The sequence below is a fragment of the Nakamurella sp. GG22 genome, from assembly GCF_052976845.2.
Genome location: NZ_JBRIIO020000019.1, coordinates 1 through 115,343, shown reverse-complemented (window position 1 = coordinate 115,343; position 115,343 = coordinate 1). Strand labels below are relative to the sequence as shown.

99 protein-coding genes and 1 riboswitch (1 of these 100 running past the window's edge) are annotated in these 115,343 nt (G+C 69.3%); of the genes, 72 read left to right on the top strand and 27 right to left on the bottom strand.

The genetic code is table 11. The features are described 5' to 3' along the window. The 3 genes from ACVBEQ_RS18805 to ACVBEQ_RS18795 form a co-directional block, all read left to right on the top strand. Positions 1-3,207: the 3' portion of a peroxidase family protein gene (locus tag ACVBEQ_RS18805; RefSeq protein WP_447154824.1), read on the top strand. Its footprint begins 2,634 nt before the window's first position; only the last 3,207 of its 5,841 coding nucleotides appear in the window; the start codon falls outside the window, past its left edge; its stop codon occupies positions 3,205-3,207. A gap of 381 nt (positions 3,208-3,588) precedes the next feature. Then, entirely contained in the window at positions 3,589-5,961 is a 2,373-nt protein-coding gene (locus ACVBEQ_RS18800; RefSeq protein ID WP_447154823.1) for a C40 family peptidase, read from the top strand. Between the two features lie 128 nt (positions 5,962-6,089). Further along, on the top strand, positions 6,090-6,527 hold the full coding sequence (locus ACVBEQ_RS18795; RefSeq protein ID WP_447154822.1) for an OsmC family peroxiredoxin: 438 nt from the start codon (positions 6,090-6,092) through the stop codon (positions 6,525-6,527). A gap of 150 nt (positions 6,528-6,677) precedes the next feature. On the opposite strand, the gene ald is transcribed toward ACVBEQ_RS18795, so the two are convergent. Beyond that, entirely contained in the window at positions 6,678-7,793 is a 1,116-nt protein-coding gene (gene ald / locus ACVBEQ_RS18790) for an alanine dehydrogenase (RefSeq protein WP_447154821.1), read from the bottom strand. A gap of 196 nt (positions 7,794-7,989) precedes the next feature. Between ald and ACVBEQ_RS18785 the strand changes: the two genes are divergently transcribed. Next, a complete protein-coding gene (locus tag ACVBEQ_RS18785) occupies positions 7,990-8,478 on the top strand; it encodes an Lrp/AsnC family transcriptional regulator (protein WP_447154820.1) in 489 nt (162 codons plus the stop codon). 152 nt (positions 8,479-8,630) lie between these two features. Then, positions 8,631-10,019, top strand: coding sequence for a UTP--glucose-1-phosphate uridylyltransferase (locus ACVBEQ_RS18780; RefSeq protein ID WP_447154819.1), 1,389 nt, complete (start codon positions 8,631-8,633; stop codon positions 10,017-10,019). Between the two features lie 22 nt (positions 10,020-10,041). Here ACVBEQ_RS18780 and ACVBEQ_RS18775 read toward each other — a convergent pair whose 3' ends face one another. Next, positions 10,042-11,094: a chorismate-binding protein gene (locus ACVBEQ_RS18775; RefSeq protein WP_447154818.1), complete on the bottom strand. Its 1,053-nt coding sequence runs from the start codon at positions 11,092-11,094 to the stop codon at positions 10,042-10,044. Positions 11,095-11,158: 64 nt separating this feature from the next. Between ACVBEQ_RS18775 and ACVBEQ_RS18770 the strand changes: the two genes are divergently transcribed. The 15 genes from ACVBEQ_RS18770 to ACVBEQ_RS18700 all read left to right on the top strand — a co-directional run bounded on the left by ACVBEQ_RS18770 (position 11,159) and on the right by ACVBEQ_RS18700 (position 25,534). Beyond that, positions 11,159-11,716, top strand: a complete 558-nt coding sequence (locus tag ACVBEQ_RS18770) for an NUDIX hydrolase (RefSeq protein ID WP_447154817.1) — start codon at positions 11,159-11,161, stop codon at positions 11,714-11,716. A 119-nt stretch (positions 11,717-11,835) separates the two neighbouring features. Further along, positions 11,836-12,504, top strand: a complete 669-nt coding sequence (locus ACVBEQ_RS18765) for a CDP-alcohol phosphatidyltransferase family protein (RefSeq protein WP_447154816.1) — start codon at positions 11,836-11,838, stop codon at positions 12,502-12,504. Next, positions 12,497-13,432: a DUF881 domain-containing protein gene (locus ACVBEQ_RS18760; protein WP_447154815.1), complete on the top strand. Its 936-nt coding sequence runs from the start codon at positions 12,497-12,499 to the stop codon at positions 13,430-13,432. Before ACVBEQ_RS18765 ends, ACVBEQ_RS18760 begins: the two co-directional genes overlap by 8 nt. Before the next feature lie 105 nt (positions 13,433-13,537). Continuing rightward, on the top strand, positions 13,538-13,870 hold the full coding sequence (locus tag ACVBEQ_RS18755) for a small basic family protein (protein ID WP_447154814.1): 333 nt from the start codon (positions 13,538-13,540) through the stop codon (positions 13,868-13,870). Further along, positions 13,867-14,655, top strand: coding sequence for a DUF881 domain-containing protein (locus ACVBEQ_RS18750; protein ID WP_447154813.1), 789 nt, complete (start codon positions 13,867-13,869; stop codon positions 14,653-14,655). The genes ACVBEQ_RS18755 and ACVBEQ_RS18750 overlap by 4 nt, the downstream gene beginning before the upstream one ends. A 219-nt stretch (positions 14,656-14,874) precedes the next feature. Further along, positions 14,875-15,288, top strand: a complete 414-nt coding sequence (gcvH, locus tag ACVBEQ_RS18745; RefSeq protein WP_447154812.1) for a glycine cleavage system protein GcvH — start codon at positions 14,875-14,877, stop codon at positions 15,286-15,288. Between the two features lie 250 nt (positions 15,289-15,538). Further along, positions 15,539-15,979 carry an oxoglutarate dehydrogenase inhibitor Odhl gene (gene odhI, locus ACVBEQ_RS18740; protein ID WP_447154811.1) on the top strand — a complete coding sequence of 147 codons (441 nt, stop codon included), beginning with the start codon at positions 15,539-15,541 and terminating at the stop codon, positions 15,977-15,979. 99 nt (positions 15,980-16,078) lie between these two features. Further along, complete coding sequence (gene ftsR / locus ACVBEQ_RS18735; RefSeq protein WP_447154810.1) at positions 16,079-16,801, top strand: transcriptional regulator FtsR; 723 nt, start codon at positions 16,079-16,081, stop codon at positions 16,799-16,801. Positions 16,802-16,888: 87 nt separating this feature from the next. Next, complete coding sequence (locus tag ACVBEQ_RS18730) at positions 16,889-17,407, top strand: bifunctional nuclease family protein (protein WP_447154809.1); 519 nt, start codon at positions 16,889-16,891, stop codon at positions 17,405-17,407. Positions 17,408-17,626: 219 nt separating this feature from the next. Continuing rightward, positions 17,627-18,169 (top strand): MerR family transcriptional regulator, encoded by a 543-nt coding sequence (locus ACVBEQ_RS18725; protein ID WP_447154808.1) that lies wholly within the window; start codon positions 17,627-17,629, stop codon positions 18,167-18,169. Between the two features lie 82 nt (positions 18,170-18,251). Continuing rightward, positions 18,252-18,704, top strand: coding sequence for a MarR family winged helix-turn-helix transcriptional regulator (locus ACVBEQ_RS18720; RefSeq protein WP_447154807.1), 453 nt, complete (start codon positions 18,252-18,254; stop codon positions 18,702-18,704). Continuing rightward, entirely contained in the window at positions 18,701-20,053 is a 1,353-nt protein-coding gene (locus ACVBEQ_RS18715) for an MFS transporter (protein ID WP_447154806.1), read from the top strand. The genes ACVBEQ_RS18720 and ACVBEQ_RS18715 overlap by 4 nt, the downstream gene beginning before the upstream one ends. Before the next feature lie 278 nt (positions 20,054-20,331). Then, a riboswitch (glycine riboswitch) is annotated at positions 20,332-20,436 on the top strand. Between the two features lie 198 nt (positions 20,437-20,634). Beyond that, positions 20,635-23,523 carry an aminomethyl-transferring glycine dehydrogenase gene (gcvP, locus tag ACVBEQ_RS18710; protein ID WP_447154805.1) on the top strand — a complete coding sequence of 963 codons (2,889 nt, stop codon included), beginning with the start codon at positions 20,635-20,637 and terminating at the stop codon, positions 23,521-23,523. Positions 23,524-24,084: 561 nt separating this feature from the next. Continuing rightward, positions 24,085-24,567: a hypothetical protein gene (locus ACVBEQ_RS18705; protein ID WP_473163189.1), complete on the top strand. Its 483-nt coding sequence runs from the start codon at positions 24,085-24,087 to the stop codon at positions 24,565-24,567. A 70-nt stretch (positions 24,568-24,637) separates the two neighbouring features. After that, positions 24,638-25,534, top strand: coding sequence for a hypothetical protein (locus ACVBEQ_RS18700; protein WP_447154803.1), 897 nt, complete (start codon positions 24,638-24,640; stop codon positions 25,532-25,534). Positions 25,535-25,547: 13 nt separating this feature from the next. Here the strand turns inward: ACVBEQ_RS18700 and ACVBEQ_RS18695 are convergent, their stop codons facing one another. Next, positions 25,548-26,723: a substrate-binding domain-containing protein gene (locus ACVBEQ_RS18695; protein WP_447154802.1), complete on the bottom strand. Its 1,176-nt coding sequence runs from the start codon at positions 26,721-26,723 to the stop codon at positions 25,548-25,550. A gap of 332 nt (positions 26,724-27,055) precedes the next feature. Between ACVBEQ_RS18695 and ACVBEQ_RS18690 the strand changes: the two genes are divergently transcribed. Both ACVBEQ_RS18690 and pspM read left to right on the top strand, forming a co-directional pair. After that, positions 27,056-27,874, top strand: a complete 819-nt coding sequence (locus tag ACVBEQ_RS18690; protein ID WP_447154801.1) for a PspA/IM30 family protein — start codon at positions 27,056-27,058, stop codon at positions 27,872-27,874. 16 nt (positions 27,875-27,890) lie between these two features. Beyond that, positions 27,891-28,763: a phage shock envelope stress response protein PspM gene (gene pspM, locus ACVBEQ_RS18685; protein WP_447154800.1), complete on the top strand. Its 873-nt coding sequence runs from the start codon at positions 27,891-27,893 to the stop codon at positions 28,761-28,763. Between the two features lie 12 nt (positions 28,764-28,775). Here pspM and ACVBEQ_RS18680 read toward each other — a convergent pair whose 3' ends face one another. Together ACVBEQ_RS18680 and ACVBEQ_RS18675 are read right to left on the bottom strand one after the other, a co-directional pair. Then, the gene (locus tag ACVBEQ_RS18680; protein WP_447154799.1) at positions 28,776-29,432 is read right to left on the bottom strand and encodes a TetR/AcrR family transcriptional regulator; all 657 of its coding nucleotides are present in this window, start codon (positions 29,430-29,432) and stop codon (positions 28,776-28,778) included. Beyond that, positions 29,429-31,276 carry an MFS transporter gene (locus ACVBEQ_RS18675; RefSeq protein WP_447154798.1) on the bottom strand — a complete coding sequence of 616 codons (1,848 nt, stop codon included), beginning with the start codon at positions 31,274-31,276 and terminating at the stop codon, positions 29,429-29,431. The genes ACVBEQ_RS18680 and ACVBEQ_RS18675 overlap by 4 nt, the downstream gene beginning before the upstream one ends. Positions 31,277-31,590: 314 nt before the next feature. Here ACVBEQ_RS18675 and ACVBEQ_RS18670 point away from each other — a divergent pair, with 314 nt between their 5' ends. From ACVBEQ_RS18670 to rny, 5 genes are all read left to right on the top strand, one after another. Then, complete coding sequence (locus ACVBEQ_RS18670; protein ID WP_447154797.1) at positions 31,591-31,860, top strand: hypothetical protein; 270 nt, start codon at positions 31,591-31,593, stop codon at positions 31,858-31,860. A gap of 42 nt (positions 31,861-31,902) precedes the next feature. After that, positions 31,903-32,112 (top strand): DUF3046 domain-containing protein, encoded by a 210-nt coding sequence (locus tag ACVBEQ_RS18665; RefSeq protein WP_447154796.1) that lies wholly within the window; start codon positions 31,903-31,905, stop codon positions 32,110-32,112. 300 nt (positions 32,113-32,412) lie between these two features. Beyond that, complete coding sequence (gene recA, locus ACVBEQ_RS18660; RefSeq protein ID WP_447154795.1) at positions 32,413-33,450, top strand: recombinase RecA; 1,038 nt, start codon at positions 32,413-32,415, stop codon at positions 33,448-33,450. 6 nt (positions 33,451-33,456) lie between these two features. Further along, positions 33,457-34,293: a regulatory protein RecX gene (locus ACVBEQ_RS18655; RefSeq protein WP_447154794.1), complete on the top strand. Its 837-nt coding sequence runs from the start codon at positions 33,457-33,459 to the stop codon at positions 34,291-34,293. Between the two features lie 454 nt (positions 34,294-34,747). Continuing rightward, the gene (gene rny, locus ACVBEQ_RS18650) at positions 34,748-36,586 is read left to right on the top strand and encodes a ribonuclease Y (RefSeq protein ID WP_447154793.1); all 1,839 of its coding nucleotides are present in this window, start codon (positions 34,748-34,750) and stop codon (positions 36,584-36,586) included. 30 nt (positions 36,587-36,616) lie between these two features. On the opposite strand, the gene ACVBEQ_RS18645 is transcribed toward rny, so the two are convergent. The 4 genes from ACVBEQ_RS18645 to ACVBEQ_RS18630 form a co-directional block, all read right to left on the bottom strand. Continuing rightward, positions 36,617-37,534 carry an amino acid ABC transporter permease gene (locus ACVBEQ_RS18645; protein ID WP_447154792.1) on the bottom strand — a complete coding sequence of 306 codons (918 nt, stop codon included), beginning with the start codon at positions 37,532-37,534 and terminating at the stop codon, positions 36,617-36,619. Beyond that, positions 37,531-38,232 carry an amino acid ABC transporter permease gene (locus tag ACVBEQ_RS18640; protein WP_447154791.1) on the bottom strand — a complete coding sequence of 234 codons (702 nt, stop codon included), beginning with the start codon at positions 38,230-38,232 and terminating at the stop codon, positions 37,531-37,533. The genes ACVBEQ_RS18645 and ACVBEQ_RS18640 overlap by 4 nt, the downstream gene beginning before the upstream one ends. A gap of 163 nt (positions 38,233-38,395) precedes the next feature. Then, positions 38,396-39,391 carry a glutamate ABC transporter substrate-binding protein gene (locus tag ACVBEQ_RS18635; RefSeq protein ID WP_447154790.1) on the bottom strand — a complete coding sequence of 332 codons (996 nt, stop codon included), beginning with the start codon at positions 39,389-39,391 and terminating at the stop codon, positions 38,396-38,398. Between the two features lie 50 nt (positions 39,392-39,441). Then, positions 39,442-40,170: an amino acid ABC transporter ATP-binding protein gene (locus ACVBEQ_RS18630; RefSeq protein ID WP_447154831.1), complete on the bottom strand. Its 729-nt coding sequence runs from the start codon at positions 40,168-40,170 to the stop codon at positions 39,442-39,444. Positions 40,171-40,600: 430 nt separating this feature from the next. Here ACVBEQ_RS18630 and miaB point away from each other — a divergent pair, with 430 nt between their 5' ends. Further along, positions 40,601-42,115 carry a tRNA (N6-isopentenyl adenosine(37)-C2)-methylthiotransferase MiaB gene (gene miaB, locus ACVBEQ_RS18625; RefSeq protein WP_447154830.1) on the top strand — a complete coding sequence of 505 codons (1,515 nt, stop codon included), beginning with the start codon at positions 40,601-40,603 and terminating at the stop codon, positions 42,113-42,115. Here the strand turns inward: miaB and ACVBEQ_RS18620 are convergent. Together ACVBEQ_RS18620 and ACVBEQ_RS18615 are read right to left on the bottom strand one after the other, a co-directional pair. After that, positions 42,095-42,802 (bottom strand): nucleoside/nucleotide kinase family protein, encoded by a 708-nt coding sequence (locus ACVBEQ_RS18620; RefSeq protein ID WP_447154829.1) that lies wholly within the window; start codon positions 42,800-42,802, stop codon positions 42,095-42,097. The two genes, miaB and ACVBEQ_RS18620, sit on opposite strands and share 21 nt — an antisense overlap. Positions 42,803-42,810: 8 nt before the next feature. Next, on the bottom strand, positions 42,811-44,094 hold the full coding sequence (locus tag ACVBEQ_RS18615) for a DUF349 domain-containing protein (RefSeq protein ID WP_447154828.1): 1,284 nt from the start codon (positions 44,092-44,094) through the stop codon (positions 42,811-42,813). Between the two features lie 1,170 nt (positions 44,095-45,264). Here ACVBEQ_RS18615 and ACVBEQ_RS18610 point away from each other — a divergent pair. From ACVBEQ_RS18610 to tatA, 5 genes are all read left to right on the top strand, one after another. Beyond that, positions 45,265-46,056 carry a class III extradiol ring-cleavage dioxygenase family protein gene (locus tag ACVBEQ_RS18610; protein WP_447154789.1) on the top strand — a complete coding sequence of 264 codons (792 nt, stop codon included), beginning with the start codon at positions 45,265-45,267 and terminating at the stop codon, positions 46,054-46,056. Further along, positions 46,053-47,018, top strand: a complete 966-nt coding sequence (gene miaA, locus ACVBEQ_RS18605) for a tRNA (adenosine(37)-N6)-dimethylallyltransferase MiaA (RefSeq protein ID WP_447154788.1) — start codon at positions 46,053-46,055, stop codon at positions 47,016-47,018. Before ACVBEQ_RS18610 ends, miaA begins: the two co-directional genes overlap by 4 nt. A 4-nt stretch (positions 47,019-47,022) precedes the next feature. Beyond that, a complete protein-coding gene (gene dapF / locus ACVBEQ_RS18600; RefSeq protein ID WP_447154787.1) occupies positions 47,023-47,976 on the top strand; it encodes a diaminopimelate epimerase in 954 nt (317 codons plus the stop codon). A 278-nt stretch (positions 47,977-48,254) separates the two neighbouring features. Further along, complete coding sequence (gene hflX / locus ACVBEQ_RS18595; protein ID WP_447154786.1) at positions 48,255-49,772, top strand: GTPase HflX; 1,518 nt, start codon at positions 48,255-48,257, stop codon at positions 49,770-49,772. Positions 49,773-49,972: 200 nt separating this feature from the next. After that, a complete protein-coding gene (tatA, locus tag ACVBEQ_RS18590; RefSeq protein ID WP_447154785.1) occupies positions 49,973-50,347 on the top strand; it encodes a Sec-independent protein translocase subunit TatA in 375 nt (124 codons plus the stop codon). Positions 50,348-50,426: 79 nt separating this feature from the next. On the opposite strand, the gene lexA is transcribed toward tatA, so the two are convergent. Then, on the bottom strand, positions 50,427-51,113 hold the full coding sequence (gene lexA / locus ACVBEQ_RS18585) for a transcriptional repressor LexA (RefSeq protein ID WP_447154827.1): 687 nt from the start codon (positions 51,111-51,113) through the stop codon (positions 50,427-50,429). 374 nt (positions 51,114-51,487) lie between these two features. Here lexA and ACVBEQ_RS18580 point away from each other — a divergent pair, with 374 nt between their 5' ends. The 4 genes from ACVBEQ_RS18580 (at position 51,488) to ACVBEQ_RS18565 (ending at position 56,814) form a co-directional block, all read left to right on the top strand. Further along, complete coding sequence (locus ACVBEQ_RS18580; protein WP_447154784.1) at positions 51,488-52,102, top strand: LysM peptidoglycan-binding domain-containing protein; 615 nt, start codon at positions 51,488-51,490, stop codon at positions 52,100-52,102. A 301-nt stretch (positions 52,103-52,403) separates the two neighbouring features. Then, entirely contained in the window at positions 52,404-52,952 is a 549-nt protein-coding gene (gene nrdR, locus ACVBEQ_RS18575) for a transcriptional regulator NrdR (RefSeq protein ID WP_447154783.1), read from the top strand. A gap of 145 nt (positions 52,953-53,097) precedes the next feature. Further along, positions 53,098-56,049: a vitamin B12-dependent ribonucleotide reductase gene (locus tag ACVBEQ_RS18570; protein ID WP_447154782.1), complete on the top strand. Its 2,952-nt coding sequence runs from the start codon at positions 53,098-53,100 to the stop codon at positions 56,047-56,049. 201 nt (positions 56,050-56,250) lie between these two features. Beyond that, positions 56,251-56,814, top strand: a complete 564-nt coding sequence (locus ACVBEQ_RS18565) for a pyridoxamine 5'-phosphate oxidase family protein (protein ID WP_447154781.1) — start codon at positions 56,251-56,253, stop codon at positions 56,812-56,814. Between the two features lie 14 nt (positions 56,815-56,828). Here the strand turns inward: ACVBEQ_RS18565 and ACVBEQ_RS18560 are convergent, their stop codons facing one another. Further along, positions 56,829-57,968, bottom strand: a complete 1,140-nt coding sequence (locus ACVBEQ_RS18560; protein WP_447154780.1) for a trans-sulfuration enzyme family protein — start codon at positions 57,966-57,968, stop codon at positions 56,829-56,831. A 225-nt stretch (positions 57,969-58,193) separates the two neighbouring features. Here ACVBEQ_RS18560 and ACVBEQ_RS18555 point away from each other — a divergent pair, with 225 nt between their 5' ends. From ACVBEQ_RS18555 to ACVBEQ_RS18505, 11 genes are all read left to right on the top strand, one after another. Then, entirely contained in the window at positions 58,194-58,475 is a 282-nt protein-coding gene (locus ACVBEQ_RS18555; protein ID WP_447154779.1) for a hypothetical protein, read from the top strand. Positions 58,476-58,653: 178 nt separating this feature from the next. Further along, the gene (locus ACVBEQ_RS18550; RefSeq protein WP_447154778.1) at positions 58,654-59,283 is read left to right on the top strand and encodes an alpha-ketoglutarate-dependent dioxygenase AlkB; all 630 of its coding nucleotides are present in this window, start codon (positions 58,654-58,656) and stop codon (positions 59,281-59,283) included. 248 nt (positions 59,284-59,531) lie between these two features. Next, on the top strand, positions 59,532-61,385 hold the full coding sequence (locus ACVBEQ_RS18545; protein WP_447154777.1) for a substrate-binding and vWA domain-containing protein: 1,854 nt from the start codon (positions 59,532-59,534) through the stop codon (positions 61,383-61,385). A gap of 52 nt (positions 61,386-61,437) precedes the next feature. After that, a complete protein-coding gene (locus tag ACVBEQ_RS18540; protein WP_447154776.1) occupies positions 61,438-62,139 on the top strand; it encodes a hypothetical protein in 702 nt (233 codons plus the stop codon). A gap of 187 nt (positions 62,140-62,326) precedes the next feature. Then, entirely contained in the window at positions 62,327-65,215 is a 2,889-nt protein-coding gene (locus ACVBEQ_RS18535; protein WP_447154775.1) for a Na+/H+ antiporter subunit A, read from the top strand. Continuing rightward, entirely contained in the window at positions 65,212-65,589 is a 378-nt protein-coding gene (locus tag ACVBEQ_RS18530) for an NADH-quinone oxidoreductase subunit K (protein WP_447154774.1), read from the top strand. The genes ACVBEQ_RS18535 and ACVBEQ_RS18530 overlap by 4 nt, the downstream gene beginning before the upstream one ends. Beyond that, positions 65,586-67,244: a Na+/H+ antiporter subunit D gene (locus ACVBEQ_RS18525; RefSeq protein ID WP_447154773.1), complete on the top strand. Its 1,659-nt coding sequence runs from the start codon at positions 65,586-65,588 to the stop codon at positions 67,242-67,244. Before ACVBEQ_RS18530 ends, ACVBEQ_RS18525 begins: the two co-directional genes overlap by 4 nt. Continuing rightward, positions 67,241-67,843 carry a Na+/H+ antiporter subunit E gene (locus ACVBEQ_RS18520; RefSeq protein ID WP_447154772.1) on the top strand — a complete coding sequence of 201 codons (603 nt, stop codon included), beginning with the start codon at positions 67,241-67,243 and terminating at the stop codon, positions 67,841-67,843. Before ACVBEQ_RS18525 ends, ACVBEQ_RS18520 begins: the two co-directional genes overlap by 4 nt. Continuing rightward, complete coding sequence (locus ACVBEQ_RS18515; protein WP_447154771.1) at positions 67,840-68,100, top strand: MrpF/PhaF family protein; 261 nt, start codon at positions 67,840-67,842, stop codon at positions 68,098-68,100. Before ACVBEQ_RS18520 ends, ACVBEQ_RS18515 begins: the two co-directional genes overlap by 4 nt. Then, entirely contained in the window at positions 68,097-68,510 is a 414-nt protein-coding gene (gene mnhG, locus ACVBEQ_RS18510) for a monovalent cation/H(+) antiporter subunit G (RefSeq protein WP_447154770.1), read from the top strand. Before ACVBEQ_RS18515 ends, mnhG begins: the two co-directional genes overlap by 4 nt. A gap of 10 nt (positions 68,511-68,520) precedes the next feature. Next, entirely contained in the window at positions 68,521-70,191 is a 1,671-nt protein-coding gene (locus ACVBEQ_RS18505) for a DUF885 domain-containing protein (RefSeq protein WP_447154769.1), read from the top strand. Between the two features lie 66 nt (positions 70,192-70,257). On the opposite strand, the gene ACVBEQ_RS18500 is transcribed toward ACVBEQ_RS18505, so the two are convergent. Further along, on the bottom strand, positions 70,258-70,839 hold the full coding sequence (locus tag ACVBEQ_RS18500) for a GNAT family N-acetyltransferase (protein ID WP_447154768.1): 582 nt from the start codon (positions 70,837-70,839) through the stop codon (positions 70,258-70,260). A gap of 143 nt (positions 70,840-70,982) precedes the next feature. On the opposite strand from ACVBEQ_RS18500, the gene ACVBEQ_RS18495 reads away from it, so the two are divergent. Then, positions 70,983-71,606 carry an SAV_6107 family HEPN domain-containing protein gene (locus tag ACVBEQ_RS18495; RefSeq protein WP_447154767.1) on the top strand — a complete coding sequence of 208 codons (624 nt, stop codon included), beginning with the start codon at positions 70,983-70,985 and terminating at the stop codon, positions 71,604-71,606. A gap of 33 nt (positions 71,607-71,639) precedes the next feature. Here ACVBEQ_RS18495 and ACVBEQ_RS18490 read toward each other — a convergent pair whose 3' ends face one another. Continuing rightward, positions 71,640-72,452 (bottom strand): ParA family protein, encoded by an 813-nt coding sequence (locus ACVBEQ_RS18490; RefSeq protein ID WP_447154766.1) that lies wholly within the window; start codon positions 72,450-72,452, stop codon positions 71,640-71,642. 191 nt (positions 72,453-72,643) lie between these two features. Between ACVBEQ_RS18490 and ACVBEQ_RS18485 the strand changes: the two genes are divergently transcribed. The 3 genes from ACVBEQ_RS18485 (at position 72,644) to ACVBEQ_RS18475 (ending at position 75,170) form a co-directional block, all read left to right on the top strand. After that, positions 72,644-73,405, top strand: a complete 762-nt coding sequence (locus tag ACVBEQ_RS18485) for a class I SAM-dependent methyltransferase (protein ID WP_447154765.1) — start codon at positions 72,644-72,646, stop codon at positions 73,403-73,405. Then, positions 73,389-74,687: a DNA polymerase IV gene (gene dinB / locus ACVBEQ_RS18480; protein ID WP_447154764.1), complete on the top strand. Its 1,299-nt coding sequence runs from the start codon at positions 73,389-73,391 to the stop codon at positions 74,685-74,687. Before ACVBEQ_RS18485 ends, dinB begins: the two co-directional genes overlap by 17 nt. A 102-nt stretch (positions 74,688-74,789) precedes the next feature. Continuing rightward, complete coding sequence (locus ACVBEQ_RS18475) at positions 74,790-75,170, top strand: DUF3040 domain-containing protein (protein ID WP_447154763.1); 381 nt, start codon at positions 74,790-74,792, stop codon at positions 75,168-75,170. Between the two features lie 343 nt (positions 75,171-75,513). Here ACVBEQ_RS18475 and ACVBEQ_RS18470 read toward each other — a convergent pair whose 3' ends face one another. Genes ACVBEQ_RS18470 through ACVBEQ_RS18460 form a run of 3 tightly spaced genes read right to left on the bottom strand, consistent with a single transcriptional unit; the run spans position 75,514 to position 80,315 of the window. Continuing rightward, positions 75,514-77,919 (bottom strand): transglutaminase TgpA family protein, encoded by a 2,406-nt coding sequence (locus tag ACVBEQ_RS18470; protein ID WP_447154762.1) that lies wholly within the window; start codon positions 77,917-77,919, stop codon positions 75,514-75,516. A gap of 10 nt (positions 77,920-77,929) precedes the next feature. Next, positions 77,930-79,279, bottom strand: coding sequence for a DUF58 domain-containing protein (locus tag ACVBEQ_RS18465; protein ID WP_447154761.1), 1,350 nt, complete (start codon positions 79,277-79,279; stop codon positions 77,930-77,932). After that, the gene (locus ACVBEQ_RS18460) at positions 79,272-80,315 is read right to left on the bottom strand and encodes an AAA family ATPase (RefSeq protein WP_447154760.1); all 1,044 of its coding nucleotides are present in this window, start codon (positions 80,313-80,315) and stop codon (positions 79,272-79,274) included. The genes ACVBEQ_RS18465 and ACVBEQ_RS18460 overlap by 8 nt, the downstream gene beginning before the upstream one ends. A 594-nt stretch (positions 80,316-80,909) precedes the next feature. Between ACVBEQ_RS18460 and mraZ the strand changes: the two genes are divergently transcribed. From mraZ to ACVBEQ_RS18390, 14 genes are all read left to right on the top strand, one after another. Continuing rightward, positions 80,910-81,344, top strand: a complete 435-nt coding sequence (gene mraZ / locus ACVBEQ_RS18455) for a division/cell wall cluster transcriptional repressor MraZ (protein ID WP_447154759.1) — start codon at positions 80,910-80,912, stop codon at positions 81,342-81,344. 262 nt (positions 81,345-81,606) lie between these two features. Then, complete coding sequence (gene rsmH / locus ACVBEQ_RS18450) at positions 81,607-82,653, top strand: 16S rRNA (cytosine(1402)-N(4))-methyltransferase RsmH (RefSeq protein WP_447154758.1); 1,047 nt, start codon at positions 81,607-81,609, stop codon at positions 82,651-82,653. After that, positions 82,650-83,354 carry a cell division protein FtsL gene (ftsL, locus tag ACVBEQ_RS18445; RefSeq protein ID WP_447154757.1) on the top strand — a complete coding sequence of 235 codons (705 nt, stop codon included), beginning with the start codon at positions 82,650-82,652 and terminating at the stop codon, positions 83,352-83,354. The genes rsmH and ftsL overlap by 4 nt, the downstream gene beginning before the upstream one ends. Positions 83,355-83,671: 317 nt before the next feature. Beyond that, a complete protein-coding gene (locus tag ACVBEQ_RS18440) occupies positions 83,672-85,456 on the top strand; it encodes a peptidoglycan D,D-transpeptidase FtsI family protein (RefSeq protein ID WP_447154756.1) in 1,785 nt (594 codons plus the stop codon). Positions 85,457-85,475: 19 nt separating this feature from the next. Beyond that, on the top strand, positions 85,476-87,155 hold the full coding sequence (locus ACVBEQ_RS18435; RefSeq protein WP_447154755.1) for a UDP-N-acetylmuramoyl-L-alanyl-D-glutamate--2,6-diaminopimelate ligase: 1,680 nt from the start codon (positions 85,476-85,478) through the stop codon (positions 87,153-87,155). Beyond that, a complete protein-coding gene (locus ACVBEQ_RS18430) occupies positions 87,152-88,702 on the top strand; it encodes a UDP-N-acetylmuramoyl-tripeptide--D-alanyl-D-alanine ligase (RefSeq protein ID WP_447154754.1) in 1,551 nt (516 codons plus the stop codon). The genes ACVBEQ_RS18435 and ACVBEQ_RS18430 overlap by 4 nt, the downstream gene beginning before the upstream one ends. Then, the gene (gene mraY / locus ACVBEQ_RS18425; RefSeq protein ID WP_447154753.1) at positions 88,699-89,790 is read left to right on the top strand and encodes a phospho-N-acetylmuramoyl-pentapeptide-transferase; all 1,092 of its coding nucleotides are present in this window, start codon (positions 88,699-88,701) and stop codon (positions 89,788-89,790) included. The genes ACVBEQ_RS18430 and mraY overlap by 4 nt, the downstream gene beginning before the upstream one ends. Before the next feature lie 61 nt (positions 89,791-89,851). Next, positions 89,852-91,270, top strand: coding sequence for a UDP-N-acetylmuramoyl-L-alanine--D-glutamate ligase (murD, locus tag ACVBEQ_RS18420; RefSeq protein ID WP_447154826.1), 1,419 nt, complete (start codon positions 89,852-89,854; stop codon positions 91,268-91,270). 221 nt (positions 91,271-91,491) lie between these two features. Continuing rightward, positions 91,492-93,207 (top strand): putative lipid II flippase FtsW, encoded by a 1,716-nt coding sequence (gene ftsW / locus ACVBEQ_RS18415; RefSeq protein WP_447154752.1) that lies wholly within the window; start codon positions 91,492-91,494, stop codon positions 93,205-93,207. Next, on the top strand, positions 93,192-94,298 hold the full coding sequence (gene murG, locus ACVBEQ_RS18410; protein WP_447154751.1) for an undecaprenyldiphospho-muramoylpentapeptide beta-N-acetylglucosaminyltransferase: 1,107 nt from the start codon (positions 93,192-93,194) through the stop codon (positions 94,296-94,298). Before ftsW ends, murG begins: the two co-directional genes overlap by 16 nt. Before the next feature lie 77 nt (positions 94,299-94,375). Next, positions 94,376-95,728 carry a UDP-N-acetylmuramate--L-alanine ligase gene (gene murC, locus ACVBEQ_RS18405; protein ID WP_447154825.1) on the top strand — a complete coding sequence of 451 codons (1,353 nt, stop codon included), beginning with the start codon at positions 94,376-94,378 and terminating at the stop codon, positions 95,726-95,728. Positions 95,729-95,764: 36 nt separating this feature from the next. Continuing rightward, on the top strand, positions 95,765-96,649 hold the full coding sequence (locus ACVBEQ_RS18400; protein ID WP_447154750.1) for a cell division protein FtsQ/DivIB: 885 nt from the start codon (positions 95,765-95,767) through the stop codon (positions 96,647-96,649). A 278-nt stretch (positions 96,650-96,927) separates the two neighbouring features. Next, a complete protein-coding gene (locus ACVBEQ_RS18395; protein ID WP_447154749.1) occupies positions 96,928-97,293 on the top strand; it encodes a VOC family protein in 366 nt (121 codons plus the stop codon). Positions 97,294-97,325: 32 nt separating this feature from the next. Further along, the gene (locus ACVBEQ_RS18390) at positions 97,326-97,670 is read left to right on the top strand and encodes a hypothetical protein (protein ID WP_447154748.1); all 345 of its coding nucleotides are present in this window, start codon (positions 97,326-97,328) and stop codon (positions 97,668-97,670) included. A 6-nt stretch (positions 97,671-97,676) separates the two neighbouring features. Here ACVBEQ_RS18390 and ACVBEQ_RS18385 read toward each other — a convergent pair whose 3' ends face one another. Next, entirely contained in the window at positions 97,677-98,141 is a 465-nt protein-coding gene (locus ACVBEQ_RS18385) for a peptidase (protein WP_447154747.1), read from the bottom strand. 346 nt (positions 98,142-98,487) lie between these two features. Here ACVBEQ_RS18385 and ACVBEQ_RS18380 point away from each other — a divergent pair, with 346 nt between their 5' ends. Beyond that, on the top strand, positions 98,488-99,036 hold the full coding sequence (locus ACVBEQ_RS18380) for a GNAT family N-acetyltransferase (protein WP_447154746.1): 549 nt from the start codon (positions 98,488-98,490) through the stop codon (positions 99,034-99,036). Positions 99,037-99,058: 22 nt separating this feature from the next. On the opposite strand, the gene ACVBEQ_RS18375 is transcribed toward ACVBEQ_RS18380, so the two are convergent. Then, positions 99,059-99,892 carry a nucleotidyltransferase domain-containing protein gene (locus ACVBEQ_RS18375; RefSeq protein WP_447154745.1) on the bottom strand — a complete coding sequence of 278 codons (834 nt, stop codon included), beginning with the start codon at positions 99,890-99,892 and terminating at the stop codon, positions 99,059-99,061. Positions 99,893-99,938: 46 nt separating this feature from the next. Between ACVBEQ_RS18375 and ACVBEQ_RS18370 the strand changes: the two genes are divergently transcribed. Further along, positions 99,939-100,718, top strand: a complete 780-nt coding sequence (locus ACVBEQ_RS18370; RefSeq protein WP_447154744.1) for a dienelactone hydrolase family protein — start codon at positions 99,939-99,941, stop codon at positions 100,716-100,718. A 65-nt stretch (positions 100,719-100,783) separates the two neighbouring features. On the opposite strand, the gene ACVBEQ_RS18365 is transcribed toward ACVBEQ_RS18370, so the two are convergent. From ACVBEQ_RS18365 to ACVBEQ_RS18355, 3 genes are all read right to left on the bottom strand, one after another. Continuing rightward, positions 100,784-101,719, bottom strand: a complete 936-nt coding sequence (locus tag ACVBEQ_RS18365) for an FAD-binding protein (protein WP_447154743.1) — start codon at positions 101,717-101,719, stop codon at positions 100,784-100,786. A 315-nt stretch (positions 101,720-102,034) separates the two neighbouring features. Next, positions 102,035-102,880, bottom strand: a complete 846-nt coding sequence (locus ACVBEQ_RS18360) for a class I SAM-dependent methyltransferase (protein ID WP_447154742.1) — start codon at positions 102,878-102,880, stop codon at positions 102,035-102,037. Positions 102,881-103,006: 126 nt separating this feature from the next. Further along, positions 103,007-104,134: an alpha/beta fold hydrolase gene (locus tag ACVBEQ_RS18355; RefSeq protein WP_447154741.1), complete on the bottom strand. Its 1,128-nt coding sequence runs from the start codon at positions 104,132-104,134 to the stop codon at positions 103,007-103,009. A 112-nt stretch (positions 104,135-104,246) separates the two neighbouring features. Here ACVBEQ_RS18355 and ACVBEQ_RS18350 point away from each other — a divergent pair, with 112 nt between their 5' ends. From ACVBEQ_RS18350 to ACVBEQ_RS18340, 3 genes are all read left to right on the top strand, one after another. Beyond that, the gene (locus tag ACVBEQ_RS18350) at positions 104,247-105,023 is read left to right on the top strand and encodes a 3-hydroxybutyrate dehydrogenase (protein ID WP_447154740.1); all 777 of its coding nucleotides are present in this window, start codon (positions 104,247-104,249) and stop codon (positions 105,021-105,023) included. A gap of 344 nt (positions 105,024-105,367) precedes the next feature. Then, positions 105,368-107,863, top strand: a complete 2,496-nt coding sequence (locus ACVBEQ_RS18345) for a glycoside hydrolase family 3 N-terminal domain-containing protein (protein ID WP_447154739.1) — start codon at positions 105,368-105,370, stop codon at positions 107,861-107,863. A gap of 274 nt (positions 107,864-108,137) precedes the next feature. After that, a complete protein-coding gene (locus ACVBEQ_RS18340; protein ID WP_447154738.1) occupies positions 108,138-108,755 on the top strand; it encodes a hypothetical protein in 618 nt (205 codons plus the stop codon). Positions 108,756-109,344: 589 nt separating this feature from the next. Here ACVBEQ_RS18340 and ACVBEQ_RS18335 read toward each other — a convergent pair. The 4 genes from ACVBEQ_RS18335 to ACVBEQ_RS18320 all read right to left on the bottom strand — a co-directional run bounded on the left by ACVBEQ_RS18335 (position 109,345) and on the right by ACVBEQ_RS18320 (position 114,046). After that, on the bottom strand, positions 109,345-109,860 hold the full coding sequence (locus ACVBEQ_RS18335; RefSeq protein ID WP_447154737.1) for a universal stress protein: 516 nt from the start codon (positions 109,858-109,860) through the stop codon (positions 109,345-109,347). 95 nt (positions 109,861-109,955) lie between these two features. Then, the gene (locus ACVBEQ_RS18330; protein ID WP_447154736.1) at positions 109,956-111,341 is read right to left on the bottom strand and encodes an MFS transporter; all 1,386 of its coding nucleotides are present in this window, start codon (positions 111,339-111,341) and stop codon (positions 109,956-109,958) included. A 289-nt stretch (positions 111,342-111,630) separates the two neighbouring features. Beyond that, the gene (locus ACVBEQ_RS18325) at positions 111,631-112,557 is read right to left on the bottom strand and encodes a dihydrodipicolinate synthase family protein (protein ID WP_447152783.1); all 927 of its coding nucleotides are present in this window, start codon (positions 112,555-112,557) and stop codon (positions 111,631-111,633) included. Between the two features lie 1,039 nt (positions 112,558-113,596). Beyond that, positions 113,597-114,046, bottom strand: a complete 450-nt coding sequence (locus ACVBEQ_RS18320; RefSeq protein ID WP_447154735.1) for a hypothetical protein — start codon at positions 114,044-114,046, stop codon at positions 113,597-113,599. Positions 114,047-114,324: 278 nt separating this feature from the next. Between ACVBEQ_RS18320 and ACVBEQ_RS18315 the strand changes: the two genes are divergently transcribed. Continuing rightward, the coding region (locus ACVBEQ_RS18315) for a LacI family DNA-binding transcriptional regulator (protein WP_447154734.1) at positions 114,325-115,343 on the top strand (1,019 nt) is incomplete at its 3' end.

Sequence of the window (115,343 nt, the reverse complement as noted above, 5' to 3'; positions counted from 1 at the left end):
TTCGCCGAAATGATGATGCGCAACACCAACGTCCATACCCTGAAGGCCGATGCCTTCGCGACCGCGGACTGCAAGTTCCAGTTGGCGAACCTCGCCGGCACCCCGGCAGGATTCACCACCTTCGGGAACACCGTCGCCGACGACCCGAAGTCGGAATGCAATGAGTCGGCTCTGCTGATCCGCCAGCCGGACGGCACGATCCAGTACCGGGCGGTCAACACGATCGATCCTCCCGGAATCAACGGACAGGCCGTGTACAACGGCACGTCCGGCGTGGACCGGATGCGCGGCGGCAACGACAACGACACCTTCTGGGGTGCCGAGAGCCGGGACTTCATCGAGGGCGGTGCCGGTGCTGACGTGGCGCTCGGCGGCGACGGCGATGACATCATCACCGACCTCGGTGGCGACGATGTGCCCAAGGGTGGTCCGGGCAACGACGCGATCGACGCCGGTCCCGGTCTGGACATCATCATGGCCGGCGACGGGAAGGACTTCACCAACGGTGGCGCCAACGCCAATGAAACCTTCGGTGGGGCCGGCGACGACTTCATCTACCTGGGACAGAGTCTGGACGCCGCACTCGGCGACAGCGGGGACGATTGGGAAGAGGGCGGCGACCAACCCGACCTGATGATCGGGGACAGCAGCAACCTGTTCTTCCTCGACGACTCCCAGATGCCCGGCTCCGACATCATGATCGGTCAGGGTGGCGACGACGACTACGACATGGAGGGCGGCAACGACATCGGTGTTGCCGGTTCCGGAATCGAAAAGGTCGCCGGCGCATCTGGTTTCGACTTCGAGATCGGTCAGGGAGATCTTGCCCAGGACGCCGACCTCGCGCTGCCGATCGCTCCGCTGGACATCCTCCAGGTGGGCGTACGGGACAAGTACAACGAGGTGGAGGCGCTGTCCGGTTGGAAGCTGAACGACATCCTCCGCGGCGACGACATCGTCCCGGAACAGGTCGGCGGCGGCGGCTTCATCGGCTGTGACGTGCTGGACCAGAACGGCGTCAACAGCTTTGCCGGCCTCGACCCGCTGCTGCCCGCGCTCAGCACCCCGCTGGCCGGAGTGGTTGCGCAGTCCGCCTCGGGTGACTGCCCGATCCTCACCGGCAACGTCTGGGGTGCAGGCAACATCCTGCTCGGCGGCGGTGGCAACGACCTGATCGAAGGTCGCGGCGCCGACGACATCATCGACGGTGACAGGTATGTCAGCGTTCGGTTGAGTGTTCGGACCAACCCCGACGGCAGCGGTCCGGAAATCGGCTCGGCGAGCGTCGAGGGTGCCGGCCAGAGTGCGATGACCAGCCAGTACCAGCGGACGGCCACCGGCACGTTGACCGGACCGACCCTGCAGCAGGCGGTGTTCGCCGGAACGGTGAACCCCGGACAAATCGTGGCGGTGCGCGAAATCCTCACCGGCACAGCCGGAACGGATACCGCACTGTTCTCCGGACCCGTGGCGGATTACGACATCGCTGCGGTGCCGGCCGCGAACGGCAACCTGGCGGCCATCACCGTCACGCACAGCGGCGGCACTGCAACCGATGGCACCGACACCCTGCGCAACATCGAGACGCTGCAGTTCACGGACGGCACCGTCACGGTGGCGCCGCCGGCAGCACCTGTCATCGGTACCGCAACCGCGACGAGCGGCTCCGCGACGGTGAACTTCACGGCGCCGGCCGGAACGCTGACCGGCTTCACCATCCAGGCGGTTCCGACAGCCGGCGGTACCACCGTCACCAGCCTGGTGACCGATGAAACGGCGACCAGCGGAACGGTCAACGGGCTGACCAACGGCACGGCGTATCAGTTGCGAGTGGCGGCGACGAATGCATTCGGTACGGGTGCATTCTCGGCCCTCTCCAACACCGTGACGCCGGTTGCTCCGACACCGGTGGCGACCCTGTCGCCGGCTGCCGGGCGGGCCTTCGCCAACACCACCGTCGGAGTCACGACGGCCGGTCAGCTCGTCACGCTGACCAACTCGGGTAACGGTCCGCTGACCATCACCAGCCGGACCCTGGGTGGAACCAATGCCGGTGACTTCGTTCTCGGCCCCACCACGTGCGGTGTGACGCTGGCGGCGGGTGCCAGCTGCACCACCAGCATCGCCTTCCGGCCGACGGTCGCGGGTGCGCGGTCGGCGACCTTCGTGGTCACCGACAACGCAACCGGCAGCCCCCGTTCGGTTCCCCTCACCGGGACCGGAGTCGCCGCCGCCAATCCGGCGCCGACGGTGACCGCGGTGACCCCGACGAACAACGCCGTGAACCAGGCCGTCACGGTCAGCCCGACCGCGACGTTCAGCGAGGCGATCACCGGGTTCAGCACGACCACGGCCACCATCCGGGTGGGAACGACAGCGACAGGCACCCTGGTGCCCTCAGCTGTGACGTTCAACGCCACCACCAGGATCCTGACCATCAATCCGACGGCGAACCTGCTGCCGGACACCAGGTACACGGTCAGGCTGGCCGGCGGCGCCGCAGCAATCAGGGACCTGACCAACGTTCCGCTGGTTTCCACCAGCTGGACGTTCCTGACCGGCCCTGCGCCGACCATCGCGGCACGGACCCCTGCGGTCAATGCCACGGCGGTCGCGGCGGCGAACAACATCACGGCCACCTTCAGTGAGGCGGTCAACGGGGTCAGCGGGACGACGTTCACGTTGCGCAATACCGCGACCAACGCACTGATCGGCGCGGTGGTGACCCGGAACGGGACCACGAACCAGTGGATCCTCAATCCGAATGCCAACCTGGCCAACGACACCCGTTACACGGTGACGGTGACCGGCGGCGCAACGGCGATCAGGGATGTAGCCGGCAACCCGCTGGCGACGACGACCTGGACCTTCCTGACCGGACCGGCTCCGGCCGTCACCGCCAGGACCCCAGGTGTCAACGCCACCGGCGTCAGTCGCACTGCCAACGTCACCGCGACGTTCAGTGAGGCGATGCAGGCAGCGACCATGACGGCCGCGAACGCCACCGTGCGCCTGGGCACCACGGCAACGGGAACCCTCGTCACCTCGGTGGTGTCGTACAACGCGACCACCCGGGTCGTGACGGTCAACCCGAGCATCACGTTGGCGGCCAACACCGTCTACACCGCTCGGCTCTCCACCGGGATCAGGGATGCTGCCGGGAATCCGCTCCCGGCGACGACCTGGAGCTTCACGACCGGTCCGTGACGAAGCGATGACAGCTCGAGCGGCCCGCTCGTTGGGGGCGGGCCGCCCGACTGCTCCTCAGCTCGGCTGGTGAGTGAAGGACAAGACCAACCATGGAAATGCCGCAGGGCCCGACGCCGATACCCCCCTCGCCGTCGGGCCCTGCGGTCCGTCCGGGGACTGCCGGGCGCCGCTCCATCAGACATTCCGTCGTTCAGGACTTCTCGGCCGATCGCGTGAGGGAGACAGCCCGCGATGACACCATCCAGCAGGGGTCGGCACCGCGCTTCCGGCGCGCCGAGATCACCGCAGCTGCCGAATGACTTGGCGTCTCCGCTCGCCGCTGCGGGCGACCGATGGCCGCGCCGTTGGACGTGGGTGCGGCTTGCCACCATGCTGGCGGTGGCCCTGCTGATCGCCGCGATCCCGCTGGGGCAGGGCGTTCCCGCCGCCGACCGATCGTCCGGGTTGCTTCCGGCGGCGGGTTCCGGCCCCGGGTTGGCTGGTGTCGGCCGGGCTGTTGCGGAGGATAGCCGGTTCGAACTGGCCGCCGACACGGCTGCCCTTGACCCAGTGCACATCTCGCCCGCCCAGGTCGTGCCGTCCGAGGTCGCCCCATCCCGGGTCTCGGCGCCTTCGATCATGGTGCCGGTGATGGTGTCAGCGGGGCACACGGCGGTGCCGGAGCCGTTCGGTGCACGTTTTGTGAGCTCGGCCGATCTGATGTTCGACGCCGGCAACATCATCTCCGATGCCGCCTTCTACGACACGACAAGCATGACGGATCAACAGATCTCAGAGTTCATCGACCAACAGGGCGCCGCTTGTTTCGGCCCTTCCTGTCTCCGCGCGGTACGGGTTGCCACGACCGATCAGCCGGCCGATCGGTACTGCAGCGAATTCCGGGGCGCCGCGGCCGACACCGCCGCCGCGATCATCGGCAAGGTGTCCAGGGCGTGCGGGGTAAACCCGCAGGTCATGCTGGTGACCCTGCAGAAGGAGTCACGACTGCTCGACCGGACCGACCCTTCCGCGTCGACCTACGACGCCGCGTGGGGTTGGCACTGCCCGGACACCGGACCCGGCGGCACGGCGGCCTGCGACCCCGCCCATGCCGGGCTGTTCGCTCAGGCGTACGGCATGGCGAAACAGTGGGCGCGCTACCGGCTCGACCCTGAGCGCTACCACTACCGGGCGGGCCAGACCGCCGACGTCCTCTACAACGTGGTCGAATCCGGCTGCGGCTCGGCGCCTGTCACGATCGTGAACACGGCGACCGCATCGCTGTACAACTACACCCCGTACCAGCCGAACGCCGCCTCGTTGGCCGCCTATCCCGGCGTCGGTGACGCCTGCTCGTCCTACGGCAACCGCAACTTCTTCTTCCTCTTCGCCCGGTACTTCGGTGGCGGCGGTCTGCCTGCGCTGGGGACGTCGCCGGTCACGATCGCGGTTCCCGACAACCGTTATGTGGACCGGGCGATCGCCGGTCGGACGATCACCGTCCCGAACGCCGCCGTCGCGCGCGGCCTGCGGGCCGGGTTCGCGGCATTGGGCATGCCGTACGTCTGGGGTGGCGGCGGTTCGGGAGCCGGTCCCGACAACGGATGTCGTCGCGGCGGCGGCCAGTACAACAGCTGCGGGCACGAGATCGGTTTCGATTGCTCCGGTCTCAGCGCCTACGTGCTGGGCCATGCCGGATTCACCATCCCCGGCGACTCGGCTTCACAACGCCGGGCCGGGGTTTCCGTCGGGTGGGACCGCGCGCTGCCGGGCGACATTGTCGGTTTCCCAGGACATGTCGCGGTGTATCTCGGGACCATCGGGGGAGAGCGGTACATCCTGGAGGCATCCTGGGTCGGATATCCGGTGCACGTGGTCCGGCTGGCCCGGGGGGATGCCGACCCGACGGTGCATCGGTATTGGAGCACGACATCTGTCGGCGGCGGGGCTCCGGTGGAGTCGGCGTTCCGGTTCACGCCACGGGGCGGCTACGCCGCGCCGCCGGCCGGCCCGGTCGTTTCATCGAGCGCGCCGAGAACCGCGCGGCCGTCGGCGGTTCCGACCACCGCTGGTTCGGCAACCACCGCGTCGACGATTTCAGCGCCGCCCACGTCAGCACCGACCACGTCAGCGCCGAGAAGCCGTGCGAGCGTGTCGTCAGCCGCCGGCGGGTCGGCCGTGCCGTCGACGTCCAGGGCACCGTCACGCTCATCGGCAGCAACTTCCACACCCGCATCCACGGCCTCATCCCCGCCGCCGCGGTCCTCAGCCGCGACGACATCGACGATCCCATCCCCGACGACCCGGCCACCGGCCGTCCCCTCGACGACTGCCGCTTCAGTCGCTTCCCCGCCGGATCAGATTCGGTCGACGACCGTGACGCCGTCGACCGCTACCGCGACAGCATCCAACTCGACCGCCATGAGCACCGGAACGACCGCCGGCACGGCGTCCGTGCCCATCACTCCGACCACCGCCCCAGCATCGACCACCGCCCCAGCATCGACCACCGCCCCAGCAGCGACCACCAACCCGACGACCGACACCCCGAACGAATGCCCGACCCCGCCGTCCGGGGACACGGCGACCGGCACAGCGCCGCCGACCGCGGCGACGCCGCCGACCATGGTCCCGACCGCCCCGGCGACAGACGTCCCGATGACCGCCTTCGAGGCCGCGGTCCGGACCCTGACGCCGGCACCGGCACCGGCAGCGTCAAGCGACGATCACTTCGACTGCGGGACAACGGAAGCGGACAAGCCGGACAAGTGAGTGGGAGTCGGACCACGACCGATGGGGCCGCCGCGAGTGTCTCGACGACACGGCTATCTTGGCCACGGATGCACCAGCGGCCGCTCAACGGGCGGCCCCACACGCACGTCCGATCGCAAGGAGATGGCATGCCCACACGCACCGCGCACACCGAATGGAACGGTGGCCTCAACGACGGCTCCGGCAAGGTCCAACTGGTCAGCTCCGGCGCCGGCACCTTCGATGTGTCGTTCCCACGGCGCACAGCGGACGAGGCTGGGGGCGTCACCAGTCCCGAGGAATTGATCGCCGCGGCACACACATCCTGCTATTGCATGCAGCTGTCCGGCGTCATCGCGAAGGCCGGCGGCACGCCCAAGTCGCTCGTCGCCGATGCGGAGGTCAGCCTCGGCCCCGATCCCGCCGGTGGCCTCCGGCTGACCGGCATTGCACTCAAGGTCAGGGGCGTGGTCGAGGGACTCGACGAGGCCGGATTCCTCGCGGCCGCCGAAAACGCCAAGGAGACCTGCCCGGTGTCCAAGGCGCTGACCGGCGTCGACATCACCCTGGACGCCGCGCTCGCCTGACCGGCCCGTGGACGGCGCTGCCCCGGGCGGCACCGTTTCCGTGGTGATCATGGGGCCCAGCACAAGTTCGCGGGCGTGTTGTCGGCGTGTCGCGTGCTGGGCCGCATGATCATCGGCAAAAGCGGACCATCGGCGACCGCAGGTCTGCTGTCAGCCGACGAGCGAGTACGGGTCCACCGACTCCAGGTCGTGCGCCTTGGCGACCTGCAGGTTGGTGACCGCGCCGCGGTGGGTGCTCAGCCCGGCCGCGAGGGCATGGTCGAGCGAGATCGCCTTCTTCCAGCCCAATCCCGCGACGGCCGACACGTACGGCAGCGTGGCGTTGGTCAGCGCGAAGGTCGACGTCCGCGGTACCGCGCCGGGCATGTTCGCCACGCAGTAGAACACCGACTCGTGGACCTTGAACGTCGGATCGTCGTGTGTGGTCGGCCGCGAGTCGGCGAAGCAGCCGCCCTGGTCGACGGCGATGTCCACCAGCACCGACCCGGGCTGCATCTCCGACACCAGCTGGTTGGAGACCAACTTCGGCGCCTTCGCGCCCGGCACCAGCACCGAACCGATCACCAGGTCAGACTCGCGCACGGCCTCGGCAATGCTGAAAGGTGTTGAGGCAACGGTCTTCACGGCCCCGTTGAACTGCGCGTCGAGGCGGCGCAGGGTGGGCAGCGACAGGTCCAGAATGGTGACGTCAGCCCGCATCCCGAGGGCGATGCTCGCGGCGTGCGCGCCCGCGACGCCGCCGCCGAGGACGGTGACCTTGCCGTTGACGACACCGGGCACGCCACCGAGCAGCACGCCGCGCCCGCCCTCGTTACGCATCAGGTGGTACGCGCCCACCTGAGTTGCCAGCCGTCCGGCGATCTCGCTCATCGGTGCCAGCAGCGGGAGCGACCGGTCGGGAAGCTGCACCGTCTCGTACGCGATGGCCGTCGTCCCGGCCTTCATCAGCTGATCGGTCAGCGCGCGATCGGCCGCCAGGTGCAGGTAGGTGAACAGCACCAGGTCCTCGCGGAGCCGGTGATACTCGCTCGCCACCGGTTCCTTCACCTTGAGGACCATCTCGGATGTGGCCCAGACCTCGTCCGCCGAGTCGATGATCTTGGCGCCGGCCGCGACGAAGTCGGCGTCGGGAATGAGCGAACCGGCACCGGCGCCGGCCTCGATCACGACGTCGTGGCCGGCCAGTGCGAGCTGGTGGACCCCGGCGGGTGTCAGTGCGATCCGGTACTCGTGGTTCTTGACCTCACGGGGGACACCGATGCGCATGCTGGGCTCCATATGTCGTGGGCGGTGGGTGCCGGGCGGCTCCTGATTCCGTTCAGTATGAACTTTTGATCTTGATACTGGAATGGAAGCGACAAAGATTCGATAGAGTGGGGGCATGTCCGACGAATCTTCAATTCCACCGTTTTATAGGCGCTCGCCGGAGAAGAATGTTCGGGCTCTCGACAGGTCTTTGCCGATGGACAGAAGCGCCGCGGCCGAGTCGGGCCGTATTCCGCTCGACCGCATCGATCGCCGGATTTTGGCTGTCCTGGTCCGTGACGCGCGGATCGCGAACAATGCGCTGGCCGCCGAGGTGGGGATCGCCCCGTCGACCTGCCTGGGCCGAGTTCGTGCACTGCGTGAGTCGGGCGTCATCCGCGGTTACCACGCCGACCTCGATCCAGACGCGATCGGCCTTCCGCTGCAGGCGATGATCGCGGTCAGGCTGCGGGCGGGTGCCCGCGACCGCATGCAACTGTTCACCGATCGCATGCGACTGCGACCGGAGGTGCGCAACATCTACTTCTTGGCCGGTGCCGACGATTTCCTGCTCGACGTGGCCACGACGGATTCAGCGGCACTGCGGACATTCGTCGTCGACGAATTGTCCGCGCATCCCGAGGTGGCGCTGACTGAGACGAACCTGATCTTCGAGCACGTCAGGGGGGCCGGCCGGGAGTTGTGACGCCCGAATCGACCTGGCCGATGACATCACAGAATGTCGGGACATGACACAGCGCGTCGTGCAGGGCATTTCGGCGAAATCCCGCTCGGTACGAGTCGCACCCCCTGGAACCTGCCCGGGGCGTCGCCACCGTTTGCCCTACGATTTCGCGCATGACGAGCAACGGACTGCAACAGGCACGTGACCTGATGACCGAGGCCGGAGTGCACCCGAGAGCAATCGCGGTGTTCGCCCATTCGTACGGAGTGCTCGAATCGGGAGAAACCGGACTGCTGGCCGAATCTGACCTCGAGCCGGTCACGGAGCTGCCCCGGCTGGACGACCTCGACGAGGACCCGGACGCGGCGAAGGCGGCGCTCGCGGTGACGGCCGTCGTCAAGCTCAACGGCGGGCTCGGCACCTCGATGGGAATGGACCGCGCCAAGTCCCTGCTCGAAGTTCGTTCCGGCAAGAGCTTTCTCGACATCATCGCCGAGCAGGTGCTGGCCCTGCGGGCGCAGTACGGGGTCCCGCTGCCCGTCGTGTTCATGGACAGTTTCCGCACCTCACAGGACACCCTCGATGCGCTGTCCGCGCATCCGGAACTCCCGGTCGAGGGCCTGCCGCTGGACTTCCTGCAGAACCGTGAGCCGAAACTCCGCTCGGACGACCTGACGCCGGTGCGCTGGCCGAAGGACCCGAGCCTGGAGTGGTGCCCGCCAGGGCACGGCGACATCTACACAGCACTGGATGCGTCGGGCCTGCTCCGCACACTGCTCGACAAGGGGTACCGCTACCTGTTCGGGTCCAACGCGGACAACCTTGGCGCCCGGCCCGATCCGCGGCTCGCCGCCTGGTTCGCCGCGTCCGGCAGCCCGTTCGCCGCGGAGTACTGCCGGCGGACCGCCGCCGACCGCAAGGGCGGCCATCTCGCACGGCGGATCAGCGACGGGCAGTTGGTGCTGCGGGAGTCGGCGCAGACCAGGCCGGAGGACGCCGAGGCGTTCGGCGACATCAATCGGCACCGCTACTTCAACACGAACAATCTCTGGCTGGATCTGACGGCGCTGGACGCGGTCCTGCAGGCCAACGACGGGGTGCTCGGCCTGCCGATCATCCGGAACGTCAAGACCGTCGATCCGGCGGATCCGTCCAGCCCCGAGGTGATCCAGATCGAGACAGCAATGGGTGCCGCCATCGGTGTGTTCGATGGTGCCGGGGCGATCGAGGTCGATCGATCGCGGTTCCTGCCGGTGAAGGCGACCAGCGACCTGCTGGTGCTGCGCTCCGACGCGTATGAGGTGGCCGACGGCGCGCAGGTCCGGCTGATCCCCGAGCGGACGGAAGCGCCGCTGGTCGATCTGGACAAGCCGTACAAGCTGGTGAACGACTTCGACGCGCGCTTTCCCTACGGAGCGCCGTCACTGGCCCGCTGTGACTCGCTCACCGTGCAGGGCGACTGGACCTTCGGTCGGGACGTCGTCGTCGTGGGCGCCGCCACCGTCACCGCGGACGGTTCGCCGGGCACCATCCCGGACAGTCAGGTGCTGGGCAAGGACTGACGAGGTTCGCGCCGCTCCCCGGTCAGCGACCGGGGAGCGCCCGGCCGCTGGCCAGGTCGATCAGCCGGGCAGCCTTGAGCTCGGTCTCGGCCCACTCCGCCGCAGGGTCGGAGGAGTACGTGATGCCGGCACCGGTGCCGAAATGCAGCATCTGCTCGCCCTCGGGTCCTGGGGCGGGGGTGGTGAAGAAGGTGCGGATGCCCACCGCCAGTTCGGCGCGTGCGGTGTCGGCGTCGATGTACCCGATGGCCCCGCAGTAGGGGCCGCGCGGCACCGGCTCCAGATTCGAGATCGCTTGTATCGCACGGATCTTCGGTGCTCCGGTGACGGAGCCTGGCGGGAAGGTCGCCGCCAGGATGTCGGCCCAGCCGCGTCCGGGTGCCAACTCGGACCGCACCGTCGACACCAGATGCGCGAGCCCGGGGTGTTCCTGACGTTCGAGGAGCTCGGTGACCTGGACCGAGCCCGGCCGGCTGATCCGGCCGAGGTCGTTGCGGACCAGATCGGTGATCATGATGTTCTCCGGAAAGTCCTTGTCGGCGAAGGGTTCTCCGGGCATGGTGGTGCCCTTGATCGGTGACGAGCTGAGTACGTCGCCGGTCCGTGCGAGGAACAGTTCCGGCGACGCCGTGACCACCCAGCGTCCGCCCAGATGCAACACGCCCTGGTGCGGCGCCGGATTCCCGACGGCCAACAGGTGCGCGAGTGCCAGTGGATCAGGCTGGCCGGTCAGCGGTGCGGACAGCAGCCTGCAGAGGTTGACCTGGTACACCTCGCCGGCCTCGATCAGCCGGCGGATGCGATGCACCCCGTTCAGGTACCCGGCCCGATCGACAGAGGTCTGCCAGCAATCCCGGGCCGGGCCCCGCCAGGTCGTTGCGGGGACCGGCAGCGGGGTGCGGCGGACGCGATCGAAGCGGTAGCCGGTGATCGTTCCCTCGAAGGTGGCCAATACGGCCCACCAGCCCCCGCGATCGAGGACCTCCGGATGCTCCTGCAGGTCGACCGTCTCGGCCAAATCGGTCGCCAGCACCCCGCCCAGGTAGGCGTACGGCGGAGGCGGGGCGGCGGACATCGCGCTCAGCGTAGGGCCGCGGGCCGGGCCGAACACCCTGCGCGTGCTGACCCATACTGCCCAGATGGCAGCAGAGCACCCCGACCTGACCGAGCCGCGGCGGCTCAGCAGCACCACGGTGTACGAGAACAACTGGATGCGGGTCCGTGAGGACACCTTCGTGCAGGCGAATGGATCGGTCGCGACCTACGGCGTCGTCGACAAGACGGACTTCTCGCTGGTCATCGCCGAGGCTGACGGCTGCTTCCACCTGGTCGAGCAGTACCGGTACGCGCTGGGCAGGCGCGCGTGGGAATTCCCGATGGGCACCTGGCCGGTCGGTCGGACCGGAACGGCCGAGGAGCTCGCCCGGCAGGAACTCCTGGAGGAAACCGGGATCACCGCCGCCCATTGGCGTCACCTCGGTCACCGGCTGCACGAGGCGTCGGGCTTCTGCTCGCAAGGCTTCGATGTCTTCCACGCCACCGGCCTGTCCCACGGGGCGCACAGCCGGGAGGCCAGCGAGGCCGACATGGTCACCGCGGTGGTCAGCGAGCGCGAATTCACGCAGATGATCCTCGACGGCCGGATCGTCGACGCGCCGACCATCACGGCGTACGCGCTGCTGCGTCTCGTGGGGTGAACCCGCCGCCTCGCCTAGACTGCCGGTGTCGGACGAGACCGACGGGGAGCGGGCGGACCGCCCGCCGAACGCGTGACCGGTGCCGTTCGGGACGTCCGACGGGGCGTGAAGGAGGCACCGTGTCGCAGAGTTCTGCGCCGCCGCCATCGTCGACACCGCCGCCACCAACGGGGCGGCCCGTCGGTTCGGACCGGGTGCTGACGATCCCGAACGTTCTGTCGTTGCTCCGTCTGCTCGGCGTACCGCTGTTCCTGTACCTGCTGCTCGGCCCGCAGTCCGACGGCTGGGCGCTGGTCGTGCTGATGGCGAGCGCGGCCACCGATTACGCCGACGGCAAGCTCGCCAGGATGCTCGACCAGTACAGCCGGTTGGGGGAGCTGCTCGACCCGGCGGCCGATCGGCTGTACATCGTCGCCGCGCTGGTCGGTTTCGTCATCCGCGGCTTCATCCCGTGGTGGGTGGCCGCCGTCATCATCGGGCGGGACCTGCTGCTCGCAGCCACGCTGCCGGTGCTCCGTCGCTACGGCTACACGGCGCTACCCGTGCACTACCTGGGCAAGGCCGCGACGTTCTGCCTGCTCTACGGGCTGCCGCTGCTGCTGCTCGCTCAGGGCGACTCCGTCGTCGCGCAGATCGCGCTGCCGTTCAGCTACGCGTTCCTGGCCTGGGGCGTGGTGATGTACCTGTTCGCCGGCGCCATCTACTTCCAGCAGTTGGCCTGGGTGACCCGACACTGCCCGCTTGCACCCCGATATCGACCCACCGCGGCACGGAGCCCCGGTGACTGATCCGCCAAACCGGGTGCCCGTCCCGTCCCTGCTCGAGTCGCTCAACCGCGATCACCTCGATCCCGGCTACGCCGAAGCGGCCCGCCGCAAGGCAACTCGCGGCCACGCACCCGACCCCCGCGGGAAACGCAACGCCACCCTGGTCGCCGTCGGTGCGTTGCTGGTGGTCGGCATCCTGTTCGGGATCTCCGCGGTCAACACCGAGGTCAACGCGCCGCGGACCGAGAAGGCCCGGTCCGGCCTGCTCGAGGACATCGACCGCGCCCAGCAACGCCAGTCCGTTCTTGCGAGCTCCGCCGCCGAACTCGCCGAACGACTGCGGTCGACCCAGGCAGGGCTCGGCGCCGCCGGGCCGCTGCAGACCGTGTCGGTGCTCGAGAACGCCGGCCAGGTCACCCCGGTTACCGGGCCCGGGCTGCGGATCGTCATCGACGAGGCACCCGCCGATGACAGCGGGGGTGGCGGCGTCATCCTGGACCGCGATGTCCAGCTGCTGGTCAACGACCTGTGGTCGGCCGGCGCTGAGGCGATTTCCATCGGCGGCGTCCGGCTGCAGCCGCGCAGCGCCATCCGGCAGGCCGGCGGCTCGATCCTGGTCGACAACAAACCGGTGTTCTGGCCGATCACCATCGATGCGATCGGCGACCCGGCCGACCTGCAGGTGAACGCGGTCGGGCTGCCCGGCTTCGGCCGGTTCTCGTCCTTCGCACAGCTGTACGACATCGAGTTCGACGTCTCGGCCCAGCAGGAGCTCACTCTCCCCGGCGGGTCCGGCGGCGCCCTGCTGTACGCGCGGCCGCCACCGGGCACCGGGTCCACCATCCCCGCCCCGACGACGACTGCCTCTACGACCTCTTCGACGACGACCTCTACAACGACGGCCTCGACGACGCCGGTGCCCGGGGCTTCGACAGGGCCGACCGGCTGAGTTGGCAGAGGGGCGAGCCGGACTCTGGCATCGTTCTGGCCACACCGACGCGGCGCGCACCCTGCCGACGGACTCGACGTCCCGCCGCAACCTGAGGAGAACACTGTGTATGCCCTGCTGGCGCTGGCGGCCGGGGTGGTCATCGGGCTGCTGGTGCACCCGACGGTGCCCGACTGGCTCGGGCCGTACCTGCCGATCGCCGTTGTCGCCGCCCTCGATGCCGTGTTCGGCGGCCTGCGCGCGCGGCTGGACGACATCTTCGACGCAAAGGTGTTCGTCATCTCGTTCGTCGCGAACGTCCTGGTGGCCGCCTTCATCGTCTTCCTGGGTGACCAGCTCGGCGTCGGCGCGCAGTTGTCGACCGCCGTCGTCGTGGTGCTCGGCATTCGCATCTTCGGCAACGCCGCGGCGATCCGCCGGCACATCTTCAAGGCGTGACCGTGGCCGACCAGGATCAGCCGGAACGGGAGCCGGCCGCCGCCCCCGAGCAGGCTGCCGCGCCGGAGCCGGCTGCGGGCGCGACCCCGGCACCGCGGGAGCGCACCCGGACGACCGTGCTGAACAAATTGCTGGTCGCCGTGCTGTGCGCGCTCCTGGGCTTCGCGGTCGTGCTGCAGGTGCAGCGCACCGCGTCCGGTGACGCCCTGGAGACGGCGCGGCCCGATGACCTGGTGCAGATCCTGGACGGGTTGCAGCGCCGGGAGGACGACCTGAACATCGAGATCACTGAACTGCAGGACACGCTCGGCCGGCTGCAGCGCAGCGGCGCCTCCAGTGAGGAGGCGCTCGCGGAAGCGCAGCGGCAGGCCGAGGCATTGGGAGTGCTGACCGGAACCCTGCCGGCGACCGGGCCGGGCGTCGAGATCACCATCGAGGATCCCGACGGGGGAATCCCGCCGGAGGTGATGCTGGACGCCTTGCAGGAACTGCGCAACGCCGGCGCCGAGGCCTTTGAATTCGGCGGTGTGCGGATCGGCGTCGACTCCGCCTTCACCGGAACGAGCGGAGCGATCTCCCTGGACGGCCAGCAGCTGACGGCGCCGTACAAGATCACCGCCATCGGCGACCCGCCCACCCTCGCCGCCGCGCTCGCCATCCCTGGTGGGGTGCTCGATACCGTCCGCCGGGCCGGCGGGTCGATGGAGGTCGCCCAGTCCGACGATCTGGTGATCGATGCGTTGCGTCCGGCGCGGACGCCGGTCTACGCCCGTCCCGCCGAGTGACGTGGTCGGCACCCGATTCCCTGGCAGGTCGATCCGGGACGATCACGCGCCGGCGGGTCGGCTCTGCGATGATTCCGGCGGTCGCGTCCGGGTGGGACCCCGTCCGTCAGCCACGATCGACCGCCCACATCGACCCGCCCACATCGCCCGCCCAGATCGACCGCCCAGATCGACCGCCCAGTTCGACCCGTCGGCCCAGCATCGGAAGGACCCCGCACCGTGATTCCAGAGGACCTGCGTTACAGCTCGGACCACGAATGGATCCGCATCCTGGACGGCGATGCCGCCACGGCCGACACCGGCGGGATCTCGGTGGCACGGGTCGGAATCACCGACTACGCCCAGAATTCGTTGGGCGACATCGTGTTCGTCCAGATGCCCGAGCCGGGCACGACCATCGAGCCGGGCGACTCGATCGGCGAGGTCGAGTCGACCAAGTCCGTGTCCGACATCTTCGCGCCGGTCAGTGGCACGGTGGTGGCCCGCAACGACGCCCTCGATGCTGCTCCGGAACTGGTCAACTCCGACCCGTACGGCGACGGCTGGATGATCGAGATCGAGCTGGCGGACCCCGCCCAGGCCGGTGACCTGCTGGATGCGGCCGGTTACGCAGAGGTCATCGGCGAAAGCTGAACCGCGCTCGTCCCGGTCGCCGGTCGGCGCGTCACACATGCGTCACTGTGTGCGACAACTTCCTCGCGACGGGCGGAGATCCGCGGTGCGGTGGCGATGAGTGGCACGGTACGGTCGTCCTGCACAGGGGAAGCCCTGTCCGGTCCGATCGGTCGAGCACTCGGCTGGCCGCAAACCTGTTTGCCCGACCCGCAAACGGGGAGTTGGACTGGCACAGGGTTAATGCCACGGTGACAAGAAGGAGTGTCTGGTGACTGAGAATGACCGCAGGTCGGCGGCGTCGGATTCCACTTCGATCTTTGCCGGTGGCCTGTTCAACACGGCCGAGCCGGAGACCAGCGAAGAGGTCCTCGGCGTTGACGGTCTGTCGTCCGGCTCGGCGCTGCTGGTCGTGAAGCGGGGTCCCAACGCGGGCTCGCGGTTCCAGCTCGACCGGGACAAGATCACCGCCGGCCGGCACCCCGAGAGCGACATCTTCCTCGACGACGTCACCGTGTCCCGCCGGCACGCGGAGTTCCGCCGCTCCGGCGACGGATACGAGGTCGCGGACATCGGATCGCTGAACGGGACGTACGTCAACCGGGAGCCGATCGAGGTCTCGTCTCTGACCAACGGCGACGAGGTACAGATCGGCAAGTTCCGGCTGGTGTTCCTGTCCGGCGACCAGGCAGAGGGCGAAACCGGGTCATGACGCCGGCCGGTCTGCCCCAGCGGACCGACAGCGTCGTCGGCACGTTCCCCGGCTCACCGCGGCAACGGTGAGCCGCTCGTGACCTCTTCTCTCGCGGACATGTCCTCCACACCAGCGCTGAGCATCGGCGTCGTCCTGACCAGGTTGAAACCGGAGTTTCCGGACCTGGCGATCTCCAAGATCCGGTTCCTGGAGTCGGAGGGTCTGGTCACCCCGCAACGCACGCCGTCGGGTTATCGGCAGTTCAGCGCCGCCGACGTGGAGCGGCTCCGGTATGTGCTCGCCGCCCAGCGCGACCACTACCTGCCGCTGAAGGTCATCAAGGACCAGCTCGACGCGATCGACCGCGGCCTCGAGCCGGGGCACCCGGAGGCCCGGCTGCCGAGTTCGGTGGTCGCGCCGGACGGCCCGTCGCCGCGGGAGTTCGCGGTCTCCAACCACCGCGCCGGCCAGATCCGGATGACGCGCTCCGAGTTGCTCGCTCAATCGGGGCTGACCGCCACCTCACTTGCCGAGCTGGAGCAGTTCGGCCTGATCTCCGCCGGACCAGGTGGCTACTTCGACGCCGAGACCGTGCTCATCGCAGGCAGCGCCGCCGAATTGTTGGCCGTCGGGCTCGAGCCGCGACACCTCCGGTCCTTCCGGACCGCCGCCGACCGGGAAGCCACGCTGATCACTCAGCTGGTGTCGGCCCAGGCGCATCAGCGAGACCCCGATGCGCGGGAGCGGGCGGTGGCCGAGGCGGCTCAATTGGCGAGCACGATTCTGCGGTTGCATGCCCAGTTGGTCAAGGCTGGATTGCGGCGTGATCTCGGTCGATAGGTCGAGCGCGGGTGCCGCGGTACGGCGACCCCCGTGTGGCGGGCGCGGCGTGTAGCGTTTCGCTGTGACGGAGAAAGGCACACCGAGATGATCGAGATGCGCATCGTCGGCGTCCGGGTCGAGATGCCCACCCAGCAGCCGATTCTGATGCTGACCGAGGTGGATGGCCCGCGTAGCCTGCCGATCCTGATCGGCTCGGCCGAGGCCACCGCCATCGCCATGCACCAGCAGGGGGTCCGGCCGGCCCGGCCGTTGACGCATGATCTGCTCGGACACGTCATCACCGCGCTCGGCCGATCCGTCGTGCAGGTCAGGGTCGTCGATTTCCGCGAGGGCACCTTTTTCGGTGAGCTTGCCTTCGACGACGGCACCACCGTTTCCGCCCGTCCGTCCGACGCCATCGCACTCGCGGTGCGCGTGGAGATCCCGGTTTTCGTCGAGGAAGCCGTGCTGGCCGAGGCGGGCATCGTCGTTCCCGACGAGGAGCCCGATGACGCCGTCGACGAGGCGGACGAACCGGGGGACGCCGAGGACGAGGTCGAACGATTCCGCGAGTTCCTCGACTCCGTATCCCCGGACGACTTCGGCGGCGAACAGAAGCCCTGACTCCCTCCTTGTCTCCTGATTCGGCGTAACGCTGAAGTTCAGGTTGAGGACACGCCGGGTCAGACGTTGACCGCTCGGAGCCACCGGCCTACCGTCAGGTCAAGTCACGCGGATGTGATTCGCCCCCGCCGGGTCTCCAGCGGCGACCGGATCATCCGTCACCGGTGGTGAGCCGACCAGTCAGGTCGAGTCGCGTACAGCGTTCAGAGAGGTGGCGGGATGCCCGAGCAGGAGCAGGCTGCACTGTTCCCCGACACCTCGATGCCCGACGAGTACGCGGGGTACCGCGGACCCACGGCCTGCCAGGCGGCGGGCATCACCTACCGTCAGCTCGACTACTGGGCACGCACCGACCTCGTCGTTCCGACCGTTCGCGGTGCGAGTGGCTCCGGCAGTCAGCGCCTGTACTCGTTCAAGGACATCCTCGTGTTGCGGGTCGTCAAGCGACTGCTGGACACCGGGGTCTCCCTGCAGAACATCCGCGTCGCGGTTGAACACCTGCGCGCCCGCGGCGTCGACGACCTGGCGGGCGTCACGCTCTTCTCCGACGGCACGACGGTGTACGAGTGCACGTCGCCGGAGGAGATCGTCGATCTCCTCCAGGGCGGCCAGGGTGTCTTCGGCATCGCGGTCGGCGGCACCATGCGGGAGATCACCGGCTCCCTCGCCGAGTTCCCCGCCGAGCGGGTCGACGGCGACCGGCTCGTCCCGGTCGAGGCCGATGAACTCGCGCAGCGCCGGCAGGCCCGCACCGCCGGCTGATACCTCCCTCTCCCACGCGTCAGCAGGTGGTCCCCTCCTGGGCGGGTTGTCGTAAGGTGAACTAACGAGCTAGACTAACGTTATGACACCGGGCCGCGTTGACGAGGAGACCGTTGCCGCGTTGCGCGCGGCCGTCATGGTGCTGGCCCGTCGTCTGAGGTATCAGCTTGCCGGCGACCAGCTCGCCGGCGGCGACGATCTGTCCGCCACCGAGCTCGCCGTTCTCGGTCGGGTCGGCCGCTGCGGGCCGATGACACCCGGCCAATTGGCCAGGGCGGAACACGTCCGCCCGCCGTCCATGACGAAGGTCATCGAGTCCCTCGAGGGCCGGGGTCTGCTGCGCCGCGAACCCCATCCCACCGACGGCCGGCAGTACCTCGTCTCCCGGACGGAGGCGGCGGAGGCGTTCGTCGAGGCCTCGAGGAAGCTGCGGACCGCCTGGCTCGCCGATCACGTCGGCAAACTCTCGGACTCTGACCAACAGGCCATCGCCGCAGCCACGGCCGCCCTCGGACGGCTGGCGGAGCTGCCATGAGCCTGGTGACGCTGCACCGCCCCACACCCACGCAAACCCACGACCGGGAGACCCCCACGCCTGACGTCGCCGCGCCGAGCGGCCATACCTCCACTTTCGCCGCCCTGCGGGTCCGCAACTACCGGCTGTTCTTCGGCGGCCAGGTGGTGTCGAACACCGGCACCTGGATGCAGCGGATCGCGCAGGACTGGCTCGTCCTGCAGATCACCAATTCGCCGCTGGCCGTCGGGATCACCACGGCGCTGCAGTTCCTTCCCATGCTGTTGTTCGGCCTCTGGGGCGGGCTGATCGCTGACCGGTACCCGAAGCGGCGGTTGTTGATGATCACCCAGTCCGTGATGGGCGTGCTCGCGGTGCTGCTCGCCGTCCTGACGCTCACCGGGATGGTGCAGGTCTGGCAGGTCTACCTGATCGCTGCGGGACTCGGCCTGGCGACCGTGGTCGACAACCCCGCCCGGCAAACTTTCGTGAACGAGATGGTGCCCAAGGATCTCGTCCGGAATGCGGTCGGGCTCAATTCGGGAAACTTCCAGCTGGCCAGGATGCTCGGGCCGGCGGCCGCCGGTGTGCTGATCAGCGCGGTCGGCATCGGCTGGGCCTTCGCCTTGAACGCGCTGAGCTACCTCGCCGTTCTCGGGGCGCTCGCCATGATGCGCAGCCGTGAGCTGCAGCGGATGCCGCTCGCGCCGCGCGGTCCCGGTCAGCTCCGGGAGGGCCTGGAGTACGTCCGGCGCACCCCTGCCCTGCTCTGGCCGATCGTGCTGGTCTTCTTCGTCGGCACCTTCGGCTACAACTTCGCGATCATCCTGTCCGCCTACACCAAGGACATCTTCAACTCCGGCGCCGACGTGTACGGCCTGCTGAACACCGCAATGGCGGCAGGCTCGGTGGTCGGTGCGCTGTTCGCCGCCCGCCGGACGAGCGCCACGCTGAAGGTGCTGTTCCTGTCGGCCGCCGGCGTCGGGGTTGGCCTGATCGTGCTCGGCCTGACACCGTGGTTCGTGCCGTTCGTAGGTCTTCTGGTGGCGGTCGGATTCATCTCCGTCACCTTCAACACGCTCGGCAACTCCTCGGTGCAGCTGGCCAGCTCGCCGGAGCTGCGGGGCAGGGTGATGAGCCTGTACATGCTGGTCTTCATGGGCGGCACCCCACTGGGGTCGTTGCTGGTGGGGTGGATCACCGAGCAGTGGGGCGCGCCGCTGGCCCTGGTGATCTCCGGTGTGGTGTGCGTGCTGGCCGCGGTCGGTGCCGCCGTGCTGGCCGCCCGGTTCGCGGGCATCTCGGTGCATCTGAACCTGCACCGGGGCGAGTCCCGCGAGCTGGCGTCCGGTGGGTCGGGGCGGTCCTGACGTTCCGGCCGGCATGAGTCTGTCGCGTGACGGTGCCGCGGCTTTCGGCCGGCATGTGCACGCGCGGAGCGCGTCGGAACACCCGTGCATGCCCGGGGCCCGTCGGAACAACCGGCGGGTGGTCGGAGCAACGTCCGCGGCTGTTGTGCCGTCGCGGCAGCGGTTGTAGCGACCCGCCGCGTTCGATCCTGAGCACGGCGCGAGGGTCCATCAGCGTGTGACGCCCACCGCGGGACCGGCGCCGGACGGGCTCCGGCTGGTACCGTCGGCGTCGTCGAAGACCCCTGGTGGGAGAGTTCCGCTGCTCTCGAATACCGGTAGCGGAACGCCGAAGGAGCAAGTCCTCCCCACAATCTCTCAGGCCACCGAACCGCCGGGGACAGACACCTCTGGAAACAGGGCGCCGGATCCGCACTCTGGACCGGTGGCCTCGCCGAAGGACGGGCCGCGACAGGCGGTGCGTCCCACGCTCCGATGACAGAGGGGGAGACCGGGTCCGCCCGGTACGGCCACATGTCATCAGCCCGTGGAGCGATCCGCGGACGATCCAGGCCCGGCTCGCCGGGCGGAGGTGGACACCCATGAGCGCACGTTCCGCGGTCGACGAATCGGTCGAAGCCGCAGCCACGACATCCACATCGGCGACGTTTGCCGACCGGCACATCGGGCCGGACGCGGGCGGTATGGCCACGATGCTGCACCTGCTCGATCAGCCCGATCTCGATGCCCTGGAGACGGCGGCCGTCCCGGCGAGCATCCTCGGCGGCCCGGGACTCGACCTGCCGGACCCGGCGTCGGAGACCGAGACCCTCGCCGAACTGCGCGCCCTGGCCGCGAAGAACCGGCCGCTGGTGCAGATGATCGGACTCGGCTACCACGACACCATCACCCCGGGCGTCATCAAGCGGAACGTGCTGGAGAACCCCGCCTGGTACACGGCCTACACGCCGTACCAGCCGGAGATCTCGCAAGGCCGCCTCGAGGCCCTGCTGAACTTCCAGACCGCGGTCTCCGACCTCACCGGCCTGGACATCGCGAACGCCTCCATGCTGGACGAGGCAACCGCCGCGGCCGAGGCGATGACGCTGATCCGCCGCACCGCCAAGTCGAAGTCCAACCGTTTCGTCGTCGACGCCGACTCCCTCCCGCAGACGATCGCCGTCGTGCAGACGCGTGCGGAGCCGATCGGCATCGAGGTGGTCGTCGCCGACCTGTCGGCCGGGGTCGAATCCCTCCCCGTCGGCGACTTCTTCGGGCTGCTGCTCAGCTATCCGGGTGCGTCCGGTGCGGTCCGGGACCACGAGGAGCTGATCGCCGCCGCGCACCAGCGCGAGGCCAAGGTGGCCGTGGCGACCGATCTGCTGGCCCTGACGCTGCTCCGCCCGCCGGGGGAGATCGGTGCCGACGCGGCCGTCGGATCCTCTCAGCGTTTCGGCGTTCCGCTCGGCTTCGGCGGTCCGCATGCCGGCTTCCTGGCGGTGCGGTCCGACGTGCAGCGTCAACTGCCCGGCCGGCTGGTCGGCGTCTCGCACGACGCGCACGGCACCACCGCGTTCCGGCTCGCCCTGCAGACCCGCGAGCAGCACATCCGCCGGGAGAAGGCGACCTCCAACATCTGTACCGCGCAGGTGCTGCTGGCCGTCATGGCGTCGATGTACGCGGTGTACCACGGCCCGGACGGGCTGCAGCGGATCGCCGAGCGCGTCCGGTCGCAGGCCCTGCTGCTGGCCGGCCGGTTGCGCAGCGGCGGCATCCGCGTTGAGCACGACGTCTTCTTCGACACCGTCCGGGCGAGCGTGCCCGGGCGCGCCGCCGGGATCGTGACGGCGGCCCGCGAACGCGGCGTCAACCTGTGGGCCGACGGTGACGACGCGGTCCAGATCAGCGTGTCCGAGGCCACCACCGACGCCGATCTGCGCGCGGTCGTCGAGGCGTTCGGCGTACCGGGCGCGGCGCACACCCCGCTGCCGTCGGCTCTTCCGGCCGGCGTCACGCGCACGTCGGACTACCTGACCCACCCGGTGTTCCACGCGCACCGCAGTGAGACCGCGATGCTGCGCTACCTGCGCCGGCTCTCGGACATGGACCTGGCGTTGGACCGCACGATGATCCCGCTCGGCTCCTGCACGATGAAGCTGAACGCCACCACCGAGATGGAGGCGGTGACTTGGCCGGAGTTCGCCGGGTTACACCCGTTCGCCCCCGTCGAGGACGCCACCGGGATGCTCGAGCTGATCGACCAGCTGTCCAGCTGGCTCTGCGAGATCACCGGCTACGCAGCAGTTTCGCTGCAGCCCAACGCGGGATCGCAGGGTGAGTTGGCCGGCCTGCTGGCGATCCGCGCCTACCACCGCTCGCGCGGCGACGACGGTCGCACCGTGTGCCTGATCCCCGCGAGCGCGCACGGCACGAACGCCGCCAGCGCCGTCATGGCCGGTATGCGGGTCGTCGTGGTCGGCACCGACACCGGCGGCAACATCGACATGGCGGACCTCCGCGCGAAGGTCGACAAGCACGCCGCCGAACTCGCCGCGATCATGGTCACCTACCCGTCGACGCACGGCGTCTTCGAAGACACCATCACCGAGCTCGCCGACGTCATCCACGGCGCGGGCGGCCAGGTGTACGTCGACGGCGCGAACCTCAACGCGCTGGTCGGTGTGGCCCGTCCCGGCACCTTCGGCGGCGATGTCTCGCACCTGAACCTGCACAAGACGTTCTGCATCCCGCACGGTGGCGGCGGGCCCGGCGTCGGGCCGGTCGCGGTGGCCGCGCACCTCGCCCCGTTCCTGCCGAACCACCCGCTGGCACCGTCCGCCGGACCGTCGACCGGTGTCGGGGCCCTCGCGGCGGCGCCGTGGGGTTCGGCGTCGATCCTGCCGATCAGCTGGGCCTACATCCGGATGATGGGCGCGCCGGGCCTCCGCCGCGCCACGCTGACTGCGATCGCCGCCGCCAACTACATCGCCCGGCGCCTGGACGAGCACTTCCCGGTGCTCTACACCGGCGGCCGCGGCTTCGTCGCGCATGAGTGCATCCTCGATCTGCGGCCGATGACCGCTGCGACCGGCGTGACGGTCGACGACGTCGCAAAGCGGTTGGCCGACTATGGTTTCCACGCTCCGACGATGTCGTTCCCGGTGGCCGGCACGCTCATGGTGGAGCCCACCGAGAGCGAGGACGTCGGCGAGATCGACCGCTTCTGTGCCGCGATGATCGCCATCAAGGGTGAGATCGACCGGGTCGGCGCGGGGGAGTGGCCGGTGACGGACAACCCGCTCCGCGGAGCCCCGCACACCGCCGCATCGCTGGTGGAGGACTGGGACCACCCGTATTCGCGGGCCGAGGCGGTGTTCCCGGCCGGTGTCTCGCCGGCGCACAAGTACTTCCCGCCGGTCGGCCGGATCGACGGGGCGTACGGGGACCGCAACCTGGTGTGTTCCTGCCCCAGTCCCGAGGCGTACGCGTAGCGAGGAACGAGCGGAGCGTGCGCCGACCAGTCAAGACAGTGGCGTACGCCTGACGGGAGGCGAAGCAGCCTGACCCGGTGGCTGCCGCAACGAGCACCCCGCTCGGCCGGGGTGCGGTTACCGTGGCGGGATGGACCGTCGGCTGGCCGGGATCGTCGTACTGATCCTCGCGCTGGCCGCGGTCGTCGTGGTGCCCTCGGTGGACGGCCGCCGGGTGGCGGGCAGTGCCGTGGCCATCACCTTCCCTGACCCACCGGTTGTCGGCGACTGCCTGCGCTCGCCGTTTCCGGCGTCTGCGCTGTCGCCGGGTATGGCACCCGAGGTTCAGGTCACCGCCGCAGATCTGGGCCGTTGTGAAGGATCGATCAGTGGCGAGGTGGTGGCTTTCTGGCCCACCCCGGCGATCGCCAGGCGGCGCCGTCGTCTCGGTTCGGCGGACCGTGTTACCCGCAGGCCGCCCAGTTCGCCGGGCTGGACATCTCGACTCCACGCTCGACCGACATTCCCGGGGCACCGTCGGGTGGGCTGGTGCGGTGGAAGCCCACTATTTCGTTCCGGGCTGTGCAACTGGTGCCGGGCGAGGAGGAGCAGCGGGCCGGCCGGAACTGGACGGCGTGCCTGGTGCTGCCGTCCGACGAACCGACCTACCAGGGCACGCTGCGGGACGCGGTGACCGCCGGGATGCCGGCCGGGTTCGGATTGTGCTGGAACGGCACCGACCTGGGCCGCATGCCGGAGAACGTGCCTTGCAGTCAGCCACATCTGGCGGAGGTGGTGGCAACCGGTTGGGTGCGCGACCGCAGCACCGTGACGATCCCGGAGGTGGCCGACGCCTGCGCCGGCATTGCGGGTCGGCTGATGGGATCGGCCGACCCGACCCGCGGGGGGCGGCTCCGCGTGGTCGCCGACCGGATGACGTCACAGACCGACGGTCGCTCCGACGGCCCGTTGACGGTCGCGTGTTTCGTGACAGCCGCTGCGGGCCAGCAGTTGTCGGGGTCGGTCGTCGGGCTCGGCGAACGCGACGTTCCATTCGTGCAATGACCTGGCCGGCCCGTGCCGACACACTGTCGGCGGCGCGATGAAACGGGCGTTGCATGAAAAGGGGCGAGGGATGACGAGGCGGGTCGGCGGGATCGCCCTGTTGATCGTCGCCCTGCTCGGCACGCTGATCATCACCAGGCTCGACGGTGTGCGGGTCGCCGGAACGGCCATCGCCCCGCCGGGTGTCGGTGCACCGTCGGTCGGCGACTGCGCGGTGCGCTTCGTCGGGCCCGCCCCGACCACCCCGGCCCAGGTCCGCGATCCCCGTGCTCCCGGTGCCCCGGCAGACGAGGTGTCCACGATCTTGGAGTCCGGTGTGCGCTTCGGCGCCTGTACGGGTGAGCATGTCGGAGAGGTGGTCGCCTACCGGACGATGCCGCGGCAGGCGCTGACCGAAGTGGACCGGGCCGCCGACGTGCAGTGGTGCCGCTCCGTCGCGGGGGACTATCAGGCGCATGCCCGGTGGCGGGTGCGGGACGCAGCGTCCGGAGTGTGGATTCCGTTGACCGGCCAGCAATTCACCACGGTGCTGAGTGACGTGTTCCCGGTTTCCGATGAACCGCGCTGGTCGGCCTGCATGGTGGGCGCAACCGGTAACGAGGCCTACACGGGCTCCTATCTCCAGTCGTTCGCCGTGGGGATGGCGCCCGCACCGTTCGGCCGATGCATGACGGACGGGGAACGTGCGCGGGACGTGTCGTGCACGGCTCCGCACGACGCTCAGGAGTTCGGTGTCGGTTCGGGCGCCCCGATGTCGGCGCGCGAAGCGGTCGCCGCGTGCCGCGAGTTGATCGCGGCGATGACCGGGATGGCGGACATCACCGCCGCCGGTCGCTTGCGCACCGAGTTGGTCGGCGGCGGCACCCGCTCTGCCGATCCCGTCGGATGTCGGGTATCCGTGGTGGGACCGGCTCAGCTGACGGCAACCCTCATCGGCATCGGCAATGGCGGCCTGCCGCTGCTGTGATCAGCCGGCTCTGTCAGCCGGCCGGCGGGGTCTTGATTGCTGCAGCGAGGGCGGCTGCGACCTCGGCACCGGCGTCGGGCAGCAGGCCGTTCGCCGACCCGGCGGGCGGTTCGGAAGTGGCGTTCGAGCCGGGAGCCGCCGAGCCGGGGGAGGCGCCGGCGGACGCCGGACCGGTGGAGTCGACCAGCTCGAGACCGGCGGCGGTGAAGGCTGCGTCGCCCTCCTCGCCACGGAGGTAGGCGACGAAGGCTGCCGCGGCATCGTCGAGTGCCGGTGTCACCCAGCTCGCGGTGAGTGGGACCGCAAAGGCGGCGTCGCCGACGGTGGGTCCCGACGGCTCGATTGCCGTCAACCCCGGTGTCCCGACCGAGAAGCCGGTGAGGTCCGACTGCACGACGGGCACCGAACTGAACTCACCGTTGCCTGCGGCGAGTGCGGTCAACGCGTCCTGGGTGAGCGCCGGTTCCGGTCGGGGACCTCCGGCAGCGGTGGCGGCGAGTTGCGGAGCGGCCGCGGTCACCGAAGCGACATCGACGGTGCCGGCGTCTCCGGCAATCACCGACTGCAGTGCGTAGCTGGTTGCCCGATTCTCCGTCGGGTCGGGGAGCGCCACGATCAGCCGGTCACCGCCAGGCAACCGGAGGCTGCCCCGTGAGCCGGCGGCTTCCGGCAGGTCCTGCCAGCTGAGCGAGGCGGCCTTCACGGCGTCGGCGTCGTCGTCGCGAACGGCCAACACGACGGGCGACGTCGCCAGCGGGTTCTGATCCCGACCGGCGGTGAGCGAGCTGTCGGCTTCCTCCAGAGCGAGCAGGTCGGCCTCACTGTCCGGCACCCAGAGCGCCGGCGCGGGGCTCGATTGCGCCGTCCATCCTTCGGCCAGCGCCTGCTCGGCCTTCGATCCGGACGCGGTTGTCACCGACGTGGTGACGCAGGCGGACCTGGCAACCGGGTTGGTGGCATCGAACGCCGCCGCGGCCGCCTTGATCGCCGCAGCGGAACCGGGAGAGGCCACCACCTCGAGCACGACGTCAGAGGTGCAGCTGGTGGACGCGGCGTCGTTGTCGTCACCGCCCACGACAAGCAAATACACCACGGCGGCGGCCGCCAGGACCACGGCGCTCACCAGCGTGACGATGATCCATGGGGCGATGCCGCGGCGACCACCATCGGATGCATGGCGCGACGACATGGAACCTCCAGCTCACACGGACCGGCCGCCAAGGGCTGCGGCGGAGGCCGTTCAGCGTGCCGCAGTGGGGCAACTCTAACCAGACATCACCGACAGGCCGTCCGATCGGCGCCGCGGGAGGACCATCGGGGCCGGTGACGCGGTTCTGTCCGGCCGGTACCACCGCTCAGGGATAACCCGGACAACTTGCACGCGCGGTGTCCGGGACGATCCTGAATTTCTCCCTCAGTAACGGCGGGCAGGTGGAAGCTGGTTGGATCACCTGCAACGATGGTTTCACCGCGTCTGTGCGCGGGGGTGCCGTAGCGTGCAAGAAGCCGAGAGGAATCACCATGGCGAATCCGTTCAGCAAGGCCTGGAAGTACCTGATGGCGCTGTTCTCGTCGAAGGTCGACGAGTACGCCGACCCGAAGGTACAGATCCAGCAGGCCATTGAGGACGCCCAGCGCCAGCACGCAGCGCTCTCCCAGCAGGCGGCCGCCGTGATCGGCAACCAGCGTCAGCTCGAGATGAAGCTGACCCGGCAGATGGGCGATGTGGAGCGGCTGTCGTCCTCCGCCCGGCAGGCACTCGTGCTGGCGGACGAGCAGCGCGCCAAGGGCAACGCCGCCGAGGCGGACAAGTACGAGCAGACGGCTCAGGCCTTCGCCACCCAGTTGGTGGCGGCAGAGCAGCAGATGGAAGACCTCAAGGCCATGCACGACCAGGCCCTGCAGGCGGCTCAGCAGGCCAAGAAGGCCGTCGAGAACAACGCGATGCAGTTGCAGACCAAGCTGGCCGAGCGCACCAAGCTGTTGTCCCAGCTCGAGCAGGCCAAGATGCAGGAGCAGGTGTCGGCATCGCTGCAGTCGATGTCGCAGCTGCAGGCACCCGGCAACGTCCCGTCGCTGGACGAGGTCCGCGACAAGATCGAACGCCGCTATGCCAACGCGCTGGGATCGGCCGAACTGCACACCGACTCCGTCGAGGGCCGGATGCTCGAGGTGCAGAAGTCCACCCTGGACATGGCGGGTGCGTCGCGGCTCGATCAGCTCCGCGCGCAGCTGCACCCGGAGCTCGCCGCCCAGCAGCCGCGGTCGATCGATTCGGCGACCGGCACCACGACCACGCCGGCGGCACAGCCGGCCGCATTGCCCAACCAGCAGACCTGAGGTTCGGAAGTCCGTCATGCGTAAGGCCACCGTCCGGGCGTTGACCACCAAGGCCGCCGTGTCACATGGGGTCGAACTGGCCACGATGGTCAGCGCCACGGCGGCGGAGGCGGTTCGTACCCGCCGAGATCCGGCAATGGTGGCCCGACGCCGTCGTCGTGCGGCCAAACGCCGGGTCCGCGTGTGGACCACAGGGACCGTTGCCGGCACGGCGGCGACCGCAGGTGGTGCCGTCGTGATCGCCACCGGCGGGCTCTCCGCCAGCGTGATGGCCGCGATGGTGATCAGCGTCGCGTTCCTGATCTGGAGCATCGTCGGTCTGGTACGGGCCGCAGCGGATCTGCGCGCACGAACCCGAATCGTCGACGCGCTGCCCGCGGCGTCGCCGCCGCGGCGGGCCGTCGCAGGTGCGATCCGCCCCGAGATCTCCCGGTTGGACGGATATTCCGACGGCCTGCGCCAACTGATGGGAATGGTCGGGATCGTCGACGACGATCCCGGTGTTCGTGAGTTGCGGGACGAGATCCTGGCAGCGGCCGATGCGACCGAAACCCGGCTGCGGCGACAGGCGGACGAGCTGACCGCGGTGCTGCGGGCGCAGCGCAACGCCCCACCCGATGTGGTCGCACAGCTCGATGCGACGGCAACCCTGCTGAGCAGCCGGATCCGGGAGGGCGTTGCCGGATACGGTCAGCTGGTCTCGGCGGCGAGCGAGGCGGCAGCGGCGTCCCGCTCGCTGGCGGACACCACCGCACGACCCGGGATCACGACGCCCGCCGGGGCCATAGCGCCGGTGGCGTCGACCGGCTCACTGCATCCCGAGTTGGAACACCCCATCGACCAGCTCCGCTCGTTGGCCGCCGGGATGCGGGAGCTGACGCAGGGCTGATTGCGGCTGCGATCAGGTCTGGTGCTCCGCTGGTTCTCCAGCAGGAGCCATCGTCGGCGCGGTCAATCCCGGCCAGATGATGTCCATCAGACGTTCCGGCACCGTGTCGTCCGCGGGCTTGGGCCTGCTCTGGTGCGAGTACATCAACATCGGACCGACCAGGGCGACCGCCGCGAGTTGCACGTCGAGGTCCGGGCGGAGCTCGCCGCGCTCGATGCCCCGGCGGAGCGCTTGGTAGAGCCAACGCCGTCGCGGCATGACCACCCGATCGAGATACTCGGCGTATAGCTGCGGATGGCTCAGGCTGTACGACATCATCCGCGGCATGATGCGGCCGGCGACGCTGTCCGCGTCCCTGGCGGCCATGTGCCGCAGTGCCTGCAGCAGGACGTCCCGGGTCGGTGCGTCCGAGTGCTCGTCGGGCGCGACGGGGAAGTCGTCGTTCAGGGTGGCCAGAGCGTCGAGCACCAGTTCCTGTTTGCCCGCCCAGCGCCGGTAGATCGTCGCCTTGCTCACCTCGGCGCGCGCTGCAACGGCTTCCATCGACAGCGCGTGATACCCCTCGTCCGCGAACAGCTCCAGTGTCGCGTCGATGATCGCCCGGTCGGCGCGCAGTTCGCGCGGCCGACCGGGCTTGCGTCCCGGAGGCCCGGTGGTCTCGTCGATCACGGCCGGCCGGACGGGTTGCCGACGACCGCCGGATCCAGGTCGCCGTCGGCCGCATGCCTGCCCACCGAAACAGGAGCGGCGGCCCTCGCGGAGTTCTCGTCGACATCGTCCGGTGCGGCATGGCGCCCACCGCCGGGAACGGCGTCGGCTGCCGCGACGACCGGACGAGCGTGGGTGTCGCCGTCCGGCTGCGGTGCAGCGGGCACCGATCCCGGACCGGATCCCGTCCAGGCCACTGTCTCCGCTTGCGCGGGCAGCCGGAGCAGGATCACCGCGATGGCGATCACCAGCAGCCCGGCGGAGACGAAAGCTGCGGTGTGCAGTGCCGGCATGAACGACTCGTTCGCGACCTGGCGCAGCTGCTCGATGGCCGATGCGGGCACCCCACCGGTGGCGGCCAACCGATCGGCCACCTCATTCGTGCCGCCGATCGAATCGGTGGCGGCGCTGAGCGCCTCCGGCGGGAGTCCCTTGCCTTCCAGCAGCGGGCCGATGTTGTTGCTGTAGACGGTGCCGACGACCGAGGACAGGATGGCCACGCCGAAGACGGCGCCGACCTGGCGGACGGTGTTCTGAACGGCGGATCCGGCTCCCGAGCGCTCCGGCGGGGTGGCCAGCGTCATCCGGGTGGTGGACGGCGCGATGGTGTTGCCCAGGCCGAACCCGAACACGACGCCCACGATGACCAGGAACCACACGGGTGCATCGGGGCTGATGAACGCGAAGCACAGCATGCCGGTCAGGGCGAACAGCAGGCCGACGGTGATGACGGTGCGAGCACCGAACCGGTTCACCATGCGGGAGCTCCGCGGGGCGCCGAGCAGCTGCCCGACGGCGAAGGGCAGCACGAGCAGGCCGGCCTGCAGCGGCGACCAGCCGCGGACGATCTGGTAGTAGAAGGTCAGGAACAGCAGGGTTCCCTGCATCGCCGCGAAGGCCAGCGAGACGCCGGCCAACGGCACGGAGAACGACCGGATCTTGAACAGCGACAGGTCGATGGACGGGTGCGTGCTCCTGCTCTCGTAGACCCCGAACCCGATCAGAACGAGGAGTCCGACGATCACGGAACCCCAGGTGGACGGGGCACCCCAGCCGACGGACGAGGCGTTCTGGATGCCGTAGACCATCAGGAACAGGCCGACGACGGACAACACCAAGCCGAGCGGATCGAGCTTGCCGGGCCGCGGATTCTTGGTCTCGGGCACCAGCATGATGATGCCGATGATCCCGACGATCACGATCGGGACATTGATGAAAAAGACTGAGCCCCAGTCGTTCCCGGTCAGCCAGTTGAACCAGTTCGGGTGCTCCAGGAGAAGTCCGCCGAGGACGGGCCCGAGTGCGACGGCACCGCCGACGGCCGCCGCCCACACACCGATCGCCTTGCCGCGCTCCTGCGGCGGGAAGATCACCGTAATGATGGACAACGAGATCGGCATGACCGACGCCCCGCCGATGCCCATCAGCGCGCGGAATGCGATCAGCTCGCCGGGGCTGCTGGCGAAGGCACAGAGTGCGGATGCAGCGCCGAACAGGACAAGACCGATCAGCAGGATTCGCTTGCGACCGAAGCGGTCACCCATGACCCCCCAGGTGAACAGCAGGGCGGCGAACGCGAGGGAGTAGGCGTTGATCGCCCACACCAGCTCGTTCTGGGTGGCGCCGAGGTCCTGCTGGATCGTCTTGAGAGCAACGTTGAGGATCGTGTTGTCGAGGATGACGACGAGCAGACCGACGACGAGCACGCCGAGGGCTCTCCACCGCTGCGGGTACATCCCCGCGGTGACCGCCCCTGGGGTCTGTGCTGGAGATGCGCCGGCCGCGTCGGCTGATGAATGGGACATGGGAACCCTCTTGCGCGCTGAGCGCCACGGGAATGCAGCGCGGTTCGATGTGTCGGCGGAGATGTCCGCTGACGGCGACAACCGCAGTCTCGTCGAAGTTATTCCGATACGCAACGGTGTCGTTTCGAATCGCCCGATGGATCAGCGGCGCCGCTTCAGCATGATGATCAACACGACGATCGTGGTGAGCAGGCCGGCCGCGATGACGAGCTGGCCGAGCGGACTGGACATTCCGGTGGGATCCATCGGTCCAGTTTCCCGCCTGCTCCCCGAGCCGGGGTCGGCTGTCGGGGGTGGCGAGTAGGAAGGTCGCCATGGGACGACAGGCGGAGAAGCAGTGCGGCACAGGCCCGGGCGTATCGGCGCGCCGGGCGCAGGACCTTCGGATCGGCGACAGGGTGATCTGCGGCGAGCACCCGCTGACGGTGACATCGACGCGGCTGCAAGGGGTTCGGGGCGGAACGGTCTCGGTCGGTTTCGCCGAGCAGGGGGAGCGGGTCAGCTTCGCGCCGAACGAGCTGCTCGACATCCAGGATTCCGTCGGGGCCGTGCGCCTGGGGCGTGGGCCGAACGGTCGGTGGTGAGGGCGCGGATCGGTGAGGGCGCGGATCGGTAGGGTCGCGGTCGTGCGACTGACCGAGTTCCGAGCGCTGATGCAGGCCCAGTTCGGGCCCCTGCGAGCGCCTTCCGTGGCCCATGATCATGTCTTCTCGGCGCTGTCTGGCCGCACGGCCGACGAGGCGCTGGCGGCTGGTGAAGATCCCAAGGCGGTCTGGTCAGCGGTGTGCGCGGACTTCGATGTCCCGGACGAATTGCGGTACGGACTGCCCGACTGAGTCGGTGCTGTCGGCGCAGGTGTCGGGAGACCGGTGGCCAGGACCGCGCTCCGCAGGGCCCGCAGATCGGCGTTGAGGGCAGCGAAACACGCCGATGATGATCTCGCATATCGAACACGTGTACGTCTAAAGTTGTCCCCATGCGCCGATCCATCCACATTGCCGTGGAGGTTCGGGGTGGCTGTCGGTGGCTCCCTCTAGCGTCGGCATCGACAAGCAACACAGCGGACTTTCCTCCGCCCGCGACAGTGCGGACATGGGATGTCGCACCGAACATCAGACGAAAGGCACGGGTGGGTTATGTCGGCACCGGATCGTGAGAAGGCACTCGGCATTGCGCTCGCGCAGATCGAGAAGCAGTACGGCAAGGGCTCGATCATGCGGCTGGGCGACGACGGCCGGGCGCCGGTCGAGGTGATCCCGACCGGATCCATCGCCCTCGACGTGGCTCTGGGCATCGGTGGTCTGCCCCGGGGTCGGGTCATCGAGATCTACGGGCCGGAGTCCTCCGGCAAGACGACGGTCACCCTGCACGCGGTCGCCAGCGTGCAGGCCGCCGGCGGCATCGCCGCCTTCATCGATGCCGAGCACGCACTCGATCCCGAGTACGCCAAGGCGCTGGGGGTAGACACCGACGCACTGCTGGTGTCGCAGCCGGACACCGGGGAGCAGGCGCTGGAGATCGCCGACATGCTGATCCGTTCCGGCGCGATCGACCTGGTGGTCGTCGACTCGGTGGCCGCGCTGGTGCCCCGTGCCGAGATCGAAGGTGAGATGGGTGACAGTCACGTCGGTCTGCAGGCCCGGCTGATGTCGCAGGCACTGCGCAAGATCGCCGGTGCGCTGAGCAACACCAACACCACGATGATCTTCATCAACCAGCTCCGCGAGAAGATCGGCGTGATGTTCGGGTCCCCGGAGACCACCACCGGTGGCAAGGCGTTGAAGTTCTACGCCTCCGTGCGGTTGGACATCCGCCGGATCGAGGCGCTCAAGGACGGCACCGACGTGGTCGGCAACCGGACGCGGGTCAAGGTGGTCAAGAACAAGATGGCGCCGCCGTTCAAGCAGGCCGAGTTCGACATCATCTACGGCACCGGTATCTCCCGCGAGGGATCGCTGATCGATGTCGGCGTCGAGCAGGGCCTCGTCCGCAAGGCGGGCGCCTGGTACACCTACGACGGCGAGCAGCTGGGCCAGGGCAAGGAGAACGTGCGGACGTTCCTCAAGGAGAACCCGGACATCGCCGACGAGATCGAGAAGCGGATCAAGGAAAAGCTCGGGATCGGTGCGCGCATCGATCTCGACGCACCGGTGCCCGCTCCGGTCGACTTCTGATCGGTCGTGGCCGCACCGAACACGTCGGAGCTTCGCGGGCCGGATCGAGGCGGCGAAGCTCCGACAGAACTGGCGAAACTCGACGTCGTCCGTGAGCTCGCTGCTCGACTGGCCGCCATCGAAGCGGGTCCCGAAGCTGGATCCGGGTCCTCGGCAACGAGGTCCTCGGACACGGCGACGGCCACCACGGCCCCCGTCGCCGCGACGACAGGACCAGGGGTGTCGGGCCCCGAGCGCGTTCGTGGCAACGGTTCAGCGACGGCGATCGGCTCGAGTGGCACCGAAGGGCCGAGCCATCCGGCTCGGCGCAGGCGGGGCGAGCCGGGCGGCCACCCGGAGGACGACCTCGGGGATCCCGAAGCCGTGGCCAAAGCGATCTGTCTGCGACTGTTGACGGGCTCGTCGAAGCCACGGGCCGGCCTGGCCACGGCGCTCAAGCTCCGCGGCATCCCGGACGATGTGGCAGGGCGAGTCCTCGACCGGTTCACCGAGGTTGGTCTGATCAACGACCAGGCCTATGCCGAGGCGTTCGTTGCGGTGAAGCATCGCGAGCGGGCTCTGGGCCCGACCGCCCTGCGGACCGAACTGCGCCGCAAGGGGGTCGACGACGATATCGTCGCGGCCGCCGTCGGTTCGGTCGATCCGGACATGGAACGCGACCGCGCCGGCGCACTCATTGCCCGGCGGGTCGACGCAGCGATGGCGCACGGTGAACCGGCTGCGCGGCGCAGGCTCATCGGCCTGTTGGCCCGCCGCGGCCACTCGGCCGAACTCGCCCACCAGGTCGTCGACCAGGCAGTGACCGCCTACCTGGACGAACAACATCGGGACGAAGCCGGCTGACCGCCGCGCCACCAGAAGTCGGGCGAGCTCCCGGCGAATTGCGAAGATCGGTCACGAAATCAGTGACCGAGCGTGACATCGGGCCTCAGCGTCCGGGTTCGCGCCAGCTCCTTGGACCGCTCCGAACCGCGCCGTCGGCGGCTCGGACCTGCCTGACCAGCGCCGTCACTGCGGGTCGGCTTGACCCGTGGGGTGCGGCTCCTTAACCTCGGTGACAACAGGAGAGTCACCATGCGCGCACCGCAAGGCTGCGCGGACGATAGCGGCGATCGTGCCGCACCCGCTCGGACTTGCCAGAGTTGCTGTTGTTGACGCCGTTCTCGTCGTCGATGTGGTTGTTGGTCGTACCGCTGGCCGGTGGCGTCCGCGACCCTCCTGCCGTCCATCAGAATGGGCGGCACGCCCCTCTCAACGGGCTGCCGTCCCCGTGCGGCACAGGTGAGGGAGGGTCGAGATGTCCGACGTTCTCGTCATCGTGGTGATCGCAGCCCTGGTGGTCGCGCTGGTGGCCGTGCTGATCGTCGCCCGGCGGCGGCCCGCACCGGCGCCGGCGCTCGACGAGGATGCGCTGCGGCGGCTGGTCGAGCAGGCCGTCAACCGCCCGGTCGAGGCCAGCGCAACAGCGGAGCCGGCACCGGAACCCGACCTCGGTCGTTTCGCCCTGCTCAGTCACGAGGCAGCCGCCGCCGCCGAAGCGGCCGACGCCGTCCGGCGCACCGCCGCGGAGGCCGCCGACGAACTCCGTGCGCGTTCCCGCCAGGACGCCGAGCAGGTGCGTGCCGATGCCAGAGCCGAGGCCGAGCGCACCGTCGAGGCCGCCCGGGCGCAGGCACTGGAGCTGCGGAACAACCTCGAGTCCGAGCGGAACCGCATCACGGTTGAGGCGACGGCCGCGCTCACCGAGGACCGTCGGGAGCTGCAGGAAGCCGAGCAGCGGCTGCGCGAGGCGGCCGACGCGTTGGCCGAGGAACAGCATGCGCTGATCGCCGACCGTCGCCGGATCGGCTCCGAGCAGGGCGAGCTGACGGCGACCAAACGCTCGCTGGAGGCCCGGCAAGAGGCGCTCGCCGCCGAGCAGGCCGGACTGGTCGACCGTTCCAAGGAACTCGACCGGCGCGAACAGGAACTCGCCGCTTCCGCGGCCGCTTACCAGGCAGAGCTGGTCCGGATCTCCGGGCTCACCGCGGACGCCGCGCGTGCCGAACTGCTCGCCGGTCAGGAAGAGGCCGTTCGCCGGGACGCCGCCATGATGATCAGGCGGATCGAGAGCGAGGCGCAGAACACCGCGAAGCAGCGGGCCAGGGCCATCGTCGCCGAGGCCATCCAGCGGGTCGCGTCCGACCAGACCGCGCAGACCGTGGTGGCCGTCGTCCACCTCCCGGCGGACGAGGTCAAGGGCCGGATCATCGGCCGCGAGGGCCGCAACATCCGGGCCTTCGAGACGGTCACCGGGGTGAACGTCATCATCGACGACACCCCAGAGGCGGTGCTGCTGTCCTGCTTCGACCCGGTCCGCCGGGAGATCGGCCGGATCACCCTCGAGATGCTGATCGAGGACGGGCGCATCCACCCGCACCGCATCGAAGAGGCCTACGAGCGGGCCCGCGACGAGGTCGACGTGCTCTGTCAGCGCGCCGCCGAGGACGCCCTGCTCGAGGTGCGCATCACCGACGTGCACCCCGAGCTGGTCAGCCTCATCGGCCGGCTCAAGTACCGCACGTCCTACGGTCAGAACGTCCTGGGCCACCTCATCGAGACCGCGCACATCGCCCGCGGCATGGCGTCTGAGCTGGGCATCGACCCGACGATCGTCAACCGAGGCGCGTTCCTGCACGACATCGGCAAGGCGCTCACCCACGAGGCGCAGGGATCGCACGCCATCGTCGGCGCCGAACTCGCCCGCAAGTACGGCGAGTCCGACGAGGTCGTGCACTGCATCGAGGCGCACCACGACGAGGTGCCCCCGACGACGGTCGAAGCCGTCCTCACCCAGGCCGCGGACGCCTGCTCCGGCGGCAGGCCCGGTGCCCGCCGCGAATCCCTCGAGTCCTACGTCCAGCGACTGGAGAAGATCGAGGCCATCGCGCATTCCAAGCGTGGCGTCGAGAAGGTCTTCGCCATGCAGGCCGGCCGGGAGCTACGGGTGATGGTCAAGCCCGACGTCATCGACGACCTCGAGGCGCACGTGCTGGCCCGCGAAGTGGCCAAGCAGATCGAGGAGGAGCTGACATACCCCGGTCAGGTCCGGGTCACCGTGGTTCGCGAGTCCAGGGCCACCGAGATCGCCCGCTGAGCCGCTGAGGCTGAGCCATCGACGGGACGGTCAACGGCGCTCGTCGACGCCGGGCACGTTGAGCACCTCGATGGTCTGTCGCGCCGCCAGCAGATCGGTCTGGGCTGCGTCGTCGATCTTCACGATGCGCTGGCCACCTCGCCGGGTCCGCAGCTTTCGCTCCAGGTAGTGCGACAGCGAGCTGAGTGCCATGTTGATGACGATGTAGATGACGGCGACGACGACGTAGGTCGGCAGCAGGTTGCCGTAGAAGCTGGCGGAGGTGTTCGCCGCCCGCCGCAGTTCGACGTAGCCGACCAGGATGCCGCCCAGCGCGGTGTCCTTGACGATGACCACCAGTTGGCTGACGACGGCCGGCAGCATGGTCGTCACGGCCTGCGGCAGCAGCACGATCGTCATCAGTTGGGTCTTGTTGAGCCCGATCGCCAGCGCCGCCTCGGTCTGCCCGCGCGGCACCGCGAGGATCCCGGCCCTGACCACCTCAGCCAGGACCGAACCGTTGTAGAGCACGAGGCCGATCACCACCGCGGCGAACGGGCTCGAGACGCCCAGCACGGCGAACCAGAGCTGGAAAGCGAAGAGCATCAGGATGATCACCGGGATCGACCGGAAGAACTCCACGATCACGCCCGCCGGCCAGCGCAGCCAGGCGTGGTCCGACAACCGGGCAATGCCCAGCAGGGCACCGATCGGGAGGGCGATGATGACGCTGACGAAAGCCGCCTGCAGCGTCGCCCACAGTCCGGGAAGCAGGTAGGTCGTCCAGTTCTGGCCCTCCAGGAAGGGCGACCACTTGGCGGATTCCAGCTGGTTCTTCGACGCCAGGATCGAGATGACCCACCAGGCGAGAAGGGCCAGCAGCAGCCCGAAAGCGACACTCAGGATGATGTTGAGCCGCTTGGCCTTCGGCCCCGGGATGTCGTAGAGAACAGTGGCGCGCTCGCTCATCGCTTCACCGCGTTCTTCTTGGCGAGGGCGCCGAACAGCAGCCCGGTCGGCAGGGTCAGCACGATGAAGCCGGCGGCGATCACCAGGAAGACCGCGGTGAACTTGTCCGCCTCGTTCTCGATCAGGGTGTTCATCAGCAGCGCGGCCTCCGCCACCCCGATCGCGGAGGCGACGGTGGTGTTCTTGGTCAGCGCGATGAGCACCGAACCCAGCGGGGCGATCACGGCACGAATGGCCTGCGGCAGCACCACGATGCCGAGCACCTGGGTGAACGTCAGGCCGATCGCGCGGGCCGCTTCCGCCTGGCCGGGCGGGACGGTGTTGATGCCGGAGCGGATGGCCTCGCAGACGAAGGTGGAGGTGTAGATGATGAAGCCGACGACCGCGAGCCGGAAGTTCTGGTTGTCCAGGAAGGCCTGCGGGTTGACGCCGGCCTCCCTGGTCGCGAGCCGCACGCCGAGCTGATTCGCGATGACCTGCGACATCATGATGATGATCAGGGTCAGCGGAATGTTGCGGATGACGTTGACGAACCCGCCGCCGAACCCGCGCATCAGCGGGACGGGACTGACCCGCATCGCGGCGAGCAGGACGCCCAGTACGAAGGAACCGATGGCCGACCAGAAGGTCAGCTGCACGGTCAGCCAGAACGCCCCGAGCACGTTGTATCTCGGGTCGGACAGGAAGCTGAAGTCCACCGGTTCTCCTCTCTGTGCTCATGCGTCACACGAGTCGAGCGGTGGACGTGTGAGCGCCGGCACATCAGGGCTGACGGGATCCATGCGGGTTGGCTACCGGGTGGAGCTGAACTCACCGGTCCCCGAGCAGTGAGTGCCCGGGGACCGATGAGACGGTCTTACGTCAGCTGGTCGGTGCGGCTGACGCCGACGCCAGGCTGCCGGGGGTCGGCGGGGCCGGGATGGTGAAGCCCGACGGCCCGACGGTGCTGTCCAGCGCCTTCTGCCAGCTGCCGTCGTCGATCATCGCCTGGATGGCCGCGTTGATCGCGTCGGTGCCCGCGGTGTCGTCCTTCTTCAGGCCGATGCCGTAGTTCTCCGTCGAGAAGCCCTTCCCGACGAGCTTGAGCTCACCCGGGTACTGCGCGGCGTAGCCGGCCAGGATGACGTTGTCCGTGGTCACCGCGTCGACCGCGCCGGAACGCAGGGCCTCGACACACTCGGTGTACGTGCCGTACTCCTGCAGTGCCACGTCCGCCGCGTAGGTGTCCTTGACCTTCTGCGCCGAGGTGGAACCGGTGACCGAGCAGAGGATCTTGCCGGCCATCGCTTCCGGTCCGGTGATCTCGGTGTTGTCGCTCTTGACCAGCAGGTCCTGCGCTGCGACGAAGTAGGGCCCGGCGAAGTTCACCTTCTCCTTGCGGGTGTCGGTGATCGAGTACGTCGCCACGATGTAGTCGACCTCGCCGCGCTCGATCAGGCCCTCGCGTTCGGCCGACTTCGCTTCCTTGAACTCGATGTTGGCCTCGTCGACACCCAGGTTCTTGGCGACGTACTTGGCGACCTCGACGTCGAACCCGGAGAAGGTGCTGTCGGGGTTCTTCAGGCCCAGGCCCGGTTGGTCGTATTTGATGCCGACGACCAGCTTGCCGTCTTGAGCGGCGCCGAGCACCTGCGAGTCGCCTTCCGCTGCCGAACTGGCGCTGCTGGTTGCCCCGCTCACTGCACTGGCGGCCGCGGACGTCGCCTCGGAGGCAACACTCGCCGCCGCGCTGGTGGCGGCCCCGACGGCGCTCGTCACGCTCGACGCGGCGTTGTCGGCGCTGCTGCCGCATCCCGTCACGACGAGTGCCAGGGCGGCCGCCCCGGCCACGGCTGATGCGATCTTGCGGAGTCTCATTCGGTCGTTCCTTCCGATGATCGTCGGCGCGGGTCGGTCCCGGCCGCAGGTCAGTGAGTGAGGATCTTGCTGAGGAAGTCCTTCGCCCGGTTGCTCGTCGGGTTCGTGAAGAAGATTTCGGGTGGCGCGTCCTCGACGATCTCGCCGTCGGCCATGAACAGCACCCGGTCGCCGGCCTTCCGTGCGAAGCCCATCTCGTGCGTGACGACGACCATCGTCATGCCCTCCTTGGCGAGCGAAACCATGACATCCAGGACCTCGTTGACCATCTCAGGATCGAGCGCGCTGGTCGGCTCGTCGAACAGCATGACCTTGGGTTTCATCGCCAGCGCACGCGCGATGGCCACCCGCTGCTGCTGACCGCCGGAGAGCTGCGCGGGGAGCTTGTCACGTTGCTCGGCGATGCCCACCCGCTCGAGCAGCGAGATCGCGAGGTCCTCGGCGGCCTTCTTGTTCATCTTCCGGACCTTGATCGGCCCCAGCGTGACGTTCTGCAGGATCGTCTTGTGCGCGAAGAGGTTGAACGACTGGAACACCATCCCGACGTCGGCGCGCAGCTGCGCGAGCCCCTTGCCCTCGGCGGGCAGCGGCACACCGTCGATGGCGATGTCCCCGGAGTCGATGGACTCGAGCCGGTTGATCGTCCGGCACAGGGTGGACTTCCCCGAGCCCGACGGACCGATCACGATGACGACCTGACCGGCGGGCACGTCCAGCTGGATGTTCTTGAGGACGTGCAGCGGCCCGAAGTGCTTCTCGACATCGCCCATGCTGATCATCGGTCGGCCCGTTGTGGACGTGACGCCGGCCTCTACGCTCACAAGCCCTCCCGAAGGGTTGTCCCGCGGCACGTCGGCCGCACAGTGGACCGAGAGTGTCATATCGAGCGGAGCGGCGGCACCGTTCGGGGTGTGTAGTCACCAAACCTTTACGGAAGCATGGCGAACTATGCGTGGTGTGACTGGTTTGACCGGATCGTCGTCACCGTACGGTGAGCGGTATCGGCGAGGCGTCTGGGCCGGACGCAGGTTGATCAGGAGATTGCCGTACGGACCGTGTCGCGGTGGGTAGTCATGCTATTTCGAACCGGCTCTGATGAGAAGGCAACTACGCGATTCCATCTGCCCGACACCGGGGCGTTGCGAGCGGTTCGGGGCACCGGGCGCGCCACGTACGCTGATCGGCGTGAGTTCTGCCGTCGTAGACCGGGTGGGTGAGCACCCGACCCCGGATACCCGCACCTATCAGGTCCGGACGTACGGCTGCCAGATGAACGTGCACGACTCCGAACGGCTCTCGGGGCTCCTGGAGCAGGCCGGATACCGGTCGGTCGCCGCCGGGGACCAGGCCGACGTTGTCGTGTTCAACACCTGCGCCGTCCGGGAGAACGCCGACAACAAGCTCTACGGAAACCTCGGCCACCTGGCGTCGGTCAAGGCGAAGCGTCCCGGCATGCAGATCGCCGTCGGCGGTTGCCTGGCACAGAAGGACCGCAGCGAGATCCTCCGGCGCGCCCCGTGGGTCGACGTCGTCTTCGGCACCCACAACGTCGGGTCGCTGCCCGTCCTGCTGGAGCGCGCGCGGCACAATGACGAGGCGCAGTTGGAGATCCTCGAGTCGCTGGACGTCTTCCCGTCGTCGTTGCCGGCCAAGCGCGACTCGCACTACTCCGGCTGGGTCTCCATCTCCGTCGGCTGCAACAACACCTGCACCTTCTGCATCGTGCCGTCACTGCGTGGCAAGGAGGCCGACCGTCGCCCCGGCGATGTGCTCGCCGAGGTCGGGATGCTCGTCGCCGACGGCGTTCTCGAGGTCACCCTGCTCGGCCAGAACGTCAATTCCTACGGTGTCCAGTTCGGCGACCGGGCGGCGTTCGCCAAGTTGCTGCGGGCCTGCGGGACGATCGACGGTCTGGAGCGGGTCCGGTTCACCTCCCCGCATCCGAAGGACTTCACCACCGACGTCATCGACGCGATGGCCGAGACGGCCAACGTGTGCCATCAGCTGCACATGCCGCTGCAGTCCGGATCCGACCGGGTGCTGCGCGCGATGCGGCGTTCCTACCGCAGCGAGCGCTACCTGTCGATCCTGTCCGAGGTGCGCGAGGCGATGCCCGACGCCGCCATCACGACCGACATCATCGTCGGCTTCCCGGGCGAGACGGAGGACGACTTCCAGGCCACCCTGGATGTGGTCGCCGCGTCGAAGTTCGCTGCTGCCTTCACCTTTCAGTACTCGCCACGCCCCGGCACCCCCGCGGCCGGCATGCCGGACCAGGTCCCGCGTGAGGTCGTCACCGAGCGCTTCCAGCGGCTGATGGCCGTAGTGGACGAGTCTGCGTTGGGTGGCAACCGGGCGCTGGTCGGGACCGGCGTCGAGGTGCTGGTGGCATCCGGCGAGGGTCGTAAGGACGAGGGCAACGGTCGGCTGTCCGGTCGGGCCAGGGACGGCCGGCTGGTGCACTTCACTCCGAACGGCGCCGGCGAGGTCGCGATCTCGGACGGCGCGATCCGTCCGGGTGACGTCATCACCACCACCGTCACCGCCGCCGCGCCGCACCACCTGCTGGCCGACGGCGGCGTGCTCACCCACCGCCGGACCCGCGCGGGGGACCGTTTCGAGGCCGGCAGCACGTTGCGGACGCCCGGCGTCGGGCTCGGGATGCCCGGACTCGGTCGGCCCGCAGCGCCGGTCGCCGCAGCGTCAGCCTGTTCGGTGCGCTGACCCCAACGCTTCGTCCGGGTTCCGGGTCGGGCCAACGGCCGGGGTGACGGTCGGGGTGATGAGGAGCAGGTCGGCGCGTCCGCGGGAGGCAAGGACCAGGCCGGCGTTCCGACCGTCGGTGCCGGTGACGGCTCGGTCCCTGGCTTCGTCGGGGAGCCGGCCGAAACGCACGTGCCGCCTGACCAGTCTGTCCACCCGCTCGTCATCGGGGACGTCCAAGAACCACACCTCGGTGCACAGGGCGCGCACCCGGTTCCACGGCGCCTCGTCCAGCAGCAGGTAGTTGCCCTCGGTCACCACCACTCGTGTGGCGGGCGGCACGGCGACGGCACCGGCGATGGGCTCCTCGAGATCGCGGCGGAACTCCGGGGCGTACACGACGTCGGACGCCGGCTCGGCCAGCCGTTCCAGCAGGGCGACATACCCAGCGGCGTCGAAGGTCTCGGGTGCTCCCTTGACCGGCGCGGTGCCCGCTTGGTCGAGCACGCGCTGCGCGAGGTGGAAGCCGTCCATGCCGACCAGCACAGCCCCGGGCCCGTACCCGGCGACGACAGCGGCCGCGAGCGTGCTCTTCCCGGCGCCGGGCGCACCGGCGATGCCGACCACGACGCGCGACCGGCTCGCGGCCAGCCGGCGCACCCGGCTCACCAGCTCGGTGGGGTCCGCCGGCACCGCGGCCGGCCCCACCGGGTCGGTCATCCGTCGACGGCGCTCTGCGCCGTCCTGAGCCACTCTTCCCACTGCGCCGCCTGCGCCTCGGCGTCCTTGGCCTTGCGGTCGTCACCGGCCGCGCGGGCCTTGGCGGCCTGAGCCCGGTAGGAGTCGACCCTGGCCCGGAACTGCTCCACCCGTGCGGTGGTCTCCGGGTCGGTGCGGCGCCAATGACGGTCCTCGGCCGACTTCACCTTGTCCTCGATCGCCTTGAGCCGTGAGTCCAGCTCGCGGATCCGGTCCCTGGGAACCTTGCCGGCGGCTTCCCAGCGTTCCTGGATGGACCGCATCCTGGCCTTCGCCGCATCCAAACCCTGTGCAGGGTCGATGCTCTCGGCCTCGGCAAGAAGCTTCTCCTTGATCGCCGCGTTCGCCTCGAATTCGGCGTCGCGATCGGAGAAGGTCTTGTTGCGCCGGGAGAAGAACTTCTCCTGGGCGGCCCGGAAGCGGGCCCACAACGCGTCCTCGACGTCCCTGGGGGCTCGGCCGACGGCCTTCCATTCCTCCATCAGGCCGCGGTAGGCGGCCGCCGTCTCGCCCCAGTCCGTGGCGTCGGACAATGCCTCCGCCCGGGTGATCAGTGCCTCCTTGGCGTCCTTGGCGGCGCCGCGTTGCTTGTCGAGCTCCGCGAAGTGCGAACCGCGGTGACGGGTGAACGTGTCGCGGGCCTTCGCGAACCGCTTCCACAGCGCGTCGTCGGTCTTGCGATCGATGCCGCGGATCGTCCGCCACTCCTCGACGATCGCCTTCAACCGGTCGCCGGTCGCCTTCCACTGAGTGGATTCGGCGAGCGACTCGGCCTCGACGCAGAGCGCCTCCTTGGCCTTGATCGCGGCGGCGCGGGCGGCGGTCCTGGCATGCGATGCACCGGCGATCGCCGCGTCGGCAGCGCCGATGACGATCTCCAGGCGCACCGCGGCGCTGTCCAGATCGCCGATGGCCGGCAGCGTCTCGACGGCGTCCCGCAGCGCGACCGCCTGGGCCTTGGTGGCCTTGGGGTCGCCGGTGCCGGATGCCAGCCGGGCCTCGAGCAGCGCGATCTCGGTCGAGAAGTCGTCGAACTTGCGGCCGAAGTGCTGAAGGCCCGCTTCCGTGTCACCGGCCTGCCAGTTGCCGACCACCCGCTCGCCCGCCGCGGTCTGGACGTAGACGACGCCGTTCTCGTCGATCCGACCCCACAGGTGCGGGTCGATCGACTCGATGACCGGTTCGACCACTCCGCCGTGCGTGGGGGCATGGCCGGCGCCGTGGGCGGGAGCGTTCGGCACCGGGCTGGGGCGACCACCGGGCCGACCGCCGGGTCCGCCGGGGCGTCCACCCGGCCCGCCCGGACGTCCGGAGCGGGGTCGCTGGCCCGCAGGGCGCTGGCCTTTCGGCGCGGTGGAGGCGCCCGGTGTGTTCGGGGTGCCGGGTGTGTTCGGGGTGCCGGCGGCGTTCGGAGGGACGGCCGGGCTGTCGGGTCCGGTCGCCTCAGCGGGTTCGGTCGCGTCAGCGGAGCCGGTTGCCTCCGTGAGGCCGGCCGCCTCCACAGGTCCGGTACCGCCCGGGACGCCGGTCGGATCGGCAGGCTCGGGTGCGGCGGTCGCTTCGGTCTGGCCGGTGAGCGCCGCCTCGGAGATTCCGGTCGCCGCCGCTTCGGGTTCGGTCATCACCACCGGGTGGTCTGCGGCCGCGGCATGATGCGCCGCGTCGGGAACCGCTGGGGCCGCGGCTTCGGGTTCGGTGACGACCGCCGGCTCATCGACGATGTCGGCCAGCGTGACCGGTGGTTCGTGGTGGTGCGGTTCGGTGTGCGCAGCCTGCGACGGTTCCGGCGTGGGTACCGGTTCCGGCGTGGGCGGCGTGACGGTCGGCATGGGGACCGGCGGGTTCGGCGGCGTGACCGTCGGCATCGGAACCGGCGGGGTCGGCGGCGTCACGCTCGGCATCGGCTCGACCGCGGGCGGCTCGACGGAGGGCGGCTCGACGGCGGCCGGCTCGGCGACCGGCGCCACGACGACCGGCACCTCGGCGGCGGGCGGCGCTTCCTGCACCGGCGTGCTCTGGACAGCAGCGTCCGGCAGCGCCGGGGCCGGGGGCGCAGGGACGTCATCGGGGATGCGGGGCAGGTCTGGGACCTCAGGGGCCGGCGGCGGTCCGGTGGGATCGTCGGGTGGGATGTCCGGGCCCGGCGGGGGCGCCGGAACCGTGGCTCTGTCGTCCCGCTGCGAATCGTCGGCCGTGGGGCCGGGCATGCTGTCGTCGGACATCGGCGGACCTTCCTACTGCTCGAGGGAGCCTTGCGGTTCCCGGCACCCTGCGGCACCCCTGCACTCCATGGTCTGCGTGGCAGACGTCACGCCCCAGTGTGCCCGTCCGTGCTGGTCGGGGCGAGAGCGGGGGCAGGGACGTTGACGGCGAACGGAACCGCGTCACCGCGCTCCGATTAGCCTGGCGTGGTGATCGTCGGAGCTGCGGTGTGCCCCGGCGCCCCATTCCTGGTCGAGGGGGTTGCCGACGCGCTCGGGTTCCGCCACCCCGACGTTCGAGCCGCCTGCGAGCAGGCGCTGTCCGCCCTGCCCGCAGCCGACAGCGTCTACGTCGTGAGCTCCGCGGGCCGTCAGTCCGAAAGGTCAACGGCGGCAACAACGTCCGGGCCCGCAGGACGCCCGTCCGGCCCGTCGCGGTGGCTGAACCCGGGAGTTGCCCTCAGGTCGGCAGGGATCGTGCGGAGCGACCATCCCGCCGTTGCCCCGGTAGAGCTGGCGCCCGGCGGGGGACCGGACGCCGACGACTTCTCGACCGGCACGTTCGTCGCCGCATATCTCCTGACCACGGCCGCCATCACCGCGCCGGCCACCGCGGTCGAGATCGACGGCGATCCCGATCAGGTCGCCGTCGAACTGGCCGAACATGCCGGTTCCGTCGCGCGGGTGGCGCTGCTGGTGATCGCCGACGGGGCGGCCTGCCACGGTGACGAGGCTCCCGGTCGCCGGGACGACAGGGCGGCTACGTTCGACGACCTGATCGTCCGGGCGCTTGCGGACGGGGATCCGGCAGCCCTGGCGACGGCGTGCGCCGACAGCGAACTCAACGCGGCACTGTTGGCCTGCGTCGACCCGCTGCGGGTGCTGGCCCAGGTCACCGACGGGCGTCCGCCCTCTCACGCGCGGGTGCTGTATTCCGGTGCGCCGATGGGAGTCGGCTACGTCGTCTCCTGTTGGCGCTGGACCACCGGAGATTCGGCATGAGCCCCGGAGGAGACGGGCTGGTCGATGCGACCCCCGGCGCCGATCGGGGGCGGCTGATCGTCGTCGCCGGCCCCACCGGCACCGGCAAGTCGGAGCTGGCCCTGGACCTCGCCGAACGGCTGGACGGCGAGGTCGTGAACGCGGACTCCATGCAGCTCTACCGCGGCATGGACATCGGCACCGCCAAGCTGCCGCCGGACGAGCGGCGCGGGGTGCCGCACCACCTGCTGGACGTGCTCGACGTGTCCCAGACCGCGACGGTCGCGTCCTACCAGCGGGACGCCAGGGCCGCGGTGGAGGACATCCGCGGCCGTGGCCGGACGGCAATCCTGGTCGGCGGATCCGGCCTCTACATCCAGTCCGTCATCGACGACATGGATTTCCCCGCAACGGATCCGGTGGTCCGCGGGCGGCTGGAACAGGAGCTGGCCAGCGACGGCGTCGGGCCGCTGTTCGACGCACTCCTCGAGCGTGATCCGGCCGCCGCGGTGGCGATCGGGCCGGCCAACGGCCGCAAGATCGTCCGGGCGCTGGAGGTCATCGAGCTCACCGGGCGGCCGTTCACAGCGACCCTGCCGCGGTGGGGCAACCCCCGGTATGACGCCGTGCTGCTCCGCCTCGACCGGCCCAACGAAGACCTCGACCAGCGCCTGGAGAATCGCGTCCGGGCGATGGTGCGGGCCGGATTTCTCGACGAGGTCAGGGCGCTCGACGCGGCCGGTCTGCGCCGCGGGGTGACCGCGCCACGGGCCCTCGGGTACGCCCAGTTGCTGGCAGTGCTGGACGGCCACAGTGACCTCGAGCAGGCCATCGTCACGACGGCGGCCGCCACCAGGCGTTTCGTCCGGCGTCAGCGATCCTGGTTCCGACGCGACCGGCGGATGATCGATCTCGACGCCACCGAGCCGAACCTGCTCGGGCGTGCGCTGGCGGCCGTGGCCGGTGCCCCGGTCGTAGGGTGATCGAGTGAGTGTCATCCCTCCCGGAGCGCGTCCCGCAGGCGTCCCCGGCGGTCCGCTCTCTGGCGTCGTGCAGTCCGGCGGCGTGCAGTCCGGCGGCGTGCAGTCCGGCGGTACGCAGTCCGATGTCGGGTCGGAGCGACTTCCCAGGGGGATCGAATTCCTCAAGGGCCACGGCACCGAGAACGACTTCGTCCTGTTGCCGGACCCGGACGGAACACTCGTCATCAGCTCTTCGCAGGTCAGGGCCCTGTGCGACCGGCACGCCGGGATCGGCGGCGACGGGGTGATCCGGATCGCCCCCGCGGCGGCGGACAGTCCGGCGGAGTACTTCATGGATTACCGCAACGCCGACGGGTCCCTGGCCGAGATGTGCGGCAACGGTGCCCGGTTGTTCGCCCGTTTCCTGGTCGACGCCGGTTGGGTGCCGCCCGGGCGGCTGGTCTTCGACACCCGCGGAGGGATGCGCGTCGCCGACGTCCCGCCCGATGGTGACGTGACCGTCGAGATGGGCCCCGCCCGGCTCGGTGCCGAGACGTCGACCCGGATCTCCGGACGGTCATTCTCCGGCGTCGCCGTCGACGTGGGCAATCCGCACCTCGTTTGCCTGGCCGACATCGACCTGGCCACACTTGATCTCGCCGCCCAACCCTGGTTCGACCCGACCGTGTTCCCGGACGGCGTCAACATCGAGGTGGCGACCCAGGTGGGTCCCGACCGGGTGGCCATGCGTGTGCACGAGCGGGGGGTCGGCGAGACCCGGTCGTGCGGAACAGGCACCGTCGCGGTCGCAGCGGCCTACCTCGCCTCGACGGGTCGTACCAGCGGGTCGGTCGCCGTGGATGTTCTCGGCGGCTCGGTACGGATCGACGTCTCAGCGGACGGGTGCACGTTGGCCGGGCCCGCGGTCGTCGTTGCGGCGGGCCGCCTCGACGACGTTTTCTGGCAGCGCCACCGTTAGGTCCGGCTATTCCGCCGAAGGCTGTGCGGCTTCCAACAGAAAAACGTTGGCCATCCGTGGCACCCTGGACACATATGACTTCTCACTTTCCTTCGCCAGCCGCCGGGCATCGCCCGGTGAGTCCCACTTCTGCGGCGGACGCCGGCAGAGCCGCTCAGGCCGCAGGTGGGAAAACACAGCAATTCGACGAGATAACGAGTAACGCCGCGTTCGCGGACATTCACCTTTCCGGAGGATCAGACATCACCACCGAATCGCACGAGGGCAGGGGCAGCGGAATGGTCGATCAACCGCACGTTGCCGGCCCTGACGACTCCGTTTTCGACGCCGGCGACGGTTTCGACATCGACCGCACTTTCGGTCGTCGCCGCGACCCGGCGGACAGCGCCGTTGTCCAGGACGGGTTTGCCACCCAGGACGGGTTCAGCACCCAGGGCGATCGCGACCTGGCCGACCGGGCCGCCCTTCGCAGGGTCGCGGGTTTGTCGACGGAGCTGACGGACGTCACCGAGGTCGAGTACCGCAAGCTGCAGCTGGAGCGGGTCGTCCTGGTCGGCGTCTGGGCGGGCGGCACCGCGGCTGACGCCGAGGCGTCGATGGCCGAGCTCGCACGGCTGGCGGAGACCGCCGGCTCGGTGGTGCTCGAGGCGCTGGTCCAGCGCCGCAGCCACCCGGACGGCGCGACCTACATCGGTTCTGGCAAGGTCACCGAACTGATCGAGATCGTCGAGACGACCGGCGCCGACACCGTGATCTGCGACGGCGAGCTGACCCCCAGCCAGCTCCGCAACCTGGAGGAGCGGCTGAAGGTCAAGGTCGTCGACCGGACCGCGCTCATCCTGGACATCTTCGCCCAGCACGCCAGGTCCAGAGAAGGCAAGGCGCAGGTCGAGCTCGCGCAGCTCAACTACCTCGTCCCGCGCCTCCGCGGCTGGGGTGCGGCCCTGAGCAGGCAGCGTGGTGGCCGGGTGGCGGCCGGTGCCGGTATCGGCTCCCGCGGTCCGGGTGAGACGAAACTGGAGATCGATCGGCGGCGGATCCACAAGCGGATCTCGCAGCTCAAGTCCGACCTGACCGGCATGCGCCGGGTGCGCGACACGAAGCGTTCGCAGCGCCGGGCCAAGGCGGTTCCGGCCGTTTCGATCGCCGGCTACACCAACGCGGGGAAGTCGTCACTGCTGAACAGGCTCACCGACGCCGGGGTGCTCGTCGAGGACGCGTTGTTCGCGACCCTGGATCCCACCACCCGCAAGTCCCGCACGACCGACGGACGGGTGTACACCCTCACCGACACGGTCGGATTCGTCCGGCACCTGCCGCATCAGTTGGTCGAGTCCTTCCGGTCGACCCTCGAGGAGATCGCCGACTCCGACCTGTTGCTGCACGTCGTCGACGGCTCGGACGAGCATCCCGAGGACCAGGTGGGGGCCGTCCGTGAGGTGCTCGGCGAGATCGACGCGCTTGCCGTCCCGGAGATCATCGTGGTGAACAAGATCGACACCGCCGACGAGCTGACGCTGACCAGGCTGCGCCACGCGCTACCCGGCGCGCACTTCGTCTCGGCGCGGACCGGCGCCGGCATCGACGAGTTGCGCAGGGTGATCGCCGGCGCGCTGCCGGATCCCGCGGTCTCGCTCCGGGTGCTGATGCCGTTCACCGAGGGTGCACTGGTGTCGAGGGTGCATTCCGAGGGAACGGTGCTGGACGAGGAACACACCGCGTACGGCACCCGCCTGCACGCGCGGGTGTATCCGGATCTTGCCGGCGTGCTGGCGCCGTTCGTCGCCGTCAGCTGACGTCACAGCATCCGTTTGGTCCGATTCGTTGATGCCCGCCCCGAAAGGGCGGGTGTCAGCCGTCGGCGTCGCGGGTAACCTGAAGGCGCATCGCTCGACTGCGGGTTGAACCGACCCGTGGTACGTGCGTAGGTACCGAACATCGAACGAACACACGACGGACTCGTTGTCGCGTCCGTCGTCAGGTCCGAGGAGGCAGCATGGGAACTTTGTCCTGGTGGCACTGGCTGATCGTCCTGGCGGTGTTCATCCTGTTGTTCGGCGCCAAGAAGCTGCCCGACGCGGCCCGCGGTGTGGGTCGCTCACTTCGCATCCTCAAGTCCGAGGTCAGTGCGATGCATGAGGACGACGAGAAGTCGAAGAAGGTTCAGACCCCGGGCGAGACCGACGCCTCCGCCGCGGTGGCGACGCCGACCGCGCAGATCATGGGGACGCCGGCCGCGCCGACCGCTCCCCAATACCCGACCGCTCAGCCTGCGGCTCAGTACCCGGCCACCCAGTACCCGGCCGCGGCCCCGTTGGTCAACGGAGTGCCCGTCGCCGGGTCGACCCCCGTGGACGAACACCGCACCTGACGGCTCACCACACGTCATAGAACAAAGCTCCCGCGGTTCTCGAACCGCGGGAGCTTTGCTGTTCTTCTGCGATCCGGGCTCAGAGCTTGCGCAGCACCGTGACGACGCGACCGAGGATCACGGCGTCGTCGCCGGAGATCGGCTGGTACGCGGCGTTGTGCGGCATCAGCAGGACATGACCGTCCTTGCGCCGGAACGTCTTCACGGTCGCCTCGCCGTCGATCATCGCCGCGACGATGTCACCGTTCTCTGCCACGGGCTGTTGGCGCACGACCACCCAGTCGCCATCGGTGATGGCGGCATCGATCATCGAGTCGCCGACCACCCGGAGCAGGAACAGGGTTCCATCGCCGACGAGGTCCTTCGGCAGCGGGAAGACGTCCTCGATCGCCTGCTCGGCCAGGATGGGGCCGCCCGCGGCGATGCGTCCCACCACCGGCACATAGGTCGGCGTCGGCTGCTGCGGCGACTCTTCCATGACGTCTTCCATGGGACGGATGTCGACGGCCCTGGGACGGTTGGGGTCGCGGCGGAGCAGTCCGCGCTTCTCGAGCACCTTGAGCTGGTGAGCGACCGATGACGGCGACTTGAGGCCGGCCGCCTGACCGATCTCCCGCACGCTCGGCGGGTAGCCGCGGCGTTCCACCGAGTCGCGGATGACCTGCAGGATCTTGTGCTGCCGCATCGTCAGCACCCGTCCGGCCGGCGGCTCCGCGTCCGGGAAGTCCACCACCTCGGCGGTGATCTCGACGACGACGGGGTCCAGTTCGAGTTCGACGGCGTCCGAGGCGGCGTCGGGGTCCTTTGCTGTGCCGCTTGGATCAGTGCCGCTTTGATCGTTGTGGTCGGTAACCACGGTGTGTCCTCCCAGGTGTTCAACGCGGCCGGTGATGACGGGGGCCGAGCGGCCCCGGCCGTTCCCGACCTGGGTCAACCCTAGGTTTGTGAAGGTCACAATTCAAACAGGCGTTCGATTGACACGCCGATGAATCTTCCCACTGTCGGTGGTCCGGTGTAGAAAGCGGTCAGGCGTTCGATAGAACGTGCGTTCGACCTGTGCGGCTCGTCGAGTCGTCCGGGAGCGGACTTGGAGCAGCGATGGACGACCGGTCCCGCCGGTCAGATAGGTCGAGGTGAGCGATGAGGACACAGCTGATGACGTCCCGGCTCGAAGATCGGGATTGGGTTGCGCTACCGGTCGATCCCACCGGTTGGCTGGCCGGTGCAGCCCCTGGTGGCATCCGTAGGGCGGCTATCGATGGTGCCGCCGGTGCTGCGGAGCACCGTCCCACAGAGGCCGTCACCGAATCGGGTAGGCGCGCCCGGGAGCGTCGGGTTCGGCGGGGCGGCGCGGCCGAGCGGTTGGCCCGGCGGCAGGCCGATCGCCGGCGGCGGGGGATTCCAGCCCGTGCGCTGTCGCGGGTCGTGGTGCCGCTCGAGGTGCAGCAGCCTGCGCCGGCGACGGCGACGGCGGAGGAGGGTTACCGGGTCGATCGTTGGGCGCGACTGGCCCTGACGGTGACGGTCCTGGCGGCGGCGGTTGTCGTCAGCGTGGCACTGGCGTCGAGCGCCGCCGCGCCTCGGATGGTTGACGTCACGGTTGCCCCCGGCGACACGCTGTGGTCGATCGCGGGGGAGGCTGCCCCCGATCGGGACCCACGCGCCGTCATCGAGGAGATCAAGGCACTCAATGACGTCACAGGCGGTGTTCTTCCGGTCGGCGTGGTCCTTCGCGTGCCGTCCTCGACCGAGTAGCGGAGACGGGACCGGAGGCAAGAAATTTCGCACCGACACGCCATTCCGGCTTGCGTTTCGGTTGGTCCGCGATCTACCGTCAACCCCTACATCTGGTAGTTACACTGATGTAAGATATCAACAGGTTGTGCCACCATCGGTGGGAGTTGTCCACAGTGCGGAGCAGTTGCGCACCGGTCGTACACATCACGATCCACATGCAGCAGTGATCGCGAGACCGGGTTCGAGCTGTCCACACCGTTGTCAACACACCATCAACACAGCTCCTGCGGCAGTCGATTCGGAAGGCGGGTGATCGGCGATGCGGTGCCCGTTCTGCCGTCACCCCGACTCCCGGGTCATCGATTCGCGCGAGGTCGAGGACGGCCAGGCGATCCGTCGCCGGCGGTCGTGCCCCGAGTGCTCCCGGCGGTTCACCACGCTCGAGGAGTCTCTGCTGTCGGTGGTCAAGCGGAGTGGCGTGACCGAGCCGTTCAGTCGCAGCAAGGTGATCGCCGGTGTCACCCGGGCCTGCCAGGGCAGGCCCGTCGATCCTGATGCCATCGCACAACTGGCCCAGCAGGTCGAGGAGAACGTGCGCGGGTTGGGGCAGGCAGAGGTGAAGAGCCAGGACGTCGGCCTCGCGATCCTCGGACCGCTGCGCAAGCTCGACGAGGTGGCCTACCTGCGATTCGCGTCCGTGTACCGCTCGTTCACCTCGGCAGAGGATTTCGCCGCCGAGATCCGGAACATGCGCGCCGCAGTGCCATCCGACGGCCCGCCGACACCGCACCCCGGATCGGGAGAGTCGGCAGGCATCGGTGCCGGCGTCCCGCCAGACCTCCGGCCGCCTCCAGTCGGCGTGGGCTGATCCGCCCAGCTCGTCCCAGCGGGCAGCGCGGCCCACGCCAATGGCTCCACAACTCCAATCGTTCAGCTCGGCCGAGATTTCATCGGCACGCGTCGTCACCACTCCCACCGCCGACCGGGGGAGATTCACCAGGGGAAGGACCCACATGACAGAGACCATCGGTGCACCCGGATCGTCATCAGCCGAAGGGCAGGCGCCGGGCACCAAGGGTCGCCGGTCACGGCCTGCGCCTGCCGGTCAGGCCAACGGTGCGCGCGGGCTGCACCTCGAGCGGCTGTTCACCACACCCGGTGTCCACCCCTACGACGAGGTCACCTGGCAGCGCCGCGATGTCGTCATGACGAACTGGCGCGACGGCACCGTCAACTTCGAGCAGCGCGGCGTCGAGTTCCCCGAGTTCTGGTCCGTGAACGCAACCAACATCGTCACCAGCAAGTACTTCCGCGGCGCCGTCGGGACCCCGACCCGTGAGTCGAGCCTGCGCCAGATCATCGACCGGGTGGTCACCAGCTACACCGCGGCAGGCGTGGCGAACGGGTACTTCGCCACCGACGAGGACGAACTGGTGTTCTCCCACGAGCTGACCTGGATGCTGCTGCACCAGATGTTCGCCTTCAACTCGCCGGTCTGGTTCAACGTCGGAACCCAGTCCCCGCAGCAGGTTTCGGCCTGCTTCATCCTGTCGGTCGACGACACGATGGACGCGATCCTGAACTGGTACCGGGAAGAGGGGCTGATCTTCAAGGGCGGCTCCGGCGCGGGCCTGAACCTGTCGCGGATCCGCTCCTCCAAGGAGTTGCTGTCCTCCGGCGGGACCGCCTCGGGCCCGGTGTCGTTCATGCGCGGTGCCGATGCCTCGGCCGGCACCATCAAGTCCGGTGGCGCCACCAGGCGGGCCGCGAAGATGGTCGTGCTGGACGTCGACCACCCGGACATCGCGGAGTTCGTCGAGACCAAGGCGAAGGAGGAGCACAAGATCCGCGTGCTCCGGGACGCCGGCTTCGACATGGACCTCGGCGGCGAGGACATCATCTCCGTGCAGTACCAGAACGCGAACAACTCCGTGCGGGTGTCGGACGAGTTCATGCGGGCTGTCGATGCGGGTGACACCTTTGGCCTGCGCGCCCGGCAGACCGGTGAGGTCATCGAAACCGTCGACGCGCGGGAGCTTTTCGGCAAGATCACGCAGGCGGCCTGGGAGTGCGCTGACCCGGGCATCCAGTACGACGACACGATCAACGACTGGCACACGAGCCCGGAATCGGGCCGGATCAACGCCTCCAACCCGTGCAGCGAGTACATGCACCTGGACAACTCCTCGTGCAACCTGGCGTCGCTCAACCTGATGAAGTTCCTGTCCGACGACGGTGTGTTCGACGGCGCGACCTTCGCCAAGGCGGTCGAGTTCGTCATCACCGCCATGGACATCTCGATCTGCTTCGCCGACTTCCCGACGCAGCCGATCGCGGAGACCACCAGGGCCTTCCGGCAGCTGGGCATCGGTTACGCCAACCTCGGTGCGCTGTTGATGGCCACCGGTCACGCCTACGACTCCGAGGGCGGCCGGGCGCTCGCGGCAGCCATCACCTCGCTGATGAACGCCGTCGCCTACAAGCGCTCCGCCGAGCTGGCCGGGGTCGTCGGGCCGTACGACGGCTACGCCAGGAACGCCGACGCGCACAAGCGGGTCATCCGCAAGCACGCCGCGGCGAACGACTACATCCGGGCTGTGGGCGGCAACGACGCCACGACCCTCAAGCTCGCCACCACCGCGTGGGCCGAGACCATTGCCACCGGCGAGCGCAACGGCTACCGCAACGCCCAGGCCTCCGTCCTCGCCCCGACCGGCACGATCGGGCTGATGATGGACTGCGACACCACCGGCATCGAGCCCGATCTCGCCCTCGTCAAGTTCAAGAAGCTGGTCGGCGGCGGCTCCATGCAGATCGTCAACCAGACGGTGCCGCGGGCGTTGCGCTCGCTGGGGTATCAGGAGGAGTCGATCGAGGCGATCGTCGAGTTCATCGCCGAGCACGGACACGTCGTCGACGCCCCCGGCCTCAAGCGGGAGCACTACAGCGTGTTCGACTGCGCGATGGGTGAACGGTCCATCGCACCGATGGGACACGTCCGGATGATGGCCGCCGTGCAGCCATTCATCTCCGGTGCCATTTCCAAGACCGTCAACATGCCGGAGAACGCCACCGTCGACGACGTGGCCGAGATCTACCAGCAGGGCTGGAAGATGGGCCTCAAGGCGTTGGCCATCTATCGGGACAACTGCAAGGTCGGCCAGCCGCTGTCCGTGTCGAACAAGAACCACGGCGAGAAGTCCGCCGACATCTCCAACGTTGCTCAGGCCGTCGCCGTGGCACCGGTGGTGACCGGACCGGTTCGTCGCCGGCTGCCGAAGAAGCGCCCGTCGCAGACGGTGTCGTTCACCGTCGGCGGTGCCGAGGGCTACCTCACCACCGGCTCGTACCCGGACGACGGCCTCGGTGAGGTGTTCATCAAGCTGGGCAAGCAGGGTTCGACCCTGGCCGGTGTGATGGACGCGTTCTCCATCGCGGTGTCCGTCGGGCTGCAGTACGGCATCCCGCTGGAGTCCTACGTCGCCAAGTTCACCAACCTGCGGTTCGAGCCGGCCGGGATGACCGACGACCCGGATGTGCGGATCGCCACCTCGGTGATGGATTACCTGTTCCGCCGGATCGCGCTCGACTACCTACCGGTCGACGCGCGGGCCGAGTTGGGGATCTTCTCCGCGGAGGAGCGGGTGGCCCAGGTGTCCGCGAGTTACGGATCCGGCACTGCCACCGATGAGGAGCATGTCGTCGAGGATCTGCGCACCACCATCGACGTCACGCCGATCGTCCGCCCCGCCGTCGAGACCGGCGTTCAGGCAAACGATTCCGCGTCGTCCGAGAAGCCGGCCGCTCGCGGAATCGGTCAAGCAGGCTCCTCGACGGAATTGCTGGAGATGGTGATCGGCAAGTCCGCGGACGCTCCGCTCTGCTTCACCTGCGGCACCAAGATGCGGCCCTCGGGCGCGTGCTACGTGTGCGAGGGATGCGGTTCCACCTCCGGCTGCAGCTGATCCTGCTGCGCCCAACAGACTCCGGGCCCGGTCGCGTCGTGACGACGCGGCCGGGCCCGGCGCCATGTCCGGAGCCCGGTTGTGCGTTGTGCAGGTGTCAGGCGCCAGTGTCGATCGGGCACAGAGGGGGAGAAACGTTCCCGCGGGAACGCTTCGGACCGTGATTCGTCCGCGGACGCCGCTGGATGCCACCATCGTCGGATGGCAACAGTTTTCAGCGAGATCGACGACAAGCTCGCCCGGTGGATCGACCGGCAGCACGTGTTCTTCGTCGGGACGGCGCCGTCGGGAACCGAAGGCAGCGTGAACGTCTCGCCGAAGGGCATGGCCGGAACCTTCGCTGTGCTCGGGCCCCGGCGGGTCGGGTACCTCGACTACACCGGATCGGGCGCGGAGACGATCGCCCACCTGCGGGACAACGGCCGGATCGTCATCATGTTCTGCGCGTTCGACGGACCACCGAAGATCGTCCGCTTGCACGGAACCGGCCGGGCGGTGCTGCCGGGCGCCCCCGAGTTCGACGAGATCAGGCCGGCGTTCGGCAAGGACCGCACGGCGGGGCAGCGGTCGATCATCGTCGTCGATCTGGACCGGATCGCGGACAGCTGCGGGTTCTCGCTGCCGCTGATGGACTTTCGTCAGGACCGCGATGTCCTCGACCGAGCCCAGGAGCGCCGCGACGAGTCCTACTTCGACGACTACCGGCGCAAGCACAACAGTGCCAGCATCGACGGGCTGCCCGCCCTGCCACCTGCAACTGGCTGATCGCGAGAACCCGATCAGCGCACGGCATTGAGCGCGACGTCGAGGTCATGCCACAGGTCCTCCACGTGCTCCACACCGACACTCAGCCGGAGCAGGCCGGCCGGAACGTGGTCGGAGTTCGCGTACTTCGCCCGTCGCTCCATCGTCGATTCGACCCCGCCCAGGCTCGTCGCGTGGGTGATCACCCGGACCGACCGGGCGACGGACTCCGCCGCGTCCGCGCCGCGCCGTACCTCGAAGGACAGCATCGCCCCGAAGCCGTTCATCTGGGCCGCCGCCCGGTCGTGCCCGGGATCGTCCGGCAGGCCGGGGTACCGCACCCGGGACACGGCGGAATGCTGGTGCAGCCGGTGCGCGAGCACGCCCGCCGACTCCTGTGACCGGGCCAGCCGGACGGCGAGCGTCCGCACACCGCGCAGGGCGAGGAAGGCCTCCAGGGCACCAGGCAGCCCGCCGGCCAGCCGGCGCCGGGTCCGCAACCGCCCGAGCAGGTCCGGGTTCCCGGCCACCGCGAGGCCGAGCAGCAGGTCAGAGTGCCCACCGATGAACTTGGTCGCGCTGTGCAGCACCACATCGGCGCCCATCGCGAGCGGCTGCTGGCCCAGTGGCGTGGCAAAGGTGTTGTCCACCACCACCATTGCCCCGGTGCCGCGGCCGAACCGGCACAGCTCGGGCAGGTCGGCGACGTCGATCAACGGATTCGTCGGGGACTCCAGCCAGAGCACGTCGGCAGCCCAGGCGGCCTCCTTGGTGGCCGCGGTGTCGGTGATGTCCACCGTCGTGACCTTCCACCGGCCGAGGCTCGCGCCCTCTGCCAGCAGGCTCTTCACGCCGGCATAGGAATCGGTGGGGACGACGACGTGCGCGCCCACCGGCACCAGTTCCAGGATGGCCGACGCGGCGCCCATGCCGGACCCGAAGGCCACCGCCGACCCGCCTTCCAGCGCACCCACGGCTTCCTCGAGTGCTTCCCAGCTCGCTGTCCCGCCGTCGCGGGAGTACTCGACGACCGGTGACTCCGCGGTGCCGGCCCGGAAGTTCGACGCCAGCACCAGCGGTTCGTTCATCGGCTGCCCGGGATGCGCCGGCGGCCGGCCCGCCGTCACCGCAAGGGTTTCCGCCCGCTGCCGACCGTGCTGCTCCTCGTTGCTCATGGACGCGGAGCCTATGCCGACGGATGTGTCGGACCTACGTACTGGGTAGTTGCCTGCGTCAAGTGCCGGATCGCCGATATGACGCGACGAGCGAGCAGCAAGCCGCCGCAGACGCAGCCGTGTCCATTGATCGCCCTCATCATCGAAGAAATGCTGAGGTGGTGGCGTTGCGGGCTCGCGTAGCGTCTCGCAGGTATTCACAACGGCGCCAAGAGGAGTGGGCACATGTGGGTGGTCATCGGAGCGTGGAACATCGATCCGGATCGGATGGCTGCGGCACGGGAACAGCTCCTGGCGCACATTGTGCCCGGCGTCCGCCACGCCCCTGGTCTGGTTAAGGGCTACTGGGCCGAGCAGAACGCTCGTTCGCACACCTTCATCGTCTTTCAGGACCGTGAAGCCGCCGACGCCTTCGCCGGCGATGTCCGAAAGAACACGGCCAGCCAGGCCGAACACGGTGTCGACGCGGTGGACATCGCTGTCTACGAAATCGTTGCCGAAACGTGAGACGGGCGATTCTGTCCCTTCCGGCGTGCGGTCATCCGAGTGCGGTACAAAGCGGCGACTATCAGGGGCGCGCTGAGAGGCAGCCACAGCAGGTACCGTCCACATGTTTATGTTGAGGCTGACTTGATGTAAGCAATGATCCAGTACATACGTTCGATCGCCGCGGTATCCTGCAACGGTGAGCGTCCTTCACCAGCCGTCGATGTTCGACACCGCGGACGAACCCGAATTGACCGCCCTCGCCGGGCGGGTGAAACGGGTCGAGCTGTCCGACGGCGCCTGGGTCGACCATCTTCCAGGCTGGCTGCTGGGATCCGATCTGCTGCTGGAGAGGCTCCTGGCGGACGTGCCCTGGCGGGCCGAGCGGCGGCAGATGTACGACCGGGAGGTGGACGTTCCGCGGCTGCTCTGCTGGTACAGCGGCGCCACCGATTTCCCGGACCCCCTCCTCACGGCGGCACGGTCCGCGCTCAACAGGCACTACGCCACCGAGCTGGGCGAGCCGTTCGTCACCGCCGGACTGTGCCTTTACCGGGACGGCGCAGACAGTGTCGCGTGGCACGGGGACACCATCGGCCGCGGCTCGCATTCCGACACCATGGTGGCGATCCTTTCCGTCGGTTCTGCCCGGGCACTGACCCTCCGACCGCGGACCGGGGGAAAGAGCCTGAAGTTCCCACTCGGCCACGGCGACCTGATCGTGATGGGCGGCAGCTGCCAGCGGACCTGGGAGCACGCGATCCCGAAGACGTCCAGACCGGTCGGCCCGCGGATCAGCATCCAGTTCCGCCCGGTCGGGGTCGCCTGAGCAGCGGCGAGTCGATCGCGTGGGACCCTGGGGCCCATGAAGACAGTCATGGGTTGGGTCAACAAGATCGTCTCGGCGCTCGCGCAGCGCAAGGTCAACAAGAACGAGGGTCGTAGCAAGTAACGGACCTCGCAATCCGGGCACAATAGGCGTCATCGGTTCGCCCCACACCGGCGGCAGGCCGTTACCGAAGACCCGCGACGCGCCCACTCGGCGACGCCGTCGGCCGAATGGGGAGGGGGAAACCGGTGACGTCATATCCGCCGGCCGGGTCGTCCGGGAAGCGCAGCAGCAAGGTTCCGATCATCGCGGCGGTGATCGCCGGTGTCGTGTTGATCGTCGGCATCCGGTACTTCACCACCAGGAGCGACAGCACGGAGCCGACCGCCGGCAGCGGTGACGCCGGCACGGCGCAGCAGGCTCCCAGGGACGGCTGCACCACCGTGACCGTCGCCGCGTCGAGCGAGAAAGCCGCGCTGCTCAAGCAGATCGCGAACACCTACCGGGATTCCGGCCGCACGGTGGACGGCAAGTGCTTCGACATCGTGGTGAACTCGGCCGCGTCGGGCACCGCCGAGGCGAACCTCGCGGCCGGCTGGGACGAAAACCTCAACGGCCCGGCGCCCGATGTGTGGACACCCGCGGCGTCGACCTGGGTCAGCCTGCTCAAGAGCGACCTGACCGCGAAGGACCGGCCGAACATCGTCCCGGCGACGTCGGAGAGCATCGCCTCGACACCGCTGGTGCTGGCGATGCCGGAGCCGATGGCGAAGGCGCTGGGCTGGCCGGACGCCGAGATCGGCTGGTCCGATGTGCTGGCGTTGGCCACCGACAAGCAGGGGTGGGCGTCGAAGGGGCACCCCGAGTGGGGCAAGTTCACCCTCGGCAAGACCAACCCCACCGTCTCGACGTCGGGGCTGGCCGCCACCATCGGCACCCTGGTGGCCGCGACCGGTACCAGTTCCGACCTGACCGAGGCCGCGCTGAAGAAGCCCGAGGTGCAGAAGTACCTGAAGGACGTCGAGACGTCGGTCGTGCACTACGGCGACACGACGCTGACCTATCTGTCCAACCTGCAGCGGGCCGACGACCAGGGTGCGGCGCTCGGCTATCTGTCGGCGGCCGCGGTCGAGGAGAAGAGCGTCCTGGACTACAACGCGGGCAATCCGAGCGGCGACCCGAAGACCCTCGGGCAGCACGCGCCGCCCAAGGTGCCGCTGGTCGCGGTGTACCCGAAGGAGGGAACGCTCTACAGCGACAGCCCGTTCGTCATCCTCGACGCGCCGTGGTCGTCGCCGGACAAGAAGGCCGGCGCCGCGGACTTCCAGGCGTACCTGGTGGAACCGCAGCAGCAGAAGGTGTTCACCGACAGCTTCTTCCGTACCGCCGACGGTGAACCGGGCGAGCCGATCACCTCCAGCCCGTACCTGATCGCCGACGGGGTGAAGGTCGCGCTCAACCCGCCGGGGCCGGACGTGCTGCGCGACGTCAGGTCGCTGTGGGCCGACGTTCGCAAGAGCGCCAGAGTGCTGATCCTGATGGATGTCTCGGGCTCGATGAGCGCCGACTCCGGGTCGGGCGGGAAGTCCAAGCTGGAGCTGGCGAAGTCGGCGGCGACGACCGCCCTCGGGCAGCTGGTCGACACCGATCAGGTGGGTTTCTGGGTGTTCACGACCGACCTGCCGACCCCCGACACCATCACCGCCGACCTGGTCGATGTCGGGCCGCTGAGCAAGACCCGCACGCCGATCACCGACGCCATCGCCGGGCTCACCCCGCTGAACGGCACGCCGTTGTACGCCGCGACCAAGGTGGCGACCGACGACATGAACGCCAGCCAGGACCCGGCGTCGATCAACGCGGTCGTCGTGCTCACCGACGGGCGGAACGAGTACACCGACAATGACCTCGACGGGCTGATCGGCCAGCTCGAGAACAACGCCCAGGAGAACGAGGTACGGGTCTTCACCATCGCCTACGGGCCGGACGCGGACCTGGCCACCCTGCAGAAGATCTCGGAGGCTTCCCAGGCGGCCGCCTACGATGCCCGTAACCCGGCGACTATCGACAAGGTCTTCGCCGACGTCCTGTCCAACTTCTGACCGTCCGGCGGGCAGTCGCCCGTCCAGCAGTCCCGACCGATCGGACCCGTCCATGGCCGGCTCGTTCCTGTCCCGTGCGGGGCGGGCGCTGAAGGACCCGTGGAGCCTGGTCGTCGCTGGCGTCGGCGCCGGGTCTGCGTGGGCGATCGGCCTGCCGGTGGGAGCCGTCGGCCTCGTCGGGGCGGGGATGCTCGGGGTGGCCGCCGTGGTCGGCGGCGCGGTCCGGGCGGACGGTGACGACGCGACCACCGAACCGGAACCACCGCCGCTGCGGCCGGGAACCGTGCAGGCGGGCCTGGTCGCGACGCTGCACGGCTACCGCGCGGACCTCGGTCGGTTGCAGCAGGAGCAGCTCGAACCCGCCGTCGCGATGACCGCCGGCCAGGCCGTCGAGGCCGCCCGCAGCGCGGAGAGCGTGGCCAACCGGGTCGCCCGCGCTGTCGATGCGGTGGACGACGCCGTTGGCCGTGCCGAGGGGGTGGCCCGGCAGTTGCCGCGGTCGGGTGAGGTCCGCGCCTCCGTGCAACGGATGACGCAGCGCCGGTCCGAGCTGCTGAACAAGCTCGGCGAGGCCGTCGAGGAGGTCGGGGAGGTGTACGCCAAGCTCCTCGAGCTGTCGACGACGGCCGATCTCGTCGGCGTGCAGACCGACGGTGTGACAGAGGCCGCACAGGTGAACGACTCACTCGACGCGATCCGGGGTGTTTTCGCTGAACTGGAGGCTGACGCGTCATCCACCCGGGCACTGCTGTGAAGCCCAAAGCGGACCGGAGCCGCCCAGCGGGTGGGTAGGGTAGACCCCTCAGCAGCCGTTCGCTCGTCGAGCGATCCGACCCCGGGAGACCCGTGCGCCTGACCGATCGGCCCTGCCCGGGCCCGACCGGCCCTCGGGGCCCGATCGCACCGCAGCGGCGGTTCGCCCCATTAACTCGGATCGCATCATGAGTACCGCCGACCTGTTCACCCTGGCTCCGGCCTTCCTCGCGGCCTATCTGGTGGTCGCCCTGGCCTCGCCGGCGATCTGCGCACGGCTTGGCCGGGCCGGCCTGTTGCTGCTCGCGGCGCTGCCCGCGGCGACCACCGGCTGGGCGGCCGTGCAGATCCCCGCGGTGCTCGACAGTGCCGACCGGACCACGGAACTGCAATGGGTGCCGCTGTTGTCGCTGTCCATCGACCTACGGCTGGACGCGCTGGCCATGGTGATGACCCTCGTCATCGCCGGCATCGGCACCCTGGTGCTGCTCTACTCGGCGCGCTACTTCCCGGACGGCGACGATGGTCTGGGCCGTTACAGCGGTGCGCTTCTCGCGTTCGCCGGGGCGATGCTCGGCCTGGTCTGGGCGAACAACCTGATTCTGCTGGTCATCTTCTGGGAGCTGACCGGCATCCTGTCGTACCTGCTGATCGCGCACCGGACCGGCAAACGATCGTCGCGCGCGGCCGCCTCCCAGGCGCTGATGGTGACCACCGCCGGCGGCCTGGTGATGCTGATCGGCGTCGTCATGCTCGGCATCACGGCCGGCACGTTCACCCTGTCGGAGATCCTTGCCGACCCGCCCTCGGGGCCGCTGATCACCACCGCGATCGTGCTGATGATCGTGGGCGGGATCAGCAAGTCGGCGATCATCCCGTTCCAGTTCTGGCTGCCCGGCGCGATGGCGGCACCCACCCCGGCGAGTGCGTACCTGCACGCCGCGACGATGGTCAAGGCCGGCATCTACCTCTTCGCCCGGCTCGCGCCGGCGTTCGCGGTGCTGCCTTTCTGGCAGCCGCTGCTGATGACGCTCGGCGGCGGCACGATGCTCTTCGGCGCCGTGCTGGCGCTGCGGCAGCGGGACCTCAAGCTGCTGCTCGCCTACGGCACCGTGTCCCAGCTCGGACTGATGACGCTGCTGATCGGCTGCGGCAATCCGGACGCCCTGCTCGGCGGGCTGGCCATGCTGATCGCCCACGCGACGTTCAAGGCGCCGCTGTTCTTCGTCGTCGGCATCATCGACACCTCCACCGGCACGAGGGATCTCACCAAACTGTCCGGACTGCGGCGGAGCATGCCGGCGCTTGCCGTGATGGCCGGCCTGGCCGCAGTGTCGATGGCCGGAATCCCGCCCATGCTCGGCTTTGCGGCGAAGGAGGCCGGATACGCCGGGCTGCTCGACGGCGGCACCGCGGGCGTCATCGGCACCGTCGTGATGGCCGTCGGGTCCGCCGTCACGGTCGCCTACAGCGCGCGGTTCGTGTGGGGAGCGTTCGGCGACAAGGCCGGCGTGCCGGTGACGGCCCCGAAACCCTCGTCCGGCTGGATGACCGGGCCGACAGTCGTCCTCGTGGCGCTCGGCCTGGTGCTGGGAATCGTCCCGCAACTGCTCGAGCCGCTGCTGCAGTCCTACGCGCAGACGGCCGGCCCCACCCACGACGGCGCGATGGCGCTCTGGCACGGTTTCGAACTGCCGCTCGCACTGTCCGCCGCCGGCTGGGCGGCCGGTGCGGCGATCTTCCTCGCGCAGCGGGCCAGGGAGCGTCGCTCCGAGATCGCCCGGCCGGGCGGCGAACCGGGCGCGGCCTACCGGGCGACGGTCAAGGGCATCGACGTGACCGCCGTCGGGGTCACCGCGGCCACCCAGCGCGGGTCGCTGCCGGTGTCGCTCGGCGCGATCCTGCTGGTGCTGGTCGCCTTCCCCGGCACCATGCTGGTCCGGGCGGCCACCGGGCCGGCCGACGTCGAACTGCTGGGCGCCCCGGCCGAGCTGATGCTGTCGCTGGTGATCCTGGGTCTGGCCGTCGCGGTCACCCGAGTGCAGCGTGGGCTGACCGCCGTGCTGATGGTTGGCGGCGTCGGCTACGCCGTCGCGGTGCTGTTCGTCCTCCGCGGCGCTCCCGACCTGGCGCTCACCCAGATCCTGGTGGAGAGCGTCACCCTGCTCGCCGGGTTGCTGGTTCTCACCAGGCTGCCGGACACCGCGCTGTACCAGTCTCGCAAGGGCAACGGATTCCGGTTCGCCATCGCCCTCGCGTCCGGCGCCCTGATGACGGCGCTCGCACTGATCATCCCGGGAACCCGTACCGTCGCACCGGTTTCCGACGAACTCGCCGGGCCGGCCGTCGAATACGGCGGCGGCAGCAACATCGTCAACATCATCCTGGTCGATGTCCGCGCATGGGACACCTATGGCGAGCTGACGGTGCTGATCGCCGCCGCGACCGGTGTGGCGTCGCTGATCTTCCTGGTCCGCCGCACCGGATCGACGCCGCGCAAACCCACCGCCCTCGGCGATCCGGTCAAGCCGCGGCAGCCCTCACCCTGGCTCGCGACGAACTGGACCCCGCGCCGTTCGCTGCTGCTCGAGGTGGTCACCCGGATGATCTTCCACGTCATCGTGATCTTCTCGGTGTACGTGCTGCTGGTCGGGCACGACGCCCCGGGCGGCGGTTTCGCGGCGGGCCTGATCGCCGGGTTGGCGCTGGCGCTGCGGTACATCGCCGGCGGCTCCTTCGAGCTCGGCGAGGCCGCGCCGGTCGACCCCGGCCGGATGATGGGCCTCGGGCTGCTGATCGCCTCCGCGACGGCGGCCTACGGGCTGATCGCCGGCGGCGACGCGCTGCAGTCCACCATCCTCAAGGCGACCGTCCCGGTGCTCGGCGACCTCAAGTTCGTGACGTCGACGATCTTCGACATCGGCGTCTACCTCATCGTGGTCGGCCTGGTGCTGGACGTGCTGCGCTCCCTCGGCGCCGAATTGGACCGGCAGGTTGTCCTCGAGCGGCGCGACGTCGATGCCAACGCCGTGCGCGAGCAGCGGCGGGCAAAGCGGTCGGCGGGGCGGATCCGATGACGACCAGTCTTGTCCTCGCGGTCACCATCGGCGGCCTGTTCGCCGCGGGCGTCTACCTCATGCTGTCCCGAAACCTGATCCGGGTGCTGCTCGGATTCCTGCTGGCCGGCAACGCGATCAACCTGCTGCTGCTGTCCACCAGCGTCGACGGCGTCGCCCCGATCGTGGGCGAGCCCACCAACGGCGAACCTGTCGCCGATCCGGTACCGCAGGCGCTGATCCTCACCTCGATCGTCATCAGCCTGGCTGTCGTGACGTTCCTGCTGGCGATGGCCTACCGCAACTACAAGGTCACCGAGCAACCCGAACTCACCAAGGACGAAGAAGATGCCGAGCTGATGACCGCCGACGATCCGGGCGGTGGTGAGGAATGACCTGGCTGCTGCCCCTGACGATCATCATCCCGCTGACCGGGGCGGGGCTGACGCTGATCGCGAGCAGACGACCGCGTGTCCAGCGGGCCATTTCGGTCGGCACGCTGGCCACCCAGCTCGTCATCGAGTTGGTGATGCTGGTCAAGGTCGCCTCAACCGGTCCGATCGTGATGCACGTCGGCGGCTGGACCGCACCGTTCGGCATCTCGCTGGTCGCCGACCCGCTGGCGTCGTTCATGTTGGTGGTCTCTACCGTCGTCTCGCTGGCGGTCCTGGTCTATGCCATCTCCCAGGGCATGGCGGACTCGTCGGAGACGCCGGAGACCCCGGTGTCGATCTTCCACCCGACCTTCCTGATCCTGGTGACGGGCGTGTCCAACGCGTTCATCGCCGGCGACCTGTTCAACCTGTTCGTCAGCTTCGAGATCCTGCTGACGGCAAGCTATGTGTTGCTCACCCTCGGTGGGACGAAGGAACGGCTGCGGGCCGGCGCGCCCTACATCGTCGTGTCCCTGCTCAGTTCCCTGGTGTTCCTCTCGGCGATCGCGATGCTCTACGCGGCGACCGGGACGGTGAACCTCGCCGACCTGTCGGTGAAGCTCGCCGACGTGCCGGTCGGGATTGTCGCGGCCTTGCAGGCGTTGCTGCTGGTGGCGTTCGGCGTCAAGGCGGCGGTCTTCCCGATGTCGGCCTGGCTGCCGGATTCCTATCCGAGCGCGCCCGCGCCGGTCACCGCGGTCTTCGCCGGCCTGCTCACCAAGGTGGGCATCTACGCGATCATCCGGGTGCAAACGCTGCTGTTCCCACCCGGCTCGTTCGGCACGCTGCTGATGATCGCCGCGCTGCTGACGATGCTCGTCGGGATCCTCGGCGCCGTGGCGTCATCGGGCATCAAACGGTTGCTGTCCTTCACCCTGGTGTCGCACATCGGCTACATGCTGTTCGGGGTCGCCCTCGGCTCGCAGGCCGGGATGGCCGCCGCGATCTACTACGTCGCGCACCACATCCTGGTGCAGACCGCGCTGTTCCTCGGGGTCGGCCTGATAGAGCGGGTGGCCGGGACGACCGTGCTGGCCCGGCTCGGCGGGCTCGCCGCAGCGGCGCCGGTGCTGGCGATCCTGTTCTTCATCCCGGCGATGAACCTGGCCGGGGTGCCGCCGCTCTCCGGGTTCCTGGGCAAGGTCGGACTGTTCGAGGCAGGCATCGCCGACGGCCGGGTGCTGGCGCTGCTGCTGGTGATCGGCGGCACGCTGACCAGCCTGCTGACGCTCTACGCGATCGTCCGGGTCTGGGGCCGTGCGTTCTGGCGGCCGGTGCCGGAGGTCATCGCGCTGGACGGCGACGCCGGTGCGCTCGAGACGGAATCCGGGCGTTCGCTGCCCGCCCGCCGGGAGGCCCAGCGGGAGGCGCTGCGCGAGGCCAAGCGCCGCGAGGCGGGCGAGAAGGCCGCCCGGCTGCCGATCGGGATGGTCGGCGCGACCACGGCGGTCGTCGCCGTCAGCCTGTTGCTGACCGTCGCCGCGGGGCCGATCTACGACTTGGCGGACAGGGCGGCGGCGTCGATCGTGGATCGCAGCGTGTACGTCGACGCCGTGCTGGGGGCCGGGGTACCGCCGCCGCCCGGTGTCGTCGAGGACGGGCAGGGCGGGCCATGACGGGCGCACGCAAACTTCGGGAGCGCGCGGTCCGGGTGCGCGGGGCGAGGATTCCCGGCAGCGGCGGCTGGCAGCCCTACCTGATGACGATGACCGCGCTGGTGCTGATCTGGATGGCACTCTGGGGTTCTGTGTCGATCGTCGTGATCGGTATCGGGATCGCCGTCAGTGCGGCCATTCTGCTGCTCTTCCCGCTGCCCACCATGCACTTCCGGTTCGGCCTGCACCCGTGGCGGATGCTCCAACTGCTCGCGCGGTTCCTCTGGGACGTGGTGATCGCCAGCGTGCAGGTCGGCTGGCTGGCACTGCGCCCGCGGCTGCCCCGCACGGAGGTGACGACGGTGCAACTCCAGTCCGATTCCGATCTGTTGGAAGCGCTGACCGGGTTGGCTGTGTCGCTGGTGCCGGGCAGCCTGATCATCGACGCCGACTCCGAGGACCGCACTCTGACCATCCACGTCCTGGACGCCGACCGGAAACCGATGGACGCCTTCGCCGAGCAGGTCCTGGCACAGGAACGGCGAATCGGTCTGGCGCTCGGTGACGACACCTTCGGCGATCCGGGTTCGGCCGGCATGAGGACCGGGCGGCGCCGATGACGGTCACCCTCGTGGTCTGCGGCCTGCTGTTCGGGATCGGCGCGCTCTTCGCCTCGATCCGGCTGGTCCGCGGGCCGACCCAGATCGATCGGGCGGTCGCGCTCGACGTCCTGCTCGCGATTCTCGTCGGCGTCATCGTGTTGTTGGCCGCGGTGAACCGTAGCGGCACCACGCTGGTGATCGCGGTGGTGGTGTCGTTGCTCGGGTTCCTCGGTTCGGCGAGCCTGGCGAAGTTGTTGCCCCGGGATCGCCAATGAGCACCGTCGACGTGATCGCTTCCGCCGCGCTGATCATCGGTGCGCTGATGTCCCTGCTGGCCGGCATCGCCGTGCTGCGCTTCCCGGACACGATGAGCCGGATCCACGCTGCGACCAAGCCGCAGGTACTGGGCATCATGCTGTTGATGCTGGGCGTCGGCCTGCGGTTGGGTTCCCCGGCGGTGATCGGGGTGCTGCTGCTGATCGTGGTACTGCAGTTCGTCACCGCGCCGGTGTCCGCCCACCTCGCCGTCCGGGTCGCGTACCGCAACGCGAAGGACGACACCGAACGCGCCGAGGAACCCGACGGTCGATCCGCCGCCGACGACGGACCGGTGCAGATGGGGCATGCCCTGGCAGCCGAGAACGCCGAGCGTAAATCCCGGGGGGACGACGGTGGGGAGCGGTAGCGTCCCCGGAATGTCCGTCATCAACGACCTCTCCGACGCCTACGTCGCCCGGTACGCCCAGCTCAGTCCCACCATGTCCACTTACCTCGGCCTTCCCGGCAACGACGACCGGCTGGACGACCTGTCGCCCGAGGGCCTTGCCGAGCTGGCTCAGCTGGATCGGGACACCCTGGCCGCGCTCGAGTCCGCGCCGTCGGAGGGCCCGGATGACGATCTGGCCCGCGATGTGCTGGTCGAGCGGCTCCAGGTTCAGCTGGACGTGTTCGACTCGGGTTGGCTGCACGCTGCGCTGAACGTCATCGATTCGCCGATCCAGATGGTGCGGTTGGTCTTCGACCTGATGCCGACCGACACCGACGAACAGGTCGCCGTGCTGGCCACCCGGATGGCCGCGGTGCCGGCCGCGATGGCCGGTTACCGCCAAAGCCTGCTGCAGGCGGCGGGAGCGGGGCAGGTGTCGGCCGTCCGGCAGGTGGACAAGTGCGCGGACCAGTGCGACACCTACGCGGGCGTGTCCGGGGAGGGGTACTTCAGTGCCCTGGCAGCACAGGTCGGGGCGGGCCGAAGCCCTTCCCTGACCGCGGATCTCGCCGCCGCAGCGGCCGCCGCCGAGGCGTCGTACGCCGATCTGGCGGTGTTCCTGCGCGAGGAGTTGCGCACGCTCGCGCCGACGAAGGACGCCGTCGGGCGCGAGCGGTACGCCCTCGGTTCGCGCCTCTTCCTGGGTGCGGTGGTCGACCTGGAGGAGACCTACGCATGGGGTTGGCAGGAGTTCCTCGCGCTCGAGGCCGAGCTGCGGGAGGTGGCGGACCGCCTGGTGCCCGGCGCGGACCCGGCAGCCGCCGCCGCTGCCCTGGACACCGACCCGGCGTACCAGATCGTCGGTCTGCCGGCGTTGCAGGCGTGGATGCAGGAACTCTCTGACCGGGCCATCCAGGACCTGTCGAAGGAGCACTTCGACATCCCGGAGCAGATCCGCGCACTGGAGTGCCGCATCGCACCGCCGGGTGGTGGCGTCGGGGCATACTACACGGGACCGAGTGACGACTTTTCCCGGCCGGGGCGGATGTGGTGGGCGGTGGAGCCGGGACGCGAGGTGTTCTCGACCTGGCGGGAGACCAGCGTCGTCTATCACGAGGGTGTCCCCGGGCATCACCTGCAGATCGGCACCGCTGTGTACCGCAAGGATTCGCTCAACGACTACCAGCGTCTGCTGGCCGGCACCTCGGCGCACGCCGAGGGCTGGGCACTGTACGCCGAGCGACTGGTGCGGGAGCTCGGCTACCTGGCCAATGACGGCCAGCTGCTCGGCCTGCTCGAGTCGCAGATGTTCCGCGCGGCAAGGGTTGTCGTCGACATCGGCATGCATCTGGAGCTGGAGATCCCGGTCGGCACAGGCTTCCACGAGGGGGAGCGCTGGACCGGCGAGCTGGGGCTGGAGTTCCTGCTGACCAGGACGATCACCGATCCGGCGCACTGCCGTGACGAGATCGACCGCTACCTCGGTTGGCCGGGGCAGGCGCCGTCCTACAAGATCGGCGAGCGGGTCTGGCTGGCCGGCCGGGACGCCGCCCGGCAGCGGCACGGCGCAGCATTCGACTTCAAGGCGTTCCACAGTGCGGCGCTCGGGATGGGCGGCATGGGTCTGGACCCGCTGGCTGCCCGGTTGGCGGCGCTCTGACCGCCGGCCAGCGCTGCGTGCGGCCCCCGGCCCATTGGCCGGCCACCGTTGCGTGCAGCCCCCGGCTCACCCGCCGGCGGCCGCCGGTGGCAGCGGTAGATCGCGACCCAGGACACCGAACGGTCGCGGGTCCCCGGTGAACTGGAAGTTCCGCAGCAAATCGGCGAAGCCGAGCCGACGGTAGAGCCGCCACGCGCGGTTCTCGCCCTCCGGCGTGGACAGCAGCATGCGCTGTTCCGGCCGATCGGCGGCCAGGCTCCGCAGCAGCGCCTCACCGAGCCCGTTGCCCTGCCAATCCGGGTCGATGTGCAACTCGGTCAGCTCGAAGAAGTCGGCGAGCTCCCGCTCCGCGTGGGAACGCAGACCCCTGCGCACCTCGGAGTACCACCACTGACCCGGCGCGCCGCGGTAGCCGTAGGCAAGGCCGCGGATCCGGTCGTGCGGATCGGCGGCGACCACGCAGCTGAATCCCACTCGGCGGCTGTGGTCCTCCCACAGCACCGATCGGGTGCCGGCGAGGTCGGCCGGATAGTGCATCGCCCGTAGGTAGACGTCGATCAGCTCGGGCGTCCGGGCCCGGAAGGAATCCGGGTCGAGGCGACGGAGAACGACGGAGTCCCGGACGGTTTGGCCGGGTAAGAGCTCCATGTCGTCATCACATCACGCCCATCGTCGGCGCGGTAACCGCTGCCCCGGGACCCGCCGGGTAAGGACACCTGACGGAGGTACTGGCGGACCTATTCGAACACGCGTACTATCGAACACAGGTTCGAACAGATGAGGGGAACGGCATGTCGGTCGGTACAGCACCGGGTTTGTTCGATGCAACCACACTGGTCCGTCACGCTGCGGGCGAGCTGCCGCCGATAGCCGGCTCGCCGGCGGGTGGCCGACCGGAGAGCGCCCGGGCGGTGGGTGTGCGGGCGGCGGGAGAGCTGCGCGCTCGGGAGGTGCGCGCAGGTCATCCCTCTGCCGGGCGCGGCTCGGTCGGGCGGGGTTCGCTCCCGCCGCAGTCCGCACCGCGCATGTCGCCGGCCCGCCCCGGTCCGCCGCTGCCACAGGCAGCACGGGATCTGTTGATCGATGCCTCGCGCGGCCTCGGTCGGGCCATTCGCGCGTCCAATCCCGCGGACCGTTACGCGGCCGCCCATCTCGCGGCCCTGCGAGCGGCCGCCGCGGTGCTCGCGGCCAGGGCACGCCCGGTCCGGGGGCGGCGGGGGAGCGCCTGGGAGTTGATCACCAAGGTTGCGCCCGAGTTCTCCGAGTGGGCAGCGTTTTTCGCTGCCGGATCGGCCAAGCGGCAGGCGGCGGAGGCCGGCCTGCACCGGCTGGTGACGGCGCGCGAGGCCGACGACATGTTGCGGCAGGTCTCGGCCTTCATCGACCTCGTGGAGGAGTCGCTCTCGCCGGCCTGAGCAGGCGGGTGGCCGGGCCCGGACCGGTAGCGGTCAGCGGCGGGCTTTGGGCCGGCTGGTGCTGAGTAGCCGACCCAGGAGCGCGTCGAAGCTCTGCGCGATCTCACGGGCTCCGGCTGTCGGCCACTGGTGGATCGGCACCGCAGCGCCCTGGGCCTGCTGAACAGCCGACCGGTCCGGCAGCACCGGTAACAACACCAAGGGGCCGAACAGGTCCCGCAGCTCGGCGAGCCGGTACTCGTGCTCGGTCACCCTCGGCCGGAAACGGTTGATCACGACGCCGAGCGGCTGAAGGGCGGGCCGGTGCGCCACCCTCTCCGTCTGGACGGCTTCGAGCGCCCGTTGTACGCCGGTGACCGCGAACAGCGAGGGCTCTGTCACGAGCACAGCGCGATCAGCGGCGACGAGCGCACTCCGGGTGAGCTGCCCGAGCGAGGGCGGGCAGTCGATGAGCACCAGGTCCGGTGCCGGATCGACCTTGGCCAACGCCCCGGCCAGCCGGAACAACGTCTTGGACCCCGGGTCGGGGTGATTGTGGTTCTCGGTCCGCTCGCTGCCGGGCAGGATCCGCAGCGACTCGCCCCAGGCGGACACCCGGATCGTCTTGTCGATGACCTTGCGGGATGGATCGTCGAGGACCTCGGCGATCGACCAGCTGCGCCGTTCGGCGTGGCCGTTCTCCGACCCGAGGGGTTCGGGGTCGACCGTCGCAGTCGCATTCATCTGCGGGTCGAGATCGACCAGGAGTGTGTTCACCCCCTGATGAACTGCCGCTGACGCAAGACCCAGGGTGACCGTGGTCTTTCCGACGCCGCCCTTGAGGCTCAACACACTGGCAACGAGCACCGGCCAACCGTACAGGTCCGATGCGGTCATTTCCGGCAGGGCGCGAGCGCGCCGATACGCTGCGCTGAAGTCGGGGAAGATCGTCGGTGACAGACGGTCGGCGACGGGCACCGAATCGTCACGAGGACGCCCGCAACCGGCGTCCCCGCTGCCGACACCCGCCGCTCCACAAACACTCAGGAGGACACCGAATGATCGATCAGCGGCGGGCGATCGGCGGCGACCCGGTGGACGTGGCGTTGGCCGCACTGGTCAACGGCGGCGTGTCGCAGGTCGTCGACGTCGGCGGGGGCAGCGGCACGCGAGCCGTGCCGCTCGCGCTGGCGGGCTGCCGCGTCACCGTGATCGACACATCTGTGGACGCACTCGCGATACTGCACCGCCGCTCCCAGGACGCCGGCGTCGAGGACAGGGTCGGCGGTGTCCAGGCAGACGCCGACCAGCTCGACACCGTGGTACCCCCGGGGACGGCCGACCTGGTGCTCTGCCATCACCTGCTCGAGGAGGTCGACGATCCGGCAGCGGTGGTCGCCGCGGTTGCGGCGGCAGTCCGGCCGGGCGGTTACATCTCCGTGCTCACCGCGGGACGCCTCGGCGCTGTCCTCGGCCAGACCCTCGTCGGCCGGTTCGCCGATGCCAGGACGCTGCTCACCGATCCCGACGGTCGTTTCGGCAGCACCGATCCACTTCGCCGCCGGTATGACGTCGGTGTGCTCGCCGACCTGCTGACGGCATCTGGCCTGCAGGTGGAGTCCGTCACCGGGGTCGGGGTCCTGTCGGGCCTGGTCTCCGGCGCCGCGCGGCAGGCAACCCCCGGTGGAGACGGCGAACTGGCACTGCTCGAGGCCGCCGCCGCAGGTCACCCCGGGCTGACGGAGATCGCGGCCGACCTTCACATGGTGGCTCGCCGCCCGGAGGGCGCAGGGAGTGCGACTAGTGGCCCACCGGACTGACAGCGGGCGGTACGTGACGGCGGATCCCGCAGCCGTCGACGACAGTGCTTGCACCATCTTGCATGTCGACATGGATGCCTTCTACGCCATGGTCGAGGTGCGCCGGCACCCGGAACTCCGCGGCGTCCCCATGATGGTCGCCGGCACGGGCGGACGCGGCGTCGTGTTGTCCGCCAGCTACGAGGCGCGCGCGCACGGCATCCGGTCAGCGATGCCGACGTCCCGGGCGCTGGCTCTGTGCCGTGGGGTGGCCGTGGTCCAACCGGACATGGCCGCCTACGCGGAGGCGTCCCGGGCGGTGATGAAGATCTTCGCCGACGTCACCCCGCTGGTCGAACCGCTGTCCGTCGACGAGGCGTTCCTCGATGTCTCCGGTGCCGGGCGGCAATTCGGCCGCCCGGGGGCCATTGCGCAGGCGGTCCGCCGTCGCATCCGCGACGAGCTGCAGCTGGTGGCGACGGTCGGCGCGGCGTCCACCAAGTTCGTCGCCAAGCTGGCCTCCGGCCTGGCGAAGCCGGACGGCCTGCTGATCGTCCCGCCGGACGAGGTGATCGGGCTCCTGCATCCGCTGCCGGTCCGCGCGCTGTGGGGTGTCGGCCCGCGCACAGCCGAGCGTTTGGGGTCGCTCGGCGTCCGCACCGTCGGTGAGATCGCTCATATGCCGCTCGACCAGCTCGTGCGGCTGGTCGGCAGCGCGTCGGGGAGCAAACTGCACGACCTGTCGTGGGCCAGAGACCCCCGCTCGGTCGAAACCGAGGTCGCCGACTCGTCCATCGGCGTCGAGACCACCTTCGCGTCGGACTCCGGCGAACCGGAGTTCCTCGCCCGGGAGTTGCTGACGTTGGCCGAGCGAACCGCGCGGCGGGCTCGCGCGGCCGGAGTCCGTGGCCGGACGGTGAGCATCAAGGTGCGTTTCGAGGATTTCTCCACCGTGACCAGGTCGGCGACGCTGCAGTCTGCGACCGACCTTTCGCACACCGTCTACGCCACCGCCGGGTCGCTGCTGGCCAAGGCGCGGAAGAGCAGCGCCGGCGGCCAGCAGATCCGGTTGCTGGGCGTCCGACTGGAGAATCTGGTGGAGGCCGACGAGGTGGTGGAGCAGCTGGAACTCGGAGCAGGCGACGCCCGACCGGGCTGGCGCGAAGCCGAGGGTGCGGTCGATCGGGCGGTGGCCCGTTTCGGAGCGGCCGCAATCCGCCCCGCCACCCTGCTCGACCATCCGAAACGGGTGGAATCTGCCACCCCGGGGGACGAAACTGGGCGAGATTTCCGTGCGCGCTAGTGGTCGGCGCAGACTGCTCGTATCCTTGTAGTAGGTCGCCGGCTGGCGACCGTCAGATGTGACCACTCAACATGGTGGCCAGGTGCCGGAGGAGGGGAACCCATGCCGCTCTCCGAGCACGAACAGCGGATGCTCGACGAGATCGAGCGCGCGCTCTATGAGGACGACCCGAAGTTTGCGACCAGTGTCAATGTCAGTCGTATTCGCCGTCGCCGTCCGATTGTCGCGGGGTGCTTGTTCGTTGCCGGTCTTGTAGCTCTGGTCGTCGGCGTCATCGCGACACAGAGCTTCCTCGCGATAGGTGTCGTCGTCAGTGTCATCGGCTTCCTGACGATGGTTTCTGCGGTCGGACTCTTCGTTTTCGGGCAGCCCAGCGCGCGAGCCGCGAAGGGTGCCGAGAAGAACGCCGCCAAGTCGAACCCCGGGTTGAGCAATCGGATGGAAGAGCGCTTCCGTCGTCGTTTCGACGAACCCAACCAGTAAACCGAATCTGATCGTCAGACCAACCGCGGCGCGCAGGCGTCGCGGTTGAGTTTTGCCCGCAGCACACGCCCGGCGGCCGAGGGACAGCTCATTCCCGCAGCCGGCTCGGTCCTGCCAAGCTCAGTCCTGCGTGGGGCTCCGCAATCAGCCCTGACGCACAGCTCAGTCTCGCCACCGGCTCGGTTCCGCCCCGCCGCGGTCCGTGATCAGCACCGACGCGCAGCTCAGTCCCGCAGGCAGCTCAGCCCCGCCCACCAGCCCTGTGCTGAGCACCGACGCGCAGCTCAGTCCCGCCACGAGCTCAGACCCCGCGTGGGCTCCGTGCTCAGCACCGACGCGCAGCTCAGTCCCGCCACCAGCTCGGCCGGACCGACCGCGGGACGAGCCGCTCGATCGGCGACAGCGGCGCGACGTGCGCCAGTTCCCGGGCGAACGTGCGTGGGGCAGCGCCCAGCGACGACGAGGCTGCCGGCCGCTCCCGGGTCGCCGTCATGCCGGATGTCGTCACTCCGGATGCACCGCTGCCGACCGGACCGCTGCCGACCGGACCGCTGGCGGCATCGCCCGGTCCAGCACCGGAGGCGGCGTCCGTCTCTGTCCCCGCGTACCAGTCGAGTTCCGCGGCGGTGACGACCGCGCGCAGGTCCGCCCGGCCCTGCTCGCCCAGGTGCACGGTCTTCGACAGCCGATTCGCGGTCGCCCGCGCCGATTCCGCCGGGTTGAGGACGATGCCGTGATCAACCGCCAGGTCCTCCAGCTCGCGCCAGGCGGCCGCCGCCGCGCCGGGTCCTCCCGCGTCGGCCATCGCCAACCTGCTCGTCCGACGGCGGTTCCGGACGAACGTCGGGCCGGCAGCCGCGGCGGCCAGCAGACCGAGGACGAGGAGCGTCCACCACAGTGCCGGCGGGATGCCACGGTCCGATTCGGTTGTGGCGGCCGCCGAGGTCTGGCCCTCATCGGGGAGCTGGTTCGCGGGACCGTCCTCGCCCAGCGTCGGACCGTCGTCAGGCAGATCTGCCGACGGCAGGGTCTCCGGCGCGGCGGACGTGCTCGGCGCCGTCTCCTCCGCGTCGGTGAAGCCCTGCTGGCCGCCCTGGCCGCCGCCGAGCGGGGTGGGGTCGAACTGCACCCAGCCGGCGTTGTCGAAGCGCACCTCGACCCACGCGTGGGCGTCGTTGCTGCTGATCAGGTACGTGTTGTCGCCCTCTTGAGTGCCCTGGGTGAAGCCGATCGCCACCCGGGCGGGGATCCCGATGGCCCGCAGCATGATGGCCATCGCCGACGCGTACTGCTCGCAGTAACCCTGCTTGTTGCGCAGGAAGTCGACGAGGTAGTCGCCACTGTCGCCCTGCGGCACCGTCAGCGAGTAACGGAAACCGTTGCCCGGGTCGGTGAAGTAGGTGCGCAGCGCATCGGCCTTGTCGAACGGGGTTTTCGCATCCGCGGTGACCCGCTCCGCCACCTGGACGGCTTCCTCGGGCAGTTCACCGGTCTCGGTCAGCACACCGCCGGGGGTCACGGTGTCGGTACGGAGCTCATCGGCGGTGGCCTCGGGGAACGCGACTCCTATCCGGTAGGGCTCGGGCGACACGGGCTCCGGCCGGTGCACGGACTCCAGGGCGTCGTCGTAGGACCACCCCGGTCCCACGCCCTCGACGGAGGAGGTGCCGTCATAGATGGGCAGGAACTCGTCGCGGTAGGCAAGGGGCGTCACCGAGATCTCCGGCGCGCCAGGGGCCGGCGGGGTGGCCGGCAGGCTGCCGTCGGTGAGTTCGTCCACCGACCATCCTTCGCCGGAGGTCCACTTCTGGAGTCCCACGGTCCGCAGGTACTGGGGCTGGTCGAGTCCTGAGACACGCAGCATGTCTACCGGTTCACTCAGCTGCAGGTTGCCCCGCAATGACGCGAACGGTGAGAGCCCGATCGTGCTGCTCGGTCCCGACGCCGTCCGCGGCAGCCGGCCCTCGGTGCCGATGGCGGTGACCGATGAGGCGAGGACGAGTGCGATCGCGGTGGCCAGGCTCGCCAGCGCGACCCCGGACACGACCTGGGCGGTGCCGGCGCCCGCGCCGAGGCGTCGGCCGGACAAACCGCTCGCCGTCAGCAACAGGGCGTAGAGGATGGCCGGCGCCGCGAACGCCTCCCACGGCAGCATGCCCAGATCGATCGAAGCGGGTACCGAATACACGCAGAGCAACGGCAGCGCGACAAGCGCCGGCGCCCTGCACACGGCGATGAGGATGTCCACGATCAACGCCGTCGCGCCGATGGAAACCGTGATGAGGAAGGCCAGTTCGGTGGAGGCCGGGGCGGGGGAGACCGTGGACCTGATCTGCTCCCAGGCGCCGGTCAGCAACTCGCCGGCCTCGGACAGCGCTGCCCCGTTCGGCAGGACGCCTCCGATGCCGCCCACGGTGAACAGTGCGGTCAGCGCGACGGAAGCGCCGGCGAACTGCAGCAGGATGGCCGCTGCCGCCGGGATGCGGGCCAGCCGGGCGCCGACGCCGACCAGCCAAATCACCATCACCACTTCGACAGTGGGCCAGAACCAGTTGTCCCCGGTGATCATCGGCGGAATCGCCATGCTCGCCGCGAGCACCGCGAGCGCGCCGATCAGGGTGGTCACGAAATGCACCGGGGGTGCGGGTGGGTCGACCCGGACAGGGGCCTGCGCACGGGCCGGAACCGCCGTGGGCAGGGCTCGATCCGGGACCGGTCCCCGGGTGCCGGGTGGTGCTGTGATCGTCATCGGCGCTCCCTCAGATCCGCACCGGAACAGTGAGGTTCGGCCGGCCGACCGACCGTAGATAGCCGGGAGACCCGGCGCAGGCCCTACTCCACACCGTCGCCAACCCTTCGCCCGATCCGACCGTGACGACGCGCCAGCCCGCGGATCTCAGCAACGCGACGGCGGCCGGGTCGCCGCCCGGAGCGTGCGGATCCCATTCCCGGACGTCGAGCACGAAGGCAATCCCGTTGGTGCCGCGCCGGCGGGCGGCGACCAGCAACTTCGCCGAGGGCAGGTCCAGGGCGCCCAGCACGGCGATGATCAGTCCCGATCCGGCGACCGACTGTGGAGACAGCGATCCGTGCCGATCCGGTTCCAGCACAGCCAGCGCCGCCAGCACGTCATCCTGGATGTCCCGGCCGTCGGCCAGCACGGTGCCCGCGTGAGTGGTCAGCCGCATCTGGTGTTCGGCCGCCAGCAGATGCTGGCTGATCGACGCGGCGAGCGAGACAGCGGTCTCGAGGCTGGATCGCACTCCTTCGCCGGCATGTGCCCGCGCCCGGTGATCGAGCATCACGACCGCGCCGCCGTGCGACACCGGCTCCTCGAGCCGGACCATCAGCTCGTCGTGCCGTGCCGACGCGCGCCAGTGAATCGTGCGGATGTCGTCGCCGCTGCGATAGTTGCGGATGCCTACGTCGGGATCACCGCCGCTGGCCCCGGTCGCGGCCCGATCGGCCGCTGCGGAACGGGTTCCGGAGCTCGTCGGCATCCCGGTCAGATCGACGACGCTCGGCACCACCAGCACCTCGGTACGGACGGGGAGCGTGCGGTGGTCCTCCCACAGGCCGAACGGATCCCCGACGCGAACCGACGGCGGGCCGAGCAGGAACCGCCCCCGCCGCGCCGCGTAGATCGGGTAGTCGGTCTGCGCGGCGTGCGCCGGGCGCAACGGAGGCACCAGGCATCTGACACCGGTGGCCAGATCGACCGTCGGAGGTTCCGAGATCTCCAGCGTCGACGTTCGTGCCGAACCGGCGTTGGTGACAGACAGCACGACCTGCCCGGTGGTCCCGGGGTCCAGCCGGGACGGCGAGACGAGGTGCGCGGCGGTCAGCCGGATGCGGCGCAGGGTCCCGGCGATCGTCGCGATCAGCGGCAGCGCGATGGCGAACAGGCCGATCCGCAGCAGGTCCCGCTCGTCGAGGATGACCGCACACGCGGCGGCGGCCACCCCGCCGGCCAGCAGGCAGCGGCCCCGCGTCGTGAGCCCGCGGGTGCCGATACGGCGAGTGGTGCCGATCGCGCGCCACGACGACCGTGACCTCGGCCGCGGGGATCCCGGCGCGGACACCGCGCCGCCGGGACGCTGGTCAGCCACCCCGGGGCACCCGGATCCGGCTCAGCAGGACATTCACGATCTCTTCCGCCGAGCGGTGCGCGGCGTGCGCCTCGACGGTCAGCAGCAGGCGGTGCGCCAGCACGGGTACGGCCAGCCGCTGGACGTCATCGGGCACGACGAACGGCCGTCCGTCCAGGGCGGCGGCCGCCTTGGCGGCCCGGGCCAGGTGCAGCACCGCCCGCGGTGAAGCGCCGAGCCGGACCTCCGGCAGGGCACGGGTGGCCCCGACGATCTCGACGATGTACTGCCGCAGCGGGGGAGCGAGGTGCACACCCATCACCGCATCGATCAGCCGCGAGACGGTGGCCGCGTCGGTGACCGGCCCCAGCGCGGTCAGCGGATCGGTGCGGTCCCGGTCGGCCAGCATGCTGATCTCGGCGTTGCGATCGGGATATCCGATGGAGAGCCGGGCGAGGAACCGGTCGCGCTGCGCCTCGGGGAGCGGGTAGGTGCCCTCCATCTCGACCGGGTTCTGGGTGGCGAGCACCAGGAACGGCCGCGCCAGCTGGTAGCTGGTGCCGTCGACGGTGACCTGCCGTTCCTCCATACATTCCAGCAGTGCGGACTGGGTCTTCGGCGACGCCCTGTTGATCTCGTCCGCGACGACGATGTTGGCGAAGATCGGGCCGGGCCGGAACTCGAACTGCGACGACTGCCGGTCGTAGATGCTGACCCCGGTCACGTCACTGGGCATCAGGTCCGGGGTGAACTGCACGCGGCTGACGGTGGAATCGACCGTCCGGGCCAGCGACTTGGCCAGCACCGTCTTACCCGTTCCGGGGACGTCCTCGATGAGCAGGTGGCCCTCGGCCAGCACCGCGATGATCGCCAGCCGGACGACCTCCGGCTTGCCGAGCACGATTCCGGAGATCGCCGCGGCGATCTGTCCGCCGACCCGCTGCACCTCGGCGAGGTCTGGTTGTGCCGGCCGAGTGGACGCGGCACCGACACCGGACAATTCTGGCGCGCCGGCACCTGGCCCATCCGTACGTTCCAGGTCCACGCGCTGTGCCACCGTTACTTCCTCCCGACGGACGTGCCGCGTCCCCGTGACCGCAGACGCCTCTTGACAGTCTGCCAGTGCCTGTCCGCGCAACAGGGTGAAGTTGTGAGCCGATGGTCTTCGCCCGCGGCCTCACCGGACGGACCCGGGGAGACGGGACGCGGGTGGATCGTCACGATCGGTGACGGCGTCCGGTTCTGCCGTCGCTCGAAGGTCTGGCCTCTACACGGCCCCCACATCGCCCCACCGTGCGATGCCTGACGGCCGACACGAGGGCCGGTCTCGGCTGCTCGAAGGCGCCGACCTGCGTGGACACCGTTCGAAAGCGGCCGCCGTGAAGTTCGGGGCGGGTCAGATGGCCCGGTGGGCACGGATGTCCGAATCCGCGCGGGCCGTGACGCCCCACGGTGCTCCACCACCCTGACGTGCAAAAACTCGCCGACACCCCCATCTGTTGGGGGACTTGGTGGCCGGAAGTGGCAGAAAGTGGGTTAAGGTGGAGCGACTTGGGAGAGGCCGATCCAGGTGCCCGTCAGGTCCTTTCGACCGAGCGGAGTCGGGGGCCGGCCACGGCAGCGGCAGTGTCACCGGGACGGAGGTGTGGGGATGCTCAGCGGCTTCTACGGCACCTACACCCCGCGGATGGACGACAAGGGCCGCGTCACCCTTCCGGCGCGCTACCGCGATGAATTCGCCACCGGCGCCATGCTGGTCCGCGGCCAGGATCACTGCCTGTTCGTGTTCACCCACGAGGGCTTCGAGAAGTTCGCGGCCAACGCCATCGAGGCGTCGATCACCGACGAGAAGGCCCGTGGTTTCCAGCGCTACATGCTGGCGAACACCGACGAGCAGCGCCCCGACGCGCAGGGCCGGATCTCCATCCCGGCGCGGATGCGCGAGTACGCGCGGCTCTCCAAGGACCTGGTGATCACCGGCATCGGCCTGCGGATGGAGATCTGGGACGCCGCCGAGTGGCAGGCGTACGAGGCACGCCAGGAGGCGGCCTACGCCGCGCCCGAGAGGGGGCTTCTCGACAGCTGACCGCCGTGCCGCGACAGCCCGCACCTGCGCCCCGCGCATGAGGGTTCCTGCCGCCCGGCCCACACCCGCAACGGCCCTGACACGACTTCCCCCGTGCCAGGACCGCCGGCCCTGACACGACTTCCCCCGTGCCAGGACCGAAGCGGGTGGGGACCAGGAATCAGGAGCCACCGGGCACACCCGGGAAAGACAGAACCAGCCAGCCACCCACCACCAGCACACCGGTTCCGCCGGGGCATCGCACCGAGAGAGGAAGGCGCCGATGGGTGGCAGTCCGTCCGAGGGGAACCAGGACGCCGGCGACAGCCCCGGCGCACCGGTCCCGGGCACGCCGGACGGTCACGTCCCCGTCCTGGTTCGCCGGGTGGACGAGCTTCTCGCGCCGGCCATCGAAGCGGCAACCTCATCCGGCGCAAGCGATGTCGTGCTGATCGACGCCACCCTCGGGATGGGCGGGCACACCCTCGCGCTGCTCTCGGCGCATCCGAGGCTCCGGGTGATCGGGATCGACCGTGACCCGTACGCACTCCGGATCGCGCAGGACCGGCTCGCCGACGCCGGGCTGACCGACAGGGTGGAACTGGTACACGCCGTGTACGACCGGATCGGCGAGGTGATCACCGAACGGGTCGGGTCCGGCCGGGTGCAGGCCATTCTTTTCGACTTGGGTGTGTCATCGGTGCAACTCGACGAATCCGACCGCGGGTTCGCCTACGCGCACGATGCGCCGCTCGACATGCGGATGGACCCGACCACCGGCATCACCGCGGCGGACGTGCTCAACACGTACCCCGGCGCGGAACTCACCAGGATCCTGCGCGAGTACGGCGACGAACGCTTCGCCGGCCGCATCTCCAAGGTGCTGGTCGCCGAGCGCGCAAGGCAGCCGTTCACCACCAGTGCCCGACTGGTCGAACTGGTCCGCGGCGCCATCCCCGCAGCCACCCGGCGCACCGGCGGCAACCCCGCCAAGCGCACGTTCCAGGCGCTGCGGATAGAGGTCAACGACGAGCTGGGCGCGCTGCGCCGGGCGATACCTGTTGCACTGCAACACCTTTCGCTGGCAGGCCGGATCGTGGTGATGTCCTACCAGTCGCTCGAGGACCGCATCGTCAAGCGCGCCATCGCACCGCTGACGGTTTCGACGTCACCGCTCGACCTGCCCGTCGACCTGCCGGGCCACGACCCGGAATTCAGCTGGCTGACCAGGGGCGCCGAACTCCCCGACCGGAACGAGATCCAGGCAAACCCCAGGGCCGCGTCCGCGCGGCTCCGGGCAGCGCAGCGCATCAGGGAGGCAACATCGTGACCACCACAGAGCAGAAGACGGCCGGATCCGGGGACCGGACCGCCAGTGGCGGGAAGGCTGCGACCGGGCGCTCCGCGGCGACCACCGCGTCGTCCAGGCGCGCGTACGAACGCCGCCAGCGCCGGACGTCCAAGATCACCGCCTCGCGGCTGGTCACGCCCGGCAAGCCGGTCACCTCCGCGCTGAACCGGGCGCCGTTCGTCGTCATGCTGATCGCGCTGCTCGGCGCCGGTATCGCAGGAGTGCTGTACCTGAACACGATGACCGACGAGGCAGGCATGCGGACGTCCACCGCGAAGACCGCCACCTCCGATCTGAGGCTCGAGATCGAGGCCCTGCAAAGGGATGTCGCCCTGCTCGACGCAACGCCGCGGATCGCCGACGCCGCCGCAAAACTCGGCATGGTGCCGGCCGGGGACTCGGCGATGCTGATGGTCAACGAGGCCGGTGCCGGCTCGGTGGTCGGCGAGCCCTCGCAGGTTCCCGGCCCGCCGCCACCGCCCAGTCCGGCGCCCGCAGCGGCGCCGACCGCCGCGGCCTCGAATGCGGCTCAAGCGACCCCCGCACCGACCGACGCGACACCGAACGCCGCCGCACCGAACGCCGCCGCACCCACCACCGCGGCGCCCACCAACGCAGCGCCCACCACCGCAGCACCCACGTCGGGCGCGCCCGCAGCGGCCCAGGGAGGGCAGCGTTGAACCGGTCAGGGTCACCGCAGGATCCGCGTGATACGTCGCGCCGGTCGGCGGGTGCCGCCACCGGTCGCCCGACCGGCACCGGCAGAGCTCCCGCCGCCGGCAGAGCCTCCGGCACCGGCAGGTCCGCATCCGCCGGTCGTGCCGCGTCCACCGGGCGGTCCGCATCCGCCGGCCGTCCCGCATCCACCGGTCGCTCGCCCGGACCGGCGTCGCCCCGGACGGCACCGCCGCCGCGCGCACCACGCCCGGCCGCACCCACCGGAACCCAGCGGCCGGTCCGGCCGGTTCCCCGTCCGGCCGCCAAGCAGAAGGGTTCCGTGCGCGGCCGCCGGCTCAGCACCGGCAAGGCGTCCGTCGCCAACCCGCGCCGGCGCAGCCGGCTGGCGCTGGCAGTGATGCTGGCGATGCTCGCCTTCGCCGGCGGCAAGCTCGTCCTCATCCAGGCGATCGACTCCGGCGATTACGCCAAGGCGAGCGAGAAGCAGCGAACCCGCACCATCAGCCTGCTCTCGGAGCGCGGTTCGATCACCGACCGCAACGGCACGGCGCTAGCGTTCACCGTCGAGGGGCGCGCCATCGCGGCCCGGCCGGCTCTGTTCACCGACGACGCCCAGCGCAGGGCGGTCGCGGCGATCCTGGTCAAGGATGTCGGCGCGGGGCTGACCGTCGACGAGGTGATGAGCAAGCTCACCACCGCCAAGAGCTACGTCTACCTGGCCCGCAATCTGATGCCCGCGCAGGCCGACGCGGTGATGACCAAGATCCGCAAGTTGTTCGACAAGGACCATCTGGAAGCGGTTGTCACCGAACGCCAGGACCTGCGCCAGTACCCGGACGGCTCCGCCTCCGCGGCCATCGTCGGCGGCACCGACTACGACGGCAACGGGTTGTCAGGGGTCGAGGCCAAGTTCGACACCCGGCTGGCCGGCAAGGACGGCGAACGCACGGTGGACGTCGACGCCAGGCACGTCATCATTCCCGGCAGTCAGCGCGACGAGCAGCCCGCGACCAACGGCATGGACATCCAACTGACCATCGACTCGGACCTGCAGTACACGACCCTGAACATGCTGACCAAGGCCGTCGAGAACTCGCAGGCGAAGTCCGGCTGCGTCGTCGTCATGCAGGTGTCCGATGCGCAGATCCCGGCGATGGCCTGTTACGAGCCCGGGCAGACCGCGAAGCAGACCGGCAACCGGGCCGTCACCGACTCCATCGAGCCGGGCTCGGTGAACAAGGTAGTCACCTTCGCGGCCGCGCTGGAGAAGGGGCTGATCACGCCGACCACGGTGCTGGACGTCAACGGGTCCATCGATGTCGGTGACGTCACTGTGCACGACGCCTGGGACCACGGGCCGATCAACATGACGGCCACCGGCATCCTGGCGAAGTCGTCCAACGTCGGCACCCTGATGATCGCCCAGAAGGTCGGCCAGGACTCGTTTGTCGACATGGCCAAGAAGTTCGGTCAGGGCGTGAAGACGGGCATCCAACTGCCCGCCGAGACCTCCGGCCGGTTCCCGGCCCCGTCGACCTGGTCGGTGAGCACGTTCGGCAACCTGCCGATCGGGCAGGGGGTGTCCATCTCCCTGCTGCAACTGGCGGGCATGTACCAGGCGATCGCCAACGACGGGGTCCGGATCCAGCCGACCATCGTCGCCAGCACCACCGTCAACGGCGAGACGACCGCGACGCCGCCGGGCGCGACCACCCAGGTGATGAGCGAGAAGACCTCCCGCACGCTGCTGGACATGCTGCGCGGCACCATCCAGGACGGCGACACCAACCACCGCGGCACCGCCCCGGCCGCGGCCATCACCGGCTACCAGGTCGCCGGCAAGACGGGCACCGCCCAGAAGGTGGACCCGGAGACCAACGACTACTCGCAGACCGCGATCACCTCGACCTTCGCCGGAGTCGTCCCGGCGGACAATCCGAAGTACGCGGTGGCGATCATGCTGGACGACCCGAAGGGCGATTCACCGGCCGGAACGACCAGTTGCGCGCCGCTGTTCCACGACATCGCCGCCTATGCGATGCGTGCGGCGGACGTCCCGCCGTCGGCCACCGCACCGCCGCTGTACGACCTCTACGTGTCCTGAGCGGGTACCCTTGCCGCCCGTGCCCCCTTCCGCTCCGCCGTTGTCCCTGCGTCCGGGAGCATCCGTCGGGGCGACCGTGACGGAGATCGCCGACCTCGTCGGCGCACGGACCCACTGGGCCGATCCGGGTGCACCGCCGACCGGGTCGACCCATCGGGAACTGCTCGACGCCCGGCTCAGCGGCATCACCCTGCGTGCGCAGGACGTCCGACCGGGTGACCTGTTCGCGGCGCTGGCCGGAAGCCGATTCCACGGTTCCACCTTCGCGCCCGACGCCATCGCCGCCGGTGCGGCCGCCGTGCTGACCGACGAGGACGGCCGCAACGCGCTCGATGCGCTGGCCGAGAAGGGCGACCCGGTCCAGGTGCCGGTGCTGGTCACCGAGTCGCCGAGGCGACTGCTCGGTCGGATCGCCAAGGTGCTCTACGGCGACCCGAGCACCGACCTCGCCGTGGTCGGGATCACCGGCACCGCGGGCAAGACGACCACCTGCTACCTGCTCGAGGCGGCGCTCGCCGCGGACGGATCACGGACCGGCCTGATCGGCACCGTGCAGACCAGGATCGACGGTCAGGTGGCGCCGAGCGCGCTCACCACCCCCGAGGCACCCGACCTGCAGGCGCTGTTCGCGGTGATGCTGGAACGCGGTGTCAGCGTCGTGGCGATGGAGGTGTCCTCGCACGCCCTGGCGCTGGGCCGGGTCAGCGGCACCGAGTTCGCGGTCGGCGCGTTCACCAACCTCAGCCAGGACCACCTCGACTTCCATACGGACATGGAGGACTACTTCGCCGCGAAGCGCCTGTTGTTCGACGGCAGGGCGCGCCGTCACGTCATCGATATCGACACCTCATGGGGCGCAAGGCTTGCAGCGGATCACCCGGACGCGCTGACGGTCAGCGTCAGCGACCCGACCGCCGACTGGAGCGTGACCGGGGTGGAGGTTTCGACGACCGGGATCCAGCACGTGACCCTCAACGGCCCCGCGGGTCGCACGGTGACCCTCGACCTGGCGATCCCCGGCGCCTTCAACGTGGCGAACGCCGCGGTGGCGATCGGCTGTGTCGATGCGCTCGGGCGCGACGTCCAGCAGGCCGCCGACGCCATCGCCGGCGTCGTCGTGCCCGGCCGGATGCAGCGGGTCGACGCCGGCCAGGACTTCCTCGCCGTCGTCGACTACGCCCACAAGCCCGCCGCGCTGGCCGCAGTGCTCGATGCGATCAGCACGGACCTGACCGGTCGGCTGATCGTGGTGGTCGGCGCCGGCGGTGACCGGGACACCGGCAAGCGCCCCCTGATGGGAGCGGAGTCCGCCACCCGGGCCGACGTGCTGATCGTCACCGACGACAACCCGCGGTCCGAGCCGCCGGCCGAGATTCGCGCGCAGCTGCTTGCCGGTGCGCGGGCTGCGAGTGGCCGTGCCGAGATCCTGGAGATCGGCGACCGCCGAGCGGCGATCAGGGCCGCCGTGCAGGCCGCCGGCACCGGCGACGCCGTCGTCATCGCCGGGAAGGGCCACGAACTCGGCCAGGACGTCGGTGGGGTGGTGCAGCCGTTCTCCGATCGCGACGAGTTGCTGGCCGCACTCACTGAACGGGCAGACGGGATGGACCGGACAGTGTCCGTACCCGCCGAGTCCGGCAGGCCGACTACCGTCCTGTCCGTGACCGAGCCAGCCGCACCACCCCGGATCCGCCCGTGATCGCGATGACCCTGGCCGAGGTCGCGGCCGCAGTCGGCATCCCAGCGCCGGCGAACGGTGCGGATGTCGTGGTGCGATCGGTCGAGTTCGACACCCGCCGCGTCACTCCGGGCGCACTGTTCGTGGCGTTGGTGGGGGAGAAGTCGGACGGCCACACCTTCGCTGCCGCGGCTGCCGCAGCCGGTGCTGTCGCGGTCCTGGGCAGCGCACCGATCGATCCCGGCAGCGACTTGCCGCTGCTCAGGGTTGAGCCGAACCCGGAGGGCGACCCGAACACGTCGGTGCTGGATGCGCTCGCCGCCCTCGCGCACGCCTCGGTCACCGCCCTCGTCCGGGACCACGGCCTCGAGGTGATCGGGGTGACCGGCTCGTCCGGCAAGACTTCGACGAAGGATCTGATCGCCGCCGTGCTGCGGGCCGCGGTCGACGACCCGTCCCAGGTGGTCGCGCCGCCGGAGTCCTTCAACAACGAACTCGGCCACCCGTACACCGCGCTACGCGCCGACGAGCGGACAAGGTTCCTGGTGCTCGAACTGTCCGCCCGTGGCCCCGGGCACGTCGCGATGCTGGCCCGGGTCGCGCCGCCGCGGATCGGTGCCGTGCTCAATGTGGGGTCCGCGCACATCGGTGAGTTCGGCTCCGTCGACGCCATCGCCGCCGCGAAGTCCGAACTGCCGCAAGCCCTGCCGCCTGCGAGCGGCGGCGGCGTCGCCATCCTGAACGCCGACGACCCCCGGGTGGCGGCGATGGCCGCGCAGACCGCCGCGGAGGTGGTCACGGTCGGGCGCGCGGACAGCGCCACGGTCCGCGCCGCCGACGTCGGTCAGGACGACGCCGACCACGCCACCTTCACCCTGGTGACCCCCGAGGGCAGTGCCCCCGTGAAGCTCGGCGTCGTCGGCGCCCACCAGGTGGGCAACGCGCTGACCGCCGCCGCCGTCGGCCGTGCGGTCGGGATGCCGCTCGACCGGATCGCGGAGGCGCTGAGTTCCGCACGGGCCTCGTCGCGGTGGCGCATGGAGGTCACCGAACTGGCCGGCGGCATCACCCTGATCAACGACGCCTACAACGCGAACCCGCACTCCATGAAGGCCGCCCTGCGCTCGCTGTCGACGATCGGCCGGGGCCGGCGGTCCTGGGCCGTGCTGGGCGAGATGGCCGAACTGGGGTCGGACACCAACTCCGCGCACGACGAGATCGGCCGGCTGGTGGTCAGACTCGGCATCGAGCGGCTGATCGTCGTGCAGGGTCCGGGTGGTGCGACCGGCGCCGCCGTCGGCGGCCGCACCGGGGCGCGTGCACTGCACCTCGGCGCCCACCTGGAGGGCTCGTGGGGTGGCGAATCGGAGCTGGTCACCGACGTCACCGACGCGGTCGCGATTCTCGAACAGGAACTGACGGCGGGAGATGTGGTGCTGGTCAAGGCGTCCCGGTCCGCCGGTCTGGAGCGGGTCGCGCTGCAGCTGATCGCCGACCTCGGCACCGCTGACCCGTCGGCCGCTGACCCGTCGGCCGCTGCAGCGGTGACCACCGGGGACGCCCGGTGAAGACGATCCTGGTTGCGGCGCTCGTCGCGCTCGCGGTGTCCATCCTGTTCACCCCCTACCTGATCCGGGTGTTCTCCAAGCAGGGCTTCGGCCAGGAGATCCGCGAGGACGGCCCGCAGCACCACAAGAAGAAGCGCGGCACCCCGACCATGGGCGGCGCCGCGATCATCGTCGCGATGTGGGTCGGCTACCTGGTGGCGATCGGTATCGAGTGGATCACCGGCGGCGGCGGCCCGACCGCGTCCGCCCTGCTGCTGCTCTACCTGACCACCGGGATGGGCCTGGTCGGATTCCTCGACGACTTCATCAAGATCCGCAAGCAGCGCAACCTCGGCCTGAACAAGCGGATGAAGTTCCTCGGCCAGACCTTCGTCGCACTGTCCTTCGGCATCGGCGCGCTGTTCTTCCGCAACTCGGACGGACTCACCCCGGCCTCGACATCGCTGTCGTACACCCGCGACCTGGCGTTCCTGTCGATCGGTGCGGTCGGGTTCGTCATCCTCGCCTGGCTGTTGGTGGCGGCCTGGTCGAATGCGGTGAACTTCACCGACGGCCTCGACGGTCTCGCGGCGGGTTCGTCGGTGATGGTGCTCGGCACGTACGTGACGATCGGGTTCTTCCAGTTCCGCAACGCCTGCTGGACGGTGCTCAGCGACGCAGCGCAGGCCGGTTGTTACGACGTCCGCGACCCGCTGGACCTCGCGGTGGTCGCCGCCGCGGCGCTCGGCGGCTGCATCGGGTTCCTCTGGTGGAACGCGCATCCCGCCCGGATCATGATGGGCGACACCGGCTCGCTGGCCCTCGGCGGGCTGATCGCGGGACTCTCCATCCTGACCAAGACCGAGCTGCTGCTGGTCGTCATCGCCGGGTTGTTCGTGGTCGAGATGCTGTCCGTCGTCATCCAGATCGCCGTCTTCAAGACCAGGCATGTCCGGGTGTTCAAGATGGCCCCGTTCCACCATCACTTCGAGCTGTCCGGCTGGGCGGAAACCACTGTGATGGTGCGGTTCTGGCTGCTCGCGGCGATGTCGGCGGCGTTGGGGCTCGGGCTGTTCTACGCCGACTGGCTGTCCCTCACCGGTGGCTGAGCGGGTGGCCCGGGGCTCTTCGCTGAACAGGCCGTCCGCGACCAGGTCCGCCGCGGCGCGGCTGCCCGGTCCCGGCGACCTGGTGGTGGCCGCCGGCGCCGGGGTGACGGGGCTGCCGGTGATCCGTTTCCTGGCCGGCACCGGAGCCTCGGTCGTCGTCACCTCGAATCGTCCGGCGCCTGCCGAGCTGGCCGCGATCGCCGGTGACGTCTCCTTCGCCGGCGACCTGCAGGCGCCGCCGCCGAACACGGCCATGGTGGTGACCTCGGCCGGGATCCCCCCGACGAACCCCCTGCTCGCCGCGGCCGTGGCCGCCGGCATCGAGGTCATCGGCGAAGTCGAGCTCGCCTGGCGGCTGGACCAGGCCGGTGGCGCACCGAGGGACTGGCTGGTGGTCACCGGGACCAACGGCAAGACCACGACGACCGGCATGCTCGAGTCGATCCTCCGGGCGGCCGGCTTCCATGTGACGGCCAGCGGGAACATCGGCTGGCCCGTGCTGGAGGCGGTGCTGGCCGGCTCGGGCCCGCCGGTCGACGGCGGCCATGGGTCCGCCGACGGCGTGCGGCGGCAGGACCTGATCGCGGTGGAACTGTCCAGCTTCCAGCTGCACTGGGCGCCCGGCATCCGCCCCGCCGCCGGGGTGGTGCTCAACGTGGCCGAGGACCACCTCGACTGGCACGGCTCGATGGAGGCGTACTCGGCCGCGAAGGCGCGCGCGCTGACCGGCCGGGTGGCGCTCGGGGTGATCGACGATCCGGGTGCGGCGGCGCTGCTGTCCGCATCACCCGCCGGTCTGGTCGTCCCGATCATGAGCGGCCGGCCGTTCCCGGGTTCGCTCGGCGTCCGGCAGTCGATGTTGGTCGACAACACCTTCGGCCAGGACGTGATCATGCCGGTCGCCGACGTCCGACCGGCGGGCGAGCACAACGTCACCAACGCGCTTGCCGCCGCCGGCCTGGCGCTCTCCGTCGGTGCCACCGGGGTCCGCGCGTTCGAACCCGGCGGGCACCGCAATGTGCTGGTCGCCGAGCACGCGGGTGTTGCGTACTACGACGATTCGAAGGCCACCAATCCGCACGCCGCGCTCGCCTCGCTGCAGGCCTATCCGAGGGTGGTGTGGATCGCCGGCGGCCAGCTCAAGGGTGCGGCCGTCGACGACCTGGTGCGCCGGATCGCGGGGCGGTTGGCGGGGGTGGTGATGCTCGGTGTGGACGCCCCGATCATCGCCGCCGCACTTTCCCGACACGCGCCCGATGTCCCTGCTCTGCTCGTGCCCGGCAAGGACGATGAGGTCATGCGCACAGTGGTTCGTGCGGCCGCGCGAATGGCCGCCCCGGGTGACGTCGTCCTGCTGGCGCCGGCGGCGGCATCGCTCGATATGTACAGCTCGTACGCCGCCCGCGGCACGGCGTTCGCCGAGGCCGCCCGGGCGTTGACGATGCAGCCGGGTGCTGCGGCGGCCGGAGCCGGCTCGTGAGCGTGACGTCACCGCCGTCCCGCTCGACTCCAGAAGGATCGACGCCACCAGGATCGACGCCGGCAGGATCGCCGGCCCCGGGATCGCCGCGTGCCGGATCTTCGCCGGCGGGGCGGTCGGGCCGCACCGCGAAGGGTGCCAAGCCGCGCCGCGAACCCGGCCGAATCGGCCGGGCCTTCCAGTCCGGCCGGAAACTGACCGTCGACTGGCTCGACCGGCCGATGACGTCGCTGCATCTGGTGCTCGCGCTGTTCGCGCTGATGCTCGGTTTCGGGCTGCTCATGGTGCTGTCCTCGTCGTCGGTGTCCGCGTTCCGGCAGGGCGGCTCGTCGTTCTCCGTCTTCGCCAACCAGGCGACGTACGCCGCCCTGGGTCTGATCTGCTTCTGCGCCACCCAGTTCGTCCCGGTCCGCTGGCTGCGCTCGACATCGACGGCCGCGGTGATCGTCTCGCTGGCCCTGCTGGTCCTCGTGGTGGCGACCGCCGCACCGATCAACGGCGCCAAGAGCTGGATCCGGATCGCCGGATTCCAGTTCCAGCCCAGCGAGATCGCCAAGCTCGCGCTGCTGCTGTGGGTGGCCCATGTGCTGGCGGCGCGGCGGTCGACGCTCGGTTCGCCCAAGGCGTTGCTGATCCCGGTGCTGCCGGTGTTCGTGCTGATGGCAGGGCTGATCATGCTGCAGCCCGACCTCGGCACCACCGTCGCCCTGACCATCGTGTTCATGGCCGTGCTGTTCTTCGCCGGTGCGCCCTGGTGGACGTTCGCCGGCCTTGCCGCCGCCGGGGTCGCCGGCTTCTTCTACCTGGCGATCTCTGCGGAGTACCGGCTCGCCAGGCTGCTCTCGTTCATCAACCCGGAGGAGCATCCAGACGTCTCGTACCAGCTGCTGCAGAGCCTCTACGGGATGGGCAACGGCGGCTGGTTCGGCGTCGGACTGGGCCAGTCCCGGGCCAAGTGGAGCTATCTGCCCAACGCCGAATCGGACTTCATCTTCGCCATCGTCGGCGAGGAACTCGGGCTCATCGGCGCGGGCATCGTGCTGCTGTTGTTCGCGGTGCTCGCCTACACCGGGCTGCGGATCGCCCGCCGCAACGTCGACCCGTTCGTCAAGAACGTCGCCTCGGCCTCGACCGTGTGGCTGGTCGGGCAGGCGGCCATCAACATCGGCTACGTCGTCGGGTTGCTGCCGGTCACCGGGATCCCGCTGCCGATGATCTCCGCCGGCGGCACGTCGCTGTTGATCACCATGGTGGTCTTCGGGCTGCTGGCCAACTTCGCGCGCCGCGAACCGCAGGCCGCTGCCGCACTGCAGGCGGGTGGTGGCGGCCGAATCGCCCGCTTCCTGGGTGTTCACCACGGGGACGGGACGGAGCGCAAGCCCGTGATCCGCCGTCGGCGACGCGGAACGACGTCCCGGCCCGCCACCGCGCCGGCTCCGCAGCAGGCGTCCGGCTCGGGACGGCCACGCCCGGCGGCTGGGTCGACCCGGTGGTTGCCGCCTGCCGGCTCGGCCCCGGCCCGCTCGGCTGCTCCCGGCCCGGCTGCTTCCCGCTCGGGGGCTTCCGGTCCGGGTGCTTCCCGCTCGGGTGCTTCCCGCTCGGCTCAGTCCCCGGCCCGCTCCGGGCAGCCGGCTGCCCGGCGGCCCGCGCCTCCGGTCGACCCACGTCGTGCTGCCTCCGCTGACCCGCGTCGGGCTTCGTCCGGTGACCCGCGTCGGGCTTCGTCCGGTGATCCGCGTCGGGCTTCGTCCGGTGATCCGCGTCGCGCGGCGTCGGGCGATCCGCGCCGCTCGCAGCAACCACGTTCCGGCAGTACTCCGGCCGGCCGCGGCGCAGACCCGCGGCGGGGCAACCCACCGCGCCCTGCTCAGCCCGGATCCAACGGAACCAGGAGCACCGACGATCCTCGTCGACGCGGTCGGTGGTTCGGCGCGTGACCAGTGTGCTGCTCGCCGGCGGCGGCACCGCCGGCCATGTCGAACCGGCGCTGGCGGTGGCCGACGCGCTCGTCGTCATCGACCCGACGATCCGGATCACCGCGCTCGGCACCGAGCGCGGACTGGAGACCACCCTCGTGCCGGCCCGCGGATACGACCTCGAGCTGGTGCCCGCGGTGCCGCTGCCCCGTAAGCCGTCGAAGGATCTGCTGACCCTCCCGACGCGCCTGAACGCGGCCATCAAGGCCACCAGGGCGATCATCACCGAGCGCGCCGTCGACGTCGTCGTGGGCTTCGGCGGTTACGTGGCGTTGCCGGCCTATCTAGCGGCCCGCGGCAGGGTGCCGATCGTGATCCACGAGGCGAACGCCTCCGCGGGACTGGCCAACAAGGTCGGCGCGAGGTTTGCGGTGTCGGTCGCGGCAGCGGTCGACGGGACCGGCCTGAAGAACGCCCGGGTCGTGGGAAACCCTGTGCGGCGCAGCCTCTCCGAGCTCGACCGTGCAGGCTTGCGGGCGGAGGCCAGGGAGTTCTTCGGCCTGCATCCCGACGCCCCGACGCTGTTGGTCTTCGGCGGTTCGCAGGGTGCGCAGCGGATCAACGACGCGGTCGCCGCGGCGGCACCTGATCTGGCACAGGTTGGCGTCGGTGTGCTGCACGCGTACGGCAAACGCAACACTCTCGAACTGCCGGAATTACCTGCCGGCGCACCGCCGTACGTCGCGGTGCCGTACCTGGATCGGATGGACCTGGCCTACGCCGCGGCGGACCTGGTGCTCGCCCGGTCCGGGGCGATGACGGTGGCCGAGATCGCTGCGGTCGGCCTGCCCGCCGTGTACGTCCCGCTGCCGCACGGCAACGGCGAACAGCGGCTCAACGCCTCCGCGCAGGTGGCCAGCGGGGCCGCGATCATCATCGACGACGGCGACTTGGACCGGAAAGCGGTGGCCACCAAGGTGGTTTCGCTGGTGATCGACGGCATCATGCGTGACGGGATGACGGCGTCGGCCGCCGTCACCGCCGCGCAACGCGCCGACGAGGTGGTCGCCCGGATGGTGCTGGACGCGGTCGCCGGTGCGGGGCGGCCGTGATCGTCGCGACGACTCCGGTCACCGCGGAGGGCTTCTCGCTCGAACGCGCGCATCTCGTCGGTGTCGGTGGTGCCGGGATGAGCGGCATCGCACGGATCCTCGCCGACCGCGGATTCGCCGTCTCCGGCTCGGACTCCCGCGACTCCGCTGTTCTCACCGGGCTCGCAGACCGCGGTGTACTGACCGCGGTGGGGCACGACCCGGCGAATCTGCGGTTGCTGCCGGGCGGGCCGACCGCGGTCGTCGTGTCCACAGCGGTGCGCATCGACAACCCGGAACTGGTGGCGGCCCGCGAGGCCGGGATCCCGGTGGTCCGGCGGGCGGATGCGCTGGCCGCCTTGATGAACGGCTACCGCGGCGTGTGCATCGCCGGCACCCACGGCAAGACCTCCACCACCTCGATGCTGACGGTCGCCCTGCAACTGGCGGGGGCTGACCCGTCCTTCGCGATCGGCGGTGAACTCACCGGATCCGGGCTCGGCGCCCACCACGGCACCGGCGACATCTTCGTGGCCGAGGCTGACGAATCCGACGGTTCCTTTCTTTCCTTCGCCCCGCACGGCGCGGTGATCACGAACCTCGAACCGGACCACCTCGACCACCACGGCACGGCCGAGGCCTACACGGCGGTGTTCGACCAGTTCGTCGACCGCATCGAACCGGGCGGCTTCCTGGTGGCTTGCGCGGACGACCCCGGCACCGCGGCGCTGCTGCAGCGGACACGGTTGCGCCGGCTGATCAGTTACGGCCGCACCGAGTCGGCGAGCGTCCGGCTGCTGGAGGTCGAGGCGTCCGGTGCCGCCGTGGTTCGACTGGCCGACGGGCGGGAGGTGGAGCTGCGGCTCTCGGTACCCGGAAATCACATGCTGCTCAACGCCATCGCGGCGTTGGCGACCGGTGTCGAACTGGGCATCGCGCCGCAGGCGCTGGCCGACGGCCTGGCCGGGTACACCGGCGTCCGGCGCCGCTTCGAGCGCAAGGGCAGCGCCGCCGGGATCACCGTGTACGACGACTACGCGCATCACCCCACCGAGGTGGCGGCCCAGATCACCGCAGCCCGCAGCGTTCTCGGTGAGCTGTCGACGTCCGGGGCCGGACGGCTGGTGATCGTCTTCCAGCCTCATCTGTACTCCCGGACGGCGACCTTCTCCGACGCGTTCGGGGTCGCTCTCGGAGCCGCGGATCTGGTGGTGCTGCTCGACGTCTACGGGGCCCGGGAGGATCCGAAGCCGGGCATCAGCGGTCAGTTGATCGCCGACGCCGTGCCCGCCGGCGCCGCTGCGGTGCTCTACCACCCGGACCGCGCGTCGGCCGCCGAGTACGTGGCCGGCGTGCTGCAGCCGGGCGACGTCGTGATCACCATGGGCGCCGGTGACGTCACCACCATCGGCCCGGAGTTGTTGACGCTGTTGGAGGCTCGTGATGGGTGAGACGCGCAAGTCCCGCGGATGTCCGGTGGGGTCGGGATGAGCACCGCCACCACCGGCCGTCGCGCCGGCCGCGACCCGCTCCCCGCCGCCGATGAATCCAGGTTGCAGCGCTGGCGCCGCAAGCTCCACCTCGGCGGAAAGTCCGATGCTTCTGACGGTTCTGACGCTCCCGACGGATCCGAGGCTTCCGACGGATCCGATGGCGAGCCCGACGCCGCCGATCGCCGGCCCGGCCGGCAGCGGCGCGACACCCCGCGCCGCTGGCCGTGGATCGTCGCCCTCAGCCTGGTGCTCGTGCTGATCTGCGGCGCTGTTTATGCGGTGTTCTTCAGCCCGCTGCTCGGCCTCAAGACGGTGACCATCACCGGGGCACCCGACGCCGTCGCCGCGAAGGTCCGGGCTGTCACGCCCGCCCCCGACGGAACAGCACTCGCCCGCATCGATCTCGATGCCGTGGCCGCGAGCGTCGAGTCGGTTCCGGAGGTCGCGGAGGTCGAGGTCTCACGGGGCTGGCCGGACACGTTGAACATCGTTGTGGCGCCGCGGGTCCCGGTGGCGGTCACCGCGGCCAACGGGCGGCTCTGGCTGCTCGACTCGACCGGCGATCCCTACCTCGCGGTGGGCGCCGCCCCGCCCGGCCTGGTGACGGTGCAGCTCGTCGCGCCCGGAGCGGGGGACCCGTCCACCGCTGCGGCGCTCGCTGTCGCGTCGGCGCTCACCCCGGAGTTCCGCGCAACGGTGGCGGCGATCTCGGCACGCACCCCGTTCGACGTGGAGATCGACCTGACCGACGGCCGCAAGGTCATCTGGGGCGCCCCCGACGCGTCCGCGCAGAAGATGCAGATCCTCCCGGCACTGCTGGCCGCGCAGCAGGGCACGCAGTACGACGTCACCGACCCCACTCTGGTGACGGTGCGCTGACCGGGTTGGCGCCCGGCCCCCTCGGGTCGAGTGTCGTTTGTGCAGGGAAATCGTCGCTGTGGGGGGCGTTTTGCCCTGCTGGTGTGGCAGTGGATTGTCCGGGGCACGCCGCCGGCCGCCCCGCCGGCCGGACGTGGTCCCGCCGGCGGGTGGCCCCCCTTGCTGAGTGGGTGGCCCGACCAGTCGAAGCTGCACGCACCAGGGAGAAACCGTCTGCCGGTGAGTTCCCACGGCGCAGCAGGTCCACCTCCTGAAGAACCGAAGAGGAAGGAACACCCATGCTGGAGAACAAGAAGGCGTTCAGCGGTTACTCCGTCGACGACATCCCGGCCGCCAGGAGGTTCTACGCCGACACCCTGGGCGTCGAGGTCACCGAGGAAAACGGGATGCTCATGCTGCACACCCCGGGCGACCACGTCACAGTGCTGTACCCGAAGTCCGACCACGAACCGGCGACGTTCACGGTCCTGAACTTCGAGGTCGAGGACGTGGAGGCCACCGTCGACGAGCTCACCGCGCACGGTGTCAGCTTCGAGAAGTACGACTGGGTGGACGCGAAGGGGATCAACCGGCAGGGCGGCCCGTTGATCGCCTGGTTCAAGGACCCGGCAGGCAACGTGTTGTCCATCATCCAGACCGACTGACCCCGGCCTGATCGCCCGGGATACCGTCGGGGATGCCCCGCCGCCCTCCCAAATCGCTGCGCAGAGCGACGTCGGACTATCGGGCGCGCGGCGGCGACTCCAAGCCGAAGGACGCTCCTGCGCCGCTCTGGGGACGGCAGACCCAGCACACCCGGGACGGCGACTTCCTGGTGACGGCGGTGACGGGCGCGGCGGCGCGGAAGGCCTACCGCTGCCCGGGATGCCAGCAGGAGATCGGGGTCGGCACTCCGCATCTGGTGGTCTGGCCCGCAGACGATCTGTCCTGGCTGCATTCGGCCATGGACAGCAGGCGTCATTGGCACAGTTCCTGCTGGCACCGCCGGTCCACCCGGGGCGGCCCCGGACTGCTGAGCTGAGGAACGTCAGGCCGCGAGGAACAGTGCCAGCACCGCGGTGTCGGCGTCATCGAAGGGGTTGATGCCGGCGCGGCTGACCATGCTGGTGATGTTGCCCTCGCGGTCGGCCTCCACCCATGCCGCGCGGTGGTCGAGGCCGAGATGCGGTAATCCGGGTAGCAGGACACAGCCGGAGGCGACCTCGTCGGATTCCGGGAGGGTGGGCCGGATCTCCGTGGGCGGGTGCAGCACGATCAGCCCGGGCGGTTGATGATCGGCGAACTGGCCCGGCAACACGGCGTTGTCGCCGACAACGGGTCCCTCGGCGATCACCACACCGACGGTGCCCGGTGCCGGGTCGTCGGGGAGTTCCTCGCGGACGCGGAAGATGGTGCTCGTCGGCAGCATGCCGGGCACGCTCGCAACCCGAACCGCGAGCAGCAGGAAACGCGCCCACTCGACGGTGCTGGCCGGCCACCGTCCCGACACCATAAACCCGCTCAAAAGCCCTTCGGCATGAAATGGCGAAACTTCGACCGAATGTTCATCGGCATGTCTCATGGCTTTCAACCTCCGTTGCGGGGGCGGTGATCCGTCATGGTGAATCACATGCGTGTTAGCACACAAGGCCCCCTGAGTGCTAAGCGTTTTCGCATGTCACAGGCTTGTCACCGCCGTGTTTCCAGGAGCACCGAACGGGGAACTCTGCAGCACTCCTCGGTGTCGGCGGCCTTGTAACAATTCGGTGGGACGTGCCGGAGGTCACCTGAAGAGGCAGCTACCGACGGTTTCCTCCACCTTCAGGGAGGATCGAAACGCCCACCGCGATACTGACCGAATGACACCTGCGGTCACCTTTTCCCAGAAGCCGATCCTGACCGGGCAGCGGGTACTGCTTCGCCCACTCGGGCCGCAGGACGTGGACGACGTGATGGTCGGGCTGACCGATCCGGACATGATCCGGCTCACCGGTACCCACACGGTGTTCAGCAGGGAGCAGATCGAGCAGTACTGCAGGACCCGAGCCGATCATGACGACCGACTCGACTATGCGGTCCTCGATCTCGACACCGGCTCGTTCCTCGGCGAACTCGCCATCACCGAACTCGACCCGGACAACCTCTCATGCGGTTTCCGGATCGCCCTGCGCACCTCGGTGGCCGGCCGCGGGTTCGGCACCGACGCCACCCGGCTGATTCTCGATCATGTCTTCTCCCTCGGGATTCACCGCGTCGAATTGGAGGTCTATTCCTTCAATCCGAGGGCCAGACGGGTCTACGAGAAGGTTGGATTCATCCGCGAGGGAACGCTCCGTCAGGCACTCCGCTGGGAGGGCCGGTGGATCGACGCGGACGTCATGGCCGTGCTGGCCACCGACCCCCGATAGCGGGTTTGTGCGACATGACTAGTCAAGCGTCACAAACGATCTGGACATCTCCAACCAGCCGGTCGGCCGCATCGATCGCGGCGGACAGCTCCGCAGGGCGGCGTCCGAGGACCGCCAGCAGAGCGTGCGCGCGAGAGCCGAACCCGTGGGGAGCTGACGGAAGGGCCGCCGCGGCTGTGACAGCACCCTTCTCGTTGATCAGCCAGCGACGGTCCCGCGCGTGCAATGCGTGGGCGCACAGCATCACCACCCTGAACAGGCATCCGGAAATGTAAGCGGTGTCTTCCCTTCCGACGCCCTTACGCGCGAGTCCGATCAGGAATGACGATTCCCACAGGCAGTCCGTGACGAGCGCATTCCCCAGTGCCGCGGGATAGTGCCGCACCGATCGCTGCACTTCCGTCAACTCCCCGGTCGGATCGGCCAGGACGATGCCCAGCGCCAGTTCGCCGGGATATGAGAATGACGCAACGCCGAAGGGGTGGCCGATCTGTTGGTGGGATCCGTACCGGCCCTCCTCGGCGTCCGCCCAGCAGGCAGCGACCCGGTCCAGGTCGCGATAGATCCAGTCCACCGCGACCCCGTCCACGGTCAACCAGCCGCCGCCGTCCACCCACGGGCCCCATGCCCCGGGTTCCGTCACGGACGCGTCCGGACCCGACACATCGACGGCCAGTGCCTGCAACGCCGCGACGTCCAGCGCCGGCCGGTAGTACACCCCGAGATCGACATCGGATTCGGCGGTGTGCTCCCCGCGGGCCCGACTTCCACCCAGGACGACCCCGATGACGCCGCTGACAGCGGTGAGCCTGCGCGCCATTGCGCTCAACCCCAGATCCGCCGTCACACATGGCATTGTCGCGGACGCTCGGGGGTCGCGCGCGTACTTTTACGCCATGCCGATGATCACCGTTGCAGACACCGCCGCCGGACCGACTGCTGCGGGGCAGGACGCGACCCGGCCTGCTTACCTCGCCGAACCCGTCCCGGTCAGTGACCGGCCGGGCCCGTGGCCGGGTGTGATCGTCGTGCACGACGCCTTCGGGTTGGGCGATGACATCCGTGAACAGGCTGACTGGCTCGCGGCCGCCGGCTATCTCGCGCTGGCGCCCGACCTGTACAACGGCCGATCGATGGTCCGCTGCATCAAGGCGACGTTCGGCCAGTTGACCGCCCAGCAGGGTCCGGTGTTCCAGCAGATCGAGGCCGCCCGCACGCATCTCGCAGCCCTGCCGAACTGCACCGGGACAGTCGGAGTCATCGGCTACTGCATGGGCGGGGCCTTCGCGCTGCTGCTCGCCGGTCGGCCCGGCTACTCCGCGGCCTCGGTCAACTACGGGCCGCTGCCGGAGAACCTTGATGAAGTGTTGGCGGGCGCATGCCCGATCGTCGCCAGCTACGGCGGCCGGGACACTGCATTCAAAGGGGCGACGGGGAGGCTGGCGCCGGCGCTGGCGAAGGCGAACGTCGTGCACGACATTGAGGAGTACCCGAACGCCCGACACGCCTTCATCAACCGGATCGCGGTTGCGTCACCGCTGACAGTGCTTATGAAGGTGGCCGGGATCGGCTACGACCACGATTCCTCCGCCGATGCCAAGCGCCGCATCCTGGGATTCTTCGATGCCCACCTGCATGCCGGTCAACCCGCTGTCGCGGGTGGAGGCTCGGCGGCGGAGTAGCGGACGGTCACCCGACACCAACCCCCTGTCGCAGGCGGGGGCTCGGCGGCGGAGTAGCCGGACGATCACCCGATACCCACGGGGGACCGAACCGCACGGGGCGTCCGGAGGCCCACACCGACGGCCGACCATGGCATCTCGGTCACGCTGTCCAGCAGCCAGGGAGCGGCCGCCCGCAGCGGTGCGATCAGCCGCGCACCGTCGGCGGGGGTTCCGAGATGCGCGAACCCCACCCGCAGCGCCTCCCTGCCCCGCAGCCCGGCCGGCACACCGGCGTCGTCCGGCAGCTGGTGACGGGACAGCGAGGTGCTGGTGTTGGCGGGCAGCAGCGCGGCCCACGCGTGATAGTGCTGCAACGCAACGGGATCGGTGTCCACGGCCAGCCACATCGCTCCTGCGTAGAGGCTGGGAAGCGGAACCAGATCGACGACCATCGCGGTGACCGTGCCGACGCCGCGACGGATTCGCGAAAAGAGCAGCGGGTCGCTGTGCCGGTGCACCCACGTCAGATCGCCGGTCGCGGTCACGAACTGCAGAGCCGTGATGTGATCGGCAGAGAACCCGAAGCCCGCCTGTGTGGAGGCCGGAACCGTCGCCTCCGCAGTGCCGGCACCGGGGGCGAAAAGGCCGTGCGGCTCGGCGGCGTCAAGAACCTGGCGCCAGCCTGCCGCTACTCCCACCGTCGCGGTCCGCGAGCCGGGGTCGATCCGCACGCCGGCCAGCAGCCGGGTGACGATCAGGACGGTGCCGTCGCCGGTGGTGCCGGCCGGGGTCTGGACGCTCACCCGCCGTCCGGCGCGCGCCGCCGCCCGGACCGCGGCGGCGACGTCGGCGGCCCGGGCAGCGATGACCACCAGTTCCGGGCCCTCACCCGTCGTCCGGGTGAAGCCAAAGGTTGCGGCCGGGAAGCTCGGCTCGTCGGGTGTGACGACGTCGCCCAGCACGTTCGCCCGGATGGCGACGGCGAGGTCGGTGGTGGTGAACGGGCTCGCGATGCTCATCGGGATCTCCAGTCGGTGCGCTCAGGTACCCGGTCATCAGACGGGGCGGCACTGAAGAACCGTTGAAGGTCCACTGAAGAACCACTGGAACGGCGTGGCGGTCGGGCCGATCGCCGACGGTGGAACGTCCGACCGCCGGGTCCAGAACACCGTCACTCTTGCCGGGTACCCGTTCCGCGCGCTGCAGCACGGGGAACGCGTACACAGCAAGAGTGAGGCGCTTCAACACGCGAGCAGCGCTTCCGCCGGCGTCGGGCGAGGCGGCAGCCTGGCGACGCGATCGGCCGGCGCGACGCGGCCTGGCGAGCCCAACCGTCAGGCCTTGGTGCCGGTCAGCAGCAGGTACTCCCACTCCATCACCGCGCCGCTGTTGCCCAGCCGGCAGCGGGTGACCAGCTCGTCCAGTTCGCGGTCGAGGGCCGCCACCCTGTCGGGGTCGGCGGCGATGAACCGGTAGACCGCAATGGTCGGCCCGTAATGAGACGTGAAGTACTCGCGGAAATCTGACGGCTCGGCGAAATGATCGACCCGCACGGTCTTTCGATGCGCCGAGATGCCGGTGACCCGGTCGCCGAACAATTCCCGGACGTGGGCTTCGCTGCCCCAGAGCGGCGGGGGCTGGGCGCCGGGCGGCGGCGGTGGCGCGTACGGCTTCATGGTGGCGAACAGTTGCCCGATGAACCCCTCGGGCGTCCAGCTGAGCAGGCCGATGGTGCCGCCCTTCCGGCAGACCCGCACGAGTTCGTCCGCGCTGTGCTGATGATGGGGCGCGAACATCACCCCGACGCAGGACATCACCGTGTCGAAATCGTTGTCCGCGAACGGAAGTGACTCCGCATCGGCGGTCAGCCATTCGACGGAGGCACCGCGCGCAGCCGCCTGCGAGCGGCCGGCATCGAACAATTCGGGGGTCAGATCCGATGCGACCACGTCGGCGCCGATCAGCGCGGCGGGGATGGCGGCGTTGCCGGATCCGGCTGCGACGTCCAGTACCCGATCGCCGCGCCGCACCTTGCAGGCGTTGACCAGGGCCGGCCCGAGTGTGGAGATCAGGTCCGCGGCCAATTCGGGATAGTTTCCCAGCGCCCACATCGCCCGATGTTTGGCCTTCAGTTCGCGGTCGGCCTGCGAATCGGGCCCGGCTGCGGTGGTTGTCGTCATGAATTCTCCCCTGGAGTGGCGCGCCCGGCGGGATTCCGGCGCGGCGAATTGACACTCCTGACGGTAGGAAGTTGTCAGGGTCGGCACTACAGCGCCGACGCGTAGGTCGGTGGGCGACCGGACGGGTCAGGAGGCGGCCGGCGCGTAGTCGCCGCCGTGCACCATGGCGGCTGCGGCGGTCCGCTGGGCGGACCCGGAGAGCTCAAGCTTGCGGTAGATGGTTTGCAGGTGACGCTCGACGGTGCGGATGCTCAGGGTGAGCGCGGCCGCGATCTCCCGGTTGTCCTGTCCGGCCGCGACCAGCCGCAGCACCTCCCGCTCCCGGGCGGTGAGCGAATCCAGCAGTTCCGGCCGTGGGGTTCCGCTGTCATCGGGCACCGCGCGCAACGGCCTCGGACCGTTCCGTCGGTCCGGCTCCAGGAAATCGTCGACCTCCCGCCGGAAAACCGGCCAGGCCGGTTCGTCCTCCAGCAGGACATGATTGGCCGATTCCAGCGTCACCAATCTGGCACCGGGTATCTCGGCCGCCAGCCGCCGGCCCTCGGAGAAGTCGTTCATCTGATCGCCCCTGGCGTGCAGCACCAGGGTCGGCACCTCGATCCGGGCGAGCAACGGGCCGACGTCGACGTCACGGCGCTGTTCCCGGAAGGCGACCGCATTCGCGGTGGACGTCGACATCCGCATGAGGTCGTCGACCCAGCGCATCTGCTCCGGGCTGGCGCCGGGCATCAACATGTCGGTGAACACCCTGCGGAACCGGCCTTCCGGCCGCGCCCAGCCGACCTCGATCATCCGGGTGAAGGCATCCTCGAGTTCCGCGGACTCCTTGGTCGGGCCGAGGCTCGCTGTGTAGCTGCCGTGCAGCAGGAGCCGGGTGACGCGCTCGGGATGGCGGACCGCGTAGGCGATGGCGGTCGGGCCGCCCTGCGACATGCCCAGCAGCGCGAACCGGTCGAATCCGGCAGCCTCGATCACCGCTTCCAGGTCGTTGATCCGGGATTCGAACGCGAAGTCGGGCACCTCCCAGTCGGAGAGGCCGAAACCGCGCTCGTCATACCGAATTGTGGTGGCGATCTCAGCCATGCCGTTGACCCAGTGCCGCCAGACGGGGCTTTCCAGGTCGTACTCGAGGTGGCTCAGCCAACAGGTGGAGATGATCAGCGGCGGGCCGTGTCCGTGCTGCGCGTACGCGATCCGCACGCCGTCCGCGGACTGGCAGAAGCGCATCGACTGGGGCGGCAGGGAGCGTGCCATGCCCGGTAAGGGTAGACCTGCGGAGGTTCGCGAGGTTCCACGTTTTCTCGACAACGGCGCGCCGGACGGTGTCGCGTGGAGGCCCTGACCCTGCCCGCCTATCCTGCCGGGTATGACGACGCCGTCCACGAATCGCCCACTGCAGGGCAGGAATGCCCTGGTGACCGGCGCGGCCAGCGGGATCGGCCGCGCGATTGCCGCCCGTTTCGCCGCCGAGGGTGCGTCGGTGATCGCGGTGGACCGCGATGCCGATGCGCTGCGCACGGTCGGGGACGAGACCGGGGCGACACCGCTGGTGATCGACCTGTCCGACATCGACAACCTGCCGGCGGCCATCGAGTCCGTTGCCGGTGGCGTCGACATCCTGGTGAACAACGCCGGCATCCAGCATGTCGAGCGGCTCGAGCAATTCCCGATCGCCACCTTCGAGACCATCCTGCGGATCATGCTGACCGCTCCGTTCGTCCTGTCCCGCGCGGTGCTGCCCGGCATGTACGAGCGGGGGTGGGGACGGATCGTGCACGTTTCCTCCGCCCATGGTCGCCGCGCCAGCCCGTTCAAGGTCGCTTACGTGACCGCCAAGCACGGTCTGGAGGGGCTGTCGAAGGTGATCGCCCTCGAGGCTGCCGAGACCGGCGTCACCAGCAACTGCATCAATCCGGGCTATGTGCGGACCCCGCTGGTCGAGAAGCAGATCGCGGATCAGATGGCGGCGCATCGGATGTCCGAACAGGACGTGCTGAGCAAGGTGATCCTCGGCTCGTCCCCGGTGAAGCGGCTGATCGAGCCTGACGAGGTGGCCGCGGCCGCCGTTTTCCTCTGTTCAACGGCCAGCGCCTCCATCACCGGGTCCGATCTGGTGATGGACGGCGGGTGGGGAGCGCGTTGATCGGCAACGCCGCCAGTGCACCACAGCAGTGATCGATCGGAATTGGCGTAATGGATCGGCGCATACTTTTGCGCTGGGTCGTTCCTGATCGCTTCAGTAGTGCCTGCCGTTAGGGCACGATTCACGCATTCGGCCTACCTCCGTGTACCGCAGCCCTGATCGCGAAAAACGTTGCTGTTGACAGAACTTCGCTGCGGTGGTGGGGTCACGGAACCAACTATGGGAGCGTTGCCAGCCCCGCAGGTCAGTCCTGACACTGACCGGCGCGGCCGGTGAAAGCGCGTCCTTTTCCGTACCTGCATTCCGCAATTCCTTCCGGTCCGCGGCGTCGAGGGTGGTCAACGATGTTCACTGGTAGTTCCGCGCGCACATTCCGAACCCGGTGGTCGATCGGCCTCGCGGCGGCAATGCTTGCCGGCGGCGCCGGCTTCGGCCTGTCACTGGTTCCGGCTGCCGCCGAATCGGCGCGACAATCAGTACCCCGATCAGCACCGTCGGACGGTGACAGCGCCGCATGGCTCGATTCGCGGCGGCCGATCTCCGACCGGGTCCAGCGCCTGCTGAGCCGGATGACGCTGGCCGAGAAGGTCGGCCAGATGGACCAGCAACTCGTGACCGAGGTGGCCGCCACGGAGGGGACAGCGTGCGGCGATGCGGGTTTCGCCGTCCCGCGACCGGATTGTCTGGAAGAGGTGCTGGTCAATCAGAACACCGGATCCATTCTCGCTGGAGGCACCGAGAATCCGGTGGACACCACGGGCGAGGGTGGGGTCGGCAACACCGGCTACGACTGGGCGAATCAGTACAACATCATCCAGAGCTATGCGATCGAGAACTCGCGTTTGCACATTCCGGTGATCTTCGGCGTCGACGCGGTGCACGGCTTCGGGCATCCCTGGCAGGCTCCGCTGTTCCCGCACTCGATCGGGATCGGCGCGACGTGGAACCCGGCGATGGCCAAGGCGAGCGGTGCGGTCACCGCCAGGGCGACCGCCGCCACCGGATGGAACTGGGTGTTCGCGCCGGTACAGGATCTGCATCGCGACAACCGTTGGGGGCGAACGTATGAGACATGGGCGGAGCAGCCGGTGCTGGCCTCCGCGCTGGGTGCCGCAAATGTCAAGGCATTGCAGATCCCGGCGAAGCGCCGCTCGTTGGGCGTCGCCGCAACCGTCAAGCATTTCGCCGGGTACTCGCAGTCCATCAACGGGCACGACCGGGCAGAGGCGCTGTTGCCGCTGAGCTACCTGCAGAGCACGATCCTGCCCGCCTACGCCGGCGGTATCGATGCGGGCGCATTGACGGTGATGGCGAACTCCGGTTCCATCAACGCGGTGCCCGCGCACGCGTCGCATTACCTGCTGACCGACATCCTGCGCGGTCAAATGGGTTTCGACGGAGTGGTGATCAGCGACTACCGTGACGTGCCGGCCCTGCAGACGGCCTACCACGTGGCGGCGGACCTGCCGGGCGCCATTGCCAAGGCGGTCAATGCGGGTGTCGACATGAGCATGCAGGTCTTCGACGCCGGTGAATGGCAGGCGGCCGCGATCGCGGCGGTGGAGAGCGGCGCCATCACGCAGGCCAGGATCGACGAGGCGGTGACCCGCATCCTGACGTTGAAGTTCAAGCTGGGATTGTTCGACCAGCCCTGCGTCCGCGATTACAGCAAGCCCTGCATCGACGCAGACAAGGCCAACGCCGCCGTGACGGCGGGCCGGCCGGCCGCTCTGAAGGCCGCGCGCGAGTCGATCACCCTGCTGCGCAACGAGAACGGCGCCCTCCCGCTGTCACCGAGCGACACGGTCGTCGTCACCGGACCGAGCGCGGACTCGATGACGAATCAACTGGGCGGCTGGAGCGTCAGCTGGCAGGGCGTTTTCGGCGCCGGCCACGTCTGCTGTATGGGTCCGGAGAACCAGATCCCGCCCGGATCGACAGTGCTCACCGGCATCCGCGCCGCCAGCCCTTCAGCGGTCTACGCCCCGGATCAGGCGTCGGCGCTGGCCGCGGCGCCGACGGCCAGCGCGTACGTGGTCGCTGTCGGGGAGAAGGCGTACGCCGAGGGACTGGGTGACAATCCGGCGCCCGCCCTGCCGCCCGACCAGCAGCAGTTGATCGCCGCCCTGCAGGCGACCGGCAAGCCGGTGATCGTCGTGGTGCTCGCCGGACGTCCGGTCGGCCTGGGACCGGCGGCCTCCGCCAACGGCGTGCTGATGGCCTACCAGGGCGGTACGGAGACGGGCCGGGCGGTGGCCGACGTGCTGTTCGGCAAGGTCAATCCCAGCGGCAAGCTGCCGGTCAGCTGGCCGTCGGACGCGCCCGCGGTGGGTGGCGACTTCCAGACCACCGCGCCCTCGCCGTTGGGTGACCAGCCGAAGTTCTTCGACCAGCTGCCGAGCACGGCGTCCGGCCCCGGGAGCGGCTACAACCCGCTGTACCCGTTCGGATTCGGCCTCTCGTACACCACCTTCGAGCGCAGCGCGCTGTCGGTGCCCGAACACGTGAACGCCGATGGCCGGGTCACCGCGCAACTCAAGGTGACCAACACCGGCGCACGGACCGGAACGGACATCATCCCGCTCTACGTGAACCAACCGGTGAGCGACGTCGTCACGCCGCCGCAGCGACTGGTCGGCTTCACCCGGGTCACCCTCGAGGCCGGACAGTCGAAGACGATCAAGATCAGGTTCGACCTGTCGGCGCTGGGTGTCAGCGGCGGGGACATCGACGCCGCCGGGCCGCCGGTCGTGCAACCCGGTTCCTACATCGCGCAGGTCAACAAGAACACGACCACTCCGTATGACGTCGAGGTCTCGGACACCTTCACGGTGCACTGAGCGAGGCCTGCACGACGCGAGTTCCGAAGGCCGCGGCACCCTCACCCGGGGTGCCGCGGCCTTCTGCGGACATGTGCGGCGCTCCATGCCCGGCCGGTGACCCGCGGGTCGGCGTTTCGGGTGGCCGCCGGGTTTGGGTGTGCGGCCATTCGGCGGGTTTAATGCCACCCTGTGACCGTCCTCTCCGGCGGCGCATGGCGCCGGGGCCGTGCGGAGAGGAAAATAGCCGATAGGCGGCGTGGCCATACGGCGTCGCAACACGGAGAGGTGTGCAGTGACCGTTTTTGCCCGCACTGTGACGTACCAGGGTCGCTCGGACACCGTCGACCGGGGCGTTGCCTTCATCCGCGACGATGCCGTGCCGGCAATCCTCGCGATGCCCCGGTGCATCGGCATGTCGGCCATTGCCCAGCGGTCGACTGGCCTGTGCATCGTGACGACGGCCTGGGAGTCGGAGGCTGCCATGCACGGCAGCGTGGTCAAGATCAGGCCGATCCGCGATCGCATCGCCCGGACCCTCGAGGGCACCGCCGAGATCGAGGAGTGGCGCGTCGCGGCTATGGACCGGCGGTACGACTCGAAGACAGCCGCCTGCGTGCGGGTGACGTGGCTCCGCGTACCCAGGGAAGCCACCGAAGCCTTCATCGACGATTTCTCGGCGGTCAGCCTGCCGGCGCTCAGGGCAATCCGCGGCTACTGCAGCGCGAGCGTGCTGGTGAATCCGGAGTGGGGTAGGGCCGCGATCACTGTTGCCTACGACAGCCCCGAGGCCGCCGAGCGCCGGCTGGCCCGTTCCGACGGCAAACACCAGTTGGGGTCCGACGTCATCGACGTAAAGCTCTTCGACTTGGTGATGCCGCACCTTCGGGTGCCGGACCTCGCCTCGTACTGACCTTCCTCCTCGCACCGATCTCTCCTCCTGCCGAACTCTCCTCCTGCGATCTCTCCTTTGACTGATGCTGTCCTCGCTGTTCCCGGTCAGCGTTGTCAGGTTTGCAGGCACGCCCTCCCGCTCGGTAGGTGACGGTTCCGGCCGCCCGGTGCGGTCGGGCCGGACAATACTGTGCGATCGTGAGCCGAGTGGCCAAGCGGCTGAACGGGTCTGAGTCGGGGGCGCGTATTCGAGAGTTTCCACGCGGGAATGCAAGTACATTTGACCGCATCGACAATTGCGCGAGACTCCACAGGGCGCAACGGAACGCGCCGATCGGCGAATGGTGCCGTTGGATCCGCGGGCTCGGAGCGCGTGGACGGACAGGCGGTCACCGCGGGGCACCGACGGCAGATGTCTTTGGCTGCGGCGGTCCGGTTCTCGCGGTCGGTGGTTCGTGCGTTGGTCGGGTGGAAAGCTCGGAGCTGTCGGTTCCTTGCCAGGCCGCCCGTGGCGATTCCTGATGCTCGGCCCGCCGGGCGGGAAGTGGCGTGACGGGCACACCGGGTCCCGGCGGGCGGTCAACCGGGAATTTCATCACGAACCCCGTTCAGGGAACGAGCAGCACCGAGCACTGGGGATGGTGGTGCACAACCTCATCGGCGACGCTTCCCCGGAAAAGCCTCGAAGTCCTCCCGTGCAGGCTCTCCCCGAGCACGATCACGTCGACGTTCAGTTCCTGAGCGCGGCGCAAGATGACCCTGGCGATGTCGGCCTGTGAGCCCCGAGTGATCTGGATGACCTGCCCGTCCGCCTTCACGCCTGAAGCGGTGAGTCGCGCGACGGCTTGGTCGCTCAGCGCCATCTCTCTGGCATCGGCATCCGCACCGCCCGTCACTGCGAGGCCCTCGCCGAGCATCTCTCCGGTCGTCGCCTGCTGTTCGGCCACGTGCAGGAGGTGCACGGTCCCGCTGGTGAGGTTGGCCAGGTTCTGCGCCGCGTCGAGGACGTTGTTCTCGTTCGATGTCACGTCGATCGCAACCAGCATCTGCTCAAACATGCGTGCATTCCTCAGTTCTCTGAGTGTGGGTTCGGGAGGCGGGCGACTCCGGGTCGTCGCCGCCACCGATACAGGTGGGTGTGGGCGGCCGGGTCCTGATCCACTGCCCGCCCGCAGATCGGTGATCTGCGGGCGGGCAGGGGGCGCGGTGCGGATGTGGGTCAGGGCGAGAGTTCTTCGAGGACCTGGCCTTTGGTCTCGATCCCGAAGAACTTGGTGGTCAGGCCGCCGATGACTGCGATGACGGCGAACAGCACGAAGACGTATTGGATCCCCACGCCGGCGACGATGAAGCCGACGAGGACGGGGCCGAGCGAGGATCCTGCGCGGAGCCAGGCACTGCCGAATCCGGTACCGATGGCGCGGAGCCGGGTCGGGTAGAGCTCGGCGGAGTACAGGTAGAGGGAGAACGCGATCGTCTGCAGGATGGCGTAAGTGACTGTTGCGCCGACCAGGACCTGCACAGCGGAGGTGGCGCCGAGCAGGGCGAGCGCGACCAGCGGGACCACGGCGAGCAGGAAAGCCGCGGTGTACCAGCGTTTCCGGCCGACCTTGTCGATCAGCAGAGCACAGGCGACGGATGCGGCGACACCGAACGCGGAGGTGGTCCACCCGTAGAGCAGGCTGGTCTGCAGGGGCACGTCGAACACCTGGGTGTACAGGGTGGGCAGCCAGGTGATCATGCCGTTGTTGATGGTGTACACGGCGATCCACAGGACCCAGATCATCAGGGTTCGCTTGAGGTAGATGCCCTTGAAAAGCTCCCGCCAGTCCGACTTCTGGGTCGCTCTCGGGTCGACCGGGCGGATGACCGGTTCGGGCAGCGGCTTGCCCTCCTTGACCGCTTCGTTCTCCAGCATGGAGACAATCTTGTCGGCCTTGCCGATCCGGCCCTTGGAGGCCAGCCAGCGGGGGGATTCGGGCATCAGAACCCGCAACGGGATCATGATGAGCGCCGGGATGATGCCGACGATGAACAATGCCTTCCAGCCGAAGTTCGGGACCAGGAAGTAGGCGGAGATGCCGGCGAACAGCAGGCCGATCGGGAAGATCAATTCGTAGAGCAGGAAGAACCTGCCACGCTTCTTGGCGCCGATGAATTCGTTGATGTAGGCGGAGGCCACCGGGACCTCGCCGCCGGTTCCGATGCCCTGCAGGAACCGGAACAGCATCATCGATGCCCCGTTGAAGGCGAACAGGCAGGCGACGTCCATCGAGACGAACAGGATGATGGTGATCAACAGGGTGGGAAGCCGGCCGATGCGTTCGGCCAAGTAGCCGAAGCCGATCGCGCCCACGAGTTGCCCGACATACCCTGCGGACAGGATCATCCCGACCTCGGCCGGGCTCAGGCTCCATTCCTTCACCAGCTGTGGCATCGCGAAAGCGATGACCAGCACGGTGTAAGCGTCGAAGAAGGTCGCGGATCCGATGATGACGCGGATCCAGAGCAATCGTCGGGTGACCGGAATCCGTTCCAGTCGGCCGACCAAAAGGGCGTTCGCATTGGCGTTGGCTTCCGCCTCGCCGGTGATATGAGTTGTCATGATGGTTTGGGTTTTCCTCGCCCTCCGCTGGGCGCGGAGTCCGTCGGGACTGCTGTGTCACCGAACCGGGTCACCTCGCGACTGGCGCAAAACGCAAGTGGCGATGGGGGTGTGGTCCCGGTGGGTGGGGGCCGCCGCAGTGTGCGGTAGGCCCGCCACCCCGTGATCCGCGGGCGTCGGCCGGGCGGATCGGTGCAGGGCACGGTCAATCGGCCCCGGGCGGCTTGCCCGGGGCCGATCAGTCGGCCGGACCATCAGCGGGCGTCGGCCGCGACTGATGGACGGTGGGTCAGATGATGCCGGCGGCCTTGAGGGCGTCGGCGATCTCGACGTCGGCACCCTCGGCCAGCGGCAGCAGCGGGCTGCGGACGGTGGCGTGGGCCAGGACGCCGCGGGAGACCAGGGCGTGCTTGAGGGCGACGGTGCCCTCCATGTGCGAGCCCCGGTGGTAAACGGCCTTGGTCAGCGGCAGCAGCTGATCGTGGATCTTCTTGGCGGCGGTCCAGTCCTGCGCCTTGCCGGCCTTGATGAACTCGACCAGCAGTTCGGGGGCCATGTTGCCGTAACCGACCAACAGGCCGTCGACGTCCATGATGGTGTGCAGCAGATACTCGTCGTGGCAGGAGAAGATCTGCAGGTCCGGGTACTCGCGGCGGAGCACCGGGATCTCGGTGTCCCAGCGGCGCATGTTGCGCACACCGTTCTTCGTCCAGAACACGCCTTCCTGGCCGGCGATCTCCAGCTGGGTGTCCAGGTTGTAGTTGGCCTTGGTGTTGTCCGGGTACTGGAACATGATCTGCGGCAGCCCGGCACCTTCCCAGATGGCCTTGTACCGGTCCTGCGGGGCGCCGTCCTGGTAGCCGAAACGCAGCCAGCCGTGTGACGGGTAGGTCAGGGCGGCCTTGGCGCCGGCGGCGACGGCCCGCTGGGCCTCCTCGACGGCGACCTTGGTGCCCTCACCAGTGATGCCGGCGATGATCGCGACCTGGTCGCCGACCTCGTCGACGAGGGTTTCGATGACCTTGACCTGCTCGTCCTGGGTCAGGAAGGTGCCCTCACCGGCGTGCCCGAGCACGACCAGTGACTTGACCCCGTCGACCGAGGCCAGGAACTTGCCCAGGTCGGACAGAGCGGCGTAGTCCACGTCGCCGTCGACCGTGAACGGGGTGACCGGGGCCGGGTTCAGACCACGCAGATCGAGGTTTCCGAGAGACATCGTTGACTCCTCCTCAGGAGACTGTGGGGAACGTTCCTTCGAGTGATCGCGTTGATCCCGGAACGTTTACGGGAACGATTGCAACTATCGCTGCTGACTGTGGTGTCGTCAACCCCCAGTTCGATGAGATCGCCATCACACCGTTCAGTCCTGGCCTACGGAACCTGCATGAGTCACCCCTTTGGTAACGGGGTCGCTCACCGAACGGTTAACGCACCTGGAGGTGTAGCTGACCCTGTCCGAATTCAGGTTATTAGTGATTCCCCGGACTATCACGCCATTCATAGCGCCACCCATCGAGAGCAACAATGATGACTGGGCCACAAGCATCCTTTCCCGGCGTCACGGTCCTATGACGGTGACCCGGGCCCCGGCCGGTCTGTTGTCCAGCGCCAGAGACATAACTCTCACTTGGGCGCTCTGTCAAGAGTGGGGAGTGCAGTCGAGGGGTCACGATTCCACTGTCCGGAGATTTGTCCGGCAATTGTCAGCAGCGACCTGCGAAGATCGTCCGGCCGTGACTCAATACCCCTCGAATGTCCCATACTGATCGAACAACGAAAGACTGAGCCGATCTCATTGCGATGCAATCAACCAGCTCCCCGCGGCGTCCTGTCACATCATCAACTGGACCTAGAGAGCAGCAAAACGCCCTCATCTCACGCGGTCTCACGATCACTCACTGGAGCGGGAAGGGTGCTCCGAACCCCGCTTCGACATTCTCATCTCGGTTCGCGACCACATGCTCCACCTCGTCGGCGGTCACTCACTCCATGTGTTCCGTTGACTGCTCGCGTATTGCTGTGCTCATCGTGCTGGCAGCTCGGGGATTGATCCCCTCTTCCGAAACCGGCCCGGCCGTGATAGGTGGCCAAACAATTCCTCAGTGGCCAGGTAATTCCCCACGGGGATTGGTCAGATAAATCCTCAGCTTGAGAACTGAAACCCTATGTTGGATAGTGCTCGAACACGGTCGCCTGCGGAGAGGTGTGCGGTCTTCGAGAAGATCAGTTTGGCCGAGGCGCTATTTGATTGGTGCTCAACTCGGCGGGCGGCGTGGCGGCGATGCCCTGCGAGGGTGAACGGCCTCCTCGGGCAGGTTCGCCGCGATCCACCGCCGTAGCGATGAGCGCGAAACAATGAGGCCCTTGTCGGTGCGCAGCCGTGAACTGATCATGGACACCGCGGTTCCGTCCTTCAACTGTTCCTCGATGTAGTTCCGGTACACCTCGATCGCCGGCCATGTCACCTTCCGCGACCGTTCATCGGACAACTCCGGGAACCACGCTGTGATCCGCCGCGCCCACGCCGCCTCGCCCGCTGGCGGACCACCCGGCACCAAACCCTCGGCGATGGCCGGCGCGAGGTACTTCCGGATCGTTTTCCTGTCCCAATGCAGGCTCTCGCTGATCTGTACCTGAGACCGCCCGGCCTCCCACTGCGCGAACAACTCGATGAGATCCACGACGGCGAAGCTCTTTCTGCCCATCACCTCCCCCGGCTACACCCGTGAGAAGGGCGAAGTGCCGGGATCCGCTGGTCGGCCAGCGGCCCGCAGGTGACCCGGAGGGCGGAGGTGATCGCGACCAGGGTGACCGCGGCGATGAAGGAGCGGGTCTGGTTGCCACCCGCAGAGCAAGGTGCTCTCAAGGGCACGTCGAACCTGTGCGGGGGAGACATCGTTGGCTCCTCCTCAGGGAACTCGCGGGAACGTTCCGGCGGGTGTCGGCATTGACTTCTGGAACGTTTACGGGAACGATTGCAACTATGGCCGCTCATCCAGTCGACGTCAACCCGCGCTTCCGAGAGATCGCCGTCACACCGGTTACCCTCGGCGGGGTGGTGACGTTGCGAGATGTGGCCCGGGTGGCCGGGGTCAGCATTTCAACCGCGTCCCGGGTACTGGACGAGCGGTTACCGACCTCGAAGACCGCTGCTGCACAACGGGTCCGGGTGGCAGCCGCCGACCTCGGCTACGTCCGTGACCCCCTCGCGTCCGCGATGCGCCGGTCCGGCACAAGCACCATCGGGGTGATCGTGCCCCGCCTCACCGACACCGTGATGGCCATGCTCTACGAGGAGATCGCCGCCGCGGCCGCCGCCCGCGGGCTGTTCGCCGTCGTCGCCACCACCCAGGACAGCCCCGAGGCAGAACGCGTCGCGGTGCAGTCCCTGCTGCACCGCCGGGTCGACGGAATCATCCGCGCCACCGCGCGCACCGGCTCGCCACTGCGGATCGACGGCGACAGCCAGCAGGTCCTGGTCCTGCGCACCGACGACATCCACCCGGCCTCGATCGGCGACGACCACCTCGGCGGGTACCTCGCCACCCGAAAACTCATCGACCACGGCCACCACCGGATCGGGCTGATCATGGGCCCGGAGTACGCCACCACCGCCGTGCAGCGCCGGGCCGGCTACCGGGCCGCCCTCACTGAAGCCGGTATTCGGCTGGACGACTCGCTCATCGCCGGCGACGCGTACACCATGGAAGCCGGCGAAGCCGCCGCCCGCACCCTGCTCGACCGCCCCGACCCGCCCACCGCCATCTTCGCGGTCAACGACAACAACGCCATCGGCGCCATGGCCACCGCCGCCGCCCGCGGCCTGATCATCCCCGACGACCTGTCGATCATCGGCTACAACGACATTCCCGTCGTCAGCCGTCTCCCTGTTCCGCTGACCACCGTCCGCGAGCCCTTCAACCACATCGCCCGCGGCGCAATCGACCTGCTGCTGGACGAAACCCCCAACGACACCGGGGAACCCCGCACCGTCGTCTCCAC

Bases quoted from the DNA above. Each gene is read 5' to 3' on its own strand.
- ACVBEQ_RS18795 (WP_447154822.1), top strand. From the start codon at position 6,090: ATGCCCACACGCACCGCGCACACCGAATGGAACGGTGGCCTCAACGAC.
- ald (WP_447154821.1), bottom strand. From the start codon at position 7,793: ATGCGCATCGGTGTCCCCCGTGAGGTCAAGAACCACGAGTACCGGATC.
- ACVBEQ_RS18785 (WP_447154820.1), top strand. From the start codon at position 7,990: ATGGACAGAAGCGCCGCGGCCGAGTCGGGCCGTATTCCGCTCGACCGC.
- ACVBEQ_RS18780 (WP_447154819.1), top strand. From the start codon at position 8,631: ATGACGAGCAACGGACTGCAACAGGCACGTGACCTGATGACCGAGGCC.
- ACVBEQ_RS18775 (WP_447154818.1), bottom strand. From the start codon at position 11,094: ATGTCCGCCGCCCCGCCTCCGCCGTACGCCTACCTGGGCGGGGTGCTG.
- ACVBEQ_RS18770 (WP_447154817.1), top strand. From the start codon at position 11,159: ATGGCAGCAGAGCACCCCGACCTGACCGAGCCGCGGCGGCTCAGCAGC.
- ftsR (WP_447154810.1), top strand. From the start codon at position 16,079: ATGTCCTCCACACCAGCGCTGAGCATCGGCGTCGTCCTGACCAGGTTG.
- ACVBEQ_RS18730 (WP_447154809.1), top strand. From the start codon at position 16,889: ATGATCGAGATGCGCATCGTCGGCGTCCGGGTCGAGATGCCCACCCAG.
- ACVBEQ_RS18725 (WP_447154808.1), top strand. From the start codon at position 17,627: ATGCCCGAGCAGGAGCAGGCTGCACTGTTCCCCGACACCTCGATGCCC.
- ACVBEQ_RS18720 (WP_447154807.1), top strand. From the start codon at position 18,252: ATGACACCGGGCCGCGTTGACGAGGAGACCGTTGCCGCGTTGCGCGCG.
- ACVBEQ_RS18715 (WP_447154806.1), top strand. From the start codon at position 18,701: ATGAGCCTGGTGACGCTGCACCGCCCCACACCCACGCAAACCCACGAC.
- gcvP (WP_447154805.1), top strand. From the start codon at position 20,635: ATGAGCGCACGTTCCGCGGTCGACGAATCGGTCGAAGCCGCAGCCACG.
- ACVBEQ_RS18700 (WP_447154803.1), top strand. From the start codon at position 24,638: ATGACGAGGCGGGTCGGCGGGATCGCCCTGTTGATCGTCGCCCTGCTC.
- ACVBEQ_RS18695 (WP_447154802.1), bottom strand. From the start codon at position 26,723: ATGTCGTCGCGCCATGCATCCGATGGTGGTCGCCGCGGCATCGCCCCA.
- ACVBEQ_RS18690 (WP_447154801.1), top strand. From the start codon at position 27,056: ATGGCGAATCCGTTCAGCAAGGCCTGGAAGTACCTGATGGCGCTGTTC.
- pspM (WP_447154800.1), top strand. From the start codon at position 27,891: ATGCGTAAGGCCACCGTCCGGGCGTTGACCACCAAGGCCGCCGTGTCA.
- ACVBEQ_RS18675 (WP_447154798.1), bottom strand. From the start codon at position 31,276: ATGTCCCATTCATCAGCCGACGCGGCCGGCGCATCTCCAGCACAGACC.
- ACVBEQ_RS18670 (WP_447154797.1), top strand. From the start codon at position 31,591: ATGGGACGACAGGCGGAGAAGCAGTGCGGCACAGGCCCGGGCGTATCG.
- recA (WP_447154795.1), top strand. From the start codon at position 32,413: ATGTCGGCACCGGATCGTGAGAAGGCACTCGGCATTGCGCTCGCGCAG.
- rny (WP_447154793.1), top strand. From the start codon at position 34,748: ATGTCCGACGTTCTCGTCATCGTGGTGATCGCAGCCCTGGTGGTCGCG.
- ACVBEQ_RS18645 (WP_447154792.1), bottom strand. From the start codon at position 37,534: ATGAGCGAGCGCGCCACTGTTCTCTACGACATCCCGGGGCCGAAGGCC.
- ACVBEQ_RS18635 (WP_447154790.1), bottom strand. From the start codon at position 39,391: ATGAGACTCCGCAAGATCGCATCAGCCGTGGCCGGGGCGGCCGCCCTG.
- ACVBEQ_RS18630 (WP_447154831.1), bottom strand. From the start codon at position 40,170: ATGATCAGCATGGGCGATGTCGAGAAGCACTTCGGGCCGCTGCACGTC.
- miaA (WP_447154788.1), top strand. From the start codon at position 46,053: ATGAGCCCCGGAGGAGACGGGCTGGTCGATGCGACCCCCGGCGCCGAT.
- hflX (WP_447154786.1), top strand. From the start codon at position 48,255: ATGGTCGATCAACCGCACGTTGCCGGCCCTGACGACTCCGTTTTCGAC.
- tatA (WP_447154785.1), top strand. From the start codon at position 49,973: ATGGGAACTTTGTCCTGGTGGCACTGGCTGATCGTCCTGGCGGTGTTC.
- ACVBEQ_RS18580 (WP_447154784.1), top strand. From the start codon at position 51,488: ATGAGGACACAGCTGATGACGTCCCGGCTCGAAGATCGGGATTGGGTT.
- nrdR (WP_447154783.1), top strand. From the start codon at position 52,404: ATGCGGTGCCCGTTCTGCCGTCACCCCGACTCCCGGGTCATCGATTCG.
- ACVBEQ_RS18570 (WP_447154782.1), top strand. From the start codon at position 53,098: ATGACAGAGACCATCGGTGCACCCGGATCGTCATCAGCCGAAGGGCAG.
- ACVBEQ_RS18565 (WP_447154781.1), top strand. From the start codon at position 56,251: ATGGCAACAGTTTTCAGCGAGATCGACGACAAGCTCGCCCGGTGGATC.
- ACVBEQ_RS18560 (WP_447154780.1), bottom strand. From the start codon at position 57,968: ATGAGCAACGAGGAGCAGCACGGTCGGCAGCGGGCGGAAACCCTTGCG.
- ACVBEQ_RS18555 (WP_447154779.1), top strand. From the start codon at position 58,194: ATGTGGGTGGTCATCGGAGCGTGGAACATCGATCCGGATCGGATGGCT.
- ACVBEQ_RS18540 (WP_447154776.1), top strand. From the start codon at position 61,438: ATGGCCGGCTCGTTCCTGTCCCGTGCGGGGCGGGCGCTGAAGGACCCG.
- ACVBEQ_RS18535 (WP_447154775.1), top strand. From the start codon at position 62,327: ATGAGTACCGCCGACCTGTTCACCCTGGCTCCGGCCTTCCTCGCGGCC.
- ACVBEQ_RS18530 (WP_447154774.1), top strand. From the start codon at position 65,212: ATGACGACCAGTCTTGTCCTCGCGGTCACCATCGGCGGCCTGTTCGCC.
- ACVBEQ_RS18525 (WP_447154773.1), top strand. From the start codon at position 65,586: ATGACCTGGCTGCTGCCCCTGACGATCATCATCCCGCTGACCGGGGCG.
- ACVBEQ_RS18520 (WP_447154772.1), top strand. From the start codon at position 67,241: ATGACGGGCGCACGCAAACTTCGGGAGCGCGCGGTCCGGGTGCGCGGG.
- ACVBEQ_RS18515 (WP_447154771.1), top strand. From the start codon at position 67,840: ATGACGGTCACCCTCGTGGTCTGCGGCCTGCTGTTCGGGATCGGCGCG.
- mnhG (WP_447154770.1), top strand. From the start codon at position 68,097: ATGAGCACCGTCGACGTGATCGCTTCCGCCGCGCTGATCATCGGTGCG.
- ACVBEQ_RS18505 (WP_447154769.1), top strand. From the start codon at position 68,521: ATGTCCGTCATCAACGACCTCTCCGACGCCTACGTCGCCCGGTACGCC.
- ACVBEQ_RS18500 (WP_447154768.1), bottom strand. From the start codon at position 70,839: ATGGAGCTCTTACCCGGCCAAACCGTCCGGGACTCCGTCGTTCTCCGT.
- ACVBEQ_RS18495 (WP_447154767.1), top strand. From the start codon at position 70,983: ATGTCGGTCGGTACAGCACCGGGTTTGTTCGATGCAACCACACTGGTC.
- ACVBEQ_RS18485 (WP_447154765.1), top strand. From the start codon at position 72,644: ATGATCGATCAGCGGCGGGCGATCGGCGGCGACCCGGTGGACGTGGCG.
- ACVBEQ_RS18475 (WP_447154763.1), top strand. From the start codon at position 74,790: ATGCCGCTCTCCGAGCACGAACAGCGGATGCTCGACGAGATCGAGCGC.
- ACVBEQ_RS18470 (WP_447154762.1), bottom strand. From the start codon at position 77,919: ATGACGATCACAGCACCACCCGGCACCCGGGGACCGGTCCCGGATCGA.
- mraZ (WP_447154759.1), top strand. From the start codon at position 80,910: ATGCTCAGCGGCTTCTACGGCACCTACACCCCGCGGATGGACGACAAG.
- rsmH (WP_447154758.1), top strand. From the start codon at position 81,607: ATGGGTGGCAGTCCGTCCGAGGGGAACCAGGACGCCGGCGACAGCCCC.
- ftsW (WP_447154752.1), top strand. From the start codon at position 91,492: ATGACGTCGCTGCATCTGGTGCTCGCGCTGTTCGCGCTGATGCTCGGT.
- murC (WP_447154825.1), top strand. From the start codon at position 94,376: ATGAGCGGCATCGCACGGATCCTCGCCGACCGCGGATTCGCCGTCTCC.
- ACVBEQ_RS18400 (WP_447154750.1), top strand. From the start codon at position 95,765: ATGAGCACCGCCACCACCGGCCGTCGCGCCGGCCGCGACCCGCTCCCC.
- ACVBEQ_RS18395 (WP_447154749.1), top strand. From the start codon at position 96,928: ATGCTGGAGAACAAGAAGGCGTTCAGCGGTTACTCCGTCGACGACATC.
- ACVBEQ_RS18390 (WP_447154748.1), top strand. From the start codon at position 97,326: ATGCCCCGCCGCCCTCCCAAATCGCTGCGCAGAGCGACGTCGGACTAT.
- ACVBEQ_RS18385 (WP_447154747.1), bottom strand. From the start codon at position 98,141: ATGGTGTCGGGACGGTGGCCGGCCAGCACCGTCGAGTGGGCGCGTTTC.
- ACVBEQ_RS18380 (WP_447154746.1), top strand. From the start codon at position 98,488: ATGACACCTGCGGTCACCTTTTCCCAGAAGCCGATCCTGACCGGGCAG.
- ACVBEQ_RS18375 (WP_447154745.1), bottom strand. From the start codon at position 99,892: ATGCCATGTGTGACGGCGGATCTGGGGTTGAGCGCAATGGCGCGCAGG.
- ACVBEQ_RS18370 (WP_447154744.1), top strand. From the start codon at position 99,939: ATGATCACCGTTGCAGACACCGCCGCCGGACCGACTGCTGCGGGGCAG.
- ACVBEQ_RS18365 (WP_447154743.1), bottom strand. From the start codon at position 101,719: ATGAGCATCGCGAGCCCGTTCACCACCACCGACCTCGCCGTCGCCATC.
- ACVBEQ_RS18360 (WP_447154742.1), bottom strand. From the start codon at position 102,880: ATGACGACAACCACCGCAGCCGGGCCCGATTCGCAGGCCGACCGCGAA.
- ACVBEQ_RS18355 (WP_447154741.1), bottom strand. From the start codon at position 104,134: ATGGCACGCTCCCTGCCGCCCCAGTCGATGCGCTTCTGCCAGTCCGCG.
- ACVBEQ_RS18350 (WP_447154740.1), top strand. From the start codon at position 104,247: ATGACGACGCCGTCCACGAATCGCCCACTGCAGGGCAGGAATGCCCTG.
- ACVBEQ_RS18345 (WP_447154739.1), top strand. From the start codon at position 105,368: ATGTTCACTGGTAGTTCCGCGCGCACATTCCGAACCCGGTGGTCGATC.
- ACVBEQ_RS18330 (WP_447154736.1), bottom strand. From the start codon at position 111,341: ATGACAACTCATATCACCGGCGAGGCGGAAGCCAACGCCAATGCGAAC.
- ACVBEQ_RS18325 (WP_447152783.1), bottom strand. From the start codon at position 112,557: ATGTCTCTCGGAAACCTCGATCTGCGTGGTCTGAACCCGGCCCCGGTC.
- ACVBEQ_RS18320 (WP_447154735.1), bottom strand. From the start codon at position 114,046: ATGGGCAGAAAGAGCTTCGCCGTCGTGGATCTCATCGAGTTGTTCGCG.